The sequence below is a fragment of the Fulvivirga sp. genome, assembly GCF_040218215.1.
GTDB lineage: Bacteria > Bacteroidota > Bacteroidia > Cytophagales > Cyclobacteriaceae > Fulvivirga.
Map to the genome: position 1 here is coordinate 1 of NZ_JAVJQL010000011.1, position 115343 is coordinate 115343.

The window sequence follows — 115343 nt, forward strand, 5'->3', positions numbered from 1 at the left end:
GAGAGGTTCATTCCACTTGGTAAGTCCTATTGCTGGCAGGTTGCTCCTCAGCAGAGCCTACTTCCTCTTCAGATTTACAATCACAAAATAATACAATGATCCACTAAAAATCACCAACCATTTTTGGCACCATTACCTAAATGTATAACGAATAAGAATTGCATTATAAAAAAAATGGCACGTGAGGACAAGGGCCAATGAGAAGAGAATAGTTTATCTTGTAAATTAAAAGTTGTTAACTTTATATATCTAACAAAATCAAAATGGATATTCAGACAATTAAAGTTGATCTTATTCATTGGCTCACCGAGCTTCAAGATAGATCAGTTTTGGAACAGTTGCAATTATTGAAGTTTCAGCAGGAGACACAATTAAGTGATGCACATAAAGCATTGTTGGATGAGCGAATCGCTTCTTATAAGAACGATCCCAATGATGTTTTAGACTGGGAAGAAGTGATGAAGGATATTGAAGACAATCTGTGAGCTTCAAGATAAAGTTATTGCCAGATGCTCGTAGAGATGTAAAGGAGATCATTGACTGGTACAACAGTCAAAAAGCAGGACTTGGTAAAAAGTTTTATCAATCCTTAAAAATGAGGCTAACCAACATAAAGAAGAACCCTAAACATTATCAGGTTAGTTATAGAGGCACTAGAAATACATTGATCAATAGGTTTCCATATCAAGTTCATTATTGGATTGAGGAAACACCTAAATTGATCATCGTTTTTGGAGTAACCCATACTAGTAGAAATCCTAACATATGGAAAAATAGAAAGTAGATTGCTATTTAGGGCTTTATCCATGTTTCGTGCCTTCACGAAACAATCACTGATATGACATAATGATAAGAATGAAAAACGAAGGTAAATGTAGATAAAGAATAACAGTTGCTTACGCTGTCGCGCGATTGTATCGCTTGACTTTACTATATTAAGCAATTGCACTCGTTATAAACGAGCGCTAGCTGATTGAGTTCGTTTTTTTAGGGATTTTAGAATAAATTCCGCTGTTTTTTTCATGTTCCTCTTCCTTGATTGTTACCTTAATATAAGTAAAATTAAGTGTTTAAACAATTATAATATACTGATAATCAATATTTATACTCTTAACTTAATGACATTGAACGAGCGCTAGCTGAGTTATATTTAATTAAGAGCTATCAAAAAAAAACTGGTTCAAGTGTCTCACTTGGACCTTTTTGTTTCTAGAGACCATTTGGTGTAGAGGTGTAGAGGTAAAAGCGGACGCTTGCACCAGTCATGGTATTCATGAAATATTAAAAAATGTTGGCATGTGTTGACACAAGTCAAGGCTGGGAAATTAGTTTCCATATAAGAGCTACGAAGCTTAAAACTGAAACAGCGATTAAAATGAAAACATTTAGATATTCAGTATTTATATGTGTCTTATCAATTAAGTTGTTTTTACTGATGTCCTTTTTATATTCCTTGATTGAATTATTTACATAAATAGCACCGAAAATACCTCCAAATATTCCCACAACATATATAATTACCCACATCTCATTTTTTCTTTACCAGTTTCTACAATTAAAAACCACATCCCAATTCAAAGCAAATTAATAAACCCCACGACTAATGGCCGCTATTCAGTGGCCTTTTTTTATTTTTACACTTATGACCAGAGCCGAGTTATTCAATCAGATCAAAAGTAAGTCGTCTTATCTATGTGTTGGCCTTGATACTGACATCAATAAAATGCCAGCCCACCTTAAAAGTGAAAAGGATCCGATTTTTGAATTCAATAAGCAGATCATTGATAATACCTATAAGCACTGCGTGGCCTATAAGCCAAATATTGCTTTTTATGAAGCTCTGGGGCCAGCCGGGTGGGAGAGTCTGGCTAAAACTTTAGAATACATCCCAAAGGAGATATTTACAATAGCTGATGCCAAGCGTGGCGATATTGGTAACACGTCAAAGCTCTATGCAAAGGCCTTCTTTGAGACCATGGATTTTGACTCCATCACTGTAGCACCTTATATGGGGCATGACTCGGTGCTTCCTTTTCTTGAGTTTGAAGATAAGTGGGTCATTCTTTTGGCGCATACTTCTAACCCCGGCAGTCAGGATTTTCAATTAATCAGTGCGGAAGGTGATGGAAAAAAACTTTACGAAACGGTATTGAGCAAAAGCCAGGAGTGGGGCAATGCTGATAATTTGATGTATGTAGTTGGTGCTACTCAAGCCGATAAAATAGGTCATATAAGAAACCTTGTACCTGATAACTTCTTTTTGGTGCCTGGCGTTGGTGCCCAGGGTGGAGATTTAGGAGAAGTGAGCAAGCATGGCATGAACGATCACTGTGGTCTACTGGTCAATAGTTCAAGAGGAATTATCTATGCCTCTAATGAAAAGGACTTTGCCGAAAGGGCAGGACAAGAAGCGCTGAAACTGCAGCAGGAAATGGAAGGCTATTTGGAACAATACCTGTAACTGATGCAGGAGTCCTTTTTACATTATATATGGCGATATCAATATTTTGATAAAAAGGATTTAGTTACCGCTGATGGCCAGTCAATAGATGTTCTGTATCCGGGGCATTATAATACTGATGCCGGGCCTGATTTTAAGGAGGCCAAAGTTAAAATAGCAGGCATAGAGTGGCTCGGGAGTGTTGAAATCCATATCAAATCTTCTGATTGGAATTCTCATAAACACCAAGACGATCCGGCTTACAATAATACAATCCTCCATGTGGTGTGGGAGTCAGAAACTGATGTGCAGCGAGAGGACGCTTCTACCTTACCAACACTGGAGTTAAAAAGTAGAGTTGATAGCGCATTAATCAATAAATACAATCACCTGATTAATCATCCTGCCACTTATGTCAGTTGTGAAAACCAGTGGAGTGATGTAGCAGAAATTACCAAGCTGAGCATGCTTGATAAGATGGCCATGGAGCGATTATATGATAAGTCTGCTGTGGTACTCGACCTGTTAGAAAACAACCATGGCAATTGGGAGGAAACGGCTTATCAGTTATTGTTCAAAAATTTTGGCTTCAAAATTAATAGTGATCCTTTCCTGACACTAGCGCAATCCTTGCCCTTCAAAATCATTAAAAAACATGCCCATAACCTCAATCAGATTGAGGCATTGTTGTTTGGTATGGCTGGCTTTTTAGATGAACCCACAGATGAAAAATCGCAGGGACTCACAAAGGAATTTATTTTCCTAAAGCAGAAATACGCACTGGATCAAAAGCTGCATAAGTTTCAATGGAAATATTTGAGGTTAAGGCCTGCTAACTTTCCCACATCGCGCATAGCTCAACTGGCGGCCATTCTGCATCAGCAGCCATTAGTTTTTGACCTTTTAGTAAAATCAAGTGATCTCAAAATGATTTCATCCTGGCTCAGGTCAAAACCTTCTGACTATTGGATTGATCATCACTCTTTTGCAAAGATATCTAAGTCAAAGAATCAAGGGCTAGGGGCTTCATCTGTTGATAATATATTGATCAACACTGCAGTTCCGCTAAAAGTGGCCTATGGAAAACAGATTGATAATCAGGATTTTATTGATCAATCGGTCGAGTTACTTGAGCAGCTTAAGGCCGAGAAAAACAGCATCATAGAAAAATGGACTGCCCTCGGATTAACAGTTAAAACGGCCTTTGATTCTCAGGCCGCCATTCAATTGTATAATAGCTACTGCAAAAAGAAGCGCTGTCTGAATTGCAACATTGGAACCTCATTAATCAGGATCAAATGATTCTGGTCATTATCAATTTGATTTTAATTGGCCTCTATCTGGCGTGGCTTTACAAGAAGAATGAGCAGCTTAAGAAACATTTTTTTATAGCAGCAGGATTTAAATTATTGAGCGGGATCGGAGTTGGTGCACTCTATCAATACTACTACACATTTGGAGACACCTACGCATTTTTCAATATAGCTCAGGAACTAAACAAAGTAGCGGCAGAAAACTTTGCTGCCTATTTGGAATACCTGCTGGGGATGAATAATGAGGCATTTTCATCCATATATGATTATCAGCCCAGAGCCTTATTCATGGTGAAAATATTGAGTGTCATTAACCTAATGACAGGAGGCAATTATTGGGTTTCTTCATTGTACTTTTCCCTGTTCGCTTTCTCAGGTGCCTGGTATGCTACCACCACCTTTTTAAAATTCTTCGGTCAATGCAAAGGAGCCATTATCTTTTCGTTCTTCTATTTTCCATCAGCGGTATTTTGGAGCAGCGGTATTATCAAAGAGAGTGTGGCTATAGGATGTATTTACTTTTTTGCATCATACATTCTGATTCTTGTCAAAGAGCATAAACTAAGTTGGTATCAGGTGCTGATGCTACTTTTAAATCTCTTTGTACTGTGGAATATTAAATACTATTATGCCGGAATAATACTATTGCTGAGTTTCTCGCTCGTTACAACTTCCTTTTTGAGCAGAAGATTTGAGCAATTAAAAAGGAGCGGGCTTGTTCAAGCGGGAGTCTTTTTTATGTTTATTGCAGCGTCCTCTTTAATTGTAACACAACTTCACCCAAACTTTTATCTCCATCGAATACTGAGTGTCATTGTCGATAATTATAATGCCTTCCTGGAGATTTCTGCATCAGGAGATTTTGTTGAGTTTAGCGCACTTGAGCCAAATGTCTGGTCATTCCTCTATTACACACCTAAAGCGCTTGTGTCAGGACTTTTCAGGCCTTTCATTGGTGAATCTTCGGAGCTGTTTAAAATTGTCTCAGGTCTTGAAAATCTCTTGTTGCTGGGTTTGTTGATAGTCGCTGTGATTTATGCTCCCAAAGAGAGAGCGTCATATTTAAATCTTTTATTTCTTTCGGCTCTTTTGTTCGTGGTCATAATGGCTGTGTTTTTAACATTGTCCGCACCAAATTATGGCACGCTTATCAGGTACAAGACGGGCTTTCTCCCATTTTTCGTATTTCTAGTTACGATTAGAAACCCATGGGTCAATAAGCTATTTTCATGATCGCTTTGTTGCGCCCGCTATTAGGTTTAGTTTTGCACCATTAAATTTCAGACTATGAAAAATCCGGTAATAATTTTTGGTGCAAATCAGCTTGGACAAGCTGCAAAAGCGATTTTAGAAAGCAATGAAGTGGTTATTTACGGCTTCCTTGATGACAACGAAGCGCTTCATAATAAGGAGATTGACGGTGTTGTTGTTCTTGGAAAAACTGAAGATGACGGCTTCCTGAAATTTATAGGAAAGAAGTGTGATGCCTTTGTGGCGTTTGATAATAATAAATTGCGCAAGAGCACTGTAGAGATGCTTAAAAACAAGCGCAAGGTAATGCCGATGAATGCTATTCATAAAACCGCCTGGGTGGAGGCATCAGCTCATATTGGTCATGGTAACATGATTAACATGGGAGCCACTATTGGCAACAATGCTAAAATATCTAATCACTGCATTATCAACTCCAATGCTGTTATTGACCATGGTGCAGAGCTTGGTGACCTGGTGCAAATTGGCGCAGGAGCTGTTGTAAATTCAGAAGCCATTATTGGCGATGAAGTCTTTATAGGATCTGGTGTGACCATAGTGTCTGGCGTTAAAATAGGAAAGGGTGCACGTGTTGGAGCAGGGTCTGTAGTCGTTGCTGATGTTAAAGCAGGAGAAACAGTTTTTGGAAATCCCGCTCAAAAGGTAGGGGCGTAATAATTTGGTAGGTTTTACCCTTAACATCATTTCAATTTTACTTATTAATCCCTATCTTATCGCCTTAATAGCGTGAAATGGGAAAAATTCCTGAGTCAGAATTAATTCTGAACAAAGATGGTAGTGTTTACCATCTCAATCTTAAGCCTAAGCATATATCTGATACAATACTTACAGTTGGCGATCCCAGCCGTGTGTACATGATTAGTAAATATTTTGATGATGTGGATTTTGAAATGAACCGCAGGGAATTTATTACCCACGTTGGTACTTACAAAGGCAAAAAAATCACTGTTATTAGCACAGGAATGGGTACTGATAATGTTGAGATTTTCATGACCGAACTTGATGCGCTTGTGAATGTTGACCTTAAGAAAAGGGAAATAAAACAGCGCAAGAAGAAGCTGAAGATCATTAGAATAGGCACTTCAGGAGCACTTCAGGAAGATTTGGCCATTGGCTCACATCTCGTTTCTGATTACGCAGTAGGCCTCGATACTTTAATGTGCTACTATAATTTACCCCAGGATGATTTTGAAAGCCAGGTTGGACTGGAGCTTCAGGCAGTTACAGAATTGCCTTTTGTGCCTTACGTAGCCAGGGGATCGCAAAGTCTAAAAGAGCAAGTGGGTGCAGGTATGGTGGTTGGTAATACAGTCACCTGTCCGGGTTTTTATGGGCCACAAGGGCGCCAAATCAGAGCAGAAATAAAGAATAAAAGGCTTTTGGAGGCCCTTAACTATTATCACAAGGATGATTTTTGGCTCACTAACTTTGAAATGGAGACTGCTGGTTATTACGCATTAGGAAGGTTATTGGGGCATGAGGTTTTAAGTGTTAATGCCATTATTGCCAATCGCATTAAAAATAAATTCTCAAAAAACCCCAACAAAATCATCGATAGTCTTATCAGAAAAGTATTAGATAGTCTCTAAGCTGAGCGTTGGTTTCTCATTTCTTTGATCTGCGTTCTGGCTATTGATGGATCATAATTGTTATAAAATCCAGAGAGTATGCGGTGAGCTATGTGCGATATAATAAGCTCTTCATCAGACTTTCCTTTCTTGCCTATCCAGAATACTCTTCTCGGATGATTCTTCATATCGTTAACATATTCTCTTGCACGCTCATATTGATCGTCACTATAAGTCAGCGTAAAAGTTGTTTCTACAGTTTCCATAGTCTTATCGGTTTAATACACTATGGCTATTACAATACCTATGCCAGATTAAAAGTGCTGTAAATGAGTATTTTACCTACTTTTGAATATATAGGAATGGTCGTTATCGGTCGTTATTGTTCGACTGCGGAATGGGGGATTAGTAACTAAAAAACTTCTAAATTTGTGGAGGAAAAGGTAAGGTATAATGGAATACGAAATTCACACGCTGCCAAACGGTATTCGTGTTTTACATAAAGAAGTTACCACAACAAAAGTATCACATTGTGGTTTCATGCTTGACATAGGAAGTAGGGACGAAAATGAGGAAAACCAGGGCATCGCTCACTTTTGGGAACACATGGCTTTTAAAGGCACTACTAAAAGAAAGGCCTTTCATATTCTCAATAGAATTGACTCTGTAGGGGGTGAGTTAAACGCCTACACCACAAAGGAGAAAATAGCATTTTATGCTTCTACCTTAGATACTTATTTCGAGAAGGCCATTGAGCTTTTAACAGATATCACTTTTGACTCGATCTTCCCTGAGAAGCAAATAGAAAAAGAACGTAATGTGATCTTAGAGGAGATGTCAATGTATTATGATGCTCCGGATGATGCCATTCAGGATGAATTTGACCAAGTGGTTTTTGCTAACCACCCTTTGGGAATGAATATCTTAGGCACTGCCGACAGTGTCAGGTCATTTCACAGAGATGATTTTAAGAAGTTTATCAAAGAACACATCAACACTGAGAAGCTGGTGTTCTGTTCGGTTGGCAATATTCCTTTTACGAAGGTGGTGAAGCTTGCCGAGAAGTATCTAAAAGATGTGCCTGCTTATAATGCTAATAAAATAAGAAACCCTTTTGAAAAATATGTGCCAACTGTAAAAGGCGTTGAAAGAAATATAACACAGGCACACTGTGCCATTGGTCGCGATGCTTACCCGATTTCATCTGATAAAAGACTGCCATTTTTTATGCTGTCTAACATACTGGGTGGCCCGGGGATGAATTCCCGATTGAATTTGGCACTTAGGGAGAAATATGGATTTGTTTATTCTATTGATGCAACCTATCAGTCTTATTCTGACACGGGTTTATTTGGAATATTTTTTGGAACTGAACCAGGTCAGCTACAGCGTAGCATTAAATTAGTTAATAAGGAATTAGAAAGATTACGTGAAGTGCCTTTAGGAACATTGCAACTGCACACCGCCAAGGAACAATTAATGGGGCAGTTGGCTATGGCAGAAGAAAATAATGCCAGTTTTATGCTTATGATGGGCAAAAGCATTCTTGACCTTGAAAGGATTGATACTATCGATGAAATATTCAACAAGATAAAAAGTGTCACTGCCAAAGAGTTGCAAGACTTGGCGAATGAAATGTTTGCCAAAGATCAGATGAGTCAATTGACCTATACACCTAATTGATATGGATTTTATAGATCAGAAAATTCAGGAGTATGCAGAAAAGCATACTGACAAAGAACCAGAAGTATTACAGTCGTTAAATAGAGAAACGCATTTAAAAGTGCTTCAGCCGAGGATGCTTTCCGGGCATTTGCAAGGTAGGATTTTGAGTTTGATGTCCAAGATGATCCACCCAAAGTATATTTTGGAAATAGGCACCTACACTGGCTATTCTGCCATATGCATGGCCGAGGGTATGCAAACTGATGGCAAGTTGGTGACCATAGATATTAATGAAGAGCTTACTGGTATGTCTCAATCTTATTTTGAAAAGGCAGGCTTTAAAGACCGCATTCATTCCAAAGTTGGAAACGCTTTAGAAATTATTCCTACGTTAGGATATCGTTGGGATCTGGTTTTTATTGATGCCGATAAGGTTAATTATTCAAATTATTTTGATCTTGTAATTGATAGGTTGAATGATGGTGGATTTATTATCGCGGATAACGTACTTTGGAGTGGTAAAGTCGTGGAACCAGTAAAAGCGAATGATAAGGACACTGAGGCGTTATTGTCATTCAACAAAAAAGTAAACGAGGATACAAGAGTTGAAAATGTATTAATGCCGGTGAGAGACGGCCTTATGATTTTAAGAAAAATATGATAAGATTTTTTTGCCTGGCTGTAGCAGTATTTTTTTCGGGCAGTGTTGTAGCTCAACAAGTGAAGGTTCCATCAAGAATGGAATTTGCGGGTATCAAACTCAGGATCATGGATGATGCCCGTGAAGAAATTCAAAAGGATGTAGATGCTTTGACGGCAAGCCCCAAGTATTTCGAGATAAAAGCCGAACGTGCCCGCACCTATTTTCCCATTATCGAGCGCATTTTTAAGGAAGAGAAATTGCCTGATGACTTCAAGTATCTGTGTTTACAGGAGAGTGCACTAATAGCAGATGCAGTATCAACGTCTAATGCCGTAGGTTTTTGGCAGTTCAAGGATTTCTCAGCTGTTGAAGTAGGGATGCGTGTTGATAAGGTTGTTGATGAAAGGATGAATATTGTGTCAGCGTCCAGGGGAGCTGCCAGATATTTACATAATAACAATCAGCATTTTGATAACTGGCTTCATGCGCTACAGGCCTACCAAATGGGTGCTGGTGGTGCCATGAAAGCTTTGCCTCCCGGGCAGGAGGGCGCCAAATCTATGACTGTGAGTAAAAAAACTTACTGGTATGTAAAGAAATACCTGGCACATAAAATTGCCTTTGAAAATTCAGTGAGCCAGCCAGGACAAATTCAGGTATCTGAATATTATAATGTAGGTGGAAAAAGCTTAAAAGAGGTTGCCAATGAAACGGGTGTAACAGAGGAGGAGTTGGCGGATTACAACAAGTGGTTGAAAAAGGGAAAGATACCTACAGACAAAAAGTATGCTGTCATCATACCGAAAGGTAACCTTAATCTGGATATTGTTGCTAGTAGCGAAACCCCAAAAGAGGAAGTCAAAGAAAAAAAACAAATAGAATACACTTTTGATGAACCCGGTGTTTTTCCAAAAATAGATGATGAAGTAGAGGCAAGGGCCGGAAAAATAGTCGATATCAATGGCCTGCCGGGAATTATAGCTGGTAGAAGTGACAGAATTCCGGCATTGGCACAGAAGGCAGATATACCACTTAGGAAGTTCTTAAAGTATAATGATTTAGGCATTGACGGCATCTTGATTCCTGGACAGGTGTATTATATGAAATCAAAAAGAGGGAAGGCTAAAGCTTATTATCATGTGGCACAACCCGGTGAAACATTATGGTCTATTTCTCAAAAATTCGGGATAAAACTCAAGAAACTAAAAACAAAGAATCGCATTAGGGAAGATATTAATATAAAAGCAGGCAGGGTGCTTTGGCTGCGTTACATCAGACCAGCAAGTGTGGCTATTGAGTACAAAGAATCAGAAATAATACAACCTATAGTAGAGAAGAAAGAGCCAGAAGTCATAGAACAACCAGTTGATAAAAAGGCTGAAATTGATGAAGTCCCAATAGAAACAGAGGCAGAAAGTGATTCATCAGCCGCTGAAGTTATAGAGGAACTGCCAGCTAAGGAAGAAGAGGAGGAAGTACAGCAAGATGATAGCACTGTTAACATTGCAGGTGAGGTGATCGAAGAAATAGATGAGGAAATGGAAGATGTTGCTGTAGATGCTAATCTTATAAAAAAGATGCATGAAGTAAAACTTGGAGAAACCTATTATGCTATATCGAAAATACATGATGTGGCAGTCCTTGATTTGCTTGATTGGAATGATCTAAAAATCTCCGATAAGCTGAGCATAGGTCAGAAGCTGGTTGTTTATACGACAGAAGAGGCTCAAGGTCCAATTGTAAAAACGGTAGAAAAGCAATCAGAAAATAGCTATCATACAGTAAAACCAGGAGAGACCTTATATCAGATTGCGAGACTATATAATGTTAGTGTTCAGGAAATAATGAAGTGGAATGAAAAGGAAGACTTCAATATAAAAGAAGGAGAAAGGTTGAAAATAGAAGAGTGAGAATTGAAATTTTGTAGAATGGAATGATAATTTGATAGTAAACTCCTATATTTCCATTTTAGATAAGAAATCTTACTAAAGGTTCTTTTGAACATTGGAAAAAAAGTTATTAATTGTAGAGTGCTATTGTATTAAAGCAATAAACTTTAAAAAATCGATATATTTTTTCAAGGAACAAAAGCAGTTAATTTAATTATAACTTAAACAGAACTAAAGTTGACGAATTCTAAAGCGATAGATTTAGTAATGCTTGTTGATGATAACGATACCGATAACTTCATCAGTAAGCGTATCATTGAAATAACAAAATTTGCTAACAGAGTAGAGGTTAAGAATTCAGGAAAAAGTGCGTTGGATTATCTAAGAGAAAATCAGGATAATGCTGATGAGCTTCCCAATCTGATATTTCTTGATATTAATATGCCTATTGTAGATGGGTTCGTATTTCTCTATGAATTTGAAAAATTTAATGATTTGATCAAGGACAAGTGCAAGGTTATTATCTTGTCCAGCTCTGATAACAAAAGGGATATTGACAAGATTGTCAATAACAATCACGTTATTAAATTTATTACAAAGCCACTTACAGAAACTGCTTTAGAAGAGGTCAAAGTAAACAATTTGTAGTTAAGTCGGTTTTCAATCAAAAAACTTCTACTAACTGTTATTATGATTTGGTCAAACCTCAAAAACATAGGAGGCAGCCTCCTTGTTATTATTTTATTCCTTTCTTCATCTCAACTTTCAGCTCAAAAAAACGGCCCTACCATACCCAAGGATTCAGTTTGGACTAATGGGGGAAATTTCGGGATATTCTTTCAGCAGGTAGGTTTAAGCAACTGGTCTGGTGGTGGAGAGAACTCCGTAGCTTATGGCGCTGAAGTTAACTTATACGCTAATAAAAGACAGCGCTCGCATACATGGTTTAATAATTTGCAAGCAGGGTATGGCTTAGTGAAAATTGGAGATCAGGGTGCACGGAAAAACAATGATATTCTAATTGTTACCAGTCAGTACGGTAGATTCCTGTCTGATAGGTGGCAGCTCTCTGCAGGTTTGGATTTTAGAACCCAGTTTGCCGATGGTTTCATTTATAATGGTGCGGCAGATGCTACAGATACATTGATCTCTACTTTCATGTCTCCCGGCTATCTATCACCGTACATAGGAACTACCTACAAGCCTAATGATGCCTTTTCTGCTACTTTTGCCCCGTTAATGCAAAAAGTTACATTTGTTATGGATGATGACCTTGCAGCAGTGGGAGCTTATGGTGTTGACCCAGGTGAAAATATCCGATCTCAGGCAGGATGGAGCATTAGCGCTATGTATCAGAAGGAAATTATGACCAATGTGAACCTGAAAACAAGTTTACTGCTTTTTGATGCTTATGATGACATTGAACACATAGATGTCAATTTTGACTTGTTCCTCAACTTCAAGGTCAATAAATATATTACTACAAACTTTGCCTTACAGACCATTTATGATCATGATATTGACATAGAAGATGAAGATGGTAACGTTGGCCCAAGACTTCAAATGAGAAATGTACTTAATATTGGTTTGACCTTTAACTTTGGCGAGCCAAGGAAAGAAGAATAAATAATTAGAAATCCGGATCTAACCCAAGCCTATTTTGAAGTTCCTTTAGAATAGGCTTTTTTTCTGCCAGGTACTCAAATTTTTCTCTATTGGTGTAAGGCACTCTGGTTGAATTATCCTCTTTCAGCTCCGTCTCCAGCTTAATATGCCTGTTATTCAATGTGCTTTTTAGATGCGTTATAAGGTCAGACCTGAACTTATCCAGAATCATCATTTTCACTGAGTTTGTAAATGTGATGACTATTGTATGATCATTCTCTAACCTGAATTCTTGCTTCAAAACTGCATATTCAGAGTCTCGGCCTGCAGTTTTGGTGTTTTCAGCGAACTTATTCCAGATTTCCCTCAGCTTTTCTTCTGTGAATGCATCTTCACCATAGCTTTCCTCTGGTTCTTCTGATTGTGCCTTTACCTTTTCTTCAGCGGCAGCATTTTCCAGTATGCTGTCCATCTTAGGTATTTTAGTTGTTGACTTAAGCCTTTGTGAAGATAATTTTGAAGGCGCCTTTATAGGAGAAGGAACGGCCAATTGTGGTGCTTCCTCTACAGATGCATTTTCTACACTTTCAGATTTTTTTTCAGGCTCAGGAGTAGCAGACTTTAGTGCTTCCTTAGTCTCCGTTGTGGCAGGTTCAGTTGTTTTACTCTCTACAGCAGATGAGTTGTCAGGCTGTGTTAAGCTTTTTTTTTTAATTCCCCATCAGGCAATGACGAGATACTTACAGCAGCTTTAATATGAGCCAATTTCATAAGGGCCAATTCAACATGTAGGCGTTGATTTTTTGTTCCTTTATAATCGAGGTCACATCTGTTAGCCACATTTAGCGCACTTAGTAAAAATGACATTGAAGACTTGTTCGCCTGTTCTATGTATTTGGCTTTTGCAGACTCCGGCACTTCCATGAGCTGAACAGTGGCATTGTCTTTACAAACCAACAGATTTCTTAAGTGCTCACTTAAGCCAATGATAAAGTTATGCCCGTCAAACCCTTGTTTCAGGATTTCATCAAAGGTGATTAACGCATTGCTCAAGTCTTCATTTAAGAAGTGGTCAACCATCTTGAAATAGTATTCATAATCAAGGATATGAAGATTACTAATGGTCGATTGATAAGTAATATTTCTGTCTGAAGAGAAAGTGACTATAAGGTCAAAAATGGATAAGGCATCTCGCAAAGCCCCATCGGCTTTTTGAGAAATAAGATGCAAAGCCTCTTCTTCATATTTGATACCTTCTCTATCAGCAATTTGCTTCAGATGATCAGCAATGTTGTTTACCTGAATCCTATTGAAATCAAAAATCTGACATCTTGATAAGATGGTAGGTATGATTTTATGTTTCTCAGTAGTAGCGAGAATAAATATGGCATAAGATGGTGGCTCTTCCAGTGTCTTCAAAAAGGCATTGAAGGCCTGAGTTGAAAGCATGTGAACCTCATCTATAATATACACTTTGTATTTTCCGTATTGAGGAGGATAGCGAACCTGGTCAATCAGGTTTCTGATATCATCTACGGAGTTGTTTGAAGCAGCATCAAGCTCAAATATATTTAGAGCGGCACCATCATTGGTCTCGTCAAAATCATTGATCATTCGAGCTAAAATCCTTGCGCAAGTAGTTTTGCCTACACCTCTGGGTCCGCAGAATAGTAAAGCCTGAGCTAACTGGTTGTTGTCAATGGCATTTTTTAAAGTAGTGGTAATATGCTGCTGCCCTACTACTTCATCAAAACCTTTTGGTCTATATTTTCTTGCCGATACAACAAATTTCTCCATCGGGTCGAAGTTAACCACTCCCGATAAAAACAAGAAAGGAAATAGTAAATTAAAATGATGATTCTTGGATAACCCAACCTGACTAAAGCTAAATGATCAATTCAATTCAAATGAGATGCTGTAATGGTATTTTATACATAATATTTATATATAAAAGTATACTATTTTAAAATTATGAAATAAAAAAAAGAGTTATTATTTGCTATTGAAATATTTTAATACTTTCTTGGAAGCTTGAACCAACTAAAGCTTTTTTTATTTACTACTCCCATAGAGAAGTTGACTCTTCTCTTTGCGTCCTAGATATTTATATTTTCCATTTTTAGGAGTACTACTGCATTATAAGCAGAAACGTGTTTTTGTTGTGACTGGACTAACTTATGATAGTTTCATTAACGATAACGCTTGTACTCAATATGCTGAATGCCTGCACCCAGACATCTCAGCCATACCTAACTGTGTCTTTAACTAAAACAGCATGTTACGGCCAATGTCCGGTTTTTGACTTCAAACTTTATTCTGATTGTTCGGCAACTTTTAAGGGCACTGCCTTTACAGATAAGTTGGGGGATTGGAAATCAAAGGCAACAAAAAAACAATTCAACACTATCATCGAAGCATTCGAAACGAGTAATTTTTTCGAATTCGAAGACCGGTACTATTCAGAAATAACAGACTTGCCCACCACTTACCTCTTCTATTCAGATGCAAATAGGGATAAGAAGATTATGGACTACCATGGGGCACCTCAGGAGCTTAAAGACCTTGAGGCCATGGTTGAAGTCCTTATTGATAAGCTTGAATGGCAACAGGTGGAAACGAACAATTGAACTTTTAATAAAACCAACTAAAATGATGAACAACTACAAAATCGTGAAGTCACAACTCAAACTGCTGGGGCTGTTTGTGGCTTTTGGACTCTTGATGTTGAGCTTTACTCACTCATCAGGGCAATCAAAAAAAGAATTACTTGGAGGTGCGAAATGGGTAGCTATACAAAGCGATACATGTTATACCTCGGGTAGAAAGGAAAATACCAGGGTTTTAAACTCTCCGTTTTGGCAGGCAATTGGCCAGCGGGGGGGCAAAATGACGACTTCTGAGCAACTCGAATTTGCAGGCATGAAGACTGCAACCATAGTCATTGAGTTTGGTGATGGCTTTGATCTGCTTGGGGCAGATGCCCAGCCAGCCCGCGATGCATTTAGGTTTGCGGCAGATATATGGGAGACCGAAGTTGTCTCTCCTGTACCAATTATTATATCGGCAGACTTTGCTGTGTTGCCGGGGGGGGTGCTGGGTCAGAATGGTTCGCCAAGCGTCACAAATGTTCCAAATGCCCCCGACCCATCAACAAATTACACGTTGGCGCTAGCCAATGCCATTGCTGGATTTGACCTTTCACCAGGCACACCTAATGGCAATCAAACTTATAATACAAATTTTACATTCTATTTCGGTACTGATGGAAATACGCCATCTGGAATTACAGACTTTGTGACCGTTGTCCTGCATGAAATAGGGCATAGTATGGGTATCTCTGGTATTTCTAATGGAGGTGCGGGAGTAGGTAATAATGGAGGCGCTAACCCTAGGTCCTGGGATTTGCTGGTAGAACTTGGGGATGGTACACCGATCCTGGATTTGGGCTTTGGTACACCAGAACAACAAGCAGCACTTATTAGTGGCAATTTGTTCAGTGCGGGTCCTTTGGCCGTTGCTGCTTTGGGTGGCACAAGACCTAAAATTTGGGCTCCTAATCCTTTTCAGGGTGGCTCGAGTTATTCCCACTGGGATGAGTTTGCTTTTCCTGCCGGGGATATTAACTCATTAATGAGCCCACAGGTAGGCTCAGGTGAATCCAACTTTAATATTGGCCCTATCACCAGAGGCGTTTTAGCAGACCAGGGTTGGCAATTATCTGCTGATCTGGCCGCTCAGGATGTTGGTGTTGTCGCTGTGAATACTCCAGTGAGCGATTCTGACTTAGGTAATACTGAAACGGTTGAAGTAAGTGTAAGAAATTTTGGTATTGAAGATGCCTCAGGATTTAGTGTTTCCTATATTGTAGATGGAGGGACTGTTGTTACTGAGTCTTTCACAGAAACTATTCCTGCTGTATCAGTGGCAACATTTACTTTTGCAACTCCGGTAGACTTATCTTCAGATGGAACATCTTATTCAATAGATGCTTTTACGACATTGACTGGAGATGAAGATACATCTAATGATTCTATAGCTGTTACGGTTACTAATCTTATTCCTGAGGCTTTGTTATCAGCTACTGAAATAGATTTTGGTAGTTTGGGTGTAGGCAATGAACTAACTAAAACCATTACAATCTCAAGTGTTGACACTGGCCCCTTGGCTGGAGAAGTAGATATAGAGTCTATAGATGTAGTAACATCAACATCAGGAACATTCACTTCACTTGATGTTTTGGACTTACCTATAACCATAGAGCCTGGTACTGATTTCGAATTATCTTTTTCCTACCAACCTGCAGTACTTGATGCTGACGCTGGAGTAGCTACAATTAATACTAATGCAGGAAGTTTTGATGTTAATCTTATAGGCCAAGGAGTAGAACCCTCGGAAATAGCGGTTTCTCCAGCTTCTTTAAGTTCAGTATTAGAAGTAGGCGAGACAGAGACTCAGTTTATAACAGTATCTAATGTTGGAGCCGCTGATCTAAACTTTTCCCTATCCTTCGGAACTACAACTGTAGTTGCAGATGCGGCAACTGTAGCTGCACCATTCCAAGGTAGTTCGCTCAGCGCGAGATCAGTTAGTTCACCTTTAAAAAAGAACAATAAACAACTGACATTAAAGAAAAGTAGTGGCGATATACAATCTGCAACAGCAGAGAACTCTGTTTATATTATAGATGATGGTAGTCAGGAAAGCAACATTGGACTGAATTCTGTAAATGAATTAATGTGGTTAAATGCATTCCAAACTGTCGCTGGTGCAGAAGTTATTACTTCCATCTCATCAGCTGTTGCCAGTGGTGCTGCAGAAACGCCTGCAAGGTTTATTTTGTACAATGACCCTGATAATGATGGCGATCCGAGCAATGCGGTTTATTTAACAGAAACATCGGGAGTGCTGACCAATCCAGGGGAAGATGTGTTTACGACTGTAAATATTGATCCTACCATAGTAGAGGGTGTATTCTTCGTAGGGGTTTTGGTCGAAGAAAATCCGACTGTTAATGCTTTCCCTATGCCTCAGGACAGTAGCTCTCCGTCACAACAATCATCTTGGGCTATTTCTAATGACGTAGTGGGCGAGTTTAATGTATTTGATTTGTCAAGTAATAGTCTCCCTCCATTATTGATAGACGATGCAGACCTTGCTGGTAATTGGATGTTAAGGGCGGATGGACTGTTCTTTTCGGCCACACCTTTATCAGGAACGGTAGTTCAGGGCGAAGAGGCTACTATAGAAGTGACATTTATCGGGTCATCACCTGGTACGGTTACTTCCTCTATATTTATTAATAATAATGATCCGGGTAATTCTGAGGTTGAAGTACCCATTACTATGGAAGTTGAAGGCGTAGCTGTTACCGCAACACCACCATCATTCAATGTGAGCTTAGAGCAAGGTCAATCCACAACAGAAACATTAACATTAAGCAATGCGGGTACTGCAGATGTTACCTTCAGTATTGAGGTAAATGATTTAGGGATCCAAGAACCTGTTGATAACCTGCTGTCGTCAAGAGGATTTAATCCAGTTGAAAAAAGACAATCTGCTTACGCAGGAAATATTTTTGAAGGGTCATCTGCCATAATCAGCGATATTCCCGAGGCTTTAGGAGTTATACAATATGAAACAGGCTTTGAAGATTTCCTCCTAGGGGATGTAAATGCACAAAACGGATGGGCTGGCCAATTTGGAAATTGGACCATTGAAGATAGTAATCCGCTAGAGGGTAACCTTCATTTTAGAGGCTTATCAGATGGCCTTGGGCAGTCAGTTGCTTTTTCACCTGTTGTTGCCATTGGATCAGATCCAGTTTCATCGGTCAGTATGAGGCTGGAAGTTGCCGGAACCGGAGTTACGTGGGACATCATCCCTCAATCTCCAACGGCGGAGAGTGTAAACACACGCTTGCGCTTCGACCCATCAGGAACTGTGTCAGTACTTGTTAATGATCCTGATTTGGGAGGTGTTTTTGTGCCTACAGGGGCTTCTACACCTAGTGGATATTTCAATATCAGAATTGATGTAGAGCGTGCCACTAGTGAGTTCGCCATATATTTTGACAATGAATTAATATTTGAAGGACCTGGATTTGCCGGAGATATTGAGCAGTTGGTTATTCTGTCCTTAATGGAAGTAGGTGGGCCTACTTTTGATCTTGATAATGTTAAAATCATTGACGGCAGCAGCGAAGAAAATTCTACACCTGCCATTTCTGCAAGTGTCTTATCAGGAGTAATTCCTGCGGGAGGTTCTACTGATATTGATGTTTTGTTTGATGGTGACAGGGATTATGGAACATATCGTTCTGACTTTGTAATTACCCTGAATGATAATCCTGCTATTCCTGCAATTGTTGTAGATGCTACCCTGAATGTGGAAGGAGACCCAACTATTTCGGTAGACCCTACTGTAGTTCAGGAAGTGTCAGACTTTAATAAAATGTCAACCCGAACTGTTACAATTACAAATACTGGTGGTAATCCTTTAGAATATGACCTTAATGTAATTGGAGCAGATATAGGTGTTACTCAAGATGCCATGGTTGGCAAACTTAAGGGCATTACATCTCAGGAGGATCGTATTCTTAGTGCAAGGGTGTTAGAAAAAATGGATAATGATAAATCCATTTCATTACAGAACAACTTGCTAAAAGCACCAACCTCTAAGGATGTATTTATTACCATAGGTGATACATTTTTTGCTGAAGATTTTGATGGAGGCACATTCCCGCCAACTGGTTGGACAACAATTGACAATGAAGGTAATGGTGTTGAATGGGGTTTTGCTGCAGACACTGGCGAATCTAATTATGCAGGCTCAGGTGAGGCTGCTACTATCAATAGTGATTTTTTCGGTGCGGCAGAGTTTGATGCTGAGCTGATTACTCCAACTATAAATGTTGAAGGCAAGTCTAACTTGGCATTGAAGTACAATGTAAACTATCAAAACTACGCAGGTTTGGATTTCCTTGATGTTGATTTATCAACTGACGGAGGAGCTACCTGGTCAACCCTTTTGAGCTGGAATGAAGATCATGGTGCTTTTAAAGCCTTACCTGGAGAAGCAGTTTCCATTCCATTGGATTCAGCCATTGCAGGAGCTAGTGAAATCATGGTTAGATGGAGGTACTATGATCCTAATACGGGAGATTATGATTGGTATGCTCAAATTGATGATGTTGAAATAGTGGAAAATAGTGTAGTGTGGTTGGCTGTAAACAAAGCTTCTGGTGTAGTACCAGTTGGCGGTACTGCAGAGGTCGAGCTGACTTTTGATCCTACCGTGGTTGAACCAGGATTCTACGTTGCTGGTATTATTGTGAATAGTAATGCAGTTAACACTTCGCAAGTGGGAGTAGTAGTAAGCATGCAAGAACTAAATGCTGCTGAAATCAGTGTTAATCCTGATTCTTTGGCGCAGGAGCTTGTGGCAGGTCGATCTGCAACCCAAGTATTGACAATAGCTAATACTGGTGAAAGTGCTTTGGATTTTAACTTTGCTGCTGAATTTCCTAATGTTGGGGAAGTTGACGAGAGTAACTCAAGTGCAGAAAGTGTTAGTGATACTAAAAGGAAAGGAGGCGTGCCAAATACAAGCAGTATTGCGGCTTTCAAAGCCCCTAACGCTGGAGCATTGGTAGAGCGGGATTTTGCCATTGAAGACCCGGTAGATTTTTCTACTGTTCTTTATGCCACTAATTTCGAAACATTTGCCGCAGGAGATATTTTAGGTCAGCAAGGTTGGTCTGGTCAATTTGTTAATTGGGTAATTGATACCAGCAATCCTGCTGGTGGAGCCCAGCATATCAGAAGCATATCTGATGGCCTTGGGCAGACATTGGCATTTAGTCCGGTTGTACCGATAGGAACTGAACCTATTTCTTCAGTATCTATGATGGTTGATTTGCAGGGCACGGACGTGACCTGGCAGTTTATCCCACAGTCACCTACGGCTGGTTCTGTAGTTACCCGATTAAGTTTCGATCCTGACGGTACTGCAAGTGCCTTGGTTGCTGACAATGGCGGAGAATTTCAACCTATTGCAGCTGAAGTTCCTGAAGGTTATTTTGAGGTTATCATTGAAGCAGAGAGAGCTACTAACCTCTTTACCATCTACTTTGATGATGAAGCAGTGTTTACAGGAGAGGGATTTGCTGGTGACATTGAGCAACTTGTGCTGTTAAGCCTTATGGAAGTGCCTGGGCCTACATTGGATATTGATAATGTACAGTTGGTAGATGGTGTCATACCTGATCCTGTGCTTTCAACATCACCAATCGCAGGTACAATCCCATCAGGAGGTACCTTTGATATTGATGTTACATTTAATGCAACAAATTTGGATGCCGGTGTGTATGAAAACGATTTGGTTATTATCAATAATGACCCAATAAATTCACCACTAATTGTGCCTACAACACTTACGGTTATAGCCCCACAAATAATTGCAGTTAGTCCTACAGAGTTGTCGGATACACTATCAGTGGGCGACATGTCTTCTAAGTACTTGACAGTAACGAATGAAGGTGTAGCTGATTTGATTTTCGATATCAATGTTGTTGGTGATCTGGTGATACAAGATGCCATTAACTCGGGCATAGCGTCATCAAAAGACTGGAAAAACGATGCTGCCAAAGTAGCCAAAAAGGCTTTGGATGATGAAGGATCGTTAACTATAAACAACAATACTACATCCAATGTCAGGTCGGCCACAGTAGCTATTGTGTATGAAGATTTTGAAGGTGAATCATTTCCTCCGGAAGGATGGTCAGTTGTTGATAATGAAGGTACTGGAGTGGTCTGGGGTTTTGCTGCAGATTATGGAGAAGGTAACTATGCTGGTACGGGAGAGGCAGCTACGGTAAGTAGTGATGCAGTCGGTACCGCAGAATTTGATACCGAACTTTGGACACCACAAATGGAAGTAGGAGGTCGTACAGGCATTGTTCTGGAGTATGCCGTTAACTATCAGAATTTTGCAGCACTGGATTTTCTTGATGTTGACATTAGTACTGATGGAGGGGCGAGTTGGACAACAATGCTAAGTTGGAATGAAGATCATGGTTTGCTTTTCTCAGGACCAGGGGAAATTGTTTCCCTCGAACTTGATGATTTTATTGGCGGAGCTGAAACATTTATGGTGAGATGGCATTATTATGATCCAAACTCCGGTGACTTCGACTGGTACGCTCAAATAGACGATGTTGTAATTGGAGTGCCATGGTTGACCGTTGTCAATGCAGCGGATACAATACCAGGAGGATCTTCGGTAGATGTTGAGGTTAAATTTGATGCTACATCATTACAGCCAGGATTGTTTAATACAAGTTTAGAAGTACATAGTAATGACCTTAAAAATCCTAAAGTTACAGTACCAGCATCTTTGTATGTGTTAACACCTCCTGCAATAGCCGTAGAGCCAGATACGCTTAATATTACGCTATTTGAAGGTTTTGAAACCGATGCTTCATTTGCCATTAGCAATAGTGGGGAAACAGCATTGGAGTATAACATAAGCGCGGTACCTGGATTTGTTAGCGTAATCTCTGGAGGCTCTGGAACTGTTGAAGAAGATGCAAGTTCAGATGTTTCAATTGATGTTAGCGCAGTAGGTCTGGTGCCTGGGGAATATCAAGAGGCTATTGAAATTTCCAGTAACGATCCGAATAACCCAATAGCAGTGGCAGTTATTAATTTAACAGTATTGGAGTTTGTTATTCTTGATCTTGAAATGGCAACAGTTTGTTCAGATGACCCTGATACAGAAAGGAGATGGGAGGTAACCAATCCTAACAGCTTCGATGTAGATGCTTTCTGGTTTGTTGTAGGTTCAGCGGTGAGTGATAGTATCACATTGGCGCCAGGAGTTAATTACTTTACAAGTACTACCCAGACAGATAGACCAAACATAGTTAAGCTAAGATGGTTGGACGAAGATGACGTTTCAAATGAAGTACAAGTTGAAAGTGATGGTTCGGCATGTCTTATCGAAAGCTTGAATCTAACATCAGTTTGTAGCAATAACCCTGACCTGTTTAGAAGGTGGAGAGTTAGGAATCCTAATCCATTTGAAGTTATGGTAAACTGGAATGTAGTTGGAACCAGCCAGTCTGGAATAATATACGCGGCTGGTAACAATGATACCTTCTTCTATACCGAAGCTGTTGGGGGAGCCAATACTACAATTATAAAATGGATGGATCAGGATGGAGTTGAACAACAAAAAGTAAAAGCTTCAAGTGGAGAAATTTGTGATATTGACAACTCATGTGCAGGCGGACAAGTGATTGCGTTTAACCAAGGTTTCAAAAGAAATGGTAAGCCAATAGCCGGTAAAAGAAGTGATGCGGCCAACGCAGTTGGTTATCCAGAGCAAGGTGATGGTTACAATTTTGTAAGCTTAGGTTTTGGTGGATCTATTGATATTGAATTGAATTCTATAGTGGTTGATCAACCGGGTTATGATTTTGTAGTGATAGAAACCTCATTTAAGGATGCTAACAGATCGTGTGAAGACTATCCTGAATCAGCAGATATCTATGTTTCAGAAAATGGAACTGATTACATTTGGGTAGGCAATACCTGTAGAGATGGCTCATTTGATATTGCAGTGGCAGGTCTTATGCAAATTGAGTTTGTAAGGATTATAGATACTTCAGACCCAATGATGTTTGGTGGTGCTGCTGATGGATTTGACCTTGATGGAATCGCTTGTATCAATGCTTATGATTCACAAGGCACCAGCTTTGTAATGCAGACTGCTGAGAACAATGTTCCTGATGAAGCAAATGAAGCAGGAATAGTTACTTTCCCTAATCCATTTAGTGAAAGAATAGCGGTGAAAATGGATGTTGAAGAAGATGGTATCTATGAGCTTATTGTTCATGACCTGTTCGGAGCTGAAATCTTCAAAGGTGAGATTGAATCCAGCTTTGGTCAGTTGGATGCTCAGATAGATGCCATCGGTTTCGCTAATGGTACTTACATGTTAACTATTGCAGGTAAAAATAACTCAGTAAGAGTGTCTCACTTAATGATTAAGAAGTAGTTTTATTTTATAATTGTTTGATAAAGGCGATGGCAGCAATGTCATCGCCTTTTTTGTTAAAAATTCCATTTCAGCCCGTTAGTGAGTGAGTACACCCAATTGTTGATGTTAATTATCGGTCTGTCCTCATATTGAGCTGTAAATTCCGTGACAAAAGATAAGTTATTAGTCAGCCCAACAGATAATGAAAGGTCACCACTGATCCTACTTCTAAAGATGTCAGAATCAGTATCCATTCCACCTTGAAAGAACACTATCCCGTTAAACCTTACAAATTTGTTAAGGGCAGTTTTGAACCCAATGTAACTTGAGTTTTTAGGGATTTCTTTGGTGATTATCGAACCATCATCAATTGATTGCCACTCCTCATACTCATACATTAAGCCTGTGCCAATATGTATTTTGTAATTTTTATCTCTGGCCAGGGCCCACCTGATACCTCCCCCAGCAAGTCTTCTTAACGGCATATTTCTACCATCATCATATTGAATTTGGGCAAAGGTCTCGTAACTTAATACGTTCTTACGTAAAAGATTTACCCTGAAGTGAGTGTAACCGGTACTAATCAACGGCCCGCCAGTGGAGGTAAAATAGTTTAGGTTATTTATCAAAATGTAAGCGTGCTTGTCAGAAACATATACCAGGTCAGCACTAACTTTTAATCCCTTGAAAGTCACTTCTTTTTCTGCTGTAGTACTTCTATTGTTGATATTAAAGTCGGCCTGAGTACTACCTAAAAAATAGCCTGATGAATCGGCATCGATATCTCCCTTGTCTACCTTGAGTATTTGAGAATAAGTCTGAAAGCTGAACAGAAATGCCAAGATAAACAAGAATGGAATTATAATGAGTTTCTTCATGAGTGCGAAAATAGAAAACCCACAAGGAAGATTCAATTTGAGATTATATTAAGGGCAGCTTTTTTAGCGAACTTAATTAGGCATATATTTGTATATCAATTAGCAAAGTTCAATGGGCAATGTGCAATTATTAAAATGGGTACATTGTTAATGGATAATTGGACGTTGATAATTGTTATATGGGGCCGACCGGTTTTGACAGGATGAGTTATTACGTGGGAAAGCATGCAGGCTCATAGGATGAGAGCCTTGAAAGATAGTTCTAAAACACAATTGGCGAATCTAATTACGCCATGGCAGCCTAATCTCGAAGTATAGTAGAGATTAATGGGTAATCTGTTAGACAGATCCCCTGCCACATCCTCCAAGACCTTCGTTCTGCAGGTTTTGATTTAGGGTGTCGAAAAGCGGAACTAGTGCTTGCAGGGTTGTGATGCTTGTGCAAAATTAATTGCAACTAAGGAAACGCTTGAGGTTGTTACCGCCTTGGCCTTCTCGAAAATTAAAGAGTAAATAAGCATGTAGAAGCTACGATTAGTTGCCTTCTCTGGACGAGAGTTCGAATCTCTCCGGCTCCACCTTCGCCCGCCATAGTGCCAATTTATTGGTACGAAGGCGGGTTTTTTATTTGTAATCAATTTAATACCAAGACTTATTCTGTTTGGCGGGCTACGGTGGAGAAGCTCCACAAAAATTCTAAGTTCCAATGGAAACGAATGGGGCTTTTCATTTTAATGCAATAGTTTTAATTTCATTGTGGTCTTAACCTTTCAATAATTGGAAAATAAATGTGGCAAGTATATATTTTGAAATGTTCTGATGGCACTTTTTATACTGGTTGTACGAGTAATTTAGACAATAGACTGGATAGACATCAAAAAGGGCATGTTCACTATACAAGTTCCAGACTTCCGTTTGAGCTGGTAACGTTTATAACATTTACCGATAAGTACAAAGCCTATAATTTTGAAAAATACCTAAAATCAGGCTCCGGCATTGCATTTAGGAATAAGCGATTGATCTGAAATTGATATTCGAAATCGAAGATTCACGAGGGGTTGTGCGGCATGGTAGCGGGTATGAGTAATCTCTTTGACTCTAATTCATGTCTAAATCTTATCTCGTGAAGTCACAAATCAAAGCACGGGGTAATTTTTACATAAGGGAAAGGGATGGCACAGCGCCATCCCTTTTTTGACTTATGTAATCTAAAGAACTTCAGTTTTTTATAATATCATAGGATATCTCATTCGAATTTCCTTCTGGTGCATTTAAAAAACCAGTGAGTATAATTGTGTAGAGCCTGCCGGCTTGAAGCTCAACATTTGGGTCTGTTAACAATATAGATTCCTCACCAGTTGTAGCTTTAAATGTTAAACTGAAGTCGCTCTCTACATTAAATGGTTCAAAAGGTGTCCCATTTTTAAAACTGGTAGATGCAAACAACTCATCGTCATTAGCTAATACTTCTACATCTGGTGAGTCTGGTGACATATGAATAAACCTTATCATTGCTTCACCTTCATCCAATGATTCTAAATTAACGCTGTCACCGAAAACAATTGTTTCAATACTGTTTAAGGAATCTGCAATGAATACGGAGTAGTATTTGTTTTTTTCAAAACTAAAGGTGGTATCCAGTATTGAAGTCTCATTGTCTTCATTGATAAATTCAAGAGACTTACTTCCTGGGAGTACACTGATATAACGTTCACTATAATCTTTAAATGAAAAGGGTTGTGAATTGACCTGACTGTCTCCTATAAGAATATCAACTGCATCGGTATCTGGAGAAGCATGATATAAACTTAAATAGGCATACTCAGGACTAGGAGATTCATCATCCAAACAACTTGTAAGTATGAACAACCCAATAAAAAAGCTAACTATTGTAAAAAACGAAGTGGCGTTTTGCCGTGATTTATAATGTAAGAACATTTTAAATGATGTTTAAAAATTGTAAAATTCTTTTAAAAAAAACCTGCGCAGTTATTTAGAAGACCCGTAGAGATGCAACATAGTTGGAAGCAGGAAGGGGTTTTTTGTAAAGAATTTGCTAAAAACCTGAACTCGATTAATAAAAACGGGCGTCATGCCGGAAAATAAAGGTTTACATTTTAAAAACCTTTATTTATCCGGTATCTCAATAATATTTACATGAGATTACGGACAATTTTCTTCATTCTAAAAAAGGAATGAAGAAAATTTCCGCAATGACGATCTAGATGTATTTTCCACCAATTATTAATCGAAATCAGGTTAAAAGTGAAATGAAGGGCTTAGAATTCACTCAGAATCCTTTTAGCGATTAACCTCATTGGCTTTTCTGCCTAAGGCATAACTAATAAAAGTTACCAAAATGGTAATTATTATAAAGGCTTTTAAGTTATGGGTGTTTTGCCAACAACAATATAGTGGCTATTTCTACTGATGTATTTTTTTGGTTTTGGATTCTTTATGTTGCTTAAAATGGGCTTTTAAATCTTGTTTCGAGAGGACACGAAACAAGTCATGAGATTTAGTATATGGTGCATGAGGACACTTACCAAGGTTGGGATTAATTGTCATCAATAGCGGGTTCGTAATTTTCTATAAACTTTACTCTTGCAAATTCTCCTTCAGAAGATTCTATATTTTCTCTTCTAAAAATCTTCATTTGATTAGAATCAATTTTAATCATTGTAAGAAAATGATTTCTTACGAGGTTGTGGCCGTCTTCAAGATATCTGCTCGTTAACTCAATTAATTTTCCGGAATTACTTAACCTCCAGGTCCCATGAGTCAAAGTATCTCTATTAACTTTAATGCTGAATAATTGATTTTTATTGAAGCAGAGAGATATTTTGTTGTTCTCTAGATCGTCCATTTTCAGCCCTTTTTCTACCCCTCCAAAGGAACTCCAGTATTCACCATACTCATCTTTCACTTCTTCGAACCCTTTCAATACCCATTCTTTTAGTAAAAATTTATTTATTTGGTCAAAATTGGTCTTAGCAATTGACAATTGAATTAGAGACTTATCTCCATCAATAAATTCATAACCTGAAATAAGTGAGTCAGAAATTTCTGTTATAATAATTGTACTATTTAGGCCATTTCCTTCTAACTCTGATAATGATATTATATTGGTATTATCGAAGTAGTTAACACCCCAAATAGAGCGCAGGTGGAAATCAGAATAATTATTTTCAAATGTATGTATAACAGCAGCATTAAGCTCCTTTCTTAATGGAGGTTTCACAATTCTATCTTCCAAAGAATCTTTGAATTCAATTAAAACTTCTTTTTTCATATCAAATTGTGAACCTTTTAAATACCAAGATTCATTAGCAAGTTGATCATTAATCGCTGCGGTTTGATCTTTATATTTTTCATCAGGGAACGGTATATAAGTTACAATATTGAAGGAGTCAAATTGCATTTTCAATTCACCCCTTGTTAATTTTAATATATCAACAATACCAGAACCTAGTTCATCAGATAATTCAAGTTTATCATTAGTCAAATTGTATTTTGAAATTCTTTCCAGAGATGTTCCTAGCGTTCTTGAAATTAAGCAAGCTGAATCAGTAAATGTTAGTGCGTATAATTTTAATGCAGAGTCATTAATATGACCATCGAAATCTTCTACTTTAATAGGAAGCCAAGTTTTATTCACTAAGTTGTCATATTCGATCCTACAACTTGAAAGAGTAAATAGAATCAAAAAGAATATATGTGTTCGCATAGGATTTGATTAATGTCGCAATTTAAGCCACATGTTATATTTTCTTTTATCATAGGTTTTCCATCAATGATGCGTAGCCTCCCCGGCCCCTCTAGGGAAACGGATATTCTCCACAATCTCCTGAACATCTTCTGGTGGTGCGGGAAATAACCTTGACAGTGAGAAGGAGACCGCAAAATTGACCAGCATGGCAACGCTACCAAATCCTTCGGGCGAAATGCCAAACCACCAACCGGACTGATCGCCACCGCCAAAGAAGCCAAGTTTAAATTTCATCATGTAAAAAAGCATTAGCAGCATGCCTATTACCATTCCGGCAATAGCTCCTTCTTTGTTCATTCTCTTATCAAAAATACCAAGTATAATGGCAGGGAAGAATGACGCAGCAGCAAGACCAAATGCCAGTGCCACCACAGCAGCAACGAACCCAGGCGGATTAATACCAAAATACCCTGCTATTACCACAGCTATCACCGAGCCTATCCGTGCCCAAACCAGCTCACCTTTTTCTGAAATGTCGGGTTTTATCTGTTTCTTGATCAAATCATGGGAAATACTGGCAGATATCACCAAAAGCAGGCCAGCCGCTGTGGAAAGGGCTGCCGCTAAGCCTCCCGCAGCCACCAGGGCTATAACCCAGTTCGGTAGATTGGCAATTTCCGGATTGGCCAACACCATAATATCCTGATCTATGGTTAACTCATTAGCTGCTACATCACCCACATACTGAATTTTGCCATCGGCATTTTTGTCATCAAAGGCAATCAGGCCTGTCTTTTCCCAATTGGTAAACCATTCTGGCACGGAGTCATACTCCTGATTGGAAACTGTTTGTATGAGATTGGTTCTTGCAAATACGGAAATGGCAGGAGCTGTAGTATAAAGTATGGCTATCAATAGAAGCGCCCAGCCTGCAGATATTCGGGCGTCCTTTACTTTCGCCACCGTAAAAAACCTTACTATAACGTGTGGCAGCCCTGCGGTGCCTACCATTAGCGCTAAGGTGATGCAAAATACATCAATCATAGACTTCGAACCTTCAGTATATGCTGCAAAGCCTAATTCTTTATGTAGTCCATCGAGTTTGTCTAAGAGATAAGTGCCATCGGAAACGGTACCGCCAAATCCTAATTGAGGAATAACATTGCCTGTAAGCTGAAAGGAGATAAAGAAGGCAGGCACCATAAAGGCAAATATCAAAATGCAATACTGCGCCACTTGTGTGTAGGTTATGCCCTTCATTCCACCTAGTGTGGCATAAAACAAAACGATGATCATACCGATATAAACGCCAGTTTCTATTTCCACTTCGAGAAAGCGGGCAAACACAACCCCTACACCGCGCATTTGTCCTGCGACATAAGTAAAAGAGACAATAATGGCACAAATAACGGCTACCGTTCTGGCAACATTGGAATAGTAACGGTCACCAATAAAGTCGGGAACAGTGAATTTTCCAAATTTTCTGAGGTAAGGTGCGAGGAGCAGGGCGAGTAGCACATAGCCTCCTGTCCAGCCCATGAGATAAACAGCTCCGTCATAGCCCATAAACGAGATAAGACCAGCCATGGAAATAAAAGAGGCCGCTGACATCCAATCTGCAGCGGTAGCCATACCGTTTGCGAATGGTGAAACTCCACCGCCTGCCACATAAAAATCACTTGTAGAGCTGGCCGTAGACCATATAGCAATACCTATATATACAGCAAAGGTGATTCCGACAATGATAAAAGTCCAGGTTTGTATATCCATTACAGTCTATTTTTCGTCAAGGTCATGTTTTTTGTCCAGCTTGTTCATTAGCCTTACATAGACAAAAATGAGTATAACAAAAACATAGATGGAGCCTTGCTGAGCAAACCAGAAACCAAGCTTAAATCCTCCGATCCTGAGATTGTTGAGTTGATCAACAAAAAGGATACCTGCGCCATAAGAAACGGCAAACCAAATGGATAATAATATAAGGAGGTAGCGAATATTAGCCCGCCAATACATTTGCTTGTTCATAGTTATAAAGGTGCTTTAAAACCCAATATATAAAACTGACTTCATAAAAGGAAAAAAGGACAGATTTCAACTTGTCGGCCTCCAGATTTAAATGAGGCAATAACTAAAATGGTGAAACCTGAGTTGGATTAATAAAAGCGACCGTCATACATGGAAAATAAAGGTTTACATTTTAAAAACCTTTATTTATCCGGTATCTCTTTCCTATTTGGAAGAGATCACGGACAATTATCTTCATTTTGAAAAAAGAAATGAAGATAATTTCCGCGATGACGTTTTAAGGGAAGCCGCATGTTAATTATTAATTAAACACAGGTTAAAAGCATAACTGTATATATTTCAATCCGTTAAGCCGTTGGTAAACAGATCATTTAAAACTGAAATTGATGAACAACAACCGTGTTAAAAATCTAAAAAAAGAGCTACTGTCTGATAATTGGTACACTTTGTACAAAGTGAGTTATGATTATCAAAAGCCTGATGGTGAATTTGAGCCACAAACCAGAGAAGCCTATGATAGGGGCAATGGTGCTACTATTTTGCTTTATAATAAGGAGAATAAAACAGTAATACTAACGCGTCAGTTCAGGTTGCCAACTTATCTGAATGGTAATGATGACGGAATGCTCATAGAGGCGTGTGCTGGTTTGTTGGACAAGGATAATGCTGAAGATTGCATCAAAAAGGAGACTGAGGAAGAAACCGGGTACAAAATTTCTAAGGTTAAAAAGATATTTGAAGTCTATATGTCACCGGGTTCGGTCACGGAGATTGTCTATTTCTTTGTGGCGGAATACACGAAAGACATGTTAGTTGGAGAAGGTGGTGGCCTCGATCATGAGCAGGAGAATATTGAAGTTTTGGAGCTGCCATTTGAGCGTGCGGTAAAAATGATAGAAACAGGCGAGATTAAAGATGCAAAAACGATTATGTTGCTTCAATATGCCCAGATTCATCAACTCGTCTGAAATACAATCGGTTGCAACCCAGCACTTAAAAAGTATTAGTCATTCGCCTTTTCTATATCATCAAAGTAGCTTTATATTGTACCGAAAGTCAGATCAAAATAGAGACTTTCCAATCAAACAAAATCTATAGATTATGAAACATGGATTGCTTATTGACATGGACGGTGTCATCTATATAGAAAATCAAATGATCCCGGGAGCGGATGTATTTATAAAAACACTTTTGAAGGAAGATATTCCTTTCACATTTATGACCAATAACAGTCAGCGAACACCCCTTGACGGAGTTCAGAAGTTGAAGAAAATGGGTATAAAAGTGGAGGAGAAGCACGTATATACCAGTGCTATGGCCACTGCCCATTTTATGGCGCATCAGTTTCCTAATGGTACTGCTTATGTCCTTGGCGAAGGTGGGTTGATCAAAAGTCTGCATGAAAATGGATTTAACCTTGTGCAGAATGACCCTGACTTCGTGGTAGTTGGCGAGGGGATCAACTTTACGTTGGAAATGGTAAGAAAGGCCATTGACTTTATTTTAGAAGGTGCGAAGCTGATAGCTACTAACCTGGATGCTACCCCAAGAAAGCAAGGCTGGAATAACCTAGGCATTGCGGCAGTTGTTGCTATGATAGAAGAGGCTACTGGCAAAAAGGCTTTTAGTGTAGGCAAGCCAAGTCCGGTAATGATGCGTTCGGCAAGGAAACATATAGGCCTGGCTACCGATGAAGTAACCGTTATTGGCGATACGATGTCTACCGATATTCAGGGTGGTGTTTCTGTAGGTTATAAAACCATCCTCACTTTATCCGGCATGACCAAAAGAGAGCAGCTGATTGATTACCCTTTTAAACCCGATTTGGTGATTAATTCTATTAAAGATTTGGAACTGCCTTTGAAGTGGTGGACGTAGGTCAATTGGCAATCAACAATTAACAATCTGCAATTAGCTATTATGAATGAATTAATTTTTGTTCGATATCTTCATTTTATAGGCCTGTTTCTGGTAGTGGCCACTGTTTTTGCTGAGGCTGTTATGCTGAAAAAAGTTTTAAAGAGAAGTGTTATTCAGACCGTATTTAAAATTGATGGCATCTATGGCCTTAGTGCCTTGATTGTAGTAGGAGCAGGGTTATACCTTTGGTTTGGAATAGGAAAACCAGCGGATTACTATTCTGCAAACCCAATATTTATTACCAAAGTAGTGCTGTTCCTTGTGGTAGGCATCCTGTCCATTTGGCCAACAGTATTTTATTTTAAAAACCGGAAAGGTTCAATTGATGATGAGGTCAATATTCCAGCCCATATCAGCTTCATTTTAAAAGTTGAGCTTTTTATTCTTTTCATAATCCCGCTATTGGCCACATCAATGGCTCAGGGTGTTGGACTCTAACTATTGTCCAAACAAAACAATCCTTATATCTGGTTGATGGGTATGAAAAAAACCAAGACCATTCTCAACATTAGTGGGGTAATTAATAGGTTCACCCAGTCCGTCAAGAAGTGAAAACCGCTGATCTTTTCTAAGTTTCAGAAATTGGTAATAGTCTTCATTGATATTGGCCATAGAGACAAAAATCGTATCGCCAGGTTCATAGTCCCTAAATGGAATTGTAAATTCATGATGATATAATTCCCCATTAAAACCTATGTCATCCAGCAGTTCGGTATACGGACGGTCTTGAATATCATAATCGTCATTGAAAGTCTGCACATTCACCATGTACCAATTCTTTTGGTCAGGGTCTTCAATCCACAAGTTTATATTGATTAGGGTGTCAAATGTTGTTTCATTTAAAGAAACCTCTAAAGAATCAAAGCCAATGAATGGGAGTAAATTGCTTTTTGAAATCACAGGTTTATCATTTAAGGGGCTAATAAATGACAAGGTGTACTCTTCACCAACAATCTCAGGTATACCTGTGCCAAGATAAAAGCCATTGGTTAAATTTTGAAGCTGATAATTCTGTCCTGCAACTTCAATGAACATTTCCACACTATCAATAAGCAGTTCATCCAGTAAGGCCTCAATATCAGAATCTGGTCCAGCATCTAAAGCACCAAAGCTTTTGGTCAATGAAATGGCTATAAATTCATCTGGTAATTCCTGAGAACCAACCACTACTGTATTTTCTAAAACAGGCACATTATTGACAGGCAGCGGCTCTGGTAAGCATGCTGTTAATAGTGCTGATGCGCAGAAAAAGACAATATAGAAGTAGTTCTTAATTATCATTTGTAAAATTTAAAGTTGTAAGATATTGACGGCAAAAGGCCTATCAACCCAGGTTGTTCATAGCTGTAGCTATCGGTTTCTTCATTATAAACAATGTTGATAGCTACTGGAGTAGCCCTGTTATAGGCATTATAAATACTGAACTGCCATTCGCCAAACCAATTTTTGTTCGATCGTTGTTTTCCTTTAAACGTTATGCTCAAATCCAACCTGTGTGCATTTGCAAGTTGAACAGAGTTACGTTCCGGAAAGACTGGGATTAAATCCACGCCTGTGGTGGCAGAATTTGGCACCCCGTAATACCCAATAATGGGAGTGAACCGTGCTCCTGATAAAAACTCCCAAACGGCTGATAGCCTCCATCGCTCTGCTATGTCATAATTGGTCACTATAGAAACATTGTGCCTTCTGTCATATCGTGCCTTAAAGGTTTTGCCATTGTTTAGTTCATCAAATTGGCGGTTGGTCCATGACAATGTATAAGACAGCCAACCCCTTAATTTTCCAGCATCTTTTCTTAGTAGCCATTCAGAACCATACGCCTCTCCATCGCCTTGGATAAGTGCGCTTTTGAAATCGTTATTGAGTACCAGGTTAGTGCCTTCCCGGTATTCTACCAAATTACTCATGCTTTTATAATAGGCCTCTGTGCTTAAAACAATCTCTCCATTCTGCAGCAGTTTGCTCAGCCCAAGGGTAAACTGGTCTGCACTTTGAGGCGCTACATCTTCATCCACCGGATACCAAATGTCAGTGGGCAGTGCAAACGAAGAGCTTGATACACGATGGACATACTGGCTCATCCGGGTATAGCTGGCTTTCAGGGCATAGTTGTCATTGAGGCTATACCTGAAAGCTATTCTTGGCTCAGGTTGTACGTAGTGGGTGTTTTCTAAGAATGCCGCAGAAGTTCTTAACCCAACAATTCCTTCCAGATTGTCTTTTTTGAACTCCCACTCACCAAAAATAGCGGTCTCCGTAACTTCCCTTGTTGTGCCATCGCTGCTTGGTATGATCTCCGAAATTTCACCCCCAGAGTTGATTAAATTTGGATCTACATTTCTCAAAATAGCTGAGAAACCAAAATTAAAACTTCTGTTTTCAGTCTTTTTAAGGGCAAATTTTTGACTTAAACCAAGGTCTTGAATATCTGCAATAACGTTAATAAAATTATCCTGAAAGTAGCTGTTGATCTTATAATCGAATTTAGTGAGATGCAAATAGGTTGTGGAGGTCATGTTTTCCAATTGGCTATTAAACTCCAGTGTATGAATTGAATTTCCAAGATTGAACGAAGTTCCGGCTACATCACCAGCCACATTCTCATCTCTCACCTCGCTAAAATCTAATATATCATCGCCACGATAATAGCCATAATGAAGGTTGGATTTATCACCAATTTTCCAGTTGACATTGATATTCATATCATAGAAGTAATATGGTAAATCAATGCTTGCCAGGCGCACGACCTGATCTGCATAGGTTCTTCTACCTGCAATTTGAATGGCCAGTTTATCTTTGATAATAGGCTGCTCCACGGATATTCTGGAAGATATAAGTCCTACGCCACCTTCAATAAAAGTCCGGTTCATCGAAGGTTCTTTGGACCTGATGTCTATAATTGATGATAACCTTCCTCCATATTCGGCAGGAAAGCCACCTGTCATCATGCTTACTTCACCAATAGCCGATGGGTTAAAGACTGACAAAAAGCCAAACAAATGGCCTGTGTTATAAACCGTTGCGCCATCCATTAAAACAAGGTTTTGATCTGCGGCCCCGCCTCTTACAAAAAAATCGCTGGAACCTTCTATACCTTTGGAGGCACCTGGCAATAGTGTTAAAGCTTTAATAAAATCAGGCTCACCGGCCAAGGCAGGCAGTTGGAGCACAACTTCCTTTTTTAAAACCTGTTTCCCGGGTCTTACATTTTCAAATTGCTGAAGGGCATCTGACCGTAATGCCTTTATTTCTATTTCCTGCAAAGTTTTAGCCGTACTTTCCAGTAGTACTGTATAATCTTTATTGATTTGATGGATGGGTACTAAAAGCTCCTGATAGCCGAGAAATAAAAATCTCAAACTGTCAGTCTCATTGGTATATGGAATTGAAAACCTTCCTAAACTGTCAGTGCTATAAACAGCGTTTTTGGATAAAAGAACAATATTGGCATATGGCAGTGGTTCAAGGCTATTTTTATCCACCAGCTTGCCCTTTACAAAAGCATTTTGGGCAATAAGGTTGGTGCTTATCACCATCATTAAAATAAAAGGAGGAAAATTTTTTAGGAACTTTATTGCCATTATTGGTATAATGGAATTCTGAGGCTTTTTGTTGCCTGAAAAGGTAAATTATTACTCAGGCTATGATGTTTTAGGTCAGCACTCCAATAGTCACTCTGGTTCCTGCAGCTTTTTTGCCTTCTTTCAGGTCTTCTATATAAAAAGAAACATTTTTGTTTTCATTGATGAGCTTGAGCCTTTCCTAACTGAGTTTTAGACTTATTAAACTGATGGCATTCCCACCTAATAATATCTATTTTTTAAATAAAAGGGATAACTATAATTACTTATCCCCTTTATTAATTTCTTACAAATCTAGAATCATTTGATCAGCGTATTCATTTTCTCGATATGGGTTCTAAATTGCTTAAACGTTTCTGCCAGTTTGATGATTTCCGCCTGCGCCTCTTTCCAGTCTTCCTGCTCTATAGCTTCACGAACTGCTGGTAACGTCTTAACACCATAGCCGGTGTAAAAGCCTGGTGCATAAATCTGATGTTTGTACCAGCCTCTTCTTGGCAAACCATTTGAACTCATTAACTGACTTTCACTTTTCATCAATAGCTCATTAAGTGCTTTTGTCTTAGCATCATCCAGTTTTGTGTATTCAAAAGATGCATAAGTATTGATAGCACCTTTGAGTGCAGCCAACTCGTTTTGAATAGGACTGAAATCCAAATAAGGCACTATTTCTTTTTTCTCAGGTTTCAAAAATGGCTCTTTAGGATTGGCAGCCAACTCAAACGCATTTTTGTCTACCAGCATATTGTGCTTTTCTACGGCAGTACGCATGTCGTCAGCCGTTTTCATCACCTCATCAAGATAACCTGATACTGTGGTTTCCCATTGCTTTAATTCAAAAGGCAGTACATCTGCATTGGCCAACCTAAGAACAATGCGCCCAGCAGTTTTAGCCAGTGTTACTCCGTAGGCAAAATCGAAATCCTTAAATCTCTTGTAGTGGTCGTAAGTGTCATAAATAGTATGGTACTCACCACCTGAGCTCTCACCACCAAAGCCAATATTTAAAGAAGGAATACCGGAATGCTGAATAAAAGGCGTATAGTCGGATCCAGAACCTAAGGCATAAAGTTTAAAATCTGAATCTCCACCATTTAGCATTTCAACAGCTCCTCTGCGCTCAACAAGTGAAACTCCCTTCTGTGGATCTTTTACTGTCTGGGCTACTTCTTTTACCATGGCCTGTAAAGTATGCGAACCACCAGCACCAAAGAAACCGCGACCGTTACCATCCGTGTTGATATAAGCTACAAGCTTTTGCTGCAACTCTTTTTCATGATCTTCTACCCATTCAGTTGATCCTATCAGTCCGGGTTCCTCTGCATCCCATGCAGCGTAAACAATTGTTCTTTTAGGTTTCTGACCTTTTTTGGCTAATTCACCAATAACTCTCGCTTCTTCCATCAATGCTACCATTCCACTTACTGGGTCGCTGGCACCGTGTACCCATGCATCATGGTGGTTTCCTCTCATTATCCACTGGTCAGGAAACATTGAGCCTTTCATAGTGGCGATTACATTGTGTGCAGGTTTTAGTTGCCAGTCAAATTCTAATTTTAAATGCACTTTGGCGGGGCCGGGGCCAATATGGTAAGTGATTGGCAATGCACCTCTCCATGATGGAGGAGCAACAGCACCTTTAAGTGCAGCCAGTAATGGCTTGGCATCCTGATAAGAAATAGGTAGTACAGGAATTTTTGTAATGGTAGGAGCGTCTTTTCTATCGAGGCGCTTGGCATCTTTAGTGGCAGCATATCCCGGGGTTAAAACATCACCTGGATATAAAGGCATATCCATTACTGATCCTCTTTGTACGCCAGTTTCATTTTTGAAGGCGCCTTCAGGATATACATCACCCTGATAATAGCCGTCATCTTCAGGATCTGAATAGATGATACAGCCAATAGCCCCTTTTTCTGCTGCAAGCTTTGGCTTAATTCCTCTCCATGAACCGTAATATTTTGCAATTACAATTTTACCTTTTACATCAATGCCCAATTTTTCCAACTCCTCATAATCAGCGGGTACACCATAGTTTACAAATACCAGTTCAGCTTCCACATCACCATCTGTTGAGAAGGCATTATAACTTGGCAGCAGCGCTTCACCTTGTTTTGTGTAATCATCACCTTCCACGGCTACATTTTCCAGTTTGGCATTATAGGTGGTAGGTCCGGTTAGCTCAAGCAGACGGACTTTAGGATAAGGGAAAAGCACCTGATAGGTTTCTATTTTTGCATCATAACCCCATGATTTAAATTGCTTTACCATCCACTCAGCGTTTTTACGGCCATATTCCGTGCCTACATAGTGAGGTTCTGCAGCCATCAGCTTCATCCAGTCGTCTAGGTTTTGGGCTTTTAGTTGTGCATCAAAAGCTGCTTCGGTTGATAGCTCTTTACTGACATTGGCTGGTTTAAAACCAAGGATGGATTCTTGCGCATCGGCATGATAAAAAAGGCCGATGCAAAGGAATAGCGGTATTAATTTCTTCATAGGAGTATTGTTAAGGTTGATTCGAAAATGAAATTTACAGAATGGTAAGTTAATCAATACCTGTACTTAATCAATGGCATTTACATGAGTGGGAAATACTTTAAGGTTATGGTTAACCAATGATCTTGTGCATTTTTATCAATGGGTAGCCAGCTACAATTTGTTGTTCATTTGGCAAAACCTTAAAGTCCAGACTTTCATAGAACGACTTTAACCTTTCGTGAGGCCATAGTGTAAGTTCTTTCAGCCCTTTGTCCTTTGCTAAGGACTCTAGTTTTTGAATTATTGACTTAGCTATGCCTGCCCCTCTGTATTCTTCAACAACTGCTATTCTTGCTATTTCTGCTAAATGATCATTTACAGGATATAGCCGACCAGTGCCTATAGCTTTACTATCACTCCAGACTAAGAGGTTAATAGCATTCTCATCTTTACCATCCATATCCATAGCAGCAGGAATCCTCTGCTCATCTGTGAAAACTGCAGATCGAATGGCATAAGCTGCCTGCATATCATTTTCAGTAGCTACTATTTTAATTTCAATGCCCTTCATACATTATGACTATAATAAGTCTAATTTAACCCAATTCTATTCAACCACTGGCATTACCATTCTGCATGTTCATAAAAGAAATTCTTCAAAACAGGGATTTAAATCGATATAACATTATTTTTAACTATGAAAAAATTACTAATCATACCTATTCTATTAATTGCCGGCATGTTGAATGCCCAAACTTTCGACTTTGAGTTAGATCATACTGCCGTTGTTGTTACTGACCTGGATAAAAGTGTAGCCTTTTATAAGGACGTACTTCAACTAAAAGAGATAAAAGCTCCCGGAGATAAAGAAAAAATCAGGTGGTTTACATTGGGCAACTTTGATCAATTACACTTGATTAAGGCCGATGAAATGCCAGATATTAAAACCCGATCAGTTCACTTTTCATTGAACACTCAAAAATTTGATGCCTTTGTAGCTTCCCTGGAAAGTAAAGGTGTGATCTATACCGACTGGCCAGGTGAGAATTTTAAACAAAGCAAGCGACCTGATGGCGTAAGACAGGTTTATATTCAAGATCCTGATGGGAACTGGATTGAACTGAACGATGCCAAATACCCAAGCAAGTAATTTCTTTTAATGATTATCATAGTCATGGGGGTTAGCGGTAGCGGTAAATCTACTATCGGAAAGGCGCTGGCCGATGAATTGAAATTTCCATTTTTTGATGCCGATGATTTTCATCCTCAATCTAACAAGGATAAAATGGCTTCAGGCATTCCCTTGACCGATGAGGATAGATACCCTTGGCTGCAACTGATTGTTGACGCACTTTCTAAAGAGGCAAATGGCGTTTTGGCTTGCTCAGCCTTAAAAGACGCATATCGGGAAATATTAAATAAGGCTTCAGATGATGTTCGGTGGGTATATCTTAAAGGAGATTATGAAACCATTAAACAACGGATGGAGTTGCGCTCTGGTCATTTTATGAAAGCTGAGATGTTGAAATCGCAGTTTGATGTATTGGAAGTGCCTTCTGGGGTTATAAATGTGGACATAATCCTCTCAATTGATGAAGTGGTAGCCACGATAATTAAGAATATAAATAAAACTAATGATTGATTATACTTTGCTATTGGCTGTCTTTTCAGGCATAGCCGCCATACTGGTTCTTATCCTTTTCTTTAGAATTCATGCCTTTTTAGCATTACTGATCGCCAGTATTTTGGTCGGTGTAATCGCTGGTGTGGAGCCTTTGTCCATTATCAAAACCATGCAAAATGGGATGGGCGGCACACTTGGATTCGTGGCCATGGTGGTTGGTCTGGGAGCAATTTTCGGAGCAATACTGGAACAGTCAGGCGGAGCGGAGGCATTAGCCAAATTTCTGCTAAGTAAATTTGGAGAGCAACGGGCCTCTTGGGCCATGATGATCACGGGATTTGTGGTGGCCATTCCGGTTTTCTTTGATGTGGCTTTTATTATTCTTATTCCAATGGTTTATGCATTGCAGCGCAAGACCAAAAAGTCTTTATTGTTATATGCCTTGCCATTGCTTACGGGCTTAGCCATCACTCATGCTTTTATTCCACCTACTCCAGGCCCCGTGGCTGTGGCTGACATATTAGGGGCAAACTTGGGCTGGGTCATCATGATGGGGTTCCTGGCCGGAATACCAGCGGCCATCGTTGGTGGGCCAATCTTTGCTAAATACATTGCCAAAAAAATCCCTTTAGATGCGCCAAAGGAGGTGAGCAATGAAAAGGCTGAAGCTACATTTCCTCCTGTTGGCATGATCATCACGATCATATTAGTGCCTATTTTGTTGATTGTCGCCAATACATTATTAAATAGCTCTTTGGTAGGGGATGGTTCTATTTCAGAAGATGTCAAGAGCTGGATAGAAATGATAGGCCACCCATTTAGTGCATTAATTATAGCCAACCTACTAGCCTGGTATTTTTTAGGAATAAAAAGAGGCCTTACAAAAGAGACTTTGCTCAAAATAAGTGGCAAGTCAATGGAGCCTGCCGGCATTATAATTTTATTAACAGGAGCAGGCGGAGTATTCAAACAAATGCTTGTAGACACTGGAGCAGGTGAGATGCTGGCCAACTATGTAGCCGCTTCAGGTTTGCCTGTAATCTTCTTTGCTTTTATAGCTGCTGCTTTGGTAAGAGTGTTACAAGGCTCGTCAACAGTCGCAATGATTACTGCGGCCGGATTGATCAGTCCTTTACTAGGCTCAGGTGCTGCAGAAATAGATAAGGCACTTATTGTTATTGCCATTGCATGCGGAGCATCTACTTTGTCACATGTTAATGACAGTGGGTTCTGGTTAGTGAGCAACTATTTGGGAATGACAGAGAAGCAGACCTTTAGAAGCTGGACTATGATGACGCTGATTATTTCGTTTGTAGGTTTTGCAGCGGTATTGTTGCTTTCTGTGATCTTTTCTTAAACTTTTAAAATCGATTTTCTCTTCTATTTTTGTTTGAAATTATCATTGATGTGAGATTTTGATTGATCTACAAGAGATAGCCCTAAAAATCCGTTCCGGTGACAAACATGCATTTGAAGTATTGTTTAGGCACAGCTATGGAACCATGTGTGGCTATGCAAAAAAATACATAGCGGACACAGATGAAGCCGAAGGTGTTGTCCAGGATGTGTTTGTCAATTTTTGGGAGAAGAGAGATGCTATTGAGATTAGTGATTCTGTAGAGGCTTATCTGTATCGCTCAGTGAGGAATTCGTGTCTTAACCAATTGAAGCATAATCATGTCAAGGCTAAGTATGCCATGGAGCAAGTGTCGGTATTTAAAAATACCGAGGCTGTAACTACAGATACACTGGAAGATTTAGAACTACAGCAGAAAATAGATGCTTGTGTTGATAGTCTGCCAATTGAGCGAAGGAAAATTTTCAAATTGAGCAGGGAAGATGGGTTGAAATATAAAGAGATCGCCAATGAGCTCAATATTTCCATAAAAACCGTAGAAAATCAGATGGGTAAGGCCTTAAAACATTTGAGAACGCATCTTGCAGAATATTTACCCTTCCTGGTGTGGATTATACTGGTTTTGAAAAATAATTTTATGATTTGGATAGGGGTAATAGTATTTGGTGTTGTCAATATTTAAATAGCAGGAATGTCTGAAAGAAACTTAGGTATTAAAGATGAAATTTTAGCCAAATATTTGGAAGGGGAAGCTAATGCCTCGGAAATTAAAGAGGTTGAGGTTTGGCTAAAAGAATCTGAAGACAATGAGAAGTATTTTGTAAAGCTTAAATCTTTGTGGAGGCTTACTGACAAAGTGGCTCCTGAAAGGACGGATGTTGATGTTGACATGGCGTGGGAGAAAGTAAGCAGTAGGGTTGATAATAGTGCACAACCCGATCCTACCGAATTGATTGAGCCAAAAACAAGGACATTGTGGCCTTATATAATGCGGGTTGCAGCAGTGTTTATTTTTGGCCTTATTATTTATGCAGCCTATCAAAAATATAACCCCGAAGCAGTAAATGAGATTGTATTTGAGGCTAAGAATGAGGTGAGATCGGAGATGCTTTCTGATCAATCATTGGTGACCATGAATATAAATTCCAAGATCACGGTGGCTGAAAAATTCGATAAAGATATTAGACAAGTGAAGTTGGACGGAGAGGCATTTTTTAATGTAAAACCTGACCCCAGTGTACCTTTTGTTATTGAAGCAGGGGGAGGAATAATAAAAGTGCTGGGAACCTCTTTTTACGTTAAGGCTTATGATAGCCTGGATGTTTTTGAGGTCAATGTGGTAGAAGGCAAAGTGAGTGTTTCGGCATTTGGTGTTGAAAAAATACTTTTAAAAGGTGACCAAATAGCAATTAATAAAAATACGGGCGATATCATAAATGCTGGTTACGAACAAAACAATATGTTTTGGAAAACCAGGACGTTGGTTTTTCAAAATGAATCCCTCAAAAAAGTATTTCAGGACTTGATGAGCTCTTACAATGTCTCCATTGAAGTTGAAAACGAAAAAGTTTATAACTGCCACTTAAGTGGAAAATTTGATCAGGAAACAGTAGAAAGGATATTTGAGATTATAGCAGCTAACTTTGATTTAAGGGTCACACAGCAAGGTAGCAGTTTCAAAATCACTGGCGATGGGTGCGATTGATAGCATAATCAAAGGTTCAGCGGTTTTATTTTTTTTATTGTTTACATCCGCATCCTACTCGCAGGATAACTTGCTTAAAAGAAAGATAGACCTGAATGTTGAGCAACAAACAATTGAAAAGATATTGTTCGAAATCTCAGAAAAGGCAAATTTCACTTTTTCTTATGACGTTTCCATTTTTGCCAGCTCACAAAGAATATCCATCATCTCACAAGCCGAGCCGGTAAAAGCAATTTTAGATAAGCTTTTGCCTAAAGACATAGACTATAAAGTCAGCGGAAACCATCTCATCTTGCTTAAAACCGTTAATATTCCTCAAAAGAGGAAAAAACATGATATCTATGGTGCGGTTTTTTCAGCCGTGGATAAAAGCCCACTCAAAAACATTGTGGTTTATGAAGTAAGTAGTCTGGCATCTGCTGTGACTAATGAAAAGGGGCAATTCTCTATGTCTGTTCCCGTAGAATTTGAGCAGTTAGGGCTGTCTTTTAATCAAAGTGATGTGGAGGACACTACAATTTTAATTACTCCGCAGGGTCAGGGGCTTTCAATTTACCTCAAACCTAAAAAGCGGATCCCTTATGCAAAAGCAATAAAGGATTTGGACTACCCGAAGCCCGTTGAAACATTGCCAATTGTTATTAAATTGGTTTCAAATCAATCCATATTAAGGACAGAAAATACCACCCTTATTATTCACCGTCCTGCTCAAATTTCCTTTTTACCAACAATGGGTACCAATTTAAAAATGGGAGGGTTGGTTAAAAATCAATTTTCATTTAATGTGCTGGTGGGATACGCCAATGGGGTAGGTAAGGTGGAGGTTGGAGGTCTCTTTAATGTGATCCGGCAGGAGGTTACAGGTTTCCAATTGGCAGGTTTGGGCAATCTGGTAGGTGGTGATACAAAAGGAGTGCAAGTAGCTGGTCTTTTTAATCATAACCGCGGCACCATGGTGGGTGTACAACTGGGCGGCATTAGTAATTTACTCATAGATTCCTTAAGGGGTGTTCAGATATCGGGAATTAGCAATGTGCTGAAGGGAGGAATGAAGGGCTGGCAATTGGCAGGCATTAATAATTTGACAACCAGAAATGTAGAAGGGGGGCAAATTGCAGGGCTGACCAATGTTGCGCTTGGAGATGTTGAAAAACTGCAAATCGGAGGGTTGGTTAATAAAGGCAGGAATGTTAGCGGACTGCAATTGTCCGGCATTGTTAACCTGGCCAACGGCAGTGTGAAGGGGTTTCAATTTGCAGGGATTGGAAATTATTCTTCAGGATCGGTGTCAGGGACTCAGATAAGCGGAATCTTCAATTATGCCCAAGTAGTGCAAGGAAATCAAATTTCACTTATCAATCTGGCTGACTCAGCATCAGGCACTCCTATAGGTTTTTTTAGCTATGTAAAGAAAGGTTTTCGAAAACTGGAATTTTCTGTGGATGAAATTCAACCGGCAAATTTGAGCTTTAAAACGGGAGTTAGGGGATTTTATAACACTTTTCATGTTGGATTTGGAAGTTGGAAAGATAGGTTTCAATGGTCATTTGGTTATGGTTTTGGCACTGAATGGCCTGTAACGGATAAAGCGCATTTCAATTTCGAATATTCTGCACATTGGGTAAGTGAACAGGAAAATATTCAAAGTGATTTAAGCTTGCTCAATAGGCTTGGAATAAATTTTGGCTACCGTAAATCTAAAGGGCTTGGGTTCTCTATCGGTCCTGTCCTAAATGTTTGGCTTTCGGAGTGGAGAAACCCCGAATCAGGTGAATACCTGACCAAATTGGCACCCTACAGCCTTTCTACAAAAAAAGTCGGCACTACTCAGTTGCAGGCATGGGTGGGAGGTAAAATTGCGATTCAGTTATAAGCATTCCATCATTAAAATAATTATCATATTTTTTTAATTCCCCGATAGGGGTAAATCATTACTTGGTTGTCAACCCTGTGTACATCAAAATAAACAACATACACATGAATGGCAATCAAATGAAAAAAGTACTGTTTGCGTTAACAATTTTAAGTTTCATGAACCTGACGCATACCATGGCGCAGGAACTTCAGCAGACCATAAGGGGCAAAGTAATAGATCAGGATTCTAAGATCAGTCTACCCGGAGCCAATGTTATAGTGATTGACTCTAATCCGCTGCTCGGGTCAAGCACTGACATAAATGGAGAATTTAGAATCGGGAATGTTCCTGTTGGTCGGGTGTCCTTAAAAATATCATACATCGGATATGAAGACAGGATTATACCAAATATACTGGTGACTTCTGGCAAGGAAGTTTTGTTGGAAGTTGAGGTTAGGGAGTCACTAATCAGTATGGATGAAATAGTAATCACTGCGGGTGCTGACAAATCTGAAATTGCCAATGAAATGGCATTGATTAGTGCACGCGGTTTTACCGTTGAGGAGACTAAAAGGTATGCGGGATCATTTAATGATCCGGCCAGAATGGTATCTGGCTATGCAGGGGTAACTGGAGATGCGTCTGGCAATAATTTTATAGTTGTCAGGGGAAATTCACCAAGGGGTATTCAATGGAGACTCGAGGGAATTGAAATTCCCAATCCCAATCATTTCTCTGATGAAGGCGCCACAGGAGGGCCTATTAATGCATTGAACAGTGAAATGTTGGCTAATTCTGAATTTTACTCAGGAGCCTTTGCACCTGAGTATGGCAATGCGCTGTCAGGGGTATTTGATATGCAGTTAAGAAAGGGGAATAATGAGCAGCGGGAATATAGCGCATCAGTAGGGATTTTAGGAACCGGACTTTCAGCAGAAGGTCCGTTTGTAAAAGGAGGCAGGGCATCGTTTTTAGTCAATTACCGATATTCTACCTTATCAATATTGAACGAACTGGGTGTAGTTGATTTTGATGGGATTCCAAAGTATCAGGACTTGTCTTTTAAAATCAATGTGCCTACCAAAACATTCGGAACATTTTCAATTTTTGGCCTTGGCGGAAAAAGTAATATCCTAGAAAGCGTATATGATGAAGTAGATGAAGACAGATTATTGAGCGAAGGTGATTATCAGGCTAACATGGGGGTGGCTGGAATTACTCAATATTGGTCATTCGGTACTAAGACCTATCTGCGAAATAGCGTGTCTGTTTCTCAAAATGGCAGTGGGTACTTAGGGTATGAACCAGATAGCCAGGAAAACCTAATTCGTATGGATGAGGCAAATCTGGACAAAAAAACAATAAAATTAGCCTCAACCTTAAACCATAAAGTCAATGCGAAACATAACCTTCAATTAGGTGGAATATATACACGGCATAATTTTGATTTTTATAGTGAATATTTTGATAGTGGTGAGGATGAATTTGTTATTGGTCAGAATATGGATGGTGATGCAGGTCACTATCAGGGTTTTATAAGCTGGAAATATCGGCCATGGGAAGACTTTTCAATTGTAAGTGGACTTCATGCCCAGAGCACCACATTGAACAGCAACCAGTTTTTAGAACCACGCCTAAGCATGAGATGGGAATTATCACCAAGACAGGCTTTGACAGCAGGCTTTGGTATCCATGGCAAGCTTGAATCCCTAACCAATTATTACAGTATAGTAACTGATGACAATGGCAACACATCGATGCCAAATATGAACCTTGATTTCACAAAAGCCCGCCATTATGTGCTGGGTTATGAAAACAAATTGGGAGAAAATCTATTGTTGAAAATGGAGGCCTATTACCAGGATCTTTATGACATACCTGTAGAAGATTTGAGCACCAGTTCCTATTCATTGATCAATCAGGTTGAATGGTTTACAGATAGAAAAGTTGTAAACGAAGGCACTGGAAAAAATTATGGCCTTGAGCTCACTTTGGAGCGATATTTTGACAACAATTATTTCTTTTTGATGACAGCATCATTGTTTGATTCAAAATATAGGGCTATGGATAACATTGAAAGAAACACTGCATTCAATGGCAATTATGTTGGCAACTTTTTGTTTGGAAAGGAATTTGAAATCAGTAGGAAGCTGGGGAAGAAAAAGGTAATTGGTTTTAACTCGAAGGTTTCTTTGCAAGGGGCACGAAGGTACACGCCTATGGATATTCAAGCCTCCATTGAGCAGGATGAAGCCATTTATTACGAGTCAGAAGCTTTTTCTAAAAGAGGAGATGATTTGTTTATGGCTAACATTTCTGTGGTCTACAGGATTGACAGGAAAAAGACAAGCCAGGAATTGAAGTTGGATATTCAAAATGTAACGAACAACCAGGCCCGTTTAGATCAATATTATGATTCCGATACCAAGTCAGTAGAGTACGGCTATCAGCTAGCCTTGCTTCCTGTTTTGACCTATACAATACACTTTTAGAAGTTGATTAATAAGTAGCATCAGGAATTGCAACAATTTCCTGATGCTACTTATTTCCTCTTAACTAAATCAAATAATGAAACAGCTCAGGCTGATCATTGACATATTCAAACCTGAACTTTTTATTTTCCATTCGAGCCATAAGGGGCTTAAGATCTTCCCGGTTTTCTAGTTCTATGCCAATGAGTGCAGGACCTTTTTCACGGCTATTTTTCTTTGAATATTCGAACAAAGCAATGTCGTCATTTGGTCCTAACACGTCCGTTAAGAATTCACGCAATGCACCTGCGCGTTGAGGGAAGTTGACAATAAAATAGTGTTTGAGGCCTTCAAACAGCATAGAGCGCTCCTTGATTTCAGCTGTTCTGGTAATGTCATTATTGCTGCCACTTACAACACATACCACATTTTTGCCTTTGATCTCATCCTTTAAGATATTAAGCGCGGCAATAGATAATGCTCCGGCCGGTTCAACTACAATCGCCTGCTCATTATACAAGCTTAATATTTCACCGCAAACCTGACCTTCAGGAACTGTAATGACATCATCCAGCAGCTCTTTACATATCTGAAAAGTAAGGTCACCTACTTTTTTAACTGCTGCCCCGTCAACGAATTTATCGATCTTGTCAAGAATGACAATTTCACCTTTGTCGATAGAGGCTTTCATGGCCGCAGCTCCTGCAGGTTCAACACCTATTATTTTGGTGTTGGGAGATAATGTTTTAAAATAACTGGAAACACCCGAAGCCAATCCGCCACCACCAATTGGCAGGATCAAATAATCTATTGGAGCTTCACTGTCATCTAATATTTCTTTTCCTACCGTACCCTGACCTTCGATAATCTTAATATCATCAAAAGGAGGGATGAAAGCAGCATTTTTACTTTCTGAGAATTTTGTTGCTTCCGCAAAGGCATCATCAAATGTATCTCCAACCAGCACCACTTTCACAAACGACTTACCAAACATTTTTACCTGATTCACCTTCTGACTTGGAGTAGGGGCAGGCATGTAGATAGTGCCAAATATCTGTTTCTTAAAGCAGGCTAAGGCAACACCTTGCGCATGATTTCCAGCGCTTGCACAGACTACACCATTCTTCAGGGCTTCCTCAGAAAGACTTTGGATTTTATTGTAAGCCCCACGAATTTTATAAGACCGAACCACCTGAAGATCCTCTCTTTTTAGGGAAATATTGGCCTCATAGCGCTCAGAAAGAACAGGGTTAGGTAGCAGAGGAGTATGTACAATAACCTCTTTCAAATTCTCCGCTGCTACCCTTATCTGTTCAACGTCTATCAATGTAGTGCTTGTATTGTTCATATTTAGTTTTAGTTGTGAGCTGCCAGCCATGAGTTTCGAGAGTACTAATAGCTCACAGCTCGTAACTCACAGCTCGTAACTCAGAGCTCGTAACTCAGAGCTTATTACTCATTCTCTGGTCTCAATTTTCTAACCGCACTTCCTGCTCTCCACATTTCTGATTCTCTCAGTTCTGTAAGTTCAGCCTCAAGTTTTACGCGGTAATCTTCTTTGCTATTAGAGTCAATGGATTTTTGCGCCTCATTACCAGCAGCTACTTCGCTGTAAAGGTCTTCGAACACTGGTTTTGTGGCATCCTTAAATTTTTTCCACCAGTCCAAAGCACCTCTTTGTGCAGTAGTCGAGCAGTTGGCGTACATCCAGTCCATTCCATTTTCAGCAACTAATGGCATTAGCGACTGAGTAAGCTCTTCCACTGTCTCGTTAAACGCTTCAGAAGGAGAGTGGCCATTTGCTCTAAGAACTTCATACTGAGCAGCAAAAATTCCCTGAATAGCACCCATTAATGTGCCTCTTTCACCAGTTAGATCACTAAATACTTCTTTTTTGAAATTGGTCTCGAATAGATAACCCGAGCCAACACCTATACCTAAAGCAGTTACTCTTTCTTTAGCTCTGCCTGTAGCATCCTGGAAGATGGCATAACTTGAATTTAAGCCTCTACCTTGTAAGAACATTCTTCTTAGTGATGTTCCAGACCCTTTAGGAGCTACTAAAATTACGTCAACATCATCTGGAGGAATGATGCCAGTTCTTTCTTTATAGGTTATTCCAAAACCATGAGAAAAATATAATGCTTTACCTTTGGTAAGGTGTTTTTTTACTGTTGGCCAGAAGGAAATTTGTCCAGCGTCAGATAGTAAAAATTGGATAATTGTACCTTTTTCGCAAGCTTCTTCAAGCTCAAATAATGTCTCGCCAGGTACCCAGCCATCACTTACAGCTTTATCCCAACTTTTAGAGTTTTTACGCTGCCCAATAATAACATTGAAGCCATTATCTTTAAGATTTAGTGCCTGACCTGGGCCTTGTACGCCATAGCCTAGTACAGCAATAGTTTCGTTTTTTAGTACTTCACGAGCTTTTTCTAATGGAAATTCTTCTCTTGTTACTACATCTTCAGTAACGCCTCCAAAATTTATTTTTGCCATTTTTCTGTCTTTAGTTAAATATGTTTCTAGTTTTTATTTTTAATTAGTGTAGTTATCAGCTGATAATGATAGTGTCCTTTGAGTGTGCTTCTAAATCCTGCAGATGCTTGGAAAAAGTGCTGTAAGTCTTGCTAAGCGAAACCCTGCCAGACCTTACAAAACCTTGAATTCCGAAAGGAGACAAAGCCTCAAACAAAGCATGGGTTTCCTGTTTTTTACCAGTTTTTTCAATGATGATAAAATCACCAACCAGCTCCTTCACAAAAGCATCATTTTTCCTTACCATCTCCATCAAAGCCTCTTTGTCTGTGTCCGGGGTCAATTGGATTTTGTATAAAGCGATTTCACTATACACAGTTTCCTGATCAGTAAAGCAAAACGCCTTTAGTACTTCAACTTGCTTTTCAATTTGCTTGACCACCTTGACAGTAAGGTCATGAGTTTCTTCAATAACAATGGTGAATCTATGAATACCTGAATATTCTGATTCTGATGCGGTTATGCTTTCAATATTGATATGCCGCTGTGTAAATAGGGATGTGATCCTGTTAACCAGACCAATCTTATTTTCGGTAAATATTACTATGGTGAATATCTGCTTCACGTTAATTGCTTTAAAGTTGTTAGTCGATTTATTCTAACCTGATATCTTCTACAGATGCTCCTGATGGTACCATTGGAAAAACATTATCTTCTTTTTCCACCATTACCTCCAACAGGTAAGGACCATCATGATCAAACATCTGCTGTATCGATTGATCTAAATTTTCACGATCACTTACAGATGAAGCCTCAATGCCAAATCCTTTAGCTATAGCCACAAAATCAGGGTTTACAAGTTCTGTAGAAGAGTACCTCTTATCGAAGAACAGCTGCTGCCATTGTCTCACCATTCCTAAGAATTCATTGTTAAGAATGATAATTTTAACTGCTGCTCTGGTTTGGAAAATTGTTCCAAGCTCTTGAATGGTCATCTGGAAACCTCCATCGCCAATTACAGCAATTACCTCTTTCTCAGGTGCTGCCAGCTTGGCTCCCAATGCAGCAGGAAGACAGAAGCCCATCGTGCCTAAACCACCAGAAGTGATATTACTTTTCGAGTTGTTGAATTTAGCATAGCGGCAGGCTACCATTTGGTGCTGACCAACATCGGTTACAACTACAGCATCACCGTTTGTGTGTTCATTTGCTCTCCTTATTACCTCGCCCATTGTCAGGCCAGGTTTGGTTGGGTTGAGCTCTGATGCAATCACTTTATCATACTCAATAGCAGATAGTTTTTCAAACTCCTCTAACCATTCGGTATGCTCATTAGCGTGGCAATGTTCAATCAAAAGTTTCAAAGAAGCCTTAGCATCGCCCAATATGGCTACCTCAGCTTTAACATTCTTATCAATCTCTGCCGGATCAATTTCCAGGTGAATTACTTTAGCCTGCTTGGCATATCGCTTTAAATCACCAGTCACCCGGTCATCGAAGCGCATACCAACAGCTATAAGAACATCACATTCATTGGTCAATTTATTAGGGCCATAATTACCATGCATGCCCAACATCCCAACATTTAGCGGATGGTCTGTAGGTAAGGCCGATAAGCCTAGCAAAGTCCATGCAGCAGGAATACCAGTTTTCTCAACAAATGTGGCAAGCTCTTTCTCAGCATTGGCCAGTATTACCCCTTGTCCGAACAGCACATAAGGCTTTTTAGCTTTATTGATTAGTTCAGCGGCCTGCTTAACTTTTTCAATATCTATTGCTGGCTTAGGATTATAACTTCTGAAACCAGTGCACTTTTTGTATTCGTAATTCAAGGAAGCAAACTGAGCGTCCTTGGTAATGTCTATTAACACCGGCCCTGGTCTGCCGGAAGTAGCGATATAAAATGCCTTGGCAATGGCCTGCGGTATATCTTCAGCTTTGGTGATCTGGATATTCCATTTTGTAGCCTGCATAGAAAGACTAATGATATCCGTTTCCTGAAAAGCATCAGTTCCAAGCAGGGTAGAAGCAACTTGACCTGTGATACAAACCAAAGGAGTGCTGTCTATTTTGGCATCCGCCAAACCTGTAATAAGGTTGGTAGCTCCAGGCCCTGAAGTAGCAAATACCACTCCTGGTCTTCCTGAAATTCTTGCAAAGCCTTGAGCAGCATGGATTGCCCCCTGCTCATGACGTGTCAATATATGTCTTAGTTCTTTTTGATACCCATAAAGCGCATCATAAATAGGCATAATGGCACCACCAGGATATCCAAAGACCATATCCGTACCTTCAGCAAGTAGCGATAAAATGGTAGCTTCCGCTCCGGTAATAACTTTTTTATCTTCTTTAGTTATTGCTTCCATATTATAAATCTGTTACACATCCTTCGGATGCTGATGACACAAACTTTGCGTATTTATAAAGTGCACCACTTTGTTTTTTAAGTGGTCTTGGTTGCCATGCCGCTTTTCGTTTATCGAATTCAGCGGCATCGATTAATAATTCTATTGTATTAGCGTGGGCATCAATTCTTATCGTATCTCCATTCTCAACAAGTGCCAATGGTCCGCCATCTTGCGCTTCTGGTGTAATATGACCTACAACAAAACCATGAGTACCTCCCGAGAATCTACCATCTGTGATTAAGGCCACACTTTTACCCAAGCCAGCGCCCATAATAGCCGCTGTAGGTTTTAACATTTCAGGCATTCCGGGGCCACCTTTAGGGCCTTCATACCTGATCACAACCACATCTCCTGCTTTTACTTCACCAGCTGAGATGCCATCATTGGCATCGAACTCACTGTCATACACTTTGGCTGAACCTTCAAATAATTCACCTTCTTTTCCAGTGATTTTTGCAACAGCACCTTCTGGAGCCAGATTTCCCATCAGTATTCTTATGTGTCCACTTTCTTTGATAGGTTCGTCTTTAGGTTGAATGATCTCCTGAGCTTCATGTAATGCGGGGAGTTCAGCAAGATTTTCTGCAATGGTTTTTCCTGTTACAGTCATGCATGAGCCATCCAATAATCCTTCTTCAAGCATCATTTTCATTACCCCAGGGATACCACCTACCAAGTGGAGGTCTTCCATTAAGTATTTGCCGCTTGGCTTCAAATCTGCCAGATAGGGTGTTTCAGCACTTATTCTGGCGAAATCATTCAGCGTTAGATCAACTTCAAAGGCTTTGGCAATAGCCAATAGATGTAACACTGCATTGGTAGAACCACCCAGAACAGTAATTAGTCTTATGGCATTTTCAAAAGAAGCCTTGGTGACAATATCCCTTGGCTTAAGATCAGCTTCAAGCAATCGCGCAACAGCCTTACCTGCATCAATACATTCCTGTGCTTTTTCTTCGCCAGTAGCCGGATTTGAAGAGGAATAAGGCAAGCTCATTCCCATAGCTTCAATAGCTGAAGCCATAGTATTGGCAGTGTACATTCCACCACAAGCGCCTGGTCCCGGGCATGCATTCATCACCACACCATCAAAATCTTCCTGACTTATGGAGCCAGCTATCTTCTGTCCAAGGGCTTCAAATGCTGAAACAACATCTAGCTTTTTATCTTTAAAACAACCGGGTTTAATTGTTCCGCCATAAATCAAAAGTGAAGGTCTGTTAATTCTGCCCATAGCTATCATAGCCCCAGGCATGTTCTTGTCACAACCAACCACCGCCACTAGGCTATCATAGGCTTGAGCGTTAACAACCGTCTCCATCGAATCGGCAATGATATCCCTTGAAGGAAGGCTATATCGCATTCCGGGAGTACCCATGGAAATACCATCACTAACGCCAATGGTATTAAAAATTAACCCTATCAGGTTTTCCTGATTCGCAGCTTTTTTAACTTCTGCTGCCAGATCATTTAAGTGCATATTGCACGGGTTTCCTTCAAAACCTGTGCTTGCAATCCCTACTTGTGGTTTTTTAAGATCTTCATTAGTCAAGCCAATAGCATGAAGCATAGCTTGCGCTGCCGGCTGAGAAGGATCTTGTGTTACCTGCTGGCTATATTTATTAAGTATTTTACTCATGAATTAAACGATAGTAAGACCCTGGTAATGATTGTATCTTACTTTTTGGCGGTACATCAAATAGATATTATGACCTGCAGAATCTTCCCATAACCCCTTGAATTTCTCACCATTAATTGAAGCTATTGGCGCAACTTCTACAGCTGTACCTACAAAAAATGCATTGTCTGCTTTGTAGACTTCTTCAATGGTAAAATGCTTTTCTACTACAGTGATATCAAGCTCCTTCGCTAACTCAATAATGGTTGCTCTGGTGATACCGGGAAGAATATTGCCAGCCGGAGGAGTGTATAGTACACCATCCTGCTCAATGAAGAAATTGGCGCCCGGACCTTCAGCTACATTGCCGTGCATGTCTAATAATAGTGCCTCATCATAGCCCAGGCTTTTCGCCTCTTGTGTTGCCAGTATTGAATTGGTGTAATGTCCAACAACTTTAGCTTCTACATGACAGGACTTAGGGTTAGGTCGCTGAAATGAAGATAACATAACATTCAAAGGCTTATCGCCTAAATACTTCTCCCATTTCCAGGCGGCCATAAATACATGCGAATCATTAGAGGGCATCAAAGACATGCTGTCTCCGGCATAGACTAATGGTCTGATATAGGCATCGACCAGTTCATTTTTGTCTAGCAGGGTATAAGCAATTTGTATTAGCTCCTCCACAGAATATGGAAGTTTGATGTGCATTTTCTTAGCCGAATAGATCAGCCTTTCGAAATGTTCTTTGGCTTTAAAGATGTTTGAACCCTCTGTACTTTGATAAGCTCTAATACCTTCAAAGACACCATTACCATAATGCATGGTCTGGTTGTACATACCGGATGAGGCGTCCTTGGCCTTGATCCATTTCCCATCTAGGAATACCGTGGTGTCATTGTTGTAATACATAATTGCGTTGTTTATAAATGCCTATTTTTAATTTTTACACAAAAAAAAATCGCCATCCGCTGGAGAGCGGATGGCGATTTGATATTTTAATTTTATATATATCAGTAACCCTCCGCTGTCATGTGAATGACGCTAACAATAATTAGGGTAATAATGATATTTATATTTCTCATCTCGTTTTCGAAGTTTAAATATCAACAATAGTTGCTGACAAAAGCAATAAAAATTTTCTATTTCTTTCATCGCTCACGAATTTACTGTTGAAAGCTCTTTAATTAGCGATACAATTTTGTCACCCACTTCAGTGGTAGACTTAGGGTTTTCCTTATTGATATCTTCAGTTACAAAACCTGCGTTTACACAATCGTCAACTGCTTTTTTGATCAGCTCACTTTCATCATTCAGACCAAAGGCGTATTCCAAAAGCATGGCCGCTGAAAGGATTGCACCAAATGGATTAGCTATATTTTTTCCGGCTGCCTGAGGATATGATCCGTGAATTGGCTCGAATAAACTTGACGTTACACCCACAGATGCGGAAGGCAACATACCCAATGATCCTGAAATTACTGATGCCTCGTCAGTGATGATGTCACCAAACATATTCTCAGTAAGTACTACATCAAAAAACCTTGGATTCTGAATGATCTTCATGGCAGCGTTGTCCACAAACATGAAATCTAACGTCACATCTGGATAGTTCGAAGCAAGTTCCTGAACAGTTTCTCTCCATAGTCTTGAGGTAGCCAAAACATTGGCCTTATCAACTAAAGTGACATGCTTTCTTCTGTTTCTGGCAGATTCAAAGGCCAGCTTGCTAACACGAATGATTTCTTCTTTTGAGTAATTACAGGTATCAAAAGCACTGTTGCCATCTTCTGATCTTCCTCTCGGCTGGCCGAAGTAGATACCACCTGTCAGCTCACGGAATACCACAAAATCTACTCCTTTAATGATCTCTTCTTTAAGTGGGGAGATAGGGAGTAAAGCATCATAGCTGGTTACCGGTCGTATATTGGCAAAGAGACCTAGCTTTTTACGCATGGCCAATAATCCTTGCTCTGGTCTTACTTTGGCTTTCGGGTCGTCATCATATTTTGGGTGGCCGATGGCTCCAAATAGAATAGCATCAGCTTTTTTACAAACCTCTTCGGTAGCCTCTGGAAATGGATTGCCAGTAGCATCAATAGCCGCTGCTCCCACCAAAGCAGATTCCATCTCAAACTGATGGCCATAAATTTCAGCAACTGTGGCAAGTACTTTCTGCGCTTGTTCAGTTACTTCAGAGCCAATCCCATCACCAGGTAATATCGCAATCTTCTTATTCATGCTGTCTTTATGTCATTTATTGAAATAGAATATTCAGCCCCAATATTCAACCTAAACCAAAAAATCAAATACTTTCCGGGGCTGATATTCATTTCTGCTTAGTTTCAAATTCTTCAATCTCTTCTTTCTTGCTGATCAGAAAATCTATGTCATCATAACCCTGAATCATGCAATATTTCTTATAGGCGTTGATGTCAAATGATTCTTTTAAATCTGTTCCATCAATGCTTATTTCTTCATTTTCTAAGCTCACCGTTACGCCAACAGCTGGATTATCCTCAATAGCACTAAATAGTGCCTTTAGAAAACCATCAGTTACCTGTACTGGTAACAGTCCATTGTTTAAAGCATTGTTTTTGAAGATGTCTGCGAAGAAGCTCGAAACCACCACCTTAATGCCAAAATCATAAATGGCCCAAGCCGCGTGCTCTCTACTTGATCCGCATCCAAAGTTTCTTCCTGCGACTAATATTTCTCCTGAAAGACCTTTGTTTAAGATGAAATCTTCATTTGGGCTTCCATCTTCATTGTATCTCCAGTCTCTAAACAGGTTATCTCCAAAGCCATCTCTGGTTGTAGCTTTCAAAAATCTAGCTGGGATAATCTGATCGGTATCCACATCCTGTAAGGGAAGTGGAATACATGTCGATTTTAATGTTGTGAACTTATCCATAGCTTAATTCAATAATTCTCTAACATCAGTAATATGACCAGTAAGTGCTGCCGCAGCTGCAGTCAAAGGACTGGCAAGCATCGTTCTTGCTCCTGGCCCTTGTCTTCCCTCAAAATTTCTATTGGAGGTAGAAATGCAGTATTTGCCCTTTGGCACTTTATCTTCATTCATGCCTAAACAGGCAGAACATCCTGGCTGACGTAATTCAAAACCTGCTGCCAATAATATTTTATCTATTCCTTCTTCAATCGCTTGTTTTTCTACCTGCTTACTACCGGGTACAATCATAGCATTCACATGGTCTGCTTTCTTTTTGCCTTTTACAAGCTCGGCTACAAGCCTCAAATCTTCTATTCTTGAGTTGGTACAGCTGCCTATAAAGACATAGTCTATTTTCTTGCCGAGTAGCTGACTGCCTCCTTCAAGGGCCATATACTCTAAAGATTTTTTAATACTGATATCACCATTTAAAGCAGGAATGTTTCCTGTTATACCAATCCCCATTCCAGGGTTGGTGCCATAGGTGATCATCGGCTCAATGTCCTCAGCTTTGAAATAATGCTCAGCATCAAATTTAGCTTCAGCATCAGTTTTTAGCTCTTTCCATTCAGCTAGCTTAGCTTCCCATTCAGCTCCTTGAGGGCTAAATTCTTTATCCTTTAAATATTTAAAAGTGATATCATCTGGTGCAATCATACCACCACGAGCACCCATTTCAATGCTCATATTGCAGATGGTCATACGCCCTTCCATAGACAGGTTTTCGATTGCCGTTCCACAGAATTCAACAAAATGGCCTGTTCCACCACTGGTTGAGATTTTAGAGATCACATAAAGAATGATATCTTTTGAAAGCACACCATTCTTCAACTCTCCATCAACCTGAATTTTCATGGTTTTCGGTTTCTTCTGAAGTACACACTGTGTGGCTAATACCTGCTCTACTTCACTTGTTCCTATTCCGAAAGCAATATTTCCAAATGCTCCATGCGTTGAAGTATGGCTGTCTCCGCAAACTATGGTCATGCCAGGCTGCGTAATGCCCAGCTCAGGCCCGATAACATGTACAATGCCCTGATATGGATGGCCTAAACCATAAAGCTCTACACCAAACTCATCGCAGTTCTTGATTAATGTATCTACCTGATGCTTTGATAGTGCATCTTTGATTGGTAAATGCTGATCTTGTGTAGGTACGTTATGATCTGCAGTGGCAATGGTTTGTTTTGGTCTAAAAACGCCTATGCCTCTTTTCTTGAGTCCGGCAAAAGCTTGTGGACTCGTTACTTCATGGATAAAGTGCCTGTCAATATAAACTACCTGAGGTCCATTCTCAATTTCATGAACGACATGATTGTCCCAAATCTTATCAAATAATGTTTTTGGCTGCATAGACCGGTTAAAGATTTATATGTGCGTAAACTCCAACTAACTCCTTCAAATCAGGATCATTGACGACATTGATCTCATCTGCCATGCTTAAAAATCTCTGATATGTTTCTTCCAACTCATCCTTGCTAAGCACCACTCCAATCTGTCCTAATCTGAAGTTTAAAGCTGCACGACCACTTCTCGCAGTCAGGATTATGCTCGATTTATTGACCCCAACTTCTGCGGGGTCTATAATTTCGTAATTGTCTCTGTTTTTGATAACGCCATCCTGATGAATGCCTGATGAGTGAGCAAAGGCATTACTACCTACAATGGCTTTATTTGCCTGAACAGGCATATTCATGGTTTCTGAAACCAATCTGCTGATTGGGTAAAGCTGTTTTGTGTTGATGTTGGTATCAAAATTTAACCAGTTGTGCTTTCTCATGATCATGACAACTTCCTCCAAAGAAGTGTTGCCTGCTCTTTCACCCACTCCATTAATAGTACATTCGATTTGACGAGCGCCATTTTGGATGCCGGCAATACTATTGGCTGTAGAAAGACCCAAGTCATTGTGGCAATGCGTAGAAATGGTCACTCTGTCAATACCATTTACATTTTCTACAAGGTATTTTATTTTCTGACCATATTCTTCCGGCAAGCAATAACCCGTTGTGTCAGGAATGTTCACCACCGTAGCCCCGGCATTAACAGCTACCTGGATAACTTTGGCTAAAAATTCATTGTCGGTTCTGCCAGCATCTTCTGCATAGAATTCAACATCCTCTACAAATTTCTTGGCGTATGACACGCAAGCTTTGGCCCTTTCCAAAACCTCTTCACGTGTGATCTTTAATTTGGTCATTACGTGCTGATCAGAAGTGCCGAGCCCCGTGTGAATCCTAGGTCTTTTTGCTTTTTTTAATGCTTCTGCTGCACATTCTATATCTTTTTGCACCGCTCGCGATAAGCCACAAACTGTTGCATTTTTAACTGTTGCTGCTATGGCCTGAACTGATTCAAAATCACCAGGACTTGAGATGGGGAAACCTGCTTCTATTACATCAACACCGAGATTTTCCAGTGCTTCTGTGATTATTATTTTTTCTTTTTTATTTAGCCCACAGCCGGGGACCTGCTCACCATCTCTAAGTGTGGTATCGAAAATCTGAATCTTGTCACTCATAGGCTCTTGTAAAATTTATTGCAATGACTTTGATATCAAATGTATCTTATATGCCAGCCTATGGAAAGACCAAATATTTGATTAATTACGATTTCTAATTGTGATTAAAATTTTAAAAAGCTCATATTTGAGTTAAATAGATTGAAAAATACTTTAATTAATTACGATGTCTAAAGAAGGTTCTGAGGCACTCTTTCATTTGATAAAGTCGCTAAAACAATCGGAGAAGCGGTATTTCAAGTTGCAAACGGAGCTTGACTCAAGTGATATGAAGTACCTCAGGCTTTTTGAAATAATCGATGGTCAAAGGGAATACGATGAACTGGGCATCATTAAAAAAGCACCTGAGATTAAGAAACAGCAGCTTTCTAACCTGAAGGCTCACCTGTATAAAAAGCTGCTCCAGAGTATAAGGCAGTACAACCAGAAGAGTGTAATTGATATTCAGATCAGGGAAATGATTGATCATGCACAGCTCTTGTTTAACAGGAGTTTATATGAGCAATGTGTGGATATTCTGAAGAAGGCCAAACGCAAGGCGCAGAAGATTGATAATCTCGAGCTTCAGCTTGAGATCTTGAAGTGGGAGAAGATTATACTCATGCAGACCATTGGTGCAGATACTGAGTCACGGGTGAACAGGATTATTGAAGATGTGAGGGATGTAAATCAGCGTATTAACAATGTCAATACCTTTACCAATTTGACAGCTCAGCTGAACTCTATTTATACTAAAATTGGCTATATAAGAAGTCAGAGTGATTTAGATTCTATTAACAGGATTATCAAATCAAACATTTTGGATTATGATGAAGAGTCATTATCGCTAAATGAAAAAATAAGTCTTTATAACCTTTACACGGGCTATTATTTCTTTATTCAGGATTTTGAGCAGGGCTACCAAACGGCATTGAAGTGGGTAAGGCTTTATGATGCGCACAAAGAGTTGCGGTTGAGCAGGACAGAAACTTATCTCAATGCCATAAATAGTTTGATGATTGGTCAATACAAGTTGAACAAGTACAAAAAATTTGTCAATACATCGCGGAGGCTGCGGGAGATCAGGCATTACCCTAAAAACCTGATGAACGAAAACATTCGACTAAAGCTTCTGAAATATACCTATGTGCATGAGTTTAACAGGATATTCATGCTGGGCGATTTTAAAGCAGGTGTTTCTTTGATGAACAGGATTAAGCCCGGGTTAGAGGATTTTATTGATCAGCTGGACAATCACTCAAGGATCATATTATTTTATAAAGTGGCATGTCTGTATTTTGGAAATGATAATTACAGGGATGCCATTCAATGGCTTAACCGGATCCTAAATTCAGATAATATTGACCTGAGGGAAGATATACATTCCTTTGCCCGAATCCTTAACCTGATCTGTCATTATGAGCTGGGCAATATGGATGTGATTGATTACTACATCCGCTCTACTTACAGATTTATGCTGAAGAAAGATGACTTGTACCGCTTCCAAAAGGCGATTTTAAGCTTTATCAGAAAGCTGGCAGGGGAGTTCTCTGAAGATGATCTGGTGCCTGAATTTGAGAAGCTGCTCAACCTTTTAATTCCGCTGCAAAACAGACCCTTTGAGAAAAGGGCATTTATCTATTTCGACATCATCTCATGGCTGGAGAGCAAGATTCAGGGCAAGAGGGTACAGGAAGTAATTGCCGGAAAAGCAAAGCAAGTTATAAATTATTGAAGCTGTTATTTGATAAGGATTCCTAGTTTTATTTTTCCTGTTATCGCCAAAGGCACATCAGAACTTCCCAACAAAAACGCATAGTGATTTGCCCTATAAGAGTTATAATCATCACTTGAGTTAGATTGACTTGAGAAGCCATAACCTACCCCTACAGAGTAATCAATTAGAAACAGGTTGTTATATACTGTTTGGCTACCAAGGTTCATAATAAAGGCTCCTGCAACTACATTTTCCTTATTATCATAGGCGTTTCCAAACGGGTCATACCTTTCATTATTTAACTCATATGCTGTAAATATCAACTGTGGTTTAACATATGCACCTTTTAAGATATGAGAATACTTAAACCTCTTGGAGTAGAAATCAGGGGTTTTAAGAAATTTATAACCTGCAGAAATATAGATACCGTTACTGCGCACTTCACGATTTGTGTTAAAACCAATACCTATGATTCCGATCTCTGACTCAAAACTACTTCCTGGTTTTATGCTACGCTCATAGGAGAAACCTATATGCTCCATGAGAGGAGATAAGAAGTGAAATTTCAAAGCTACCTTTCTATCATCTGCATAAGAGTTGGGGTCAGTAAGTCGATCTTTAAATTCAATGACCCTGCCGCTGCTCAGCTCGATTTTGGATAGATCATCTATGGCTATAGAGATTATAGGACTGTCCTCTAGTAGGTGGTCAACATATTTTATCTCATCAAGGCCGATTTCAACTATTTTGCACTCGATAACAGACTTATCTTTCTTGTAGATTTTGTCCTGAGCAATAGCCTGTCCAGCACAAATCAACACTATCAAAATTGCAAGTAGATTTTTCATAATTCACAATATAGTGAAATTTTAGATTCGAAAATTGTTAAACTTGAAATTTAATATTTAGATAATAGCTTTTAAAAACCTAACAGGTTATCTGGGACTTGGTCATCTATCTTTCCAATTTTCCGGACTGCGAGAAGTATGGAAAACGGCTCTTATGGTTATAGTTTGAGATGCTTCATCAATGGTAAAATGCACCATATAAGGATGTTTTTTAGGGGCAGGCAATGCACATTGTCATATCGAACTTGATAGAATGGGTTTTTCGCAATAGAGACAAGTTGTTTGTTTAGGGAAGTTTCAAATTTTTTACTCAGCCCGATCTGTTGTTCATCATAATAGTCAATAGCTTGCTGAATGTCCTGTATAGCAGCAGGCTCTATAACAATGCTATATGCCATTTTTAAGATTTGTCTTTAAAACGGAGTTGCTTGCGGGCGTCTTGCCAAGGAATTAATTCCTCCGTCTTGGAATTCTTGATACGTTCTTTTACAATGTTTTTATGTTCTTCAGGTACATCAAAGTCCTCGATTTCATCAAATCCAAGATTTCTGACCAGCTCCATGAAAAACTGATATTTATTGTCGGGAATTTTAAGTGTTACTTGTTTCATATCCTACCGCAAACGTAATCAAATATAAGAACCCCGAACAAGTTAAAAAAGTTGTTGAGCTTTTCAAAGATTGGTGTGACATACTACGGTTGCGTGTACTTAAGCCTTTGGACTTTAATGAATAGTGCGCTGAAATGTACCCATAATCTTGCTCACCATATAATCAACATCTTCTTTGGTCCTGTTAGGGTTGCCAAAATATGCCCTTAAATAAGTTTTGCCTTTCAGTTTGGTGCCTGTTATAAAGATCTCACCTTCCTTTTCAATGGTGCGTAAGGCATTGATATTGATGCTTTCATTTACGTCATCACTAGCCGATGGATCAAACCACCTGAAGCAAATGATAGAAAGCGCGTGCTCCTTCTCAATTTCAATATGTTTATGTTTACCCAGCTGCTCGCCCAGGTGAGCAATCAGCGTGATATCATTTTCAACAAACTGACCTAACTGCTTTGCCCCATAATATTTAAGGGTAAACCATATTTTCAGGGCCTTAAATTCTTTGGACAGTTCAATGGTATGCTCAGAAGACTCAATGCGACTCCCTTTGTTTTCTGTATATAAATAGTCCGGCTCGAAGTGGATGGCTTTGGGTATTTCTTTTACTAAAACACAGCTGGCTTCAAAAGGCACATACATCCACTTATGCGGATTGATGATGATCGAATCTGCCAATTCCACTCCATTGAACTTCTCAAAATGGTTTTCCAGTGCCCTTGCAGGCAGACCATAGGCACCATCAACATGATACCAAATGTTGAATTGCCTGGCAATCTCACCCACTGCTTCCAGGTCATCGATACTGCCTGTGTTAGTAGTGCCGGCATTGGCTATTATCGCTAGTGGTTTGAGGCCGGCTGCAATGTCCTTTTTAATGGCTGATTTCAATTGGGGCACATCCATCTGGTAGCGGTCATTGACTTCTATCTTTCTTAGATAGTCACGGCCCAAACCCAGAAAAACCATAGCACGCTCTATGCTCGAGTGTGTTTGGTTGGAACAATAAACCGTTAATGGCTGCTGATTGTAAAAGCCCTTTTGCTCTCTTTCGGGGCAATGTTTGGCCAATGCCAAATGCAAAGCCATAAGGTTGGACATAGAACCTCCCGAAGTCAAAAAACCCTTGTTGTAGGCAGGAAGCTGAATAAAATCAGCAATCCATTTTATGACCAGCTGCTCCAATTCATTAGCAATAGGAGAGTTGTTCCACTTCAGCGCATTTTGGTTATAATATCCTTTGATAAACTCTGCCACCGGACCGATGCCATTGCCACTTCCAGTGATGTAGGCAGCATATTTTGGCGAAGTGTTCCTGTTTAAGAATGGAGCGATCTGAGTTTCAAAATCATGGAGTAAAGCATCAAATGAAACAGCGTCTTGAGGCAGCTCTGCGCCAATGACTTCACGAAGTTCTGAAGGATTATTGGTTTTTAATATGGGTAAATCTTTATGGGCACTTTCTATAGCTAGAATTTTGTCTACCGTTTTTTCAATGGCTTTTTTTAGATCTTCTGACATCTGCCAATAATAAATACTTCCTGTTAATTAATGCTTATGAATAGGGGGCTTTTATTCATTAAGAAAATATGAGGGACGTGGTGCAGCAGATATTGATAAAAATGGATTGAGGACAGTTTTCATTCAATGTAGACTTCCACTAGGTTCATGGACTCTTCAGTAATTTCAATTACACATGAAAACCTTGATCTGATTATCGCACCGTATGAATTTTGGCTATCAACCCATGAATCAATTGAGTATTTACCTTTACCTATGTAGGTAATTTGCTTAAGCCTGTCTTGTAAACTAGGAAACTTTGCAGTTGATGGAGAAATTAACCTTTCTTTTATGACCTCAATCGCACCATTGTAAGCAAAGAGTTTATTTTGATTTGATTCGTAATTATCCTTTTCTTCATCTTCGGAAAGAATAGGTTCTTTTTTTAATTCATAGCTAGGGTAGTACTCTTTACCTTTCCAATCTTCTTCTTTAAGACTGTCATATTTTGATATTTCCTTTAGCCTCGATGACTCAGATTTATATATGGCATAAATAAATAGCAATCCTAAAAGACTAAATATGATGTACCAATATTTTTTCATGTTTGATTTAATTTAAATAATCAAATATAAGGCTATATCTTGCTCATTGGCTCTTAAATGATAGAAATCGAACTCAAAGAATTTTTTAGATTTAACTAATCTCCACCCTATTTAAATTAGAGGAGTTGGAAAAGGAGGGAAATTGGTCTTTCCAGAATATTAAATTATTGAAGTTTTTTTTAAAATGGAAAATCAAAGAATTGTTTGCAACATAAACAAAGTTTCCTAGTTAGATAAATCTCCAAAGAGCTCTTTAAATATTTGATCAGCGCCCCAAGACTGAGCAGCTGTAAAAGCAATTTTTCTTTTTTGGTCGGTAGTCAGAGACTTTTCTGCTTTATACGCTAAATCATGATTTGCTTCGGACCAGGCATGTTGGTACAAAGTCTTTATCTGAAGCTCAAATAATGTTGGGGGTTCTTGATATTTGTTTACAAAATTAGGAGGGATGCTGAATACAAAATGTTTGCCGAAATAACCAAATTCATTTTCAGATTCTGGAATTAAATCTACTTCTTCAATAGAATGATAATTCTTACTAATTTCATCCGAAATTGGCTGAACATCTTGGAGATAAAAACATATTATCCTTGCACCTATTTGATCTTGAATTTGGCTTAAGGGATCAGTATACTTCAAAGAACCATCATCATTTTTTTTATTGGCCTTATTAAAAAACTTATCTACTGATTTTGGTCTAACGGATACACGGTCAATTCTTTCAAAATTATCTAGAATTTCCATGATGTCATCATTTATATCCTTAACAATTGAAGGCAGGATTTTTTCATATCTTTCAATATATTGTTCTCTTACACCTTTCACTTACCTCTACCTAATTTTTGATTTTTTACTTCACCCTTTGTTGAATATTCAACTTTGTTATTCTCAAGATTAGTCTTCTTGAAAACCTTGTCAAATTCATCATTTGTTGCGGACAATCGTGCTCCATTGTTTAGTTCAATTGTTTTATAGGCTAGCGGTCTTGATAGATCATTATAGTTTAATTGAAATTGAAGATCAAAGGCATCTTTTTGATAGTTGTTTTTTAATATTTCAGTTGCTTCATCACTTACTGATAACCTTTTCAATAGACTTGATGCACTGAATGTTTTTCCATCAAAGCCCCTAAGTAAATTTACAACGGCAGAAAGTTCCTCTTTAATTTCAACGGATTCAGCACTGCTAATGGCTTTTTTAAGACTATTTGAAAGGTATCTAGTGCCTCTAGTGCCAGTAGTTCTAAAATCAGATTGAAGGAATTCATTTATCCAATATTCTGATATTTGTAAGTCATTATTAATTTGCTTGTCAACGGCTTTACCATTCCAAAACCCGCCTTTGGCATCGGAATCTTCATACACGGCTGCTTTATATGCTTTATCAGATTTCATAAATACCCTTTCGACATACTCAATTGTTATAGTTCCACTTTGTTCATCTGCTAGAACACCAGTATTTGCAGCAAATCTGGATATTACAACTCTTTTTTTAGTATTATTTTCACCATATATAATAAATAGTAAACCAAGTCCAGACCTTCCAGTTGTAACTTCTTGTAAGCGCTTTGCAATCTCTCTTCCATTATCTAAGGAATTTTGATTGACATAATCTAAAATTATTGACCTTGTTTTATTGTTTTGAAGCCCATCTTCACCTCGATTAAAAGCTATATCATATTTGCATTCTGAAAGAGAGCTTAAAAATATATTTTCTAACATCTTATACATCTTACTAGTATTGCCAGTCAGTTCAGTTCCCTTTATAAATGGTTGATCAACTAACCCCTTACCGGCATCAACTAAATAGCTATGTATTCTTAATAATTTCATGTTAAAATCATTATAGGATTCTTTGTTAAAAGCTACTTCTATTTAAATAAACCTGATTAAGCTACTTTTTTAAACTTGAATGAACAAGCAAAGTACAAAAGATTGTTAGAAACGGAGTATTCATTTTTATCACGCATTTCACTTGGGAGATTCCAGATAATTTTATTCCTTATCGAAAACGAAGGAATAAAATTTCCTGGAAGACGCTCTGGGATAAATAATTTTATATCCAGCTCACGTCAAATGGCCTCATAACTTACTGAAAGCCGTTAAGTAATTATTCACAATGCAGCTATATCCTACAAGCTAAGTATTGTGCTTACTACTAAATACTTACTACTCAACACTTATTACTTACTACTCTCATCTTACCACTAATCATAACCTCATCATTTCTAACAAACTAGCTTTAAGCTCATTCCATTGTCAAAAATCCCCTTGCGTCCATCGCTGTTTGAGCAGGCAATTCTTCCATTGGCATATGTCCGCACTCATAAATGGTAAGCTCGCTGTTGGGCAAATCCAGATCAAAGGAGTGTGCATTGTCAACATTAATCCATTCATCATATTGGCCCCACATAATTAATGTTGGTGTTTTAATCTCCAGTATTCGATCATACTCATAGGTCATTTGCGTTCTGGCCCTGTCTACAAAAGCCTGTCTGTTTCCTTGAGCCAGCGCCAGCTCATAATATCGGTCAATGAGCTTCTCGGTGATTTTCGAGTCATCATAATAAACCTCTTTTATATTTTTTTCAATAAATGATCTGGGCGTTATGTTCTTTAATAATCCGGCAGTGATATCATTTTTGGCAAGCTTAAATACAAAAGGAGTTTCCCCTGATGGGTAGCCGGCTGCATCAAGAAGAATAAGCTTTTTCACTTTGTCAGGATGGTTGAGGGTGTAGCTCCAACTTATACCTGCACCCAAAGAATTGCCAGCGAGAAAAATGGTATCGAGTTCTAATTGTGAGATGAATTTATCTAAGAAGGTGATATAAAAATCCATTGAGTAGTCACCGTCAGGATGTGCACCGGTTATTCCAAAAGCAGGCAAGTCTAGTCTGGTGATCCGGAAATCATTCTTTAATTCATTTACCCATCCATCCCAGGTGTGCAGCGAAGCAGCAGTGCCGTGCAGTAACAGCAGGTTTGGCCCTGAGCCTTCTTGTTTGTAATGAACATTTAATCCATCTACCTGAATGTATTGAGATGCTTCATCTGCATATTTAGTTTTGATCTCCTCCATTGGTATATCAGGAGTTCTAAATACAAAGAAGGCTGCAGCAAGAACTGCAATTACCCCAATAATGATTTTGACAACTCTTGACATCTGATAATAGGTTTGTTCATCTAAAATAGGCCTATTTCAAATTATATGCAGATGATATTTTAAAGACTAACCATTAATCTTCTCTTCATCATTTTATAGTTTCAAGGAGTAATAATTTCAAAATGCCCTGACTTTCAAACAAAATAAGCAATAATTTACCCTGACTTTCAAACAAAACAATTAAACCCTGGCCATAACTCTTTAATATTAAATAGCCTTATAATTGACTGAAAGCCGTTAAGTAATTATTCAATATGTAGGTGTATCCAACAAGTTAAATACTCTGGTTATTACTTACTACTCAACACTTACTACTACCAACTAACCATTAATCTTCACTCCGTCATTGCCAATCAACAAAGGCTCAGAGAATCTTGATTCCGGATCAGTGCTTTGGGTTATGCATGCTCTTTGGTTACTCTAGACCTGATGGCTTCAGCAACAAAACTGTTTAAAGAAGTTTTAGCTTCCATGGCCAGTAAGGCAGCCTTTTGATGTAGATTGGCGGGTATTCTCACATTAAAACTTCCTTTGAAGGGCTTTTCGGGTGTTTTTCCTGAGGCTTTACAATCAGCCAAATAAGTGTCAATAGCTTCTTTAAAATCTTGTTCTAGAGACTTGCCGGTATCTCCTTCATAAGAGATTAATCCTCTCACACCTAATACCTGCCCATAGAGTAAGTTATCCTCAGCACTATACTCTATACTTCCTGTATAACCTTTGTATTCCAGATATTTCATAACTCTAATAATTCTTTAACTTGCTTCATTTGGTACTTTTTCATTATCCCTGAAGGATGCGGTTTATGAAGCATGATTGGAGTGCCATCTTTATTTTCAAACTTCACACGAGAACCTGATGTCTTACCAATTTTTACTTCACTAAAACCAAAATAGCCTAACAACTTCACCATCTCATCATAATGAAAGTCTGATGGCATACTTAAAAACCTGCTAATAAGTTTTTCCTTCTTAGACACAACCCAAAGTAACTGTATTTAGTTGCAATTGACAAGATTTTTTACCAACCAACTTGCGAATTCATTGACTTTCAAACAAAATGATTAAATCCTGGATATGACTCTTTAACATTAAATAGCCTTATAACTTACTGAAAGCCGTTAAGGAATTATTCAATACAGCTGTATCCTACAAGCTAAGTACTCTGCTTATTACTCAATACTTACTACTAAACACTTACTACTACCAACTAACTTTTAATCTTCACTCCATCATTACCAATCAACAAAGGCTCAGAGAATCTTGAATCAGGATCTGCATCTTCAAGATTCAATACTCCTCGTGGGCATACTGAAGAGCACACGCCACAGCCAACACAAGAAGAGCGAACTATATTCTGACCACGCTGTGCGTACCATCTTACATCAATTCCCATTTCGCAATAGGTGCTGCAGTTACCACAGCTGATGCATTGCCCACCATTGGTGGTTATTCTAAATCTTGATTTGAATCTTTGTACAATGCCTAAATATGCAGCAAGTGGACAACCAAATCGGCACCACACTCGGTTACCCATCAAAGGATAAAATCCTGTGCCAACCACTCCGGCAAAACCAGCGCCTATCCATGCGCCATAAACCGAACGCACATCATAAGAACTGACACCAAATAATTCGCTGCTGCCTGTCCAGTAAGTATATAAAACACCACCGGTCATAACTATGGCGAAGGCCAGCACGGCATGGATCATCCAGCGCTCAACTTTCCAGGCTTTTAACGACTTATCTGATAGCTGTCGGTATGGGTCACCCAAAGTTTCGGCCAGGCCACCGCAGCCACAAACCCACGAACAGTACCATCTTTTGCCAAAAAAGTAGACAAAAACAGGCACTCCAATGATGATCAAAGCAATGCCCCAGCCCAGCATGAATATACCAATGGACCCATTGGCCATGAGCGTGTTAAGTTCATTGTCAAAGAAAAAGTCATAATCCAGCGGCCAAATGTTTTTGAAATCGAAGTAAGGCTGATTAAGTCTCAACAGGATTTCTGGTATTAAAAAAGCAAAAGCCGTTTGGAAAAACATCACTGAAAAGGTGCGGACAATCTGATATTTTGAATGTCTGTATTTGATGATCATTCGTACGCCCATGACCAAAATGCAGAGTGTATAAATGAAACCGTAAAGAAAGAAACGACCTGCATCCGAGCCTTTTAAAAACTGACTTACAGGGTCAACCATAATGATCCAATTGGTCATATATTCCGGATAGAAATACAGAACGATGTAGAAGACAATTAGGAATGAACCGGTCAAAATACCTAGCCAGCCAACATTTTTCATGGCACTATGAAAAATGCCATCGTTTTTAATTCCCGGAGGACCATCCTCAATTTTTGGCAGAATGTACATCAGTGCCCCTACAATGCACAGCACATAGGTAAGCAGTAGAAATAAACCAGGACTATCGGAAACCTTACCAATACTTGAGGCTTTAGTGATGCTATATTTCAGGTCTTTGATTTTGTATTTATCAAATCCCTTTTCATTTACAATTTGATATTTTTTGATGTTCTCTACTACATTGGAAATCTGACTTCGCATCTCTTCCTGACTTCCGAATTCACGGCCGTCAAGCCAGCCACCATAATCTTTAAAGGTCTTTTGCTTGTATTGGCCGGTCTCATCATCACCAAATAGTGAGATGGTGTTGATATCGAACTTTCCCTGATTTGAATTAACGAGTTTATCAATTTCGGTTTCACTGATGCCAAATTGTGATAGTTTTTCCTGATTCACGCTATTGAAGACCTCATCAAGTTTGGCAACAAAAGCAAAATTTGATGTAATGCTTTCTCCTATGAAGTCAGCATGTTCTTTAAAACTCTCAACTTTTGCTGCATCACCCAGTTGTGCAGAAAGCACATCTTCAGATAGTTTATAATTAGCCGTAAAAAAAGTGCTGATAAATATTGAGAAGCCTGCGATAAATAATAAAAGGCCTATAGATTTTATGATTTTCATTACCCGAATATTTTTTCTATTAAACTTTTCTTTCCTTTTAGCACTACCTCATTACCCGGATGATCGGCATTAAATGCTGATACTATTTCTTCTTCGTAGCGCTTGAAAAACTCCGGATCGAAGTTAGCTTCCCTTAAACCTGACAGCACAGTAAAAATATCTGCTTCCTGTTTTAGCCATCTGTCAAACACTTCATGGCGTAGCCTGATGCCAAATGTATTTACTCCAAGGAATTTCTTCGAAGTTTGGTCATATACAAAGTGCATGGCAATTTTTCCAGAGGCATGCTCCCAGTAGAATTCCGCTTCATTTTCCTTCAACTTATTCCACACCCGACCATAGGTCTGGTATTCGATGTCAAAGAATTTGGCAGAATTAAACCAATGCCCGGGTAGATATTCGGTCTTTTCTCCGCAAATGGTTTTGGCTACTGTCTCACCCATCATTCTGCCGGTGTACCAAACCTGCTCAACAGGTGCCCGACCAGCTGCAGGTACGCGCCTTTCAGCGCAATCGCCAATGGCGTATACATCAGGAATATTAGTCTCCATAAACTCATCAACCAACACACCACGTTTGGTTTCAATACCTGAGTTTTTAACCATTTCAATATTAGGGCTCACACCTGCGGTCAACCCTACAAATTGACAGGGTATTTCTTTACCATCGCCAGTAATTACCGCTTTGACCCGGCCATTTTCATCGGCTATAATTTCCTTCAACTCAGTTTTGAGTCTCAGGTCAATATGATGCTCTTTTATATGTCTGCTGATCATAGAAGCTTCTTGCTGGGGAAGTACATTGTCCCAAAATTCTGCTTCGCGCACAAGAAATGATACCGGTATATTTCTGGAAGCCAGCATCTCAGCAAGTTCAACACCAATCAGTCCGCCACCGACAATTACCCCTCTGTTGATGTTCTTTGTGTATTTCTCAATATAAGCCAGATCCTGCTGACTGACCATACCACTCACACCTTCCAAATCCTGGCCGGGCCAGCCAAACTTATTCGGTTTAGCACCTGTAGCAATTATAAGCACATCATAAGTCATGGCTTCCGACTTGTCCAATACCACCTTTTTATTCGCATGGTCTATGGTTTTTACATAGTCATTAACAAGGTTGATTTTATTCTTTTCCCAAAACCAGTTCTCATACGGCTGAGTATGTTTCAGTTTCATATGCCCCATATACACATACATCAATGCTGTGCGGGACCAGAAGTAATCAGACTCAGCAGATATTATGGTAATGTCAAAATCACTTTGTTTTCGGATATGCCTGGCAGCAGTTACGCCTGCAATACCATTACCTATTATTACCACATGTTTCATATTGGTTCTTTTTCTTTTGCGATCTGTGCGTTTACGCCATGTTGGCAATTATCGTTTTATGATCATCACGTTTTGTCTGCACATTGACATACTGAGATTAAGTTACAATAATTATGGCTCAGGATTGGCATACGGAACGATGGTTGTGTTAAACCCGCATCATGCAATAGAATATTTGCAATAAATCAAGTAAAATATTCTATTGCATATTGACGAAAAATTCCTGTTTCAGGAAATTTTTGTCTGGGTTAACCCAGACAAAGCAAAGCTTTCGTCTGCCTTGGAAGGCAAATTATGCTTAGAGCATAATTTGGGTTAAAAAACCTCATGTGTCTGATGACTGACAAACTCCGCAGCAAGCATGTGCGTAAATGCAGTCACCTAAATTAAAAAACTATGAAAAAGACAGTTCTAATGTTCAGTATTATTTTCCTTGGAGGAATTGTGGAGGCTGCTGACTTATCCGGATTTTTTAACAAGTCAGAGGCATTTTTTAAGAAGTATGTCCATGATGGCAAGGTGGCTTATAAAAGCATCAAGGCGAATAATGTCGAAATTCAGTCCTTGTACACTGATATCGAAACTATGAATCTGGCATCAGCCGATGAAAAACAGAAGAAGGCATTTTATGCGAATGCCTATAATTTGATAGTGATCTATCAGGTAGCCAAATACTATCCGTTAAAGTCTCCGCTTGATCAGAGTGGGTTTTTCGATAAGGTGAAACATAAAGTGGCTGGTGAGCCAATGACCTTGAATTTCCTTGAAATCAAGAAGCTGATCCTGACTTACAAAGACCCAAGAATTCATTTCGCACTGGCCTGTGCCGCTAAAAGCTGTCCTCCTTTAGCAAACTTTGCCTTTATACCAGATACAATGGATGAGCAACTGACGACAAGAACCAAGTTGGCTTTGAATAATAAAGACTGGCTTATTGTGAAGCCTACAGAAAAGAAGGTTTTACTCTCCAAAATATTCGATTGGTATAACAAAGATTTCACTATGAATGGTGAAAACTCTGTGATTGAGTTTATCAATAAATACAGAAATGCACCTATAGCTTCAAATTATGCTGTTGGGTATTATGAGTACAACTGGTCGTTGAATGAGGAGTAATTAAAGTAGACTAATCAATTCTTCAAGGGTGTTCACAGTGTGTTCACCCTTATTTTTTATATGCCAGGTCAATGTTTCCTCAGGTTGTATGGTGATAGAAATAGTTGCATTGTCAACCACGGCATAGCCATATCTTTCTAACGCATTTTTAGTCCAAAGGTATTCATGGCTATCACCAATTAATGTTACTTCTCCTTTGCCTAATTGCTTTTCGAGTCTACCCGTTTTAAGGTCAAATCCCTTTAATCCGAAAACCTGATCAATTTTTCCGTTCAATACTAGGTCTTCTGGAAAACCATCAATAATTGGCTCTCCAGGTCCTGCCAGCCAGATTCTATCTGCCGACTGAAGTGCTAAATCCAGCTCATGCGTAGCCATTAGTATAGCTTTATTAGTGGGTTTCGCCAGATCGCTCAATAAGTTGATGACTTCCACACGGTTGTTTAAATCGAGATGTGCAGTAGGCTCATCTAAAATCATAATCGGAGTATCCTGACAAAGGGCTCTGGCTATCATCACCTTTTGCAATTGACCATCACTCAACTCGTAAATTTTTCGATGCCTTAAGTCATTAATATTAGTTTGGTCTATGCAGTTGTCTATAATCTTAAGGTCTGATTTTGATAAACTCACAGACCATCCCAAATGTGGATATCTTCCCATTGCAATCAATTCCTGAGCAGTCATATTGCCCGCATTGATTTTGTCGGTCAAAACCACACTGACCAGTTTGGCCATATCTGAAATGCTGATGTCAGAGGAGTTTTGGTTATTGAAAAATATTTGTCCATTTAAAGCAGGCTGAGCACCAATGATTGTTCTAATCAGCGTGGATTTCCCTACACCATTAGGGCCCATGAAGCAGACCAGTTGCCCCGAAAACAGGTTAAGGTCAAGATTATCCATAATCACATTTTGATTAGGATGCTTGCCATAACCAATGGCTAAATTCTTTGTGGACAATATGAATTCACTATTCACCATTAGCCTGCAAAAGTGTTTTTCATTGATCCTCTTCTAAGGATTATCCATATCACCACAGGAGCTCCAAGTAATGAGGTGATGGCATTGATGGGTAAAATCATATCACTACCCGGAAGCTGCGCTACCATATCACAAACCAACATAATAATTGCCCCGGTCATGGCTACTGCGGGTATCAATACTTTGTGATCAGAAGTATTGAAAAGTAATCTTGTAAGGTGAGGAACTGCTAACCCTATAAAGGCAATGGGGCCGCAAAATGCTGTTATGCTTCCTGCCAATAAACTGGTGCTTAATATGATGAGAAAACGGGCCTGCTTTACATTTAAACCAAGGCTTTTGGCGTAGTTCTCACTGAGCAATAAGGCATTTAATGGTTTAACAAGAATAAAATTTAAGGACAATCCTACCAGCAGAATAATGGAGAGAATCAGCACCTCACTCCAGTTCAGTCCGCCTAAACTGCCAAATGTCCAGAACAGATATACTTGAACCTCTTCACCGGTACTGAAATATTGTAGGATGCTCACCACCGCACCTGTAAGGCTCCCAAACATCAGCCCGATGATTAACAATGTCATGCTGTCTCTCACACGAAGCGAAACAATCATGACAAGTATGAGTACCAACCCGGAACCTGTGCTGGCTGCTATAGCCACCAGCCAGTTCGTGAAATTGAACAGTCCAACTCCATAGACAGAAACACCTGCCAATAGTAATAATGCCACACCCAAACTAGCACCAGAGCTGATACCCAGCACAAAAGGGCCAGCTAAAGGATTTCTAAATAGTGTTTGCATTTGCAGACCGCTGATAGATAACCCCGCCCCAACAACTAATGCTGCCAAAGCTTTAGGCAATCTAAAATTGAGAATAATGTTTTTCCAGCTCACGGAATCACCTTCACCACCTGTTATAATGGCAAGTACATCAGGGAAAGGAATGGTAATACTGCCCAAAGAAATATTGAGAATGAATAGCAGCATTATGGCCAAAGGCAGCCAGAATAATAGTTTTATTTTGTAGCTAGATGTATTCAATTGTTTATTGCTATAGCGTGGTTAAAAATATAAACCGCAGAGTTCACTTAGAACCGCAGAGAGTTTTAATACACCAATTTAAAATCATTATTACTTTTCACTATTCCTCTGTGTTTCTCTGTTTGCTCCTATGTGGTTAAAAATAATAATTATATCATTCCAGCTGCTTATGAAAATAAAGCTCATGTTCAGGTATTTGATTTGGGTAAAGGATTTTAATCAAATCTGCCAAGATCAGATCTGGTCTTAGATAACCTAATTCTAAAAACTCACTACCGCCCTTAGCGCCTTTTCGAGCGTTATAAGTGTATACTTTTTTATTCTTAAAAGCAGCAAAATCTGCATACCTGTTATCAGCCTCTTCTATTGCCTGGAGTGTTTCGAAACTGGCCACGCCTATCCAATAATCTGCATCCAGTGCTTTGTCATAAACAGCTTCAAAACTAAGCTCAAGAAAGCCACTGGTAGAATCAGAGGCCCATAAATAATCGCCACCTGCATCGCGCATTATTGTAGAAGCATAATTTTTTCCTCCCGGCATGTACCAGGTGTCTCCATAAACTACACCGGATAAAATGGTGGGCCTTTCCGTTGCCTTATTTGAAATAGATTTTAGGCTATTGTATTTTTCTTCTATTTCAGTAAAAATAGAATCAGCCATGGCTTCTTTATTAAAAAAGGCAGCCATAAATTTTAACCATTCTGCTCGTCCTAAGGGGTGTTCTTCCAGATACTCAGCATTAAGAATAGCAGGTACTCCAAGTTGCTCCATTTTATTAAACTGGCCATAATCTCCGCCTATGGTATAAGCCATAATCATATCAGGATCAAGTGAGATAAGCTCTTCCAAATTGATATCACTATCAACTCCAAGGTCTTTCACTAAACCTTCATCTATTCGCGCTCTCATTTTTCCTGAACTGATGTAATCTGTAGTAGGAAAACCGATGAGCTTGTCAGATTCATTAAGGTAATCCAATAGTGGAATATGTGTGGTTGAGGTGCATACAATGCTCTTAATTGGCACCTGAATAAGTCGCTCATTTTGAAGGGAGACAGGTACTTTCGACTCATCAGAAACCAAAATATATTTAAAGCTTGTCTTGGCATTCATATAAGGCCTTTTTACTTCAACTATTTTGTAGCCATCAAAATAGTCAATGGCAAAGCCGGTAGCATATTTTAGTTCCAGAACCTTGTCAGAGGCGGTATTTTCACCCTCATTGCTGCTTGTTTGGTTGCAGGATATAAGGCCGATAAATAAGAAGAGGGAAATTGTACGGAGCATAGTTTAGTTTAAAATTCCGTCAACAATATTAAACAAAATGTTAGTACATGATAAAACTTTTCTAACTTTGGCCTTGATTAATGGTTCTCGATAAGGCCCACGGCCAGTCGGAATTAAAAGGGAATCTTGTGAAAATCAAGAACTGTACCCGCAACTGTAAGCTCTAACAAAGCTTGTTGTACAATCTAAGCCACTGTCTCGACATTTCGGGGTGGGAAGGCGGCAACAAGAGAGCAAGTCAGGAGACCTGCCAATAATCGAATAATTTTCAAGCCTTCGGGAGTTGGGGCTAATGAAATGAACAATTTATTGCTCATATCACTAACACTAATCCGAAGCTTTTACTCAGTAAACTATGAGGAAGAAGCTTTATTTGTTTGTAGCACTTTTTGTGCTGACTAATTGTGCTTACGCGCAGCTGGATTCACTTTTGTTGGACGCAGTTGAGGTAAGAGGCATTCCGTATGCTAAATATGCGGTGGGTCAGAAGGTGGTGACTGCAGATAGCAGCATTAGGAAGCAATATGCCCAAAACAATATTGGTGATTTACTGGCTGCCACAAATCCTGTCTATATAAGGTCTTACGGCAATAACATGGCTGCTGGCATTTCATTCAGAGGCACTGGCCCAAGCCATACCGGAGTATTCTGGAACGGCATAAATATCAACTCAAGAACTTTAGGGCAATCAGACTTCTCGCTACTTCCAGTAATTGGGACAGATGAGATTTCTCTTCAATATGGATCAGCAGGAGCTTTATATGGATCGGATGCTATTGGCGGAACTGTTCATTTAAATAATCATCCTAACTGGAAAGAAGGACTCACTCTGGGCTTGAATCAGGGACTTGGCAGTTTTGGAGCCAGACAAACCTCGGGTCTTATTAATTTCACCAAAGGGAAAGTCAACTTTAAGTCCTCGGGCTATTATCAATATGCAGATAATGATTTTTCTTATACTATTCCTTCCAATGGCAGGGTAGTAAAGCAAAATAATGCCAGCTATAAATATTATGGTTTTAATCAGGACATCTACATCCAACTGGCAAGTAATCAGCTCATAACTTTTAATGGCTGGTTCAATTCAAATTATAGAGAGATTCAGCCTGTACTTGGAAACTTTGCCTCTCTAACTGATCAGGAAGATGAGAATATTAGGCTGACTGCTGCGTACCATCATAATTCTGATTTTGCCTACACCACTTTCAGAACAGGATTTGTTAAAGACTATCAGTTGTATGATCAAGGGTCAGTAGTTCAGGCAAGGCAAATCATAAATCAGATTCAGTCTGAGAAAAAGTGGAAAAAAGTTAAGGCTACTATAGGTGTTAACCACAATCATATTATTGCTGATGTTGACAGCTATGATAAACAGCAAAATGAAGATAGAATAGATTTCTTTGCGCTTTCAACTTTCCAGCTTTATAAGCTCACATTAGCAGCTAACCTCAGATACAATCTTGTCAGTGGGTATTCATCTGCTTTTGCACCTGCGTTGAGTGGAGAATATGCTTTGAACCCAAATTGGAAACTTGTTGGTCAGCTGTCCAAAAACTACAGGGTGCCAACTTTAAATGATAGGTACTGGAGCCCAGGGGGCAATATTGATTTAAAAGCTGAAACGAGCTATAACACTGAAGGAGGCATCAATTTTACTCAAGGGGCATTTTCTGCATCTGCTAATTATTACAAAATGTGGGTGAGCGAATGGATCATCTGGGTGCCTGAATCCAATTACTGGACACCTAAGAACATCAGAAAAGTTAATTCGGAGGGGGTTGAGGTACTAGCCAATTATGTAGTAAAGCGAACAGACTTATCAATAAATTTAAGCGCAGGTTATTCTTTCAATAAAGCTGAACCCACTAACACCATTTCTGCAACGGACAGAAGCCTTGGCGAGCAGCTACCCTACACGCCAAAACACAATGCCAATGCCGCAATCAATCTAGTTAGCAAATTCGGAAGGCTATTGATTTCAGGCAGGTATACAGGTGAAAGATCAACTATTGGCAGTACAATGCTGGATGGTTATTTCTTAATGGATGCCACAGTTGGTAAAAGAATTAAAAGCAATATCGGAGAATTTGACCTCAGCCTTTCAGCCAAGAATGTGTTGGGCGCTGAGTATCAATCCATAATCAACACGGCCATGCCAGGTCGCTATTACCAGTTTAATTTCAACTATTTAATTCAATTCAAAAAACGATGAAAATCAACAACATTTTTAAACTATTTGTGCTTTCCATTTTTATAATCACCAGCTGTAGTGATGACGATAGCGGCCCATCATTTCAATCTAATGTTTTAGTAATTAATGAAGGCAATTTTTTAAGTGCTGAAGGGTCAATTACAGGGTTTAACAGCTCCACTGGTGAAGTGGAAGCAGACCTTTACCACAGTACTAACGGATTCGCAATAGCAGCTACTATTCAGCAAGTGGAGACGTTTGGAAATGAATTTTTCATTACTTGTAACAACCCAGATAAACTGGAAGTGATCAATAGCACTTCTTTAATGAATTCAGGAACCATCAGTGAAGGATTTGCATCACCATACGCATTTGCAGCAAAGGGAGATAAGGGCTTTGTAACTAACTGGGGGACGTACAACAGTGATACTTATGGATATGATGACCCATTTCTTGCGGTGGTTGATCTTACTGATTTGACCATCTCATCTACGATCCCATGGGATTTTCAGCCTCAAGATGTGCTTGTGATAGGTGGTAATCTTTATGTTTCCAATGTCAACTCCAATTCTATCACTGTACTGGATATTGCCACTTTGGAAGAAGTTGTGTCAATAGAAACTCCTGCTGGCCCTGACAAAATGGAGTTGGATGCTGCAGGTGATATTTGGGTGATATGCACTTCAGGTAATCTGGCTAAAATAGATGTTGCTACTAATGAAGTTGTAAAAACTATAGAGAATGTGCCAACTTCCGGGTTCAATGAGAAAATGGTGCTGAATGCTGAAAAGAATAAAATCTACTTTTTATCTATCACTTATGACGCGGATTGGGTAGCTACTTCAAATGTTTTTGAAATCAGCACTACCGCTTCTTCAGCACCATCAACCCCAATTGTTTCATCAGCTAGCTTCTATGGTATTGGCATAGATGGTGAGGTTTTATATGTTGGTGACCATAATAACTATCAGGGCAATGGTACTGTTTTTAGATATGACCTTCAAGGTGAAGAAATTGATAATTTTGAAAGCGGGATAGTCCCTAATGGCTTTATCTTTAGATAATGAGCATTGAACAAAGAATAATAAAATCAAAAACATCAATTTTTAAGGCGGTTTTTCCAAACACCACCAATCATTATGATACGTTGTTTGGAGGTGCCGCCCTTCAGCTGATGGATGAGGTAGCCTTTATCACCGCTACTCGGTTTTCAAGAAAAAGGGTGGTTACAGTTTCTTCTGATAAAGTGGATTTTACACACCCAATACCAGCTGGCACCTTAGTAGAGCTGATAGGTGTTGTTAGTCATGTTGGTAATACCAGTCTTAAAGTGCAGGTTGAGATTTACATTGAGCAGATGTACTCCGAAGATAGGAAAATGGCAATTCAGGGTGAGTTTACATTTGTGGCTGTTGATGAGAATAAAAACCCTGTTGCAGTTTTGTAATGGCAAAAGATAAGAAAGATAGTAAGCGTTTGTACTACATGGAGAATGGCTTTGTGGTTTTCACAGAAGCCTATCACCTGCAGCGTGGCTACTGCTGCAAGAGTGGGTGTCGCCATTGTCCGTATGGATTTAAAAAAGATTGAATTTGACAGACAAACCAAAAATATCGATCAGTTGGAGCGGAGGCAAAGACTCTGCACTTGCACTCCATAGGTTAATCAATCAAGATGAATTTGAGATTGTAGAAATCCATACGGTATTTGAGAGTGATACAAAAAGGGTCGGTATCCATAATATTCCAGAAGCTTTCATTGAAGCCCAGGCTGAGAAACTAGGCATGCCACTGAAAAAGCTTTATTTAGAAAAGCGACCTATGGCTTATCAGAAGTTAATGACTGACTATTATAAGCAATTAAAGTCGGAAGGAGTGGAGCATGTTATGTTTGGTGATATTTTCCTTGAAGACCTAAAAGATTTTAGAGAAATGATGCTCAAGCCTGCTGGTATTAAGGGCGTTTATCCCTTATGGAAAGAGGATACTAAGAATTTGATTAATGAGTTTTTTGAATTGGACTTTCAGTCTGTCCTATGTGCCGTTGATTCCAAATTCATTGACCAAAAATATTGCGGAAGACTTATCTCTCCTTCGTTTATTAATAATCATCCTGACATAGACCCTTGTGGAGAAAATGGAGAATACCACAGCTTTGTGATTGAGGGGCCTATATTTGATTTTAAGATTAAGGTTAATTCGAATGACACCTATTCACAGCAGCATACTTTTAAGGTTAAGGATGAAGACGGATCAGAAAAGGAGTTCAAAGAGTTATTCTATTATTCAGATTTGGAGTTGCTACTCAAAAGCTGACGTGCAGCTGCCTGCGGTGTGATCTGTTTTAATTTTACTTTTTCTTCAATAGCTTTCAGAGCTACCTGATTTGATTTCTGTTCGTAAAAGGCAGATAGCAAACCCTGATTTAAAGTTTCATGAAGCCAATCAATATTTTGCTGCTGGCGTTGAATTTCTAAAGCGTTATTGCCTTCCATATGCGCCTGAAAATCAAGAATCAAATTCCACACCTCTGCTATCCCAACATTATCCTTTGCAGAACAAGTCAGCACCTTTGGGTACCATCCATTGTCATTTGGAGGAAAGAGGTGAAGCGCATTTTGATATTCACTTTTAGCACGCTTGCTGGCTTTCACGTTCTCGTCATCAGCTTTTGTTATGGTTACGCCATCAGCCATTTCCATAATGCCTTTCTTGATGCCCTGTAGCTCATCTCCTGCGCCAGCCAGCATCAGCAGCAGAAAAAAATCAACCATTCCTTTAACTGCCACTTCAGACTGTCCAACACCTACAGTTTCTATAAGAATTATGTCAAAACCTGCCGCCTCACACAGCAGCATTGTCTCACGGGTTTTGTTGGCCACCCCACCAAGAGATTTGCCTGTGGGCGAGGGCCTTATAAATGCATTGGGATGATGGGCCAATTGCTCCATTCGTGTTTTATCACCCAAAATGCTACCGCCACTTTTCTGACTGCTAGGGTCTACAGCAAGTACGGCAACGTGATGTCCCTTATCGCAAAGGAGAACTCCCAATGCTTCAATAAAGGTACTTTTTCCAACTCCCGGTACACCTGTAATTCCTACTCTTAATGAGTTTCCTGTTGATGGCAATAACTCATTAATTATGGTTTCACTTAAATCGCGATCAGCAGCCAATGAGCTCTCAACCAAAGTGATGGCCCTGCTAAGTATTACTCTTTTGCCATCATTAATACCATTGATATATTCTTGCGTTGTAAGTCTTTTTCTCTTTGCAATGGCCATAATTACTCGAAAATAATAAGTACGGATACATTTCAATTGACAATTCGTAATTATTTGCAATAATGTTTATCTTGACTTCCCAATTAATTGGCAAGCTATGACAAAGAAAAAAAAGCAAGGAGGAAGTATTTGGTTAGATAGTATATTCGCTACTGCATTCATTTACCTTTTCATGTACCTCATTTCTAATATTTCGGCCTTCAAAATCTTTGATGCCTTTGACTCCATAGGTCAGGCATTGGAAGATATGGAGATGACGGATATTGCTTTTTCTCAATTAAGAGACCCACTTCCTCCTGATACCAGTATTGTACTTGTAAATATGGGGCCTCTTGGAAGAGGGCAAATAGCGCAGCAGCTCCAAATTATAGACAAGTATGATCCAAAAGTTATAGGAATAGATAGTTTCTTTAAAGGCTATGGCCCGTCTAATGATACCCTAGGTTCTATTTTTTTAGCTGATGTTCTTACAAATATTAAATCAGACCTGGTAATGGTAGCCATGGTGCAGCAAAGTGATTCTTTAAAGGCATTACACGAAGGTGATGAGATGTATGATATTTTATATACTTCTGATAGCATGTATACTAAAAAGGCACATCACGCAATAGCTAATTTGGAAACTGAAGCAGAGTATCAGGATGATATTAAGATTTGTCGACAATTTCCACCACAGCGTGATATTTTAGGCACAGATTTAAAGCCCATTGCTTTTGCAGCAAAAATGGCAGAAGTTTTTGATCCCACTTCCGTGGAACCGCTATTGGAAAGAGGCAATGAATTTGAAATCATTAATTATAGAGGTGACTTTGTTAACTTTTTTGAGGAAGATAAGTTTGCGACAAGGTTTTATGCATTGGATTGGGATCAGGTTTTAAATGAAGATTTTGTTCCCGGTTTACTTAAGGATAAAATTGTCATATTAGGATTTATGGGGGAATATTTTGGGGCACCAGAGTGGGAAGATAGGTTCTATACACCACTAAATTCTAAAATAGCAGGCAGGGCCAACCCAGATATGTTTGGTCCGGTTATTCATGCCAACATTGTTTCTATGATATTAAATCGTGACTATGTTGACAGGCTTGGAGAAACTACTGAGAACATTATAGGGCTAATTTTATGCTACTTCAATGTAGTTCTCTTCTCCTTTATCTATATGAGAATGGGAGCGTGGTACGATGGTGCCACCAAGCTTATTCAGGTAGTTGAGGTTTTGGTCATATTGTTTTTGATTATCTATTTATTTTCCTGGATCAGTTTCAAGCTGGAATTAACTGTAGGCCTGTTTGCCATCGCTTTGGCAGGTGATTTGCTAGAGATATACTATGGTGTAATACGAAATATGGTGTTGAAAGTGGCGGATAGACTTACATCTAAACGCAAAAAAGTAGTAGAAGAGGGTACATAGAAGTTTGTTTTCATTTCATTTGAACAATATTTAAATTACTTTTGAAGGTGCATTCTTAGCGTCTATGTAAGTTTTGTAATTAATGTTAATAAATTTGCAATGGGTGTTTACCTATTTAAACCAGGGCGTATATAACCACACATTGTGTGAAAAATATTAAAGAATATTAAAAAGTTTAAATAATTAAATTAATCATGAAAAGGATATTAAGTGTTTTAGCCGGCCTTTTGTTAGTAAGCAATCTGGTTTTAGCCCAAGGCTATACTTTTAAGGTATTGGCTAACAAAGGTGATAATAAAGTGAAGTCTGGGAGTGAGTGGCAGGCATTGAAGACAGGGTCTTCTTTAAATGAAACTGATGAACTACAAGTTTCTGCAGATGCATACCTTGGGCTTGTTCACTCCAGTGGTAAAACATTAGAGCTGAAAGAAGCTGGAAATCATAAAGTTTCAGACCTGGCGGCAAAAATTAATACAAGCGGATCTAGTGTAGCAAGTAAGTATGCAGACTTTGTGTTATCAAAAATGTCTGCCGAGAGCAAGAAAAACAGATTGAGTGCAACTGGAGCGGTACATAGAGGAACAAATGATGCGATCAAAGTTTTCTTACCAAGCTCTGTAGGAGTATTTAGTGATAAAGCCATAGTAAGATGGGACTCTACTACTGACAACTCAATTACTTACAAAGTGACTTTGAAAAATATGTTTGAGGATGTGCTACTATCTATTGAGACAAACAATCCGAACGTAGAGATAGATCTTAATGATGAGAAAATAGCCAAAGAAAATGTGGTATTGTTATCTGTAGTTAATAAGAATGATGAAACCATAAAATCAGGTACTTACGCTATCAAGAAATTGCCAGCAGCAGATGCTGAAAAAGTAAAAGCAGCACTTAGCGAGTTAATGTCTGATGTTGAGCAAGAGTCAGCGCTTAACAAATACATTCTTGCAGGCTTTTACGAAGAGAACAATTTGTTGGCAGATGCGCTTACCAGCTATGAGGAGGCCATGCAATTGGCTCCTGAAGTAGACAGTTACAAAGAAGCTTATCTTGAGTTCTTGCTTAGAAACAGACTTGGCGGGGAATAATTAAGAAATAAATCAATAAAAAAGGAAGTTGAACTAAGTTCAACTTCCTTTTTTATTGTACACGTAATTGTAAGTCAAATGCTTAACATCTTAATTGCAGTTATTGCAGCTTCATCACCCTTGTTGCCATGCTTTCCACCTGCTCTGTCAAGTGCTTGCTTCTGATTATTTGGCGTGAGTACTCCAAAAATAACAGGCTTATTATACTTTAGGCTCACATCGGTAACTCCTTGAGCCACAGCATTACAGATAAAATCAAAGTGCCTTGTCTCACCTTGTATAACACAGCCTAGGCAAATCACAGCATCTATATCATCTTGCTGAGCCATCCATTGAGCTCCTAATGATAATTCAAAGCTGCCAGGCACATCCTTTCTTATTATGTTATCACGATTGACACCATTGCTAATGAGTGTTTCATAAGCACCTGAATATAGTGATTCCGTTACTTCGTTATTCCATTCAGATACTAGTATGCCGAACCTCTTGCCAGACATATCGCCTATATTTTTAGCAGTGTGGTCGCTTAAGTTTTTGAGTGATGATGACATGTTTTTAAGTTTATTCAAAAATAAAAAAAGGGATAAGGCTAACCCTATCCCTTTAAATAAATGTTTTCTATATTATGATGCCGAGTCTATCTTAGCCCTGAATTTCTTAGCATTTTGAACTTCAGCAGAATCCCAATACTTCTCTATAACCTGAGAGTAAGCATTTTTAGCAGCTTCAAGATCATTCGCATTCTCATAAGCAAGTGCCGCTTTCATTAAATATCTTGGAGAGAAATATTTGTTAGCCTCATAATTTGCAGCTTTCTCATAGTAGATAGCTGCCTCATTGTATTCGCCAAGTTCCATGTTAGCATCACCAATTAGACTGTAAGCCCTGGCTTGAATCAAAAGATCATCAGCTGAGAAGTCTTCTAGATATAAAATAGCGGATTTAAAACTGCCTTGTTTTAGGTAAGCAGCACCCGCATAGAAATTAGCTAAGTTAGCTGCATCTGTAATGCTGTACTCATCTATTATTTTTAGAAATCCGTAATTAATTCCGTCACCGTTAAGGGCAAGGTCTAAACTATCAGCTTCAAAGTAATAGATTGCCTGAAACATATCGTTCTGAGCTTGCTCATTTTGAGAATTCTTATAAGTGTTGAACCCGAAATACCCAGCTACCAACAAAACAAGCACCGTACCTACTCCTAGCACTAAAGCTTTGTTGGCATTAATAAACTCTTCTGTTTTAGATAATTGGTTTGCAAGCGCTTCTGGATTTTCCAACAAATCATTAGCGTGATTCTCTTGATCTTTCTTTTTCTTCGTACTTGCCATTAGTAAATAAAATTTAAGGCTGCAAAGCTAAGAATTTAAAATTGAAGAAGAAATGAACTTCCTCAATTTTAAATTCAACATTAACTACTGTTTATTTTATTCCATTAAAAATGGATAATCCTCTTGAACGTAAACATCCTTAAATGCTTCACTCGGATCTGGGTATGATGATTCTTCAGCAAATTTCACACATTCCGCTACTTCTTTTTTGACTTTTTCTTCAATAGCAGAAAGGTCTTTTTCACTGGCATATTTATTTTTTAAGATGACATCTCTAACCTGCTCTATAGGGTCTTTCTTCTTGTACTCTTCAACCTCATCCTTAGTTCTGTATTTTGCAGGATCAGACATTGAGTGGCCTTTATATCTATATGTTCTAAATTCCAAAAGGGTAGGCCCTTTTCCATCTCTTGCTCTTTTGGCCGCTACCTCCACTGATTTATGTACTTCTTCAACAGACATTGCATCAACAGCTTCAGAAGGCATTTCATAAGCTTTTCCTAATGTATGTAGTTCAGTAACATTAGATGTTCTCTGAACCGATGTCCCCATAGCATATCCATTGTTTTCAATTACAAATATTACAGGCAGTTTCCAGGTCATAGCTAAATTTAAGGCTTCATGAAAAGCACCTTGTCTTACTGCACCATCTCCCATGTAACACATGCAGAGATTTCCCGTCTTGTTGTATTTTTCAGCAAAAGCAATACCAGCTCCTAGCGGCACCTGTCCACCTACTATACCGTGCCCACCGAAGAAATGATTTTCAATGTCAAACATGTGCATTGATCCACCTTTTCCTTTAGAGATACCGGTTTCTTTAGCAAAAAGCTCTGCCATAATCTTTTTAGGATCAGACCCCAAAGCAATAGGGTGGGCGTGATCTCTATATGCGGTGATGTATTTATCCCCCTTCTTTAGGGCTGATACTGCTCCAGCAACACATGCTTCTTGTCCTATATATAAGTGGCAAAACCCTTTGATTTTTTGTTGGCCATATAATTGACCTGCTTTCTCTTCAAACTTTCTCATCAAAAGCATACTCTCAAACCATTCCATGTATGTTTCTTTAGAAAACTTGGCGGCAGATGATTTTGATTGGGCTTTTCCTTTTGTTGTACTTGCCATAGTGTTAATTTTGAATACAAATTTGGACTGCGAAAATAAGCAAAAAAAGTTAATGCACATTGAAAAACTAAGTTTGATTAACTTCAAAAATTACGAAGAAGTGTCATTGGCTTTTTCTGATAAAATCAATTGCCTTGTTGGCCTCAATGGCAGTGGGAAGACCAATATCCTCGATGCAATTCACTACCTGTCAATGACCAAAAGTGCGCATAATTCCATTGATAGTCAGAACATAAAGTTTGGTGAAACCTATTTTAGTATCAAGGGATTATTTGCGAATGGAAAAGATCGGAATGAAGTGGTTTGCTATTTTCAGGAGGGCACTAAAAAGTCATTCAAAGTAAATAAGAATGACTATGATAAACTGTCAGAGCATATTGGAAGGTTCCCCGTAGTCCTAATTACCCCTTATGATACAGATATTATCAGAGAGGGCAGCGAAACCCGTAGACGTTTTATAGATACTATAATAAGTCAGATCGATATAAACTATTTACGGCACCTTATTAATTACAACAATAACCTGAAGCAAAGGAACAGTGCTCTAAAAACATTTAATAAAACCAAGAGGATTAATTATGATCTGCTAGATAATTATGATAATGTACTAATTGAGTTGGGAAATAAGATTTACGAGCGGAGACAGGAGTTTAGCGAAGATTTGAAAAGTGTTTTTTTAGCAAAATATGCTTTTTTAAGTGATGAGTTGGAGCGTGTGGACATCCAATATTCTTCCAATCTATCTTCAGATGACTTTAGAGGCGACTTGAAAGGTGCTGTAAGTAAAGATGTGGCATTGGAGAGGTCAACCTTAGGGATCCATAAGGATGACTTTAAATTCTTAATTGGAAATAACCCTTTAAAGAAATTTGGCTCTCAAGGGCAACAGAAGAGCTTTTCTATTGCCCTTAAGCTTTCTCACTTTCAGATTATTGATGAGTCAATGAAATATAAGCCTATTTTATTACTAGATGATATTTTTGATAAATTGGACGGCAACAGGATAGAGAAGTTACTAAACATGGTTATAGAGGAGCAGTTTGGACAAGTTTTTATTACTGATGCCAGAGAAGAAAGGACAAGAGAAATGCTCAATTCATTAAATATATCAGCCGCTTATTATAAAATTGATGCTGGTCAGCTGAGTGCTGTTTAGCCGATTGTAAGCTTAAAGAAAAAAGACCAAAGCAGATTGAGTTTCTTATTCCTGCTCTTCAATAAATCTACTCCATATACTTTAATACAATGATACAACAGGGCTAAAGAGCAAAATAAAACAATTAAAAAGACCCACCACCTGCTACTTAAGTTACCAAAGGCAAAAAGCACCAGAGATATGTTTACTATGAAATAAATGATAATATGAGCTAAAAAATAATTTAGGTCATTGAGAAGTTGTCTAGTTTTTTCCTGTAGGTCATCACTCATAACGATAAATATATTATTTTAAATCAAGATTATCTCAAATTGATAATGTTTTTGACAAAATAGTTTTTCAGTAACGCTTATTGATAATTGTAATCATAAAGGTTTGCGAAGTATGTTATGTACCTTTGATCTGCATGGCCAAGTATTACAGTAAAAGAAAATCCGAAACCACATCTTTAGGAGATGCTATAAGTGATTTGCTTCAACAATATCACTTACAAGAGAGGTTTGATGAAAAGCGTCTTATCCACTCATGGAAAAAACTAATGGGGGCAACCATAGCAAACAGAACCTCAAAGATATTTATAAAGAATAAAGTACTATTTATAGAGCTTAGCTCCGCCCCTTTGAAGAAGGAATTGTCCATGTCCAAAGCAAAGATTATCTCGATTTTTGAAAAGGAAATTGGTAAAGACATTATCAAAGAAATTATTTTCATGTAAAAAGTGCTTTGTACGGCTTAAAAATGAGGTGTAGGAAAATAAATCTACTTTTTTTTTCAAAAGTTTGATAAAAATAAAAAACCGTATAATTTTGCACTTCCTTTCGAAAAAGTCACCTATATGAAGGTGCTTTTTGGAAGTTAGTTCTTAATAATATTGTACCACGGGGGGATACCAAAGCGGCCAACTGGGACGGACTGTAAATCCGTTGACTTATGTCTTCGCAGGTTCGAATCCTGCTCCCCCCACTGATTAATGACAGCGCATTTCTGAATTGACAATAAAAATCGTAAATTCGCTGTCCCAAATCTTAAAGCGGGAGTAGCTCAGCTGGTAGAGCGACAGCCTTCCAAGCTGTAGGTCGCGAGTTCGAACCTCGTCTCCCGCTCTTAAAATGAGGTCTTGGTTTGACGTTCTAAGTTTTTAAAGGTTGCTTCAACTTACACAGAGAACTGAGAGCTAATCAGCCGAGATAGCTCAGGGGTAGAGCGCTTCCTTGGTAAGGAAGAGGTCGGGGGTTCAATTCCCCTTCTTGGCTCAAAAATCAATGGTTCTTATCCGGAAGTAACATTCTGTATATGATCCATTACTGTATTGTAAAATAGGTAAACAAAAATATAAATTTTAAAACTAAACTAGGGATTTTCAAATATGGCTAAAGAAAACTTCGACCGTTCAAAACCCCACGTTAATATTGGTACCATCGGTCACGTTGACCACGGTAAAACCACTTTGACAGCGGCTATTTCTAAAGTATTGTCTGACAAAGGTCTTGCTTCGTCAAGAGACTTCTCATCAATCGATAATGCTCCGGAAGAGAAAGAAAGAGGTATTACTATTAATACTTCACACATTGAATACGCAACTGAAAACAGACATTACGCTCACGTTGACTGTCCTGGTCACGCTGACTACGTTAAGAACATGGTTACAGGTGCTGCTCAAATGGACGGTGCTATCATTGTAGTTGCTGCAACTGATGGTCCTATGCCACAAACTAGAGAGCATATCCTTTTATCTCGTCAGGTAGGTGTTCCTGCTTTGGTTGTTTTCATGAACAAAGTTGACTTAGTTGATGATCCTGAATTGTTAGAGCTTGTTGAAATGGAAATTAGAGAGTTACTTTCTGATTATGATTTCCCAGGAGATGATATTCCAGTTATCCAAGGTTCTGCTTTAGGAGCGCTTAACGGTGAACCTCAGTGGGTTGCTAAAGTTGAAGAGTTGATGGAAGCAGTTGATACCTATATTCCAATTCCTCCAAGATTGGTTGACAAAGATTTCTTGATGCCTGTTGAAGACGTATTCTCTATTACTGGTAGAGGTACTGTTGCTACTGGTAGAATCGAACGAGGTGTAATCAACTCTGGTGATGGTGTTGATATCTTAGGTATGGGTGCTGAAGGACTTAAGTCTACAGTAACTGGTGTTGAGATGTTTAGAAAAATATTAGACAGAGGTGAAGCTGGTGATAACGTTGGTTTACTTTTAAGAGGTATCGAGAAAGATCAAATCAAAAGAGGAATGGTAATCTGTAAACCAGGTTCTGTAACCCCTCACCAAAAATTCAAAGCTGAAGTTTACGTTCTTTCAAAAGAAGAAGGTGGACGTCACACTCCATTCTTTAACAAGTACCGTCCTCAGTTCTACTTAAGAACAACTGACGTAACTGGTGAAATTTTCTTACCAGCTGGTGTAGAGATGGTAATGCCTGGTGACAACGTATCTATAGAGGTGCAGTTGATCAACAAGGTTGCTATGGAGAAAGGCCTTCGTTTCGCTATCAGAGAAGGTGGTAGAACTGTAGGGTCTGGTCAGGTAACTGAAATTCTAGACTAAGAATAAAAATCATTAGAGAAAGCGTTCTGGAAATTATTCTGGAACGCTTTTGTTTTCTAAAAAACTTTATAGTACCTTTGCAGACCATTTTGGACTGTAGGGGGATTAATTGCGGCTAAGCAAGTTCAAAATACGAGGGTAGAGAAGAAGAGAATTTGCTCGTAATAAAAATACAAACGGGTGTAGCTCAATTGGTAGAGTAGTGGTCTCCAAAACCATTGGCTGGGAGTTCGAGTCTCTCCACCCGTGCTAAAATTTAAAATACTGTTTCAATGCATAAATTAAAGACATTTATTCTTGAGTCATACGATGAGATGAAAAACAAAGTCTCGTGGCCAAAGTACAGCCAGCTACAAAATAGCTCTGTTCTTGTACTCATTGCATCTTTGATTTTTGCGCTTTTCATAGGTTTGATTGACTATGTTTTTCAAACTGGAATGGATTGGTTTTACGGTGAGTTTTAATTATAACCGATACTAGTGATGAGCGATTTAAATTGGTATGTAGTACGGGTTGTTAGTGGACAGGAGAAGAAAGTGAAAGCTTATCTGGAAACTGAAATTGAAAGAGAAGGACTCACGGATTTTGTTCCTCAAATTTTAATACCTTCAGAAAAGGTGTACGAAATGAGGAATGGCAAAAAAAGAGTTCGTGAAAGAAATTTCTTTCCTGGATATGTTATCGTGTCCGCTGATCTTTCAAATGGAGAGGCTAATCATGTAGTGACTAGTATACCAGGAGTAATTGGCTTCTTAGGTAATAATGGTACAGGTCAATCTAAAGAGCCTGTTGCTTTAAGACAAAGCGAAATCAATCGAATTCTAGGGAAAGTAGATGAGGTTGACGAGTTTGAAGAGAAATTAGATACACCATATATAGTGGGTGAATCCGTGAAAGTAATGGATGGGCCATTCTCAGGATTTACTGGTACGGTTGAGGAAGTTTTTGAGGAAAGGAAGAAACTCAACGTTATGGTGAAGATATTTGGCAGGAATACTCCTGTTGAACTAAACTATATGCAAGTAGAAAAATTAGATTAAGAAATGGCTAAGGAAATTAGTGGATACTTGAAATTGCAGATTAGAGGTGGGGCAGCTAACCCATCGCCTCCTGTAGGACCGGCTTTAGGTAGTAAGGGTCTGAATATCATGGACTTCTGTAAGCAGTTTAATGCAAGAACGCAGGAGAAACAAGGACAGGTATTACCTGTTTTAATTACTATCTTTTCAGATAAGTCTTTTGACTTTGTAATTAAGACTCCTCCAGCAGCGGTTTTAATTCTTGAGGCTGCAAAGAAGAAAAGTGGTTCCCCAGAACCTAACAGAAATAAAGTTGGAAATATTACCTGGGATCAGGTTAAGGCTATTGCCGAAACAAAAATGCCTGACCTTAATGCTTTTGAGGTGAACTCTGCCATGAAAATGGTAGCGGGAACTGCTAGAAGTATGGGTATAAAAGTGACTGGAACAGCTCCCTGGAGTTAATAATTTATACAGAAAATGGGAAAGTTGACAAAAAATCAAAAGGCTATTGCCGACAAATTCGAAGCTACAAAGGAGTACTCGCTAGACGATGCTTCTCAACTGGTGAAAGACATCACTTTTACTAAGTTTGATGCTTCTGTTGATTTAGATATCAGGTTAGGAGTAGATCCTAAGAAAGCTGATCAAATGGTGAGAGGTGTAGTTACACTTCCTCATGGAACAGGTAAGGATCTTAAAGTATTAGTACTTTGTACTCCTGATAAAGAGCAAGAAGCCAAGGATGCAGGTGCTGATTACGTAGGATTAGATGAGTTTATCACCAAAATTGAAGGTGGATGGACTGATATCGATGTAATCATTACTATGCCAACAGTTATGGCTAAAGTAGGTCGTTTAGGAAAAGTATTAGGCCCAAGAGGTTTAATGCCAAATCCTAAATCAGGTACTGTTACCCTTGAAGTGGGTAAAGCAGTAACTGATATCAAGGCTGGTAAAATTGATTTCAAGGTAGATAAGTTTGGCATTATCCACGTGAGTGTGGGAAAGGCCTCTTTTTCTCCTGATAAAATCAAAGAAAATGTAAGAGAAATGTTACAAACGGTTTCAAAAATGAAGCCGGCTTCCGCGAAAGGAACATATTTTAAGAGTATTAATATCTCTTCTACTATGAGCCCTTCAATTACAATAGATAAAAGTACAATTTCAGGAATACAATAATGACACGTCAAGAAAAAGCACAAATCATTGATGAACTAAAAGACAAGTTCTCGAAGAATGCTCATTATTACATTACTGATGCTTCAGGACTTTCAGTAGCCCAAATCAACAACTTTAGAAGACTTTGTTTTACTAAAGGTGTAGAGTACAGAGTATTTAAAAATACTTTGATAAAAAAGGCTTTGGATGAAATGAACACGGATCATTCGCTAATTGACGATCAATTAAAAGGTTTCTCAGGAGTAATATTCTCTGAAGAAGCGGCTAATGTTCCTGCAAAAGTAATTACTGAGTACAGGTCAAAGCAGAAAATGACTAAACCCCTATTGAAAGCTGCGTCAATTGATACAGATTTCATCATAGGTGAAGAAAACTTGAAGATGTTGAGCGAGCTCAAGTCTAAACAAGAACTTATCGGTGAAGTTATTGGATTGCTTCAATCACCAGCCAAAAATGTTGTTTCTGCTCTATTGAGTGGTAAAAACACAATTGGTGGCTTGGTAAAAGCATTATCTGAGAGATAAATTTTAAAATTTTTAGAAACTAACGAATAATTAAATAAGAATTAAAATGGCAGACGTTAAAGCACTTGGAGATCAACTGGTAGAATTAACAGTTAAAGAAGTTAGCGAACTTGCTGAGTATTTGAAAGAAACTCACGGTATCGAGCCTGCAGCAGCAGCAGTAGCAATGGCAGCAGCTCCAGCTGGTGGTGGAGATGGCGAAGCAGCAGCAGAGAAAACTGAATTTGATGTTATCTTGAAATCAGCTGGTGGCGCTAAATTAGCAGTTGTTAAATTAGTTAAAGAATTAACTGGTCTAGGATTGAAAGAAGCTAAAGAATTAGTTGATGGCGCTCCTAAAGCACTTAAAGAAGGTGTATCTAAAGACGAAGCAGACGGCTTAAAAAAGCAGCTTGAAGAAGCTGGAGCTGAAGTAGAGTTGAAGTAAGCCTTGACGACATATTTGATCGTCTAACACATAGTTAGGCCCCGATTTTAATCGGGGTCTTTTCCTGTTTGTAGCAACTTTACAGACAAAACTCGTCAGCGTTTCAACACCTGGCGGCACTTGCAATATCTTGTAATTAAAACTTTTAAAGCTTTGGCTAATAAAAAAGAAAACTCAAGAATCAATTTCTCTTCTATTAAGAAAGTAATAGACTATCCTGATTTCCTTGACATTCAAGTACAATCATTTCAGGATTTCTTTCAGTTGGAAACCCCAGCCGAAAAAAGAGAACAAGAAGGACTTTTCAAAGTGTTTTCTGAAAATTTTCCAATTTCAGATTCTAGAGAAAATTTCGTTTTGGAATTCATCGATTATATCGTTGATCCTCCCAAATACTCTGTGGATGAATCCATAGATAGAGGTCTTACTTATTCTGTACCATTGAAGGCTAAATTAAAATTAACCTGCAATGATGAAGATAATGAAGATTTCGAAACCATTGAGCAGGAAGTGTTCTTAGGAAACATTCCTTATATGACTAAGAAAGGGTCATTTGTTATCAATGGTGCTGAGCGTGTTATTGTATCTCAATTACACAGATCTCCTGGTGTATTCTTTGCCCAGAGTAAGCATACAAATGGTACAAAATTGTATTCTGCCAGAATTATACCTTTTAAAGGATCATGGATAGAATTTGCTACTGACGTGAACAACGTTATGTACGCTTATATTGATAGAAAGAAAAAATTCCCCGTTACTACTTTGCTAAGAGCAATTGGTTATGGTACGGATAAAGATATATTAGATCTTTTTGGTTTGTCTGAAGAAGTTAAGGCTACTAAAAAGGATCTTAAAAATGCTGAAGGCAGAAGATTAGCGGCAAGGGTTCTTAAAACATGGACTGAAGATTTTGTGGATGAGGATACAGGAGAAGTTGTATCTATCGACAGAAATGAAGTTCTACTGGAGAGAGATCACATTCTAACAGCTGAAGATATTGAAGTAATTGTTGATTCGGGCTCAAAATCTATCATCCTTCATAGAGAGGATGTAAATGCGACTGACTTTACAATCATTTTCAACACCTTATCTAAAGATAACTCTAACTCTGAGAAGGAAGCTGTTGAGCAGATTTATCGTCAGTTAAGAAATACCGAAGCTCCTGATGAGCAGACAGCAAGGGATATTATCCAAAGCTTATTCTTTAGTGAGAAGAGATATGACCTTGGAGAAGTTGGTAGATATAGAATTAATAAGAAGTTAGGACTTGATATTAGCTCTGAGCAAAGGGTACTAACTACTGAAGATATTATTCTTATTGTTAAATACTTAATTGGACTTATTAACTCTAAAGCAGTAGTTGATGATATTGACCACTTAAGTAACAGAAGAGTTAGAACAGTTGGAGAACAATTATACGCTCAATTTGGTGTAGGTCTTGCCAGGATGGCCAGAACAATCAAAGAGAGAATGAATGTTAGGGATAATGAAGATTTCAAGCCTGTTGATTTGATCAACGCCAGAACGCTTTCTTCGGTAATCAACTCATTCTTTGGTACTAACCAACTTTCTCAGTTTATGGATCAAACGAATCCATTGGCAGAGATTACTCACAAAAGAAGAATGTCAGCATTAGGACCTGGTGGTCTTTCAAGAGAAAGAGCTGGTTTCGAGGTTCGTGACGTTCACTACACTCACTATGGTAGACTTTGTACTATTGAAACTCCTGAAGGACCAAACATTGGTTTGATTTCTTCACTTTGTGTTCATGCTAAGGTAAACCATATGGGATTCATTGAAACTCCGTATAGAGAGGTTGCAAATGGCAAAGTGGATATGACAGGTAATGTTAAATATCTGACGGCTGAAGAAGAGGATACTTTCAACATTGCACAGGCTAACGCTCCTCTTAAAGACAATGGAAACTTTATCAATGAAAGAGTTAAAGCAAGATTTGAAGGTGACTTCCCTGTAGTTGAGCCGAAGGAATTAGGTTATATGGATGTTGCTCCAAATCAGATTGTATCCGTTGCTGCTTCATTGATTCCTTTCCTTGAGCATGATGATGCTAACAGGGCCTTAATGGGATCTAACATGCAGCGTCAGGCGGTTCCTTTATTGAAGCCTGAGGCACCTATCGTTGGTACTGGTCTTGAGGGAAGAGTAGCCTTAGATTCCAGAGCTTTGATCCTTGCAGAAGGAGATGGAGAGGTAGAATTTGTTGATGCCAAGAAAGTAGTTGTCAAGTATGACATGAATGACGATGATGTTCTTGTCAGCTTTGATGCTGATAGCAAAGAATACGAACTTATCAAGTTCAGAAGAACTAATCAGGATACTTGCATCAATCTTACTCCTATCGTTAAGAAAGGACAAAGAATTGTTAAAGGTCAGCCTTTAGTGGAAGGTTATGCTACTGAGCAAGGTGAATTAGCACTAGGTAGAAACCTGATGGTGGCATACATGCCTTGGCAAGGTTACAACTTTGAGGATGCGATTGTTATTTCTGAAAAAGTTGTAAGGAATGATGTTTATACTTCTATTCACATTGAAGAATTTGAATTAGAAGTTAGAGATACAAAAAGAGGTGAGGAAGAACTTACTTCTGAGATTCCAAACGTAAGTGAAGAAGCTGTTAAGCATCTTGATGAGTTTGGTATTATCAGAGTTGGAGCTGAAGTTAAAGAAGGAGATATCCTTATCGGTAAGATTACTCCTAAAGGAGAGTCTGATCCTACACCTGAAGAAAAATTATTGAGAGCTATCTTCGGTGATAAAGCTGGAGATGTTAAAGATGCTTCAATGAAAGCACCTCCATCATTAAGAGGTGTTGTTATTGATACTAAATTGTTCTCAAGACCTAAGAAAGACAAAGATCTTAGAGCCAGGTCTAAGAAGGAAGTTGAAATTCTTAAGAATAAGTATAGCAAGCAATTGCTTGAGATTCGCGCTGAGGTTATTGAAAAGTTAACTAAACTTTTGAGTGGCAAAACTTCTCAAGGTATTAAGCATAAGTTTGGTGATGAGATTGTAAGTAAAGGTGTTAAATTCTCAGGTAAATTGATTGAAAACAATTTATTCCCAGAGAAGAACATTTACAAAGATGAAAGTACATACAATGTTCCTGAAGAAGTAAATCTTGTTTCTGATGTTAACCTTGATAACTGGACTACTGATGACAATACTAATCAGATGGTTTTCAGAATGATCAAGAACTATAATATCAAGAGAAATGAGATAGCAGGCGATTTCAAACGCGAGCGTTTCACTCTTGAAGTTGGAGATGAGTTACCAGCAGGTATTGTACAATTAGCTAAAGTATACATCGCTAAGAAACGTAAGTTGAAAGTAGGTGATAAAATGGCTGGTCGTCACGGTAACAAAGGTGTTGTTGCAAGGATAGTTAGAGAAGAGGATATGCCGTTCTTAGAAGATGGTACTCCTGTTGATATCTGTCTTAACCCGTTAGGTGTACCTTCAAGGATGAACCTTGGTCAGATTTATGAAACAGTTCTTGGATGGGCTGGTTATAAATTAGGAAGAAAGTATGCTACCCCTATTTTTGACGGAGCTTCTATGGAAGAAGTTGCTGCTGAATTAGCTGAGGCCGGACTTCCAGAATATGGTAGATCATACTTATATGATGGATTGACAGGTCAGAAGTTTGATCAGCCGGTTACTGTAGGTATAGCTTACATGCTGAAACTGGGTCACTTAGTTGATGATAAGATGCACGCAAGGTCTATCGGACCATACTCATTAATTACTCAGCAGCCTCTTGGTGGTAAAGCACAGTTTGGTGGTCAGCGTTTTGGTGAGATGGAGGTTTGGGCACTAGAGGCATTTGGTGCATCACACGTACTTCAGGAAATTCTAACAATCAAATCTGATGATGTGATTGGTAGGGCAAAAGCTTATGAAGCTATCGTTAAAGGCGAAAACATGCGTAAGCCAAATATTCCTGAGTCATTTAATGTATTGGTACACGAGCTTCGTGGACTTGCATTAGAGATCACTTTAGACTAATAAATTAAAAATTCATGGCCTCGGCTTGGCCGAGGTTATAGAAATAAATAAACATACTATGTCATTCAGAAAGAATAAAAAGCTAGACCTCGATTTTTCAAAGGTTACTATCAGTTTGGCGTCACCAGAGTCAATTTTAGAGAGCTCTCATGGTGAGGTTACACAGCCTGAAACAATCAACTACAGAACTTATAAGCCAGAAATGGGTGGTCTTTTCTGTGAGCGGATTTTCGGTCCTGTAAAAGACTGGGAATGTCATTGTGGGAAATACAAGAGAATCAGATATAAAGGCATTATTTGCGACAGATGTGGCGTTGAAGTTACTGAGAAGAAAGTACGAAGAGAGAGAATGGGACATATCGAACTGGTAGTTCCTGTAGCCCATATCTGGTACTTCAAATCTTTGCCTAACAAGATTGGTTACTTACTTGGTTTACCAACAAAAAAATTAGATCAAATCATTTATTACGAAAGATACGTGGTCATTCAGCCAGGTACTAAAGAGGAAGATGGTTTGGCAATGATGGATTTCTTGACCGAGGATGAATATCTGGATATTCTGGATAAACTTCCTAGAGAAAACCAATTATTAGACAATAATGACCCTAATAAATTCATCGCCCGAATGGGAGCTGAGGCATTGGAAATGCTTTTGGCAAGAATTGAATTGGATTCATTGTCTTATGATTTAAGACATCAGGCTGCAACAGATACTTCTCAACAAAGAAAAGCAGAGGCTTTGAAAAGATTGAAGGTTGTTGAAGCATTCAGGGAAGCAAGAACAAGAATCGAGAATCGTCCTGAATGGATGGTAATCAAAATGGTTCCTGTAATTCCACCAGAACTTAGACCATTAGTGCCTTTGGATGGTGGTAGATTTGCTACTTCTGACTTGAATGATTTATACAGAAGAGTAATTATCAGAAACAATCGCCTTAAGAGACTTATTGACATCAAAGCTCCTGAAGTAATTCTTAGAAATGAGAAACGTATGCTTCAAGAAGCAGTTGATTCATTGTTCGATAACTCAAGAAAAGTTAACGCTGTAAGATCAGATGGTAACAGAGCATTGAAATCTTTAAGTGATATGCTTAAAGGTAAGCAAGGACGTTTCCGTCAGAACTTATTAGGAAAAAGGGTAGATTACTCTGGCCGTTCTGTAATCGTTGTAGGCCCTGAGTTGAAGCTTCACGAATGTGGACTTCCAAAGGATATGGCGGCAGAGCTTTTCAAACCGTTTATTATCAGAAAACTGATAGAAAGAGGTATTGTTAAGACTGTTAAGTCGGCTAAGAAAATAGTTGATAGAAAGGATCCAGTAGTTTGGGATATTTTGGAGAATGTATTGAAAGGACATCCTGTTCTTCTAAACCGTGCTCCAACGCTTCACAGACTGGGTATTCAGGCTTTCCAACCAAAACTTATTGAAGGTAAGGCGATTCAGTTACACCCATTAGTATGTACAGCTTTCAACGCTGACTTTGACGGTGACCAGATGGCGGTTCACGTTCCTTTAGGACAAGAAGCTGTTTTGGAAGCCTCTATGCTAATGCTTTCTTCTCACAATATTTTGAACCCTGCTAATGGTGCTCCTATTACGGTACCTTCTCAGGACATGGTATTGGGACTATATTATGTAACTAAAGGTAGAAGAGGTACTGAAGATCAACCAGTAATGGGAGAGGGAATGACCTTCTACAATTCTGAGGAAGTTATCATTGCTATTAACGAAGGCATTCTTTCTAAGCATGCTTTCATTAAAGTTAGAACTAAAGTAAGAAATGCTGCCGGTGAGCTTGAAACCAAGATTATCGAGACAGTGGCAGGTAGAGTATTGTTCAATGAAACCGTCCCGGAGGAAGTAGGATATGTTGACGAGCTTCTAACTAAGAAGAAACTTCAGAAGATTATTTCTGATGTATTCAAAATCACAGGAATGGCAAGAACTGCTCACTTCCTTGATGATATTAAAGAATTAGGATTCCAAATGGCATATAAAGGAGGTCTTTCAATGGGACTTAACGATGTTGCCATTCCACCAGAAAAAGAGGCTCTTGTTGCTCAGGCTAAAGAAGAGGTTGATGCAGTGTGGAACAACTACCTGATGGGTCTGATTACTGATAATGAGAGATACAACCAGGTAATTGATATTTGGACAAGAATAAATACACAATTGACTAACACCTTGATGACTCGTCTTGAAGAAGATGATCAAGGATTTAACTCAATCTACATGATGATGCACTCTGGAGCAAGGGGTTCAAGAGAGCAAATCAGACAGTTGGGTGGTATGAGAGGATTGATGGCGAAACCACAGAAAAACCTTGCAGGTTCAGTAGGTGCGATCATTGAAAACCCTATCCTTTCTAACTTTAAAGAAGGTCTTGATGTATTAGAGTATTTTATTTCAACTCACGGTGCTAGAAAGGGTCTTGCAGATACTGCTCTTAAAACAGCTGATGCTGGATACTTGACTAGAAGGCTTGTGGATGTAGCCCAGGATTTAGTTATCTCTGAGGTTGATTGCGGTACTTTAAGAGGATTGACAGTAGCTGCCTTAAAGGATAACGAAGATGTGGTAGAGCCATTATCAGAAAGAATCTTAGGTAGAGTATCTGTTCATGATATCTACGATCCAATAACAGATGAATTGATCTGTGCAGGTGGTGAAGAAATCACAGAAGAGATTACAAATAGAATTGATGAGACAAGCATAGAAGAAGTTGAGATTCGTTCAGTATTAACCTGTGAGACTAAGCAAGGTGGTTGCGCTAAATGTTACGGTCGTAACTTGGCTACAGGTAACATGGTTCAAGCTGGAGAGGCTGTTGGTGTAATAGCCGCTCAGTCAATTGGTGAGCCAGGTACACAGTTGACACTTCGTACTTTCCACGTTGGGGGTACTGCCTCTAACATTGCAGTTGATGCAAACATCAAGGCCAAGTTTGATGGTGTAATCGAATTTGAAGGAATTAGAACCCTTAAGACTACTAATAAAGATGGTGATAAGGTAGAAGTAATCATGGGACGTACTGGTGAGATCAAAGTTGTTGATCCTAAGAAGAAACAAGTACTTATCTCAAATCACGTTCCTTACGGAGCTTTCCTTAAAGTTAAAGAGGGTGATACAGTGGAGAAAGGGCAGGAGCTTTGCTTCTGGGATCCTTACAATGCTGTTATCCTTTCAGAGTTTGATGGTACTATTGAATTTGATTCTATTATTGAAGGTATTACTTATAAAGAAGAATCTGATGAGCAAACAGGTCACAGAGAGAAAGTAATTACTGATACAAAAGATAAAACTAAGAACCCAGCAGTAGTTGTTAATGCGAAGAGTGAATCTAAAGGATATAACATCCCTGTAGGGGCTCACTTGGCAGTTGATAATGGCGAGAAAATCAAGGCCGGACAAATCTTGGCTAAGATACCTCGTAGCATGGGTAAATCACGCGATATCACAGGGGGTCTTCCAAGGGTAACTGAGCTTTTCGAGGCTAGAAACCCATCAAACCCAGCTGTAGTTAGTGAGATTGACGGTGTTGTTACGTATGGTGGTATCAAGAGAGGTAATAGAGAAATCTTTATTGAATCTAAGGATGGTATTAAGAAAAGATATTTAGTATCTCTTTCTAAGCACATCCTTGTTCAGGATAATGACTTTGTGAAAGCTGGTTATCCACTTTCTGATGGAGCTATTACTCCTGCGGATATCCTGGCTATTAAAGGACCAACTGCTGTTCAGGAATACTTAGTAAATGAAATTCAGGAGGTTTATAGATTGCAAGGTGTGAAGATCAATGATAAGCACATTGAGGCAATTGTTAGCCAAATGATGCAGAAGGTAATGATCCTCGATCCGGGAGACACTAGTTTCCTTACGGGAGAAAGTGTTGATAAATTTGTCTTTGCCGAGGAAAATGACCTTGTGATGGACAAGAAAGTAGTGACTGAAGCTGGAGATTCCCAGAATTTCAAGCCAGGTCAGATCATTACTGCAAGAGAATTAAGAGATGAGAATTCTACTTTGAAAAGAAAAGACTTGAAACCTGTTGAGGTTAGAGATGCTATGGCAGCTGTTTCAAGACCAGTCCTTCAGGGTATCACTCAAGCTTCATTGAAGACCGAGAGTTTCTTATCAGCTGCTTCGTTCCAGGAAACTACCAAAGTATTGAGTGAGGCTGCCATAAGAGGTAAGGCTGACGGATTACTTGGATTGAAAGAGAATGTTATCGTTGGACATTTAATACCTGCAGGTACGGGACAAAGAAAGTTCAATGATATCATGGTAACTTCTCAAGAAGAGTATGATAACCTTGTTGCTGCGGCTGCGGAAGGTTCTCAAGTGAAGCAATTGCAAGAAGATAACTAATGGCTGACGAGCAAAAGGATAAAAAGGTAAACGCCAATCAGATTAACATCGAGCTATCAGAAGATGTTGCTGAAGGCGTTTACGCTAATCTGGCAATGATTGCTCACTCTAATAGTGAGTTTGTAATTGACTTTATTAGACTAATGCCAGGGGTGCCAAAAGCAAAGGTGAAGTCAAGAATTGTGATTACACCTGAGCATGCCAAAAGACTATTAACTGCTTTGAATGAAAACATTCAAAAGTATGAAGATACCTTCGGCCCTATTAAGAAAACAGATGAAGCCCCTAAATTTCCGATTAATTTTGGAGGTACAATAGGGGAAGCATAACGATAAAAACGACCTTTTTTGGTCGTTTTTATCGTTTATTTCATCCATAAATATATTTCTATCAAACTATTTGATAAATACGACCGCTTTAGTACCTTTGCAGTCCGAATTTTTGAAAAGAACAGAAACATAAGTTAAAATATATTAATAAATGCCTACTATTCAACAACTGGTAAGAAAAGGTAGAACCAAGTTGGTGTCGAAATCAAAGTCACCTGCACTTGACTCTTGCCCTCAAAGAAGAGGAGTTTGCACAAGAGTGTATACCACAACACCTAAAAAGCCTAACTCGGCCATGAGAAAAGTGGCTAGGGTAAGATTAACAAACGGTAAAGAAGTAAACGCATACATCCCTGGAGAAGGTCATAACCTTCAAGAGCACTCTATTGTGCTAATCAGAGGAGGTAGGGTTAAAGATTTACCAGGTGTAAGATATCACATCATTAGAGGTGCTTTAGATACCGCTGGGGTGAATGGTAGAACACAAAGAAGATCAAAATACGGAGCAAAACGCCCGAAAAAATAAATTCTAGATAAGCATGAGAAAAGCTAAACCTAAAAAAAGATATATTCTTCCAGATCCAAAGTTTGGTGACACTTTGGTAACGAAGTTCGTTAACTACTTAATGGTTGATGGTAAGAAGAGTATTGCCTACAGTATTTTTTACGAAGCTATAGAGCAAGTAGAAAAGAAAACAGGTGAGAATGGTCTTGATACTTGGAAAAAGGCACTAAGTAATATTAGCCCCGCTGTTGAGGTTAAGAGTAGAAGAGTTGGAGGTGCAACATTCCAGGTACCTATGGAGGTTCGTCCTGAAAGAAAAATTTCTTTGGGTATTAAATGGATGATTCGTTACGCAAGACTTCGTGGAGAGAAAACCATGAGAGACAGGCTTGCTGGCGAAATCGTTGCAGCCTCTAAAGGTGAAGGTGCTGCTATCAAGAAAAAGGATGATACGCACAGAATGGCTGAAGCAAACAAAGCGTTTTCTCATTTCAGATTCTAAGATTTAAATTATAATGGCAAAAAGAGATTTAAAATTCACACGTAACATTGGTATCGCAGCTCACATTGATGCTGGTAAGACAACAACTACTGAGCGTATCCTTTATTACACAGGTGTAAGCCATAAAATTGGAGAGGTTCATGATGGTGCTGCTACTATGGATTGGATGGAGCAGGAGCAAGAAAGAGGTATTACAATTACTTCTGCTGCAACTACAGTATTTTGGCCTTACAAAGATGATACCTATCATATCAATATTATAGATACTCCAGGACACGTTGACTTTACCGTTGAGGTAAACAGGTCATTGCGTGTGTTAGATGGTCTTGTTTTCTTATTCTCAGCGGTTGATGGTGTTGAACCTCAATCTGAGACTAACTGGAGGCTAGCTGATAATTATAAGGTTGCTCGTATCGGTTTCGTTAATAAAATGGACCGTGCTGGTGCAGACTTTTTGAATGTTTGTAAGCAAGTGAAAGAAATGTTGGGTACTAAAGCGGTGCCTTTACAGTTACCTATTGGAGCTGAGGATAATTTCAAGGGAGTTGTGGATTTGGTTGAAAACAAAGCCATGGTTTGGAATGAAGACGATATGGGTATGACTTTCGATGAGGTAGAAATACCGGCTGATATGGTTGAGGAAGTACAGCAATATAGAGAGTTATTAGTTGAATCTGTGGCTGAGTATGATGAGCATCTTATGGAGAAATTCTTCGATGATCCAGACTCAATTACAAGAGATGAGATAGTTGCTGCTTTAAGAGCTGCTACCATTGATTTGGCATTTGTGCCGATGTTATGTGGTTCTGCATTTAAAAACAAGGGAGTGCAGACAATGCTTAACTATGTGATGGAGCTATTACCATCTCCTCTTGACAGAGATAACATAGTAGGAATTAATCCTGATACTGAAGAGAAAGTTGAGCGTAAACCTAGTGTAGACCAGCCTTTCGCTGCCCTTGCATTTAAGATTGCTACAGATCCATTTGTGGGTAGACTATGTTTCGTAAGATCATACTCTGGTATGTTAGAGTCGGGTTCATATGTATATAACACAAGAACTGATAAGAAAGAACGTATCTCACGTATCTTCCAAATGCATGCTAACAAGCAAAACCAGATTGATAGACTTCACTGTGGTGATATTGGTGCTGTGGTAGGATTTAAGGACATCAAAACAGGAGATACACTTTGTGCAGAAAATGCAAAGATCGTTCTGGAGTCAATGGTGTTCCCAGAGCCTGTTATTGGTTACGCTATCGAGCCTAAAACTCAAGCGGATGCTGATAAGTTAGGTTTGGCTATTTCTAAATTGGTTGAAGAGGATCCTACACTGCAAGTTGAGACTAACCACGAAACTGGTCAGACTATTTTGAAGGGTATGGGTGAGCTTCACTTAGATATCATTATTGATAGGCTTAAGCGAGAGTTTAAGGTTGAAATCAATCAGGGAGCTCCACAGGTTGCTTATAAAGAGGCTATTCAGGGTAATGTTGAACATAAAGAAGTTTATAAGAAACAGTCCGGTGGTAAAGGTAAATTTGCTGATATCGTTTTTGAATTAAGTCCAAAAGACGAAGATTACGAAAAAGATGGATTGCAGTTTGATAACAAAATTGTAGGTGGTGTTATTCCAAAAGAATTTATACCTGCAATTGAAAAAGGTTTTAGAGAGGCGATGAAAAATGGTCCTTTAGCTGGATATCCATTAGATAGCATGAAAGTGAGATTGTTCCATGGGTCATTCCATGATGTTGACTCAGATTCGCTATCATTTGAATTGGCTGCTAGAATCGGGTTTAAAGAAGCTGCGAAAAAAGCAAAACCAGTTTTACTAGAACCAATCATGGGTGTTGAAGTTGTGACCCCTGAAGAATATACTGGAGCATTGACTGGTGACTTGAACAGAAGAAGAGGTATTATGAGAGGTATGGACACAAGAGGTACAGCCACTGTAATCAAAGCTAATGTTCCTTTGTCTGAGTTATTTGGATATGTAACTGACTTGAGAACAATGAGTTCAGGCAGAGCGACTGCTTCATTGACATTCTCTCATTACGATCCAGTTCCTAAAAATATTGCAGATACAGTAATTGCTGAAACTAAAGGGCAATTAGCATAAAGATTAATATTATGAATCAGAAAATAAGAATTAAACTAAAGTCTTACGATCATAATTTGGTTGATAAATCTTCAGAGAAGATTGTAAGAGCGGTAAAAACTACCGGTGCTGTTGTTAATGGCCCAATACCTTTACCAACTGTGAAAGAGAAGTTTACTGTTTTGAGATCTCCTCACGTAAACAAAAAGTCTAGAGAGCAGTTTCAGCTTTGTACATACAAGAGACTAGTTGATATCTACTCTAATAGTACTAAAACTGTTGATGCATTGATGAAATTGGAATTGCCTAGTGGAGTTGATGTAGAAATCAAAGTATAACAGTACTTTAAATTTATGAGAGCCCTATTCAGAAATACTGAATAGGGCTTTTTTATTGCTTTGTATTTTAACTGATCACAAAGACTGTAAATTGTATAAGAATTTTATTAGTTTGCATTACACATAATAATGGCATAATGAGTGAGAAACTATTTGATGAAGTACCTTCATTGGATCTGGCAGATTTCTTATCTAATGATGAAGGAAGGAAGAATGAATTCGTTCAGAAGCTTGGAGAGGCATATAATAACATCGGTTTTGTGGCCATTAAGAATCATTTTTTGACGGATGAATTATCAACTAAGTTGTACAATGTTATAAAAAGATTTTTTCAGCTAGAGGATGCTAAAAAATCTAAATATGAAATTGAGGGACTGTCAGGACAGCGAGGCTATATAGGTAAGGGAAAGGAGCACGCAAAAGGCAGAAAAACTGGTGATTTAAAAGAATTCTATCATATTGGACAAGAGGTGACAGATGGAGATCCAATTAAAAGTGAATACCCCGATAATATATTTCCGGATGAACTTCCCGAGATGAAGGAAATAGGTCTTGAAGTTTATCATCGACTTGAGAAGACCGGTATTTATATGCTAAGGGCAATAGCGCTTTATTTAGGATTAGATGAAAGTTATTTTGACGCTAAAGTTAAAAATGGTAATAGTATTTTAAGACCAATACATTACTTCCCGATAGAAAAGCCGGAGGAGGTGCCGGCAGATGCGGTGAGAGCCGCTGAGCATGGAGATATTAACCTGATTACACTCTTAATGGGTGCAAGCGCAGATGGGCTGCAGGTGTTAAGAAGAGATGGCAAATGGATACCAATTACAGCGCTACCTGAACAGTTGGTAGTTAATGTTGGGGATATGCTGGAAAGACATACTAATGGCAAGCTGAAGTCCACCATTCACCGGGTGGTTAATCCACCACGGGAGTTAATGGGTAATTCAAGGTATTCAATACCCTTTTTTATGCATCCCAGGTCTGACATGGACTTGACTTGCCTAGATGAATGTATAGATTCTGAGCATCCAAAAGCCTTTGATGATATAACCGCTGGAGAATTTTTAAATCAGAGGTTGGCAGAAATAGGATTAAAGAAATAAGCCTTGTTCAAGCGAGTTCGATATTACATTTTCCTTCGCGATGTAATGGTGCTTGCTGTGACGGCTTTTGGAGGGCCTCAGGCGCATATCGCTATGTTTCTTGATCTTCTTGTCAAGAAGAGGGGATATCTCTCAGAAGAGGACTTAATAGAGCTTAACGCACTATGTCAGGTTTTGCCTGGCCCCACTTCAACACAAACCATTACAGCCATTGGATTTAGATTAGGTGGCCCCAACCTGGCCTACCTTACTCTTTTGATTTGGATGATACCTGCAGTCACTATCATGACTATTGCGGCAATCACTATATCCAATCTACAGGAACAGGATATTTCTATTGAATTTACCAAGTTTATCCAGCCTATGGCGGTTGGTTTTGTGGCTTATGCTGCAATGAAAATAAGCTTGAAGGTGGTAAAGTCTGTAACGGCAGTGATACTGATGATACTTTCAATGTTAGCCGCCTTGTTTTACCCTTCTCCTTATTTGTTTCCAGTCATATTGGTGGTGGCTGGTCTTATAAGTTCTGGTAAGTATAAGGCACAACCAATTGAGGAGAAGGACGAAATAAAGATTGAATGGGCCAATTTTATCTTGTGGGCTGGTGTATTTGTACTGGCCGCGGTTCTCGGTGGGGTCACAAAGTATTTGCCATTGCGTCTTTTTGAAAACTTTTATAGAAATGGAAGTTTAATATTTGGAGGCGGTCAGGTTTTAATACCATTTCTATATACAGAGTTTGTGGAGTTTAAGGGTTATTTAAGCTCAGAGGAATTCTTATCGGGTTATGCGTTGATGCAGTCACTTCCTGGGCCGGTGTTCTCCTTCTGTGCCTATGTTGGATCTCTGTCAATGAGAAGTTTTGGGCTTGGGGGAGAGATTATTGGAGCCCTGGCAGGTGCCTTGGGAATTTTCTTGCCAGGAGTTTTCTTAATCTTCTTTGTAATCAGGTTTTGGGACGGCTTGAAAAAATATAGGCGTGTCAAGGCATCATTAGAAGGAATAAATGCTGCCAGCTCAGGAATGGTAATTTCTGCTGCAGTGCTTATGTTTTTGCCTTTAGAGCCTAATTATATTAATTTTGGTATTACTATAGGCACCTTCCTGATTTTAACATTTACCAAATTACCATCTCCAATTCTTATTATTATAGGGTTGCTCGCAGGTATTTTAATTTAACTTAAATACTATTTGAATCATTGCTCTTTGTTTGACAGGCTTACCTCTTTGCTTTGGAGGAGACCATTTGGGAGCACCTTGTAATATTCTCTCGGCCTCTTCGTCACAACCTGCACCAATACCTCTAACTGTTTTTACCTCAGTGAGTGCACCGGTTTCATCTACTACAAACTGTACAAACACCCTACCTTCAATGTTCATTCTCCTGGCCTGTGCAGGGTATCTAAGTTTCTTTGCTACATATTCATAAAATTTGGCATAACCACCTATAGGGGCAGCAGGATCTTCTACAATTTGAAATACCTGATCGGCAACCTCTTCTTCTGGAGCTTCTTCCAGAATAATATCTTCAATTACGGTCTCTTCTGTAATCTCTATATCCAGATCTACTTCAATTTCCTCTTCTATCTCCTCCTCATCAGGAACTTCTATAATTTCAGGCTGCTGAATCTTTGGTGGTGGGGGAGGTGGTATTTCGGTTGGCGGTATTTCTAATAGCTCTTCAAAATCATCATTAAGACTTTGAAGGTCTACCATTGACGTTTGGTCATATGATCTCCACTCAAATGAGATAGTAACAATTGACAGACTAAGGAATAAGCCAATGTTGAAAAATAGAGATCGGTATCTGAAAATGTTAGCTTCTTTATTCTTTTTATCATTCATAACTAATTATTTAATTATAAAACTAAAAAATTAGTTATACACTTCAAAATAAAAGGCTTGAAAGTCTCAAGCCTTTTATTTCTTAGCCTAACTTAAATGTAATAGGCAAGATAATTCTTTGCTTTACAGGCTTACCTCTTTGCTTTGGAGGTGACCATTTAGGAGCAGACTGTAGAACTCTTACTGCTTCTTCATCACATCCGGCACCTATACCTTTAACGGCTTGTACTTCAGTTAATGATCCATCTTTGTCTACAACAAACTGCACATATACTTTGCCTTCAATACCCATTCTTCTTGCCTGAGCTGGGTATTTAAGCCTTTTACCAACATACTCATAGAAAGCCTGATATCCTCCTGGAGGCATTGCTGCATCTTCTACTATTGTAAATACTTCATCAGCTACCTCTTCTTCAGGAGCTTCTTCTACAATTATATCTTCAATTACGGTTTCTTCTGTTATTTCAACATCAAGATCCACTTCAATCTCCTCTTCTATTTCCTCTTCATCGGGAACCTCTATAATTTCTGGTTGCTGAATTTTTGGTGGTGGGGGAGGTGGTATTTCAGTTGGTGGTATTTCTAATAGCTCCTCGAAGTCATCAGAAATTTGACCCAAGTCAGCTAAAGGGCCATCTTCATAATTTCTTTTTTCGAAGGCAAAAACCACGATACACATAGTAACGAACAAGCCAATATTGAAAAATAAGCCTTTCTTATTATTCAAATCAGCCTTCTCTGTTTTTTTAGCTTCCATCTTATTGTTAATCTTAAATGATAAATTAAATCACTGTAGTTTTCAAATATACAAAACTTAGTTAAAAAGTTATTGCCACTTTTTCTTAATACTTACATAAAACAAAGAAATTCCTAAAATAGATCCTGAGCAATTGGCAACGAGATCATAAAACTCCATGCCTCGTTCTGGAATTATTGACTGCGACAACTCAATGCTCGCCCCGTATACCATTGTAATTACAATGCCTAATAAAATATTGAATCTCAATTTGTCAGGTTTATTTTTATTCAGCCCTGATACAAAAAGATATGATAGTACTAGAAATATTACAACATGGCCAAGCTTATCATAACTAAATAACTTACTACTAGGTAGTGACGAACTTGGAGTTAAAGTGAGCACTAAAATTAATAGTGCCCATAAAATTGCCCCAATAAAATATTTATTCAATTTCAACCTGTCGTTACAGATTTGTAGTCATCAGCACTAAGCAGACCTTCTAATTCTGATGGGTCACTGATTTTAATCTTTATCATCCAGCCTTTTTCGTAAGGGTCTTCATTTACGGTTTCAGGAGTAGCTTCTAAATCTGAATTAACTTCTTCGATGGTTCCGCTTATAGGCATGAAAAGGTCTGAAACTGTTTTTACTGCTTCTACTGTTCCGAAAACATCACCGGAGCTTAGTTCTTCGCCTTCAGTTTCTATTTCAACATATACTATGTCGCCAAGTTCTCCTTGTGCAAAATCAGTAATGCCAACGAAAGCGTAATCTCCTTCGATTCGAACCCATTCGTGGTCGCTAGTGTATTTAAGTGATGCGGGTATATTCATATTAATATTTTTTTAGATTCAAAAATACATTCTTTTTCTAATTGCCGAAATAATTATTGTGCTAAACTGAAGCGTACTTGGAAACCTAACCTTGTAGTAGCTCTGGGAAAAGAGGTAGAGATTTTAGGGTCAGTAATATTACGCTCGAAATAGAATTGAAGGTTCAACTTCTCATTTAATACGTAGCTTATATTTGGTCTTATCTGGATGTTCAGATTACCTTCAGTAAGGGTGTTGATTTCTTCAATTCTTCTCTGTACTGTCTTAGTGTCTCTAATTGTAAAATTAAATCTGAAAGTAAGGTCATTTTTCAAAGTTACCACGCGGCCTTGAGACTTCCATGGCATTTTCATGCCAGCTTTGGTAAAGCCCATTTCAAATACAATATCATTACTCTTCTGCTCTGTAACCTGGGCATTCGTGATGTTTAAAGCCACGTCCCGTTTGGTTCTGTATTCAACTTTAGCAGAAAGCCTTTTTTTGGTTCTAACATTAATTCCAATTAAAGGACCAAATTGCTCTGATACCATGACCTGGCTAATGATGTAAACTGGAATCAGCTCACCGTCTATGATACTGGCAAAGTTATCCTCATTATATTTTTCAATACTATTTTCTAGGCCTATGCCACTGTTATATTCCAAAGAGTTGGAATAGTTAACCACACTAAAATTAGACTGGTAAGAATGGTTTAGAGTGACACTTTGGAAGACTTCCTGAATGGCAGGAATCTTACTCAAACCTGTATAATCAATACGCCAATTAGGAATTGGGTTCTTTGGAAAAGGACTTAAGCTGACATCGTTAGCACCCTTTCCTGAATAAGCGGCAATAAAGGCAGGTATCAGCACGTCCTGAGAGTTCAATCCGTAATAAGTACTATCTAAACCCTGGTTGAATCTATTTGAAATTGTTGACCTGTTTCTTTCAAACTCTTCAAATACAGTTGAATTATTTTGATCGTCATCTTTTTTAAAGGCCGTTTTTATGGTCATAAAAGAGATAGAGTAACTACCCGATCTGTTTGGGCTTAAAGTCACATAATTGTCAACTGGCCCAATTTCGGGATCGTCAGGGTTATACCTAAATATTTCCTCGTATGAGGCACTCTTAAGTTTTTTTGCATTGAGCTGAATGTTTAAATCTGGTGTTAAGCTAACATCAGCCTTTAATGTATAGTCCTCAGTTTTGGATTGAGTAAATGGAGCCGTTAGATTTGGATTTTTTGTAATAAAGCCTTCATTGTTCTGATAACCTTTAATAAGTTGCTCTTTAATTTTCGGATTTTGAGAACCTAATAAGAACGGAATACCTGGTTGTGAGAAACTACTATCAAGCCCAAATAAATAGGCTCTTTTATTAAACCCAGGCAGAATTGTACCTTCACGTAATGAATACGTACCATTAATAGATCTTACAGACATCAGGAGTCTTAAAAATCCGTTTATTCCCTTATTCCCTTTAGGAGGTGCTTCTTGTTTTTGGCCAGCAGTAGGTTTTAATGTACTTCGTCTGGAACTGGATGCTGGAGAATTGATATTTTTGAGAAAGGTAACTTTGTTATAAAGTTTGACCAGATCGAGTTTACCTGTAACAGAATTATCTCGACTGTTCTGAATGATATTACCATAGTCAAGACTATCGCGCTGTTCTTTATCACTGTAGAAAGGCCCGGCCCTCCATGAGTATGATGCCTGATACCTGTATTCAGTACTAATCCAGTCTGTTAATGGAATTTTATCTAAAGGCAGTTTGTAATTTGCACTCACTGATTGATCAAAGTTTTTGAGACGTCCAAAACTTTCAAGGCTGGTTTTAATGGAGTCGTTATACTGCTTTTGTGTGACATAATCACCGTCTTCATTAAAACCTCCATTTGGAGAGGTGTTGGGTTCATCAATTATGGCATTGGCCCTTGCATTGTAATCCAAGGTAAGGCTTTTAGTCAAATTCCATTTTAGGTTGTATGTCCTGTCAAAAGTGAAATATTTTTGAAAATTCTCATTGTCTTGTACTCCACTGCTGTTTCTATACACAGTTTGGATTAACTCTCTTCTCAAATCAGCCCTAAGTCCAATACTTGTAGGCACTAAATTGAAGTTGAAATCTTTAAAGACTTTTAAATATTTCTTGTCAAGGAAACCGATGTTTTTGAAAGGTTCTATGGGTTCTACGGTTGGGCTGTAATTATAGGCAACGGACGCATCATAGTTGCGTTTAGAATAGTTTTGAAGGTTGAAATTAGTACGCATTACCTCGCTGTAGGCATAAGTAAATGCCAAATTCTCAACGTCCCAGATATGTTTTTTGGCTTCTGGGTTAACTTTGACTTTTCTTACATTGGTAAAATTTATACTTCGCCTCGTGGTTTCATCAATCACTGTTTTTCGATACTCTTCTCTCTCACCTTCATCCTGATAGGAGAGTAATGCAGCTTCAAGTTTAAGATCAGGGTTGGCAGGGTCAAAGCGGGGTGTAATTGTAGTCTTCTCATAACTAACATACATAGGCACTTTTAACCCTAGTTTTTCAGGTATCAGCTTATCTACATTAATATTTGCTGAAATGTCATAAGAGTTGGTTTCTTCCCTTGTTCTTTCGGCAATTCTGGATTGAATACCGCCAAACCCAAATGAGGTATGACGTGCTGTAGAAGTTACATTGGCAAAATCAGCCAGTTTAATATTTAAAGTGGCATTGGCGGCCCAGCCCTTGGTTCGATCAAAATCTGATACCCTCAATTCATTTGCCCAAATACAAACCGAATGTGACCTGCCATCGGGAGTAGCCGGGTTTCTAACGCCAATGGCTAACCATTTAGCAGAACTTAAGTCAGGGTTACCACGCATTCTAATTTGATTGTTGCCAATTTTTCGCGGGCCTTCCAGTGGATAGACTGCTCTTTTGGAAATATTGAGTCTGTCTCTTTCAGCTTTTAAGGCATAAAGCTGATCAATGTCCATGTCAATCTCATTTTCCAGAGGCCATATCTCTCTAGGATCAATGGTGCCTTTTGGAGAAATTTTAAGGGGCACTTCAATTTCGTAATAGTTGGAGTCAACATCATCACCTAACCTCAAAAATGCTGTAATCTCATCATCACTGGATTCACTGTCCGCATGTAAGAACATTTTAATTCTGCCATAATTGATTAAATCTAACTGAACTTGCTTGATCACAGCTCTCGCATCTCCATCTTCTAAGTCTTCAGCGCAAACTTGCAATGACTGTTCGTTTTGCCTTATATTGACAGTAGTTGTATTGTCTTGATCTCTATCGAAACCTGGGGGCAGCCGATATGGCGATTGGGTGTCAGTACCTCCACTATTTTCTTCAATATTAACCACAGACACTGTGAAGTTATCAATGTTATCAGTGTCGGTATCTTTAGATAGGTTCGCTTCTTCCAATGTATTAAGATATCTTCTCCATCTGCTGGCAACGAACCTAAAGTTTACCATCCGTAGTACAACTGGTTCGGAGAAGTTGGTAAGATAAGTTCTTAAATACCTGATAGATTTAAAGCCATTAATATTACCAAAACTCTGATCAAATTGGCGAATTGGAATTCTGTAGAGATACCACGTAACATCTTCACCAGAATCATCTGATGTTATTTGATCTACAATGTATTCGTTAAGTTCTACACCACCACCGGCAGCAGGACGTATAGGGACTCTATATTCATAATACTCTTCAAGTTCACTGAGTGTATTATCAGCATTTAAATCTTCATTATCAGCAATTGTTGTTGAAGAGGCTGTGCTGGTGCCTGTTACAATTGGTGAGTTATTCTCCATGCCATTAAAGTTCTTGTATCGCTCTAATATTGTAGCATCACGCGCATCAAGATCGCTGCCAAGAAAATAGGAGAAGTTGTCCGCTGAAGGGTCTTGCTCAACTATAATTCGCGCACTACCGTTCACAGAGTTAACAAAGTCATTAAAGATGTCCAATTCCTGACTATTTGTAGCTCCATCTAATCCAACATCCTGATTAGGTCTTGATGAGCTGTTATTATCAAATGCATTGGTAAGAAATGGCTGAGTGGTTACATAACCCCAACTGGCATCAAGCTCAGCAGCAGATAAAACATCTCCATCTGGTGCTAAACCGCTTTCAAAGGCATGCTTACCATCAGGTAATACATCTTCAGAGATACTTCCTAGGTTGAAATAAAGGTCACCACCAGTTGTATTTGATCTGGGGTTATCCCGTCCATCATCTACAATTCCTCTTGCTGTTTGGATAAACGGATCCATCAACCAGAACTCAATGTACTCTACATTAGCCCTGTCAAAATCCACTTCAGAACGGATGGCATTGGTTATGCCTCCCCAATTACGCCTAGGGTCTCCAGCCAAATTTCCATTGGCATCCAGATTAGTGTTGTAATTGTACATGCCTCGCTCATTAGGGTAAAAGGCAAGATCAAATACCTGTTGGAAATTAATTATGTTCAAATCTCTTTCAGAAAAAATTTCCTGCTGATTGACTTGTCTTACATAGTGGTTTGCCACTTCCTCGTCAGAAATACCGTCTGGTTTCCTGCTTCCATCTCTATAAAAAAGATTGTCAACTTGATACCATGCCAACTTGGCTCTAAAATCATTTTCTGCTCTTGGCCCACTTCCAAAAAATCGCCTATCCTTGGTTTGTGGATATGCTGCCAGCTTCCAGGCAAATGGATTGCTCAAGGAAAATGGGGTTGCTGTGTTTTCAAAATCATCAATATAAGAAGTGCCTTCACCATCAACTATGTTGGATGTTCCTGGTATCAGCTGGGCAAATTCGGCATTAAATGTTATTGCAGAAGGCTCTTTGGTTGAGATTAAGGGAAGCTTGTCAAGCATTTTGGTAAGAAACCTTGACTCTTTTCTAAAGTTGACATCAAACCCGTACTTAGTATTTCTTATGGGTTCATTTCCTACACTATTTCTGGATATTAGTGGACGTTCATTTAGGTGAAGGAGCGTGGCTCCCAAATTGATGTCATCATTTATTTTATAGTCTAATCTTGTGCCTAATAGAGTTCTAGACTGAAAGTTGAAAAGGTCAGCTTTCTCATATGAAATGGAAATGGTCTTACCAGAGAGCAAAACACCTTCATTGATGATACTTACTTTTCCAAAAGTATAATCTACCTGATAATCAACGCCT

Annotated in this window: 100 protein-coding genes, 4 tRNA genes, 1 other RNA gene and 1 riboswitch (1 of these 106 running past the window's edge); of the genes, 58 read left to right on the forward strand and 47 right to left on the reverse strand. The window is 38.9% G+C overall.

Going from position 1 to position 115343, the window contains the following annotated elements; all coding sequences use genetic code 11:
- Positions 1-263: 263 nt before the first annotated feature.
- From RIB54_RS04680 to RIB54_RS04710, 7 genes are all read left to right on the forward strand, one after another.
- A complete protein-coding gene (locus RIB54_RS04680) occupies positions 264-485 on the forward strand; it encodes an addiction module protein (protein WP_350068085.1) in 222 nt (73 codons plus the stop codon).
- The gene (locus RIB54_RS04685) at positions 482-784 is read left to right on the forward strand and encodes a type II toxin-antitoxin system RelE/ParE family toxin (protein ID WP_350099511.1); all 303 of its coding nucleotides are present in this window, start codon (positions 482-484) and stop codon (positions 782-784) included. Before RIB54_RS04680 ends, RIB54_RS04685 begins: the two co-directional genes overlap by 4 nt.
- Positions 785-1642: 858 nt before the next feature.
- Positions 1643-2461, forward strand: coding sequence for an orotidine-5'-phosphate decarboxylase (pyrF, locus tag RIB54_RS04690; RefSeq protein WP_350099512.1), 819 nt, complete (start codon positions 1643-1645; stop codon positions 2459-2461).
- A gap of 3 nt (positions 2462-2464) precedes the next feature.
- Positions 2465-3742: a DUF2851 family protein gene (locus tag RIB54_RS04695; RefSeq protein WP_350099513.1), complete on the forward strand. Its 1278-nt coding sequence runs from the start codon at positions 2465-2467 to the stop codon at positions 3740-3742.
- Entirely contained in the window at positions 3739-4986 is a 1248-nt protein-coding gene (locus tag RIB54_RS04700) for a hypothetical protein (protein ID WP_350099514.1), read from the forward strand. The genes RIB54_RS04695 and RIB54_RS04700 overlap by 4 nt, the downstream gene beginning before the upstream one ends.
- Before the next feature lie 54 nt (positions 4987-5040).
- Positions 5041-5679, forward strand: coding sequence for an acetyltransferase (locus RIB54_RS04705; protein WP_350099515.1), 639 nt, complete (start codon positions 5041-5043; stop codon positions 5677-5679).
- A gap of 77 nt (positions 5680-5756) precedes the next feature.
- Entirely contained in the window at positions 5757-6614 is an 858-nt protein-coding gene (locus RIB54_RS04710; RefSeq protein WP_350068095.1) for a nucleoside phosphorylase, read from the forward strand.
- Here the strand turns inward: RIB54_RS04710 and RIB54_RS04715 are convergent.
- The gene (locus tag RIB54_RS04715) at positions 6611-6859 is read right to left on the reverse strand and encodes a hypothetical protein (protein ID WP_155183355.1); all 249 of its coding nucleotides are present in this window, start codon (positions 6857-6859) and stop codon (positions 6611-6613) included. The two genes, RIB54_RS04710 and RIB54_RS04715, sit on opposite strands and share 4 nt — an antisense overlap.
- 184 nt (positions 6860-7043) lie before the next feature.
- Between RIB54_RS04715 and RIB54_RS04720 the strand changes: the two genes are divergently transcribed.
- From RIB54_RS04720 to RIB54_RS04740, 5 genes are all read left to right on the forward strand, one after another.
- Entirely contained in the window at positions 7044-8276 is a 1233-nt protein-coding gene (locus tag RIB54_RS04720; RefSeq protein ID WP_350099760.1) for a M16 family metallopeptidase, read from the forward strand.
- A 1-nt stretch (position 8277) separates the two neighbouring features.
- Complete coding sequence (locus tag RIB54_RS04725) at positions 8278-8919, forward strand: O-methyltransferase (RefSeq protein WP_350068097.1); 642 nt, start codon at positions 8278-8280, stop codon at positions 8917-8919.
- The gene (locus RIB54_RS04730) at positions 8916-10811 is read left to right on the forward strand and encodes a LysM peptidoglycan-binding domain-containing protein (RefSeq protein WP_350099516.1); all 1896 of its coding nucleotides are present in this window, start codon (positions 8916-8918) and stop codon (positions 10809-10811) included. The genes RIB54_RS04725 and RIB54_RS04730 overlap by 4 nt, the downstream gene beginning before the upstream one ends.
- A 246-nt stretch (positions 10812-11057) precedes the next feature.
- Positions 11058-11438, forward strand: a complete 381-nt coding sequence (locus RIB54_RS04735; protein WP_155178433.1) for a response regulator — start codon at positions 11058-11060, stop codon at positions 11436-11438.
- Positions 11439-11480: 42 nt separating this feature from the next.
- Entirely contained in the window at positions 11481-12416 is a 936-nt protein-coding gene (locus tag RIB54_RS04740; protein ID WP_350099517.1) for a DUF3078 domain-containing protein, read from the forward strand.
- Between the two features lie 4 nt (positions 12417-12420).
- Here the strand turns inward: RIB54_RS04740 and RIB54_RS04745 are convergent, their stop codons facing one another.
- Positions 12421-12867 carry a DUF8439 domain-containing protein gene (locus RIB54_RS04745; RefSeq protein ID WP_350099518.1) on the reverse strand — a complete coding sequence of 149 codons (447 nt, stop codon included), beginning with the start codon at positions 12865-12867 and terminating at the stop codon, positions 12421-12423.
- On the opposite strand from RIB54_RS04745, the gene RIB54_RS04750 reads away from it, so the two are divergent.
- Positions 12857-13150 carry a hypothetical protein gene (locus RIB54_RS04750; RefSeq protein WP_350099519.1) on the forward strand — a complete coding sequence of 98 codons (294 nt, stop codon included), beginning with the start codon at positions 12857-12859 and terminating at the stop codon, positions 13148-13150. The genes RIB54_RS04745 and RIB54_RS04750 overlap by 11 nt on opposite strands.
- Here the strand turns inward: RIB54_RS04750 and dnaX are convergent.
- Positions 13092-14192 carry a DNA polymerase III subunit gamma/tau gene (gene dnaX / locus RIB54_RS04755; RefSeq protein WP_350099520.1) on the reverse strand — a complete coding sequence of 367 codons (1101 nt, stop codon included), beginning with the start codon at positions 14190-14192 and terminating at the stop codon, positions 13092-13094. The two genes, RIB54_RS04750 and dnaX, sit on opposite strands and share 59 nt — an antisense overlap.
- Positions 14193-14572: 380 nt before the next feature.
- Between dnaX and RIB54_RS04760 the strand changes: the two genes are divergently transcribed.
- Positions 14573-15022, forward strand: a complete 450-nt coding sequence (locus RIB54_RS04760) for a DUF6438 domain-containing protein (RefSeq protein WP_350099521.1) — start codon at positions 14573-14575, stop codon at positions 15020-15022.
- A gap of 22 nt (positions 15023-15044) precedes the next feature.
- Positions 15045-23453 carry a choice-of-anchor D domain-containing protein gene (locus RIB54_RS04765; protein ID WP_350099522.1) on the forward strand — a complete coding sequence of 2803 codons (8409 nt, stop codon included), beginning with the start codon at positions 15045-15047 and terminating at the stop codon, positions 23451-23453.
- Between the two features lie 56 nt (positions 23454-23509).
- Here the strand turns inward: RIB54_RS04765 and RIB54_RS04770 are convergent, their stop codons facing one another.
- A complete protein-coding gene (locus RIB54_RS04770) occupies positions 23510-24313 on the reverse strand; it encodes a DUF481 domain-containing protein (RefSeq protein ID WP_350099523.1) in 804 nt (267 codons plus the stop codon).
- Positions 24314-24494: 181 nt separating this feature from the next.
- Between RIB54_RS04770 and ssrA the strand changes: the two genes are divergently transcribed.
- Both ssrA and RIB54_RS04780 read left to right on the forward strand, forming a co-directional pair.
- Positions 24495-24894, forward strand: a transfer-messenger RNA (tmRNA) gene (gene ssrA, locus RIB54_RS04775).
- A gap of 207 nt (positions 24895-25101) precedes the next feature.
- The gene (locus RIB54_RS04780) at positions 25102-25338 is read left to right on the forward strand and encodes a GIY-YIG nuclease family protein (RefSeq protein ID WP_350099524.1); all 237 of its coding nucleotides are present in this window, start codon (positions 25102-25104) and stop codon (positions 25336-25338) included.
- Positions 25339-25531: 193 nt separating this feature from the next.
- Here RIB54_RS04780 and RIB54_RS04785 read toward each other — a convergent pair whose 3' ends face one another.
- From RIB54_RS04785 to RIB54_RS04800, 4 genes are all read right to left on the reverse strand, one after another.
- On the reverse strand, positions 25532-26251 hold the full coding sequence (locus tag RIB54_RS04785) for a DUF4397 domain-containing protein (RefSeq protein ID WP_350099525.1): 720 nt from the start codon (positions 26249-26251) through the stop codon (positions 25532-25534).
- A 619-nt stretch (positions 26252-26870) separates the two neighbouring features.
- On the reverse strand, positions 26871-27971 hold the full coding sequence (locus tag RIB54_RS04790; protein ID WP_350099526.1) for a hypothetical protein: 1101 nt from the start codon (positions 27969-27971) through the stop codon (positions 26871-26873).
- A gap of 132 nt (positions 27972-28103) precedes the next feature.
- Positions 28104-29792, reverse strand: a complete 1689-nt coding sequence (locus RIB54_RS04795) for a sodium:solute symporter family protein (protein WP_350099527.1) — start codon at positions 29790-29792, stop codon at positions 28104-28106.
- A gap of 6 nt (positions 29793-29798) precedes the next feature.
- Positions 29799-30047 (reverse strand): DUF4212 domain-containing protein, encoded by a 249-nt coding sequence (locus RIB54_RS04800; protein WP_350067275.1) that lies wholly within the window; start codon positions 30045-30047, stop codon positions 29799-29801.
- Between the two features lie 386 nt (positions 30048-30433).
- On the opposite strand from RIB54_RS04800, the gene nudK reads away from it, so the two are divergent.
- From nudK to RIB54_RS04815, 3 genes are all read left to right on the forward strand, one after another.
- On the forward strand, positions 30434-31015 hold the full coding sequence (nudK, locus tag RIB54_RS04805; RefSeq protein ID WP_350099528.1) for a GDP-mannose pyrophosphatase NudK: 582 nt from the start codon (positions 30434-30436) through the stop codon (positions 31013-31015).
- A 133-nt stretch (positions 31016-31148) separates the two neighbouring features.
- Entirely contained in the window at positions 31149-31925 is a 777-nt protein-coding gene (locus tag RIB54_RS04810) for an HAD-IIA family hydrolase (RefSeq protein WP_350099529.1), read from the forward strand.
- Between the two features lie 42 nt (positions 31926-31967).
- Positions 31968-32405 carry a DUF2214 family protein gene (locus RIB54_RS04815; protein ID WP_350099530.1) on the forward strand — a complete coding sequence of 146 codons (438 nt, stop codon included), beginning with the start codon at positions 31968-31970 and terminating at the stop codon, positions 32403-32405.
- Here the strand turns inward: RIB54_RS04815 and RIB54_RS04820 are convergent, their stop codons facing one another.
- The 4 genes from RIB54_RS04820 to RIB54_RS04835 form a co-directional block, all read right to left on the reverse strand.
- Positions 32406-33248: a DUF4249 family protein gene (locus tag RIB54_RS04820; RefSeq protein ID WP_350099531.1), complete on the reverse strand. Its 843-nt coding sequence runs from the start codon at positions 33246-33248 to the stop codon at positions 32406-32408.
- Entirely contained in the window at positions 33245-35551 is a 2307-nt protein-coding gene (locus RIB54_RS04825) for a TonB-dependent receptor (RefSeq protein WP_350099532.1), read from the reverse strand. The genes RIB54_RS04820 and RIB54_RS04825 overlap by 4 nt, the downstream gene beginning before the upstream one ends.
- Positions 35552-35851: 300 nt before the next feature.
- The gene (locus RIB54_RS04830) at positions 35852-38047 is read right to left on the reverse strand and encodes a M28 family peptidase (RefSeq protein WP_350099533.1); all 2196 of its coding nucleotides are present in this window, start codon (positions 38045-38047) and stop codon (positions 35852-35854) included.
- A gap of 112 nt (positions 38048-38159) precedes the next feature.
- Positions 38160-38600, reverse strand: coding sequence for a GNAT family N-acetyltransferase (locus tag RIB54_RS04835; RefSeq protein ID WP_350099534.1), 441 nt, complete (start codon positions 38598-38600; stop codon positions 38160-38162).
- 126 nt (positions 38601-38726) lie between these two features.
- Here RIB54_RS04835 and RIB54_RS04840 point away from each other — a divergent pair, with 126 nt between their 5' ends.
- The 7 genes from RIB54_RS04840 (at position 38727) to RIB54_RS04870 (ending at position 47062) form a co-directional block, all read left to right on the forward strand.
- Entirely contained in the window at positions 38727-39179 is a 453-nt protein-coding gene (locus RIB54_RS04840; RefSeq protein WP_350099535.1) for a VOC family protein, read from the forward strand.
- A gap of 9 nt (positions 39180-39188) precedes the next feature.
- Positions 39189-39671, forward strand: coding sequence for a gluconokinase (locus tag RIB54_RS04845; RefSeq protein ID WP_350099536.1), 483 nt, complete (start codon positions 39189-39191; stop codon positions 39669-39671).
- Positions 39664-41010 (forward strand): GntP family permease, encoded by a 1347-nt coding sequence (locus RIB54_RS04850; protein ID WP_350099537.1) that lies wholly within the window; start codon positions 39664-39666, stop codon positions 41008-41010. The genes RIB54_RS04845 and RIB54_RS04850 overlap by 8 nt, the downstream gene beginning before the upstream one ends.
- Positions 41011-41068: 58 nt before the next feature.
- Complete coding sequence (locus RIB54_RS04855; RefSeq protein WP_350099538.1) at positions 41069-41692, forward strand: RNA polymerase sigma-70 factor; 624 nt, start codon at positions 41069-41071, stop codon at positions 41690-41692.
- Between the two features lie 9 nt (positions 41693-41701).
- Positions 41702-42715, forward strand: a complete 1014-nt coding sequence (locus tag RIB54_RS04860) for a FecR family protein (protein ID WP_350099539.1) — start codon at positions 41702-41704, stop codon at positions 42713-42715.
- Positions 42702-44588: a hypothetical protein gene (locus tag RIB54_RS04865; RefSeq protein WP_350099540.1), complete on the forward strand. Its 1887-nt coding sequence runs from the start codon at positions 42702-42704 to the stop codon at positions 44586-44588. The genes RIB54_RS04860 and RIB54_RS04865 overlap by 14 nt, the downstream gene beginning before the upstream one ends.
- A gap of 119 nt (positions 44589-44707) precedes the next feature.
- On the forward strand, positions 44708-47062 hold the full coding sequence (locus tag RIB54_RS04870; RefSeq protein ID WP_350099541.1) for a TonB-dependent receptor: 2355 nt from the start codon (positions 44708-44710) through the stop codon (positions 47060-47062).
- A gap of 64 nt (positions 47063-47126) precedes the next feature.
- On the opposite strand, the gene ilvA is transcribed toward RIB54_RS04870, so the two are convergent.
- The 10 genes from ilvA to RIB54_RS04920 all read right to left on the reverse strand — a co-directional run bounded on the left by ilvA (position 47127) and on the right by RIB54_RS04920 (position 59022).
- Complete coding sequence (gene ilvA / locus RIB54_RS04875) at positions 47127-48389, reverse strand: threonine ammonia-lyase IlvA (RefSeq protein WP_350099542.1); 1263 nt, start codon at positions 48387-48389, stop codon at positions 47127-47129.
- 104 nt (positions 48390-48493) lie between these two features.
- Complete coding sequence (gene ilvC / locus RIB54_RS04880) at positions 48494-49540, reverse strand: ketol-acid reductoisomerase (protein WP_350099543.1); 1047 nt, start codon at positions 49538-49540, stop codon at positions 48494-48496.
- 55 nt (positions 49541-49595) lie between these two features.
- A complete protein-coding gene (gene ilvN, locus RIB54_RS04885) occupies positions 49596-50144 on the reverse strand; it encodes an acetolactate synthase small subunit (RefSeq protein WP_350065018.1) in 549 nt (182 codons plus the stop codon).
- A 28-nt stretch (positions 50145-50172) separates the two neighbouring features.
- Positions 50173-51885 (reverse strand): biosynthetic-type acetolactate synthase large subunit, encoded by a 1713-nt coding sequence (gene ilvB, locus RIB54_RS04890; RefSeq protein ID WP_350099544.1) that lies wholly within the window; start codon positions 51883-51885, stop codon positions 50173-50175.
- Position 51886: 1 nt separating this feature from the next.
- Positions 51887-53566, reverse strand: coding sequence for a dihydroxy-acid dehydratase (gene ilvD, locus RIB54_RS04895; RefSeq protein WP_350099545.1), 1680 nt, complete (start codon positions 53564-53566; stop codon positions 51887-51889).
- A 3-nt stretch (positions 53567-53569) separates the two neighbouring features.
- Positions 53570-54460, reverse strand: coding sequence for a branched-chain amino acid transaminase (locus RIB54_RS04900; RefSeq protein ID WP_350099546.1), 891 nt, complete (start codon positions 54458-54460; stop codon positions 53570-53572).
- A gap of 246 nt (positions 54461-54706) precedes the next feature.
- Positions 54707-55789: a 3-isopropylmalate dehydrogenase gene (gene leuB, locus RIB54_RS04905; protein WP_350099547.1), complete on the reverse strand. Its 1083-nt coding sequence runs from the start codon at positions 55787-55789 to the stop codon at positions 54707-54709.
- An 88-nt stretch (positions 55790-55877) separates the two neighbouring features.
- Entirely contained in the window at positions 55878-56462 is a 585-nt protein-coding gene (gene leuD, locus RIB54_RS04910; protein ID WP_350099548.1) for a 3-isopropylmalate dehydratase small subunit, read from the reverse strand.
- 3 nt (positions 56463-56465) lie between these two features.
- Positions 56466-57854 (reverse strand): 3-isopropylmalate dehydratase large subunit, encoded by a 1389-nt coding sequence (gene leuC, locus RIB54_RS04915; protein WP_350099549.1) that lies wholly within the window; start codon positions 57852-57854, stop codon positions 56466-56468.
- 7 nt (positions 57855-57861) lie between these two features.
- Entirely contained in the window at positions 57862-59022 is a 1161-nt protein-coding gene (locus tag RIB54_RS04920) for a 2-isopropylmalate synthase (RefSeq protein ID WP_350099550.1), read from the reverse strand.
- Between the two features lie 166 nt (positions 59023-59188).
- Here RIB54_RS04920 and RIB54_RS04925 point away from each other — a divergent pair, with 166 nt between their 5' ends.
- Positions 59189-60736: a hypothetical protein gene (locus tag RIB54_RS04925; protein ID WP_350099551.1), complete on the forward strand. Its 1548-nt coding sequence runs from the start codon at positions 59189-59191 to the stop codon at positions 60734-60736.
- Positions 60737-60741: 5 nt separating this feature from the next.
- On the opposite strand, the gene RIB54_RS04930 is transcribed toward RIB54_RS04925, so the two are convergent.
- From RIB54_RS04930 to RIB54_RS04985, 12 genes are all read right to left on the reverse strand, one after another.
- Positions 60742-61566, reverse strand: a complete 825-nt coding sequence (locus tag RIB54_RS04930; protein WP_350099552.1) for a hypothetical protein — start codon at positions 61564-61566, stop codon at positions 60742-60744.
- A 158-nt stretch (positions 61567-61724) separates the two neighbouring features.
- Entirely contained in the window at positions 61725-61964 is a 240-nt protein-coding gene (locus tag RIB54_RS04935; protein ID WP_350099553.1) for a hypothetical protein, read from the reverse strand.
- Between the two features lie 2 nt (positions 61965-61966).
- On the reverse strand, positions 61967-62176 hold the full coding sequence (locus RIB54_RS04940) for a hypothetical protein (protein ID WP_350065498.1): 210 nt from the start codon (positions 62174-62176) through the stop codon (positions 61967-61969).
- Positions 62177-62290: 114 nt separating this feature from the next.
- The gene (locus RIB54_RS04945; protein WP_350099554.1) at positions 62291-63694 is read right to left on the reverse strand and encodes a pyridoxal phosphate-dependent decarboxylase family protein; all 1404 of its coding nucleotides are present in this window, start codon (positions 63692-63694) and stop codon (positions 62291-62293) included.
- 119 nt (positions 63695-63813) lie between these two features.
- Positions 63814-64278, reverse strand: a complete 465-nt coding sequence (locus RIB54_RS04950) for a hypothetical protein (RefSeq protein ID WP_350099555.1) — start codon at positions 64276-64278, stop codon at positions 63814-63816.
- A 225-nt stretch (positions 64279-64503) separates the two neighbouring features.
- A complete protein-coding gene (locus RIB54_RS04955) occupies positions 64504-65103 on the reverse strand; it encodes a GTP pyrophosphokinase (RefSeq protein ID WP_350099556.1) in 600 nt (199 codons plus the stop codon).
- Positions 65100-66110 carry a hypothetical protein gene (locus RIB54_RS04960; protein ID WP_350099557.1) on the reverse strand — a complete coding sequence of 337 codons (1011 nt, stop codon included), beginning with the start codon at positions 66108-66110 and terminating at the stop codon, positions 65100-65102. The genes RIB54_RS04955 and RIB54_RS04960 overlap by 4 nt, the downstream gene beginning before the upstream one ends.
- Before the next feature lie 415 nt (positions 66111-66525).
- Positions 66526-67443, reverse strand: a complete 918-nt coding sequence (locus RIB54_RS04965) for an alpha/beta fold hydrolase (protein ID WP_350099558.1) — start codon at positions 67441-67443, stop codon at positions 66526-66528.
- Between the two features lie 398 nt (positions 67444-67841).
- Entirely contained in the window at positions 67842-68183 is a 342-nt protein-coding gene (locus tag RIB54_RS04970; RefSeq protein ID WP_350099559.1) for a type II toxin-antitoxin system HicB family antitoxin, read from the reverse strand.
- Positions 68180-68422 carry a type II toxin-antitoxin system HicA family toxin gene (locus RIB54_RS04975; protein WP_350099560.1) on the reverse strand — a complete coding sequence of 81 codons (243 nt, stop codon included), beginning with the start codon at positions 68420-68422 and terminating at the stop codon, positions 68180-68182. The genes RIB54_RS04970 and RIB54_RS04975 overlap by 4 nt, the downstream gene beginning before the upstream one ends.
- Positions 68423-68652: 230 nt before the next feature.
- Positions 68653-70428 carry a 4Fe-4S binding protein gene (locus RIB54_RS04980; protein WP_350099561.1) on the reverse strand — a complete coding sequence of 592 codons (1776 nt, stop codon included), beginning with the start codon at positions 70426-70428 and terminating at the stop codon, positions 68653-68655.
- Positions 70428-71762: an NAD(P)/FAD-dependent oxidoreductase gene (locus RIB54_RS04985; protein WP_350099562.1), complete on the reverse strand. Its 1335-nt coding sequence runs from the start codon at positions 71760-71762 to the stop codon at positions 70428-70430. Before RIB54_RS04985 ends, RIB54_RS04980 begins: the two co-directional genes overlap by 1 nt.
- Before the next feature lie 396 nt (positions 71763-72158).
- Between RIB54_RS04985 and RIB54_RS04990 the strand changes: the two genes are divergently transcribed.
- Entirely contained in the window at positions 72159-72878 is a 720-nt protein-coding gene (locus tag RIB54_RS04990; RefSeq protein WP_350065513.1) for a DUF547 domain-containing protein, read from the forward strand.
- On the opposite strand, the gene RIB54_RS04995 is transcribed toward RIB54_RS04990, so the two are convergent.
- From RIB54_RS04995 to RIB54_RS05005, 3 genes are all read right to left on the reverse strand, one after another.
- Positions 72879-73862, reverse strand: a complete 984-nt coding sequence (locus tag RIB54_RS04995) for an ABC transporter ATP-binding protein (protein WP_350099563.1) — start codon at positions 73860-73862, stop codon at positions 72879-72881.
- Positions 73862-74902 (reverse strand): FecCD family ABC transporter permease, encoded by a 1041-nt coding sequence (locus RIB54_RS05000; RefSeq protein WP_350099564.1) that lies wholly within the window; start codon positions 74900-74902, stop codon positions 73862-73864. Before RIB54_RS05000 ends, RIB54_RS04995 begins: the two co-directional genes overlap by 1 nt.
- 154 nt (positions 74903-75056) lie before the next feature.
- On the reverse strand, positions 75057-76190 hold the full coding sequence (locus tag RIB54_RS05005; protein ID WP_350099565.1) for an ABC transporter substrate-binding protein: 1134 nt from the start codon (positions 76188-76190) through the stop codon (positions 75057-75059).
- Positions 76191-76254: 64 nt separating this feature from the next.
- Positions 76255-76459, forward strand: a riboswitch (cobalamin riboswitch).
- An 86-nt stretch (positions 76460-76545) separates the two neighbouring features.
- Between RIB54_RS05005 and RIB54_RS05010 the strand changes: the two genes are divergently transcribed.
- From RIB54_RS05010 to RIB54_RS05030, 5 genes are read left to right on the forward strand one after another with little or no spacing between them, the layout of a single operon-like run.
- The gene (locus tag RIB54_RS05010) at positions 76546-78402 is read left to right on the forward strand and encodes a TonB-dependent receptor plug domain-containing protein (protein ID WP_350099566.1); all 1857 of its coding nucleotides are present in this window, start codon (positions 76546-76548) and stop codon (positions 78400-78402) included.
- Positions 78399-79445: a DUF5074 domain-containing protein gene (locus RIB54_RS05015; RefSeq protein WP_350099567.1), complete on the forward strand. Its 1047-nt coding sequence runs from the start codon at positions 78399-78401 to the stop codon at positions 79443-79445. Before RIB54_RS05010 ends, RIB54_RS05015 begins: the two co-directional genes overlap by 4 nt.
- A complete protein-coding gene (locus RIB54_RS05020) occupies positions 79445-79828 on the forward strand; it encodes an acyl-CoA thioesterase (RefSeq protein ID WP_350065527.1) in 384 nt (127 codons plus the stop codon). Before RIB54_RS05015 ends, RIB54_RS05020 begins: the two co-directional genes overlap by 1 nt.
- Positions 79828-79971 (forward strand): C1orf53 family protein, encoded by a 144-nt coding sequence (locus RIB54_RS05025; protein WP_350065529.1) that lies wholly within the window; start codon positions 79828-79830, stop codon positions 79969-79971. The genes RIB54_RS05020 and RIB54_RS05025 overlap by 1 nt, the downstream gene beginning before the upstream one ends.
- Before the next feature lie 2 nt (positions 79972-79973).
- Positions 79974-80696 (forward strand): Dph6-related ATP pyrophosphatase, encoded by a 723-nt coding sequence (locus RIB54_RS05030; RefSeq protein WP_350099568.1) that lies wholly within the window; start codon positions 79974-79976, stop codon positions 80694-80696.
- Here RIB54_RS05030 and meaB read toward each other — a convergent pair.
- The gene (gene meaB, locus RIB54_RS05035) at positions 80663-81664 is read right to left on the reverse strand and encodes a methylmalonyl Co-A mutase-associated GTPase MeaB (RefSeq protein WP_350099569.1); all 1002 of its coding nucleotides are present in this window, start codon (positions 81662-81664) and stop codon (positions 80663-80665) included. The genes RIB54_RS05030 and meaB overlap by 34 nt on opposite strands.
- A gap of 97 nt (positions 81665-81761) precedes the next feature.
- Here meaB and RIB54_RS05040 point away from each other — a divergent pair, with 97 nt between their 5' ends.
- Together RIB54_RS05040 and RIB54_RS05045 are read left to right on the forward strand one after the other, a co-directional pair.
- Positions 81762-83075, forward strand: coding sequence for a CHASE2 domain-containing protein (locus tag RIB54_RS05040; protein ID WP_350065534.1), 1314 nt, complete (start codon positions 81762-81764; stop codon positions 83073-83075).
- Between the two features lie 194 nt (positions 83076-83269).
- Positions 83270-84166, forward strand: a complete 897-nt coding sequence (locus tag RIB54_RS05045; RefSeq protein ID WP_350065536.1) for a hypothetical protein — start codon at positions 83270-83272, stop codon at positions 84164-84166.
- A gap of 74 nt (positions 84167-84240) precedes the next feature.
- Here the strand turns inward: RIB54_RS05045 and ribH are convergent, their stop codons facing one another.
- The 3 genes from ribH to pdhA all read right to left on the reverse strand — a co-directional run bounded on the left by ribH (position 84241) and on the right by pdhA (position 86625).
- Positions 84241-84717 (reverse strand): 6,7-dimethyl-8-ribityllumazine synthase, encoded by a 477-nt coding sequence (gene ribH, locus RIB54_RS05050; protein ID WP_350065538.1) that lies wholly within the window; start codon positions 84715-84717, stop codon positions 84241-84243.
- Between the two features lie 72 nt (positions 84718-84789).
- Positions 84790-85497 (reverse strand): tetratricopeptide repeat protein, encoded by a 708-nt coding sequence (locus RIB54_RS05055; protein WP_350099570.1) that lies wholly within the window; start codon positions 85495-85497, stop codon positions 84790-84792.
- A gap of 96 nt (positions 85498-85593) precedes the next feature.
- Positions 85594-86625 carry a pyruvate dehydrogenase (acetyl-transferring) E1 component subunit alpha gene (gene pdhA / locus RIB54_RS05060; protein ID WP_350099571.1) on the reverse strand — a complete coding sequence of 344 codons (1032 nt, stop codon included), beginning with the start codon at positions 86623-86625 and terminating at the stop codon, positions 85594-85596.
- 52 nt (positions 86626-86677) lie between these two features.
- On the opposite strand from pdhA, the gene recF reads away from it, so the two are divergent.
- The gene (gene recF / locus RIB54_RS05065) at positions 86678-87781 is read left to right on the forward strand and encodes a DNA replication/repair protein RecF (RefSeq protein ID WP_350065544.1); all 1104 of its coding nucleotides are present in this window, start codon (positions 86678-86680) and stop codon (positions 87779-87781) included.
- On the opposite strand, the gene RIB54_RS05070 is transcribed toward recF, so the two are convergent.
- Positions 87778-88053: a 2TM domain-containing protein gene (locus RIB54_RS05070; protein WP_350099572.1), complete on the reverse strand. Its 276-nt coding sequence runs from the start codon at positions 88051-88053 to the stop codon at positions 87778-87780. The two genes, recF and RIB54_RS05070, sit on opposite strands and share 4 nt — an antisense overlap.
- 134 nt (positions 88054-88187) lie before the next feature.
- Between RIB54_RS05070 and RIB54_RS05075 the strand changes: the two genes are divergently transcribed.
- The 21 genes from RIB54_RS05075 (at position 88188) to chrA (ending at position 107945) form a co-directional block, all read left to right on the forward strand.
- The gene (locus RIB54_RS05075; RefSeq protein ID WP_350099573.1) at positions 88188-88496 is read left to right on the forward strand and encodes a DciA family protein; all 309 of its coding nucleotides are present in this window, start codon (positions 88188-88190) and stop codon (positions 88494-88496) included.
- A 165-nt stretch (positions 88497-88661) separates the two neighbouring features.
- A tRNA-Tyr gene (locus tag RIB54_RS05080) sits at positions 88662-88744 on the forward strand.
- Positions 88745-88811: 67 nt separating this feature from the next.
- Positions 88812-88884 (forward strand) — tRNA-Gly (locus tag RIB54_RS05085).
- Positions 88885-88962: 78 nt separating this feature from the next.
- Positions 88963-89034, forward strand: a tRNA-Thr gene (locus RIB54_RS05090).
- 113 nt (positions 89035-89147) lie between these two features.
- On the forward strand, positions 89148-90335 hold the full coding sequence (gene tuf, locus RIB54_RS05095; RefSeq protein ID WP_350065550.1) for an elongation factor Tu: 1188 nt from the start codon (positions 89148-89150) through the stop codon (positions 90333-90335).
- Between the two features lie 176 nt (positions 90336-90511).
- A tRNA-Trp gene (locus tag RIB54_RS05100) sits at positions 90512-90584 on the forward strand.
- 23 nt (positions 90585-90607) lie between these two features.
- Positions 90608-90799, forward strand: a complete 192-nt coding sequence (gene secE / locus RIB54_RS05105; RefSeq protein WP_350065552.1) for a preprotein translocase subunit SecE — start codon at positions 90608-90610, stop codon at positions 90797-90799.
- 18 nt (positions 90800-90817) lie between these two features.
- The gene (nusG, locus tag RIB54_RS05110) at positions 90818-91375 is read left to right on the forward strand and encodes a transcription termination/antitermination protein NusG (protein ID WP_350065554.1); all 558 of its coding nucleotides are present in this window, start codon (positions 90818-90820) and stop codon (positions 91373-91375) included.
- A 3-nt stretch (positions 91376-91378) separates the two neighbouring features.
- Positions 91379-91819 carry a 50S ribosomal protein L11 gene (gene rplK, locus RIB54_RS05115; protein WP_350065556.1) on the forward strand — a complete coding sequence of 147 codons (441 nt, stop codon included), beginning with the start codon at positions 91379-91381 and terminating at the stop codon, positions 91817-91819.
- Positions 91820-91834: 15 nt separating this feature from the next.
- The gene (gene rplA / locus RIB54_RS05120; protein WP_350065558.1) at positions 91835-92536 is read left to right on the forward strand and encodes a 50S ribosomal protein L1; all 702 of its coding nucleotides are present in this window, start codon (positions 91835-91837) and stop codon (positions 92534-92536) included.
- Positions 92536-93060, forward strand: coding sequence for a 50S ribosomal protein L10 (rplJ, locus tag RIB54_RS05125; protein WP_350065560.1), 525 nt, complete (start codon positions 92536-92538; stop codon positions 93058-93060). Before rplA ends, rplJ begins: the two co-directional genes overlap by 1 nt.
- 46 nt (positions 93061-93106) lie before the next feature.
- Positions 93107-93487: a 50S ribosomal protein L7/L12 gene (gene rplL, locus RIB54_RS05130; RefSeq protein WP_350065562.1), complete on the forward strand. Its 381-nt coding sequence runs from the start codon at positions 93107-93109 to the stop codon at positions 93485-93487.
- Between the two features lie 153 nt (positions 93488-93640).
- Positions 93641-97513, forward strand: coding sequence for a DNA-directed RNA polymerase subunit beta (rpoB, locus tag RIB54_RS05135; protein ID WP_350099574.1), 3873 nt, complete (start codon positions 93641-93643; stop codon positions 97511-97513).
- Positions 97514-97571: 58 nt separating this feature from the next.
- Positions 97572-101882, forward strand: a complete 4311-nt coding sequence (gene rpoC, locus RIB54_RS05140) for a DNA-directed RNA polymerase subunit beta' (RefSeq protein WP_350099575.1) — start codon at positions 97572-97574, stop codon at positions 101880-101882.
- Positions 101882-102211 carry a DUF3467 domain-containing protein gene (locus RIB54_RS05145; protein WP_155184284.1) on the forward strand — a complete coding sequence of 110 codons (330 nt, stop codon included), beginning with the start codon at positions 101882-101884 and terminating at the stop codon, positions 102209-102211. The genes rpoC and RIB54_RS05145 overlap by 1 nt, the downstream gene beginning before the upstream one ends.
- Positions 102212-102362: 151 nt before the next feature.
- Positions 102363-102737 carry a 30S ribosomal protein S12 gene (gene rpsL / locus RIB54_RS05150; protein WP_155184287.1) on the forward strand — a complete coding sequence of 125 codons (375 nt, stop codon included), beginning with the start codon at positions 102363-102365 and terminating at the stop codon, positions 102735-102737.
- 13 nt (positions 102738-102750) lie between these two features.
- Positions 102751-103218, forward strand: coding sequence for a 30S ribosomal protein S7 (rpsG, locus tag RIB54_RS05155; RefSeq protein ID WP_350065569.1), 468 nt, complete (start codon positions 102751-102753; stop codon positions 103216-103218).
- Between the two features lie 13 nt (positions 103219-103231).
- Positions 103232-105340, forward strand: coding sequence for an elongation factor G (gene fusA / locus RIB54_RS05160; protein ID WP_350065571.1), 2109 nt, complete (start codon positions 103232-103234; stop codon positions 105338-105340).
- Between the two features lie 11 nt (positions 105341-105351).
- Complete coding sequence (rpsJ, locus tag RIB54_RS05165; protein ID WP_155184296.1) at positions 105352-105657, forward strand: 30S ribosomal protein S10; 306 nt, start codon at positions 105352-105354, stop codon at positions 105655-105657.
- Positions 105658-105794: 137 nt separating this feature from the next.
- Positions 105795-106766, forward strand: a complete 972-nt coding sequence (locus RIB54_RS05170) for an isopenicillin N synthase family dioxygenase (RefSeq protein ID WP_350099576.1) — start codon at positions 105795-105797, stop codon at positions 106764-106766.
- A 3-nt stretch (positions 106767-106769) separates the two neighbouring features.
- Positions 106770-107945, forward strand: coding sequence for a chromate efflux transporter (gene chrA, locus RIB54_RS05175; RefSeq protein WP_502879606.1), 1176 nt, complete (start codon positions 106770-106772; stop codon positions 107943-107945).
- Here the strand turns inward: chrA and RIB54_RS05180 are convergent.
- The 5 genes from RIB54_RS05180 to sov all read right to left on the reverse strand — a co-directional run.
- On the reverse strand, positions 107937-108611 hold the full coding sequence (locus RIB54_RS05180) for an energy transducer TonB (protein WP_350099577.1): 675 nt from the start codon (positions 108609-108611) through the stop codon (positions 107937-107939). The genes chrA and RIB54_RS05180 overlap by 9 nt on opposite strands.
- A gap of 82 nt (positions 108612-108693) precedes the next feature.
- The gene (locus tag RIB54_RS05185; RefSeq protein ID WP_350065577.1) at positions 108694-109368 is read right to left on the reverse strand and encodes an energy transducer TonB; all 675 of its coding nucleotides are present in this window, start codon (positions 109366-109368) and stop codon (positions 108694-108696) included.
- A 69-nt stretch (positions 109369-109437) separates the two neighbouring features.
- Complete coding sequence (locus RIB54_RS05190) at positions 109438-109752, reverse strand: VanZ family protein (RefSeq protein WP_350065647.1); 315 nt, start codon at positions 109750-109752, stop codon at positions 109438-109440.
- Positions 109753-109802: 50 nt separating this feature from the next.
- Complete coding sequence (gcvH, locus tag RIB54_RS05195; protein WP_350065579.1) at positions 109803-110183, reverse strand: glycine cleavage system protein GcvH; 381 nt, start codon at positions 110181-110183, stop codon at positions 109803-109805.
- A 53-nt stretch (positions 110184-110236) separates the two neighbouring features.
- Positions 110237-115343, reverse strand: the 3' portion of a protein-coding gene (gene sov, locus RIB54_RS05200) for a T9SS outer membrane translocon Sov/SprA (protein ID WP_350099578.1). 2060 nt of this gene lie beyond the right edge of the window; the window shows 5107 of its 7167 coding nt (coding positions 2061-7167); its start codon lies beyond the right edge, outside the window; the stop codon is at positions 110237-110239.

Excerpts from the sequence above, each read along its gene's own strand:
- RIB54_RS04680 (WP_350068085.1), top strand. The coding sequence starts at position 264 with ATGGATATTCAGACAATTAAAGTTGATCTTATTCATTGGCTCACCGAG.
- pyrF (WP_350099512.1), top strand. The coding sequence starts at position 1,643 with ATGACCAGAGCCGAGTTATTCAATCAGATCAAAAGTAAGTCGTCTTAT.
- RIB54_RS04695 (WP_350099513.1), top strand. The coding sequence starts at position 2,465 with ATGCAGGAGTCCTTTTTACATTATATATGGCGATATCAATATTTTGAT.
- RIB54_RS04700 (WP_350099514.1), top strand. The coding sequence starts at position 3,739 with ATGATTCTGGTCATTATCAATTTGATTTTAATTGGCCTCTATCTGGCG.
- RIB54_RS04705 (WP_350099515.1), top strand. The coding sequence starts at position 5,041 with ATGAAAAATCCGGTAATAATTTTTGGTGCAAATCAGCTTGGACAAGCT.
- RIB54_RS04710 (WP_350068095.1), top strand. The coding sequence starts at position 5,757 with ATGGGAAAAATTCCTGAGTCAGAATTAATTCTGAACAAAGATGGTAGT.
- RIB54_RS04715 (WP_155183355.1), bottom strand. The coding sequence starts at position 6,859 with ATGGAAACTGTAGAAACAACTTTTACGCTGACTTATAGTGACGATCAA.
- RIB54_RS04725 (WP_350068097.1), top strand. The coding sequence starts at position 8,278 with ATGGATTTTATAGATCAGAAAATTCAGGAGTATGCAGAAAAGCATACT.
- RIB54_RS04730 (WP_350099516.1), top strand. The coding sequence starts at position 8,916 with ATGATAAGATTTTTTTGCCTGGCTGTAGCAGTATTTTTTTCGGGCAGT.
- RIB54_RS04735 (WP_155178433.1), top strand. The coding sequence starts at position 11,058 with ATGCTTGTTGATGATAACGATACCGATAACTTCATCAGTAAGCGTATC.
- RIB54_RS04740 (WP_350099517.1), top strand. The coding sequence starts at position 11,481 with ATGATTTGGTCAAACCTCAAAAACATAGGAGGCAGCCTCCTTGTTATT.
- RIB54_RS04750 (WP_350099519.1), top strand. The coding sequence starts at position 12,857 with ATGCTGTCCATCTTAGGTATTTTAGTTGTTGACTTAAGCCTTTGTGAA.
- RIB54_RS04745 (WP_350099518.1), bottom strand. The coding sequence starts at position 12,867 with ATGGACAGCATACTGGAAAATGCTGCCGCTGAAGAAAAGGTAAAGGCA.
- dnaX (WP_350099520.1), bottom strand. The coding sequence starts at position 14,192 with ATGGAGAAATTTGTTGTATCGGCAAGAAAATATAGACCAAAAGGTTTT.
- RIB54_RS04760 (WP_350099521.1), top strand. The coding sequence starts at position 14,573 with ATGATAGTTTCATTAACGATAACGCTTGTACTCAATATGCTGAATGCC.
- RIB54_RS04765 (WP_350099522.1), top strand. The coding sequence starts at position 15,045 with ATGATGAACAACTACAAAATCGTGAAGTCACAACTCAAACTGCTGGGG.
- RIB54_RS04770 (WP_350099523.1), bottom strand. The coding sequence starts at position 24,313 with ATGAAGAAACTCATTATAATTCCATTCTTGTTTATCTTGGCATTTCTG.
- RIB54_RS04780 (WP_350099524.1), top strand. The coding sequence starts at position 25,102 with ATGTGGCAAGTATATATTTTGAAATGTTCTGATGGCACTTTTTATACT.
- RIB54_RS04785 (WP_350099525.1), bottom strand. The coding sequence starts at position 26,251 with ATGTTCTTACATTATAAATCACGGCAAAACGCCACTTCGTTTTTTACA.
- RIB54_RS04795 (WP_350099527.1), bottom strand. The coding sequence starts at position 29,792 with ATGGATATACAAACCTGGACTTTTATCATTGTCGGAATCACCTTTGCT.
- RIB54_RS04800 (WP_350067275.1), bottom strand. The coding sequence starts at position 30,047 with ATGAACAAGCAAATGTATTGGCGGGCTAATATTCGCTACCTCCTTATA.
- nudK (WP_350099528.1), top strand. The coding sequence starts at position 30,434 with ATGAACAACAACCGTGTTAAAAATCTAAAAAAAGAGCTACTGTCTGAT.
- RIB54_RS04810 (WP_350099529.1), top strand. The coding sequence starts at position 31,149 with ATGAAACATGGATTGCTTATTGACATGGACGGTGTCATCTATATAGAA.
- RIB54_RS04815 (WP_350099530.1), top strand. The coding sequence starts at position 31,968 with ATGAATGAATTAATTTTTGTTCGATATCTTCATTTTATAGGCCTGTTT.
- RIB54_RS04820 (WP_350099531.1), bottom strand. The coding sequence starts at position 33,248 with ATGATAATTAAGAACTACTTCTATATTGTCTTTTTCTGCGCATCAGCA.
- RIB54_RS04825 (WP_350099532.1), bottom strand. The coding sequence starts at position 35,551 with ATGGCAATAAAGTTCCTAAAAAATTTTCCTCCTTTTATTTTAATGATG.
- RIB54_RS04830 (WP_350099533.1), bottom strand. The coding sequence starts at position 38,047 with ATGAAGAAATTAATACCGCTATTCCTTTGCATCGGCCTTTTTTATCAT.
- RIB54_RS04835 (WP_350099534.1), bottom strand. The coding sequence starts at position 38,600 with ATGAAGGGCATTGAAATTAAAATAGTAGCTACTGAAAATGATATGCAG.
- RIB54_RS04840 (WP_350099535.1), top strand. The coding sequence starts at position 38,727 with ATGAAAAAATTACTAATCATACCTATTCTATTAATTGCCGGCATGTTG.
- RIB54_RS04845 (WP_350099536.1), top strand. The coding sequence starts at position 39,189 with ATGATTATCATAGTCATGGGGGTTAGCGGTAGCGGTAAATCTACTATC.
- RIB54_RS04850 (WP_350099537.1), top strand. The coding sequence starts at position 39,664 with ATGATTGATTATACTTTGCTATTGGCTGTCTTTTCAGGCATAGCCGCC.
- RIB54_RS04860 (WP_350099539.1), top strand. The coding sequence starts at position 41,702 with ATGTCTGAAAGAAACTTAGGTATTAAAGATGAAATTTTAGCCAAATAT.
- RIB54_RS04865 (WP_350099540.1), top strand. The coding sequence starts at position 42,702 with ATGGGTGCGATTGATAGCATAATCAAAGGTTCAGCGGTTTTATTTTTT.
- RIB54_RS04870 (WP_350099541.1), top strand. The coding sequence starts at position 44,708 with ATGAAAAAAGTACTGTTTGCGTTAACAATTTTAAGTTTCATGAACCTG.
- ilvA (WP_350099542.1), bottom strand. The coding sequence starts at position 48,389 with ATGAACAATACAAGCACTACATTGATAGACGTTGAACAGATAAGGGTA.
- ilvC (WP_350099543.1), bottom strand. The coding sequence starts at position 49,540 with ATGGCAAAAATAAATTTTGGAGGCGTTACTGAAGATGTAGTAACAAGA.
- ilvB (WP_350099544.1), bottom strand. The coding sequence starts at position 51,885 with ATGGAAGCAATAACTAAAGAAGATAAAAAAGTTATTACCGGAGCGGAA.
- ilvD (WP_350099545.1), bottom strand. The coding sequence starts at position 53,566 with ATGAGTAAAATACTTAATAAATATAGCCAGCAGGTAACACAAGATCCT.
- RIB54_RS04900 (WP_350099546.1), bottom strand. The coding sequence starts at position 54,460 with ATGTATTACAACAATGACACCACGGTATTCCTAGATGGGAAATGGATC.
- leuB (WP_350099547.1), bottom strand. The coding sequence starts at position 55,789 with ATGAATAAGAAGATTGCGATATTACCTGGTGATGGGATTGGCTCTGAA.
- leuD (WP_350099548.1), bottom strand. The coding sequence starts at position 56,462 with ATGGATAAGTTCACAACATTAAAATCGACATGTATTCCACTTCCCTTA.
- leuC (WP_350099549.1), bottom strand. The coding sequence starts at position 57,854 with ATGCAGCCAAAAACATTATTTGATAAGATTTGGGACAATCATGTCGTT.
- RIB54_RS04920 (WP_350099550.1), bottom strand. The coding sequence starts at position 59,022 with ATGAGTGACAAGATTCAGATTTTCGATACCACACTTAGAGATGGTGAG.
- RIB54_RS04925 (WP_350099551.1), top strand. The coding sequence starts at position 59,189 with ATGTCTAAAGAAGGTTCTGAGGCACTCTTTCATTTGATAAAGTCGCTA.
- RIB54_RS04930 (WP_350099552.1), bottom strand. The coding sequence starts at position 61,566 with ATGAAAAATCTACTTGCAATTTTGATAGTGTTGATTTGTGCTGGACAG.
- RIB54_RS04935 (WP_350099553.1), bottom strand. The coding sequence starts at position 61,964 with ATGGCATATAGCATTGTTATAGAGCCTGCTGCTATACAGGACATTCAG.
- RIB54_RS04940 (WP_350065498.1), bottom strand. The coding sequence starts at position 62,176 with ATGAAACAAGTAACACTTAAAATTCCCGACAATAAATATCAGTTTTTC.
- RIB54_RS04945 (WP_350099554.1), bottom strand. The coding sequence starts at position 63,694 with ATGTCAGAAGATCTAAAAAAAGCCATTGAAAAAACGGTAGACAAAATT.
- RIB54_RS04950 (WP_350099555.1), bottom strand. The coding sequence starts at position 64,278 with ATGAAAAAATATTGGTACATCATATTTAGTCTTTTAGGATTGCTATTT.
- RIB54_RS04960 (WP_350099557.1), bottom strand. The coding sequence starts at position 66,110 with ATGAAATTATTAAGAATACATAGCTATTTAGTTGATGCCGGTAAGGGG.
- RIB54_RS04965 (WP_350099558.1), bottom strand. The coding sequence starts at position 67,443 with ATGTCAAGAGTTGTCAAAATCATTATTGGGGTAATTGCAGTTCTTGCT.
- RIB54_RS04970 (WP_350099559.1), bottom strand. The coding sequence starts at position 68,183 with ATGAAATATCTGGAATACAAAGGTTATACAGGAAGTATAGAGTATAGT.
- RIB54_RS04980 (WP_350099561.1), bottom strand. The coding sequence starts at position 70,428 with ATGAAAATCATAAAATCTATAGGCCTTTTATTATTTATCGCAGGCTTC.
- RIB54_RS04985 (WP_350099562.1), bottom strand. The coding sequence starts at position 71,762 with ATGAAACATGTGGTAATAATAGGTAATGGTATTGCAGGCGTAACTGCT.
- RIB54_RS04990 (WP_350065513.1), top strand. The coding sequence starts at position 72,159 with ATGAAAAAGACAGTTCTAATGTTCAGTATTATTTTCCTTGGAGGAATT.
- RIB54_RS04995 (WP_350099563.1), bottom strand. The coding sequence starts at position 73,862 with ATGGTGAATAGTGAATTCATATTGTCCACAAAGAATTTAGCCATTGGT.
- RIB54_RS05005 (WP_350099565.1), bottom strand. The coding sequence starts at position 76,190 with ATGCTCCGTACAATTTCCCTCTTCTTATTTATCGGCCTTATATCCTGC.
- RIB54_RS05010 (WP_350099566.1), top strand. The coding sequence starts at position 76,546 with ATGAGGAAGAAGCTTTATTTGTTTGTAGCACTTTTTGTGCTGACTAAT.
- RIB54_RS05015 (WP_350099567.1), top strand. The coding sequence starts at position 78,399 with ATGAAAATCAACAACATTTTTAAACTATTTGTGCTTTCCATTTTTATA.
- RIB54_RS05020 (WP_350065527.1), top strand. The coding sequence starts at position 79,445 with ATGAGCATTGAACAAAGAATAATAAAATCAAAAACATCAATTTTTAAG.
- RIB54_RS05025 (WP_350065529.1), top strand. The coding sequence starts at position 79,828 with ATGGCAAAAGATAAGAAAGATAGTAAGCGTTTGTACTACATGGAGAAT.
- meaB (WP_350099569.1), bottom strand. The coding sequence starts at position 81,664 with ATGGCCATTGCAAAGAGAAAAAGACTTACAACGCAAGAATATATCAAT.
- RIB54_RS05040 (WP_350065534.1), top strand. The coding sequence starts at position 81,762 with ATGACAAAGAAAAAAAAGCAAGGAGGAAGTATTTGGTTAGATAGTATA.
- RIB54_RS05045 (WP_350065536.1), top strand. The coding sequence starts at position 83,270 with ATGAAAAGGATATTAAGTGTTTTAGCCGGCCTTTTGTTAGTAAGCAAT.
- ribH (WP_350065538.1), bottom strand. The coding sequence starts at position 84,717 with ATGTCATCATCACTCAAAAACTTAAGCGACCACACTGCTAAAAATATA.
- RIB54_RS05055 (WP_350099570.1), bottom strand. The coding sequence starts at position 85,497 with ATGGCAAGTACGAAGAAAAAGAAAGATCAAGAGAATCACGCTAATGAT.
- pdhA (WP_350099571.1), bottom strand. The coding sequence starts at position 86,625 with ATGGCAAGTACAACAAAAGGAAAAGCCCAATCAAAATCATCTGCCGCC.
- recF (WP_350065544.1), top strand. The coding sequence starts at position 86,678 with ATGCACATTGAAAAACTAAGTTTGATTAACTTCAAAAATTACGAAGAA.
- RIB54_RS05070 (WP_350099572.1), bottom strand. The coding sequence starts at position 88,053 with ATGAGTGATGACCTACAGGAAAAAACTAGACAACTTCTCAATGACCTA.
- RIB54_RS05075 (WP_350099573.1), top strand. The coding sequence starts at position 88,188 with ATGGCCAAGTATTACAGTAAAAGAAAATCCGAAACCACATCTTTAGGA.
- tuf (WP_350065550.1), top strand. The coding sequence starts at position 89,148 with ATGGCTAAAGAAAACTTCGACCGTTCAAAACCCCACGTTAATATTGGT.
- secE (WP_350065552.1), top strand. The coding sequence starts at position 90,608 with ATGCATAAATTAAAGACATTTATTCTTGAGTCATACGATGAGATGAAA.
- nusG (WP_350065554.1), top strand. The coding sequence starts at position 90,818 with ATGAGCGATTTAAATTGGTATGTAGTACGGGTTGTTAGTGGACAGGAG.
- rplK (WP_350065556.1), top strand. The coding sequence starts at position 91,379 with ATGGCTAAGGAAATTAGTGGATACTTGAAATTGCAGATTAGAGGTGGG.
- rplA (WP_350065558.1), top strand. The coding sequence starts at position 91,835 with ATGGGAAAGTTGACAAAAAATCAAAAGGCTATTGCCGACAAATTCGAA.
- rplJ (WP_350065560.1), top strand. The coding sequence starts at position 92,536 with ATGACACGTCAAGAAAAAGCACAAATCATTGATGAACTAAAAGACAAG.
- rplL (WP_350065562.1), top strand. The coding sequence starts at position 93,107 with ATGGCAGACGTTAAAGCACTTGGAGATCAACTGGTAGAATTAACAGTT.
- rpoC (WP_350099575.1), top strand. The coding sequence starts at position 97,572 with ATGTCATTCAGAAAGAATAAAAAGCTAGACCTCGATTTTTCAAAGGTT.
- RIB54_RS05145 (WP_155184284.1), top strand. The coding sequence starts at position 101,882 with ATGGCTGACGAGCAAAAGGATAAAAAGGTAAACGCCAATCAGATTAAC.
- rpsL (WP_155184287.1), top strand. The coding sequence starts at position 102,363 with ATGCCTACTATTCAACAACTGGTAAGAAAAGGTAGAACCAAGTTGGTG.
- rpsG (WP_350065569.1), top strand. The coding sequence starts at position 102,751 with ATGAGAAAAGCTAAACCTAAAAAAAGATATATTCTTCCAGATCCAAAG.
- fusA (WP_350065571.1), top strand. The coding sequence starts at position 103,232 with ATGGCAAAAAGAGATTTAAAATTCACACGTAACATTGGTATCGCAGCT.
- rpsJ (WP_155184296.1), top strand. The coding sequence starts at position 105,352 with ATGAATCAGAAAATAAGAATTAAACTAAAGTCTTACGATCATAATTTG.
- RIB54_RS05170 (WP_350099576.1), top strand. The coding sequence starts at position 105,795 with ATGAGTGAGAAACTATTTGATGAAGTACCTTCATTGGATCTGGCAGAT.
- RIB54_RS05180 (WP_350099577.1), bottom strand. The coding sequence starts at position 108,611 with ATGAATGATAAAAAGAATAAAGAAGCTAACATTTTCAGATACCGATCT.
- RIB54_RS05185 (WP_350065577.1), bottom strand. The coding sequence starts at position 109,368 with ATGGAAGCTAAAAAAACAGAGAAGGCTGATTTGAATAATAAGAAAGGC.
- gcvH (WP_350065579.1), bottom strand. The coding sequence starts at position 110,183 with ATGAATATACCCGCATCACTTAAATACACTAGCGACCACGAATGGGTT.